The following is a 108,922-nucleotide window of genomic DNA, read 5'->3' as shown; positions in this document are numbered from 1 at the left end:
GCCGTCGTGCCATGGGCGAGCGCGCCAGCTGTGGAGGGCGCGCGCTCGCCCACCCCAACCGTGGCGTCAGTAAACGCCATCCACTAACATTGAACCCGGATCACCCCTCGGGGGCAGGCCATCAGCAGCAGGAAGGCCGGCAGCAGCAGGGCGTATTCGATGGCGACGGCGCCGCGGGCGTCCAGGCGTTTCCCGGACCGCCGGCTCATGGCAGCCTCGCCGTGGAATGGGCGGTGAGGTCGTCCGGCAGGCCGAAGTCGTTGGGCAGGATCGACTTGCGCGGCAGGGTGGCGCTCACCTCCACATAGGTCCGGGCCGTGGTTCCGTCGCCGCAGGACGCCCCCGAGGCGGTCTCGGTGATCCCCGAGGCGGTGGGGCAGCCGTAGAACCGGCGCGGCGCCGGCGTGGCGGCCAGGCCGGTTTCGCCCGTGGCCCCGGTGACGGCGGCGGAGATCTGGGCCGAGTTCCAGCCGTTCTGCATCGCGTAGAGCGCGCCGGCGGAAGCGGCCTCCTGGGCCTGGAGTTGGGCGCGGATGGCGAAGCCGAACTCGATGGCGGCCACCACCAGCAAGATCAGCACCGGGGCCATGATGGCGAACTCGATGGCGGCGGTTCCGCGCCGGTCGCGCAGGATGAAGGGGAGGGGCCGGAACATGGCCTATTCCACCAGCTTGACCGCGCCGCCGGCGCCGCCGATGGGGCTGGCGCCCACGCCCGTGCAGTCGTTGTTGAAGCTGGCGTTGTTGGCCATGTCGATCCGCCGGGCCACGAGCTGGGTGCACCGCGTCGACGAGATCACCGCGTTGTTCGAGAACGCCACGGTCTGGCTGGGGAAGTAGAGCGCGCCCAGGATGTTCAGGACTGCGTTATTGTCGAAGGTCTGGGTGCGCAGGCTGTTGGTGGAGCGGCTGACGATGGCCAGGCCGGCGGTTCCGCCGGACGTGGGCGCCACGATGTTGACCCGCGCGCCGTTGCCCGAGTTGATCGTGTAGTTGCCGTTGATGACCAGGGTGACGCCGCCGGTTCCGTTGAAGGTGACGTTGTTCCCGAAGTTCAGCCGGGTGTCGATCAGGTAGACCCCGGGCTGAAGGTTCACGGTCGTGCCGTTGCCGCAGTTGAAGCCCTGGGCGTAGCGCCCGGGCTGCAGGGTGACCGTGCCGCCGCTGGAGCAGGAGGCCGTGCGGGCCGTGCCGGTGGTCGGGATGGTCCGGTCCAGATAGGGGTCGGGGAACGTGGATCCCCGCACGACGTCGCCGGTGATCGCCGCGCCGTTGGACAGGTATTCGTGGCCGTGGACGGACACGTCGGCGCGGATGACCGCGTTGTTGTAGAGGTAGAGCCCCTGGTTGCTCGACGAATTGACCACCACGGCGCAGCTCGGGGCGGTGATCTGGGCGTTGTTGCGCAGGCTCATGGCGCCGCTGGCGCTGGGGTCCAGCGCGAAGATGCACCCGCCGCCGCCGCCAGTGGCGCCGGCCACCGCGCGGGCGCCGACCTCGTAGGGATCGGCGTGGAACAGCCGGGCCAGGCTCAGCGTCTGCGGCTGGCTGACCACCACCTCCACATAGTCGTCGTCGCCCAGGTGGGGACCCTTGAGGGGCGGGTGGTTCACTATCACCGTCGTCTGATCGACGCCGTCGATGTAGCCCTGGTCGGCGCTGACCCCCTTGGCCTCGTTGGAGATCGCCGCCTCGGAGATGGAGATGGCCGACGCTCCCGCCACCGCCGCGGCGTCGGCCGCGGTCTGCATCTGGCGGTGCTTCATCAGCAGGAAGGTGATCTCCACCCCCAGCGACACCATGCCCAGCAGCACCAGCAGGATGAGGGCGGTCTGGAGGGCGACGCTGCCGCGCCGGTTCCCGGCCAGTCGGCGGACGATTTCGCGGACGGTCCGGTTGTCCGCGGATGTGGATCGGAATCGATTGGGCATTCGCCGGCGTCACATGGAGATCGAGGGACGGTCCTCTCCAATAGTGACGGGCTCCGCGGGCCGCCTTGACGCCCGTCAACGGCTTGCTCGCCCTCTGGTTGCTGGTCGGCGGGTGTGGAGCTCGTAAGTTTACTTAAGGAGCGCTCCCGAATTCCGGGCGGCCGGCGGCCGTCGCAGAACAGAAGCGAAGAAGAGCGCCCCACGGAGGAAGCATGGGCCGCGAACGTCTGTTCGGCCGCGCCGTCGCCTTCGGTCGCCCCAGGGTCGCGTGGGCAGTCGCCCACGGCCTCGCCCTGGCGCTCGTCGGGACTCCAGCGGACGCCTCGCCCGGGCCCTCCTATCGCACGGTCGCCCAGGCCTGGAACGGGATCGCCCCCTGCCTGGCGCGCCCGCCCGAGAGCGAGTCCGCCCGGCGCGAACACCTCCTGCCCTATGTGACGGGCGCCCGGCGGATCGACGCCGAGGTGGCGGGGTACCGGCTCAAGGACCAGCCCGAGCCGCTGGTCCGCGCGCTGCAACGCCTCGTACGGGAAGCGGGCGACGCGCCCCCCGAGTCCCGCCCGCCCTGCGCCGACGTGCGCTGCGCGGCCGTCGCCATGTTCGGTCCGGAGCTGGGGCCCCGTCTGATGCATCTGGCCGTCCATCACCGCTACCTGGCCTCGGGTGTCGGCAGCCTCGCCGGCGAACGGTGGAGCGTTCGCGAGCTGGATGAGATCAGCGCGGCGCTGGACGACCTGCCCCAGGTCCTGTCGCCCCTCGACCGCGGCGAATACCGCGCCCTGAGCCACCGGCACGACCTGGGCGGGGTGGTGGAGCTGGAGCCCGGGGTGACCGGCCAGGCGGTGGCGTTCGCGGGACAGGGGCGCCCCGGCATCGTCGTCACCGGGGTCTGGCACGGGCTGCCTCGGAATGAACGCCGGGTGGCGATCCTGCACGAGTTCGCGCACGAGTTCCTGCGCACCCGGGGCCGCGCCGTGGAATGGCGCGGCGCCTGGCGCCTGGCGCCGGGCGGTCGAGTCCGACCGGGCCATGGCGGCCCGGACGGGCGGCGACGGCGTGGTGTCCGCCTACGCCGACGGCAGCATCGACGAGGACTTCGCCGAAAGCTTCACCGCCTATCGCTACATGGCGCCCGCGCTGAAGCGCAGCGCGCCGGCCCGCTACGCCTTCCTCAAGGACTGGGTGTTCGACGGGCTGGAGTACGGCCAGGCCGCGCGCTGCGAGCCGTCGCGGGCGCGGTCGGAGATCGTCCGGCTGGAGACGCTGCGCACGATCGCGGCCAGCCCGCCGCATCCGCGCCTGGGCGCCTATGTCGTCGAGCGGTGCCGCCAGGAAGTCGACGGCCGGCCGGGGGTCGAGCCCGGAGAGGCGGCGGCCGAGCGGCGGGAGTGCTTCGTGAGGGCCGCGTTCGAGGCGCGGTATCGCGCCGTCTGGGCCCGGACGCCGGCGGGCGATCCCGTGGCGGCCGGCGCGGCGCTGGAAGACGTGCTCTCGCGCAGTCTGTTCATGCAGGCAGCCGTCGCCGGCATCACCTTCGACATGCGGGACCGTCTGTGGAGCGAGGCCGTCGCGGCGGTGAACGGCGAGGCCGCGTCCGCCGACCGGCGGCGCACGGGACGCGAGCCTGGAGCCCGCGTCCCGGCCGGAGGCTATTAGAACTTGTAGCCGAAGCCGCCCGACACAACCCACGGGTTGAGCGTCACCTTGGATTTGACGCCGTTGAAGCGGTCCGTGGCGTCAGTCTCGAAGAAGATCTTCTTCACGTCGGCGTTGACGCTCCAGCGGTCGCGGACAGCCACGTCCACGCCGGCCTGCAGCGAGTAGCCGAACCCGTCGTCCACCTTCAGGCCGAAGCCGTTGTAGTCCTTCTCGCTGTAGAACAGCATGTAGTTCACGCCGGCGCCCACGTAGGGGCTGACCTTCTGGTCGGGCATGAAGTGGTACTGTAGCGACACCACCGGCGGCAGGACCCAGGTCTTCTGGACCTTGATGTCGGCGCCGGGGCCCTGGGCGCGGATGGTGTGCTGGGTGGTGCCGGCGATCACCTCGACGGCCACGTTGTCGGTGAAGAAGTAGGTCAGTCCGATGGTCGGCATCACGTCGTTGCTGACGTCGGCCTTCAGGCCGGTCGAGGCGCCTGCGAGCGTGGTGATCGGGTCATCGCCCGTCGGCAGCACGCCGGTGGCGCGGACATTGAGCATGACCGTGCCGGCGGTCTTGGGCTGGAAGTCCTGGGCCTGGGCGGCCCCGGCGAAGAGGAGACCCGCGCCCACGGCGAGCGCGATCATCTTGGTGTACATGTCTATCCCCTAGTTATTGGCGGCCCGGGGGGAGGGGCCGCGACGGGCCGGAAGCTGGCAGACGCCTCGCCGCGCGGCCTTGATCTGTCGCAAGGAGTTCCGGTCTCGGATGAGCGATTCAGTGAAAGCTAATGGCCCGCAGATGGCCTCGCCGACCTACCGGCTCGCCGCCCTCGACCACGATTTCCTCCTGGGCGAATCCATGCGCGGGGTGCGGTTCCTGCTGGAGTTCGCCAAGGCCGACGAGGCGATGAAGACCTGGGGCGTGTGCTCCACCATCGTGGTCTTCGGCAGCGCCCGGATCCGCGAGGACGGGCCAGACCCGCACCCGCGCTGGTACGCCGAGGCGCGGAAGTTCGGGGCCATCGCCTCGCAGCGGGGCGGCGCCTACCTCTCGGCCAGGCGCGAGCGGCACAACGTCATCTGCACCGGCGGCGGTCCGGGGATCATGGAGGCGGCCAACCGCGGCGCCGCCGACGTGGGCGCGCCCTCCATCGGCCTCAACATCACCCTGCCGCATGAGCAGGAGCCGAACGCCTTCTCGACGCCCGAGCTCACCTTCCGCTTCCACTACTTCGCCATGCGCAAGATGCACCTGGCCATGCGGGCCAACGCGCTGGTCGTTTTCCCCGGCGGCTTCGGCACCTTCGACGAACTGTTCGAGATCCTCACCCTGCGTCAGACCGGCAAGGCGCCTCCCATCCCCATCGTCCTGTTCGATGAAGCCTACTGGCGGTCCGTCGTGAAGTTCGAGGGCCTGGCGGAGGCTGGCATGATCTCAGGCGAGGATCTGGCGCTGTTCGACTTCGCCGAGACCGCCGAGCAGGTCTGGGACTGCCTGGTGCGCAAGGGGCTCCGGGCCCATGAGGAGCAGGCGACCTGGGAGGCCGCTCGCGACATGCAACTCGAATAGGCCTCAGCGGGCGGTGTAGCCGCCGTCGATGACCAGCTCGCTGCCGGTGACGAACTTGGCCTCGTCCGACGCCAGATACACGCAGCCCCAGGCGATGTCGTCGGGCTCGCCCATGTGGCCCAGGGGGTGGAGGGCGGCGGTGGCCTGCCGCGCCGCCTCGGGGTCCTCGGCGGTGTGCACGAAGCCGTCGACCATGGGCGTCCAGATGAAGCCGGGATGGACCGAGTTCACCCGGATGCGGTCGGGCGCGTAGATCAGGGCGTCGGTCTTGGTCATCAGCCGCACGGCGCCCTTCGAGGCGTGGTACGGCGGCACGTCCGGCGCGCCCACCAGTCCGTAGATCGACGACAGGTTGATGATGCTCCCGCCGCCCGCCCGCCGCAGATGCGGGATGGCGTGCTTGGTGCAGAAGAAGACGCCCTTGACGTTGACCGCCTGCACCCAGTCCCACTCGGCTTCGGTGAGCTCGTGCGTGGGCTTGTTGGCGCCGGCGACGCCGGCGTTGTTCACCAGGACGTCGATGCGCCCGAAATGGGCGGCGACCTCGTCCATGACCCGCGCCACGTCGGCCTCGCGACTCACGTCCAGGCGCCAGAAGCGGGCCTTAAGGCCGCGGTCCGTCAGCTCGTCGGCGAACGCCAGGCCCTGGGCGTCCAGCACGTCGGTGACGGCCACCGCGCAGCCTTCCTCGGCCATGCGCAGCGCCGTGGCGCGGCCGAGGCCCAGGGACGCGCCGGTGATGACGGCGACCTTGTTCTTCAGGCGATCCATGCGCGACCCTTCCTTGCGATGGTCCGAGAACAAGCAGCGGACGCGCGCGGGTTGCATTGCGCTGGCTCAAAGAAACCGCCGGTCTGTGGAGACCGTCGCCGCGGCGCCATAACGGCAGGGCCGAGCCGCGAACTTCATGATTCGAAACCGCCGCCTGTCGCTTGTCCTGGCGGCCGCCGCCCTCGTGGCGTCGGTGTCGGGCGGGCCGGCCCGGGCCGACAACCATCGCGTGCTTAGGCCGGCTGTGCTGCGTGGGCGTGAGTTCGTCCGCAACCATTGCGCCGGCTGCCATAACGCCCGGGGCCGCGGCCGGTCGGTCTACGCCGCCGCCCCGCCCTTCCGTCAGCTCGGCGGGCGCTACACGCCCTGGGGCCTGAAAGCGGTGATGGAGGAGGTCCGCGCGGGCGACCACTACGCCATGCCGCGCATCTCGGTCAGCGAGCGCGACGCCCTGGACGTGGCGGCCTACATCGAGGCCCTGTCGAGATCGGACGGCGCCGTGCGCCGCAAGCTCGAGGTCCCGTCCTGCGTCGGAACGCGGTGCTGAGCGTCTAGGCCCGCTGCGCCGCCGGGACCCGCCGGGCCGCGGTGATCAGGGTCGACACGCCCGTCATGAAGAAGCCGACGCTTGCGTAGCACCAGCCGCAGTGCGGGACCTCGTCGCTGCCGCAGATCACGCCCAGCGCCGCCATGTGCTCGCGCGCCAGCTCGAAGGACACCGCCGCGCTGGCCAGCAGGATCAGGCCGAGCAGCGCCGAGCCGGCCCGCAGGATCGCATCTTCGTCCAGGGTGAATCGCTCGCGCATCGGTCGTCTCCAAGGCAATCGGAGCCGCTTCTGGCGCCCCCGCCGGGCCGCCTCCTTGACCGATATCAAGGCCACTTATTTTGCGCTGCGGCATGAGGGCGAAGTCCCTCAAAGCTGCCGTTTGGAGCCATGACGCAGGCTGTCGCAAAACGCGAGGACGCACCGCTCGACGCGGTCCTCCTCTACACCGTCACCGGGCTGCTCGCCCTGGGCTCGATCCTGGCGACCGCCTTCACGCCGGACCCGTCGTTCCGCTTCCATGGCTATGTGATGATCGCGGGCTTCGCGACCGCCTTCTTCGCCATGTCGGTGGGCATGGGCTCCGGCGGCTTCCGGTCCGATCCCACCCGTTACAGCGATGGGGTCGTGCGGGCCGGGGTGATCGCCACCATGTTCTGGGCCGTCGCGGGCCTCGCCGCGGGCGTGCTCGCCGCCGCCCAGCTCTCTTGGCCCAACACCTTCTACTTCCCCGACGCGGAGTGGCTGAACTTCGGCCGCCTTCGCCCGCTGCACACCAGCGCGGTGATCTTCGCCTTCGGGGGCAACGCCCTGATCGCCACGTCCTTCTACGTGGTGCAGCGGACCTGCAAGGCGCGCCTGGCGGGCGGCGCCTGGCCGTGGTTCGTCTTCTGGGGCTACCAGCTCTTCATCGTGCTCGCCGCCACCGGCTACCTGGCCGGCATCACCCAGAGCCGCGAGTACGCCGAGCCCGAATGGTACGTCGACCTGTGGCTGACGATCGTCTGGGTGGCCTACCTGCTGGTCTTCCTGGGCACGATCTGGAAGCGCAAGGAACCCCACATCTACGTGGCCAACTGGTTCTACCTGGCCTTCATCATCACCATCGCGATGCTGCACATCGTGAACAACCTGGCGGTGCCGGTGGGCCTGCTGGAGGCCAAGAGCTATTCGGCCTTCGCGGGCGTCCAGGACGCCCTGACCCAGTGGTGGTACGGCCACAACGCGGTGGGCTTCTTCCTGACCGCCGGCTTCCTGGCCATGATGTACTACTTCGTGCCGAAGCGGGTCGAGCGGCCGGTCTACTCCTACCGCCTGTCGATCGTTCACTTCTGGTCGCTGATCTTCATCTACATCTGGGCCGGTCCCCACCACCTGCACTACACGGCGCTGCCGCAGTGGGCGCAGACGCTGGGCATGACCTTCTCGATCATGCTGTGGATGCCGTCCTGGGGCGGGATGATCAACGGCCTGATGACCCTGTCGGGCGCCTGGGACAAGCTGCGCACCGACCCGGTGGTCCGCATGATGGTGGTCGCCGTCGCCTTCTACGGCATGTCGACCTTCGAAGGCCCGCTGATGTCGATCCGGGCGGTCAACGCCCTGTCGCACTACACCGACTGGACCATCGGCCACGTGCACTCCGGCGCGCTCGGCTGGGTCGGCTTCATCAGCTTCGGCGCCATCTACTGCCTGGTGCCCTGGCTGTGGAAGAAGGAGCGCCTCTACTCGACCCGCCTGGTCGAGTGGCACTTCTGGATCGCGACCACCGGCATCCTGCTCTACATCGCCGCGATGTGGGTGTCGGGCATCATGGAAGGCCTGATGTGGCGCGCCTACACGCCCGAGGGCTTCCTGGCCAACGCCTTCGTCGAGACGGTCGCGGCCAAGCACGTCGAGAACGTCATCCGCACGGTCGGGGGTCTCATGTACCTCGCGGGCGCGGTGATCATGTCCTACAACCTGTGGCGTACCATCCGCATGCCCAGCGCCGTGTCGTCGGAGCTGGCCACCCCGGTCGCGTCGCCCACCCCCGCCGCCGTCATCGCGGCTGAGTAAGGGCCCCGCACATGTGGAAAAAGCACCAGACCCTCGAGAAGAACTCGATCTGGCTCGTGATCGCCATCCTGCTGGTGGTGTCGGTCGGCGGCCTCGTGGAGATCTCGCCGCTCTTCTACCTGGAGAGCACCATCGAGAAGGTGAAGGGCGTGCGTCCCTACACCCCGCTCGAGCAGGCGGGCCGCGACATCTACGTCCGCGAGGGCTGCTACGTCTGCCACTCGCAGATGATCCGCCCCCTGCGTGACGAGGTCGAGCGCTACGGCCACTACAGCCTGGCGGCCGAGAGCATGTATGACCACCCCTTCCAGTGGGGCTCCAAGCGCACGGGTCCGGACCTGGCCCGCGTCGGCGGCAAGTACTCCGACGGCTGGCATCGGGACCACCTGATGAACCCGCGCTCGGTCGTGCCGGAGTCCAACATGCCGCCCTACCGCTTCCTGGCGGAGCGCGAGCTGGACTACCGCAACATCGAGCAGCGCCTCGCGACCCTGCACACGGTGGGCGTCCCCTACAGCGCCGACCAGATCAAGAACGCCAGGCTGGACCTCGAGACCCAGGTCGATCCGTTCGCCGGCGAGGGCTCGGGCGTGAAGAAGCGGTACGGGGCCAAGGTCCTGCAGCGCGACTTCGACGGCGATCCCGAGAAGCTGACCGAACTCGACGCCCTCATCGCCTACCTGCAGGTGCTGGGCACGATGGTCGACTTCAAGACCTACAAGGCCGAAGACCCGGAGAACCTCCGTTGACCTCGCTCTCCTACGAAGCGGTCGCCCGCTTCGCCCAGCAAGGCGGCCTGATCTACTTCGCCGCCATCTTCATCGCGGGCCTGATCTACGCGCTCTGGCCCAGCCACAAGGAGGCGTTCGACCGCCTCGCCCACCTGCCGCTCGATAAGGACGAGAGCGATCATGTCTGACCGCGAACGCGACGAACATTCCGGCGTCGAGACGACCGGTCACGAGTGGGACGGCATCAAGGAACTCGACAACCCCCTGCCGCGCTGGTGGCTGTGGGTGTTCTACGGCTCGATCGTCTTCGCCTGCGTCTACTGGGTGTTCATGCCCGCGTGGCCCGGGATCACCGGCTACACCAAGGGCGTCCGCCACCACTCCGACCGGGCCAATGTGGTGCGGGAGCTGGACAAGCTCCAGGCGCTGCGCGGGGCCGAGGGCGCCAAGCTGAAGACCGTCAGCCTCGAACAGATCGAGGCCGATCCGCAGCTCCAGGCCTACGCCCTGCAGGTCGGCCAGTCGGTGTTCGGCGACAACTGCGCCACCTGTCACGGCGCCGGCGGCGCGGGCGGCAAGGGCTATCCGAACCTGCGCGACGACGTGTGGCTGCACGGGACGGGCACGCTCGCCGACATCGAGCACACCCTGAAGGTGGGCATCCGCTCGGGCCATCCGCAGGCCCGCGGCGAGACGGTGATGCCGGCCTATGGCCGCGACCAGCTCCTGTCGGCCGACCAGATCCGCGACCTCACCGAGTACGTGGTGGCGCTGTCGGGCCGCAAGGCCGACGCCGCCGCCGTGGCCCGGGCCCGCCAGACCTTCGCCGACCAGTGCGCGGCCTGTCACGGCCCGGCCGGGACGGGGGATCAGGTCAAGGGCGCGCCGAACCTCACGGACGCCGAGTGGCTCTACGGCTCGGACCGCGACACGATCCACGACCAGATCTGGAACGGCCGCAATGGCGTCATGCCCACCTGGGAGGCGCGCTTCAGCCCCGAGACCATCAAGGCGCTGGCCGTCTACATCCACGCCAACGCCGGCGGCGGCGAAGAGCGGCCGCAGGTCGCCGCGATCGGAGGCGCTCCGGCGAGATGACCGTCGTCATCGACCGCGTGAACAGGCCGGCGCCCGAAGAGGGCGCCGGCCAGGCCGCTTCCGGCGAGGGCCACGCGCCCGTTTCGGCCGCCGAGCGGATTCGCAAGAAGGCGGCCGGCGGCGGGCTCTACAAGGCCCGCGTCCCGATCTATCCCAAGCTGGTCCACGGCCGCTGGCGGATGATCAAGTGGGCGCTGCTGATCGTCATGCTGGCGGTCTACTACATCACGCCCTGGATCCGCTGGGAGCGGCCGGGGAACCTGCCCGATCAGGCCGTGCTCGTCGATTTCGACGGCGCCCGCTTCTACTTCTTCGGCATCCAGCTCTGGCCGCAGGAGGTCTACTTCATCACCGGCCTCCTGGTGATGGCGGCGCTCGGCCTGTTCCTGGTCACCGCCCTGTTCGGGCGCCTGTGGTGCGGCTACGCCTGCCCGCAGACCGTCTGGACCGACCTCTACATCTACGTCGAGCGGATGTTCGAGGGCGACCGCAACGCCCGCATGCGCCTCGACGCCTCGCCGATGTCGTTCGACAAGCTCTGGCGCAAGAGCGGCAAGCACCTGGTGTGGCTGGGCATCGCCTTCGGCACCGGCGGCGCCTGGATCTTCTATTTCCACGACGCCCCGACCCTGATCCGCAACTTCTGGATCGGCCAGGCGCCGATGACGGCCTACGTCTCGTGCGCGGTGCTGACCGTCACCACCTACGTCTTCGCCGGCCACATGCGCGAGCAGGTCTGCACCTACATGTGCCCCTGGCCCCGCATCCAGGGCGCCATGCTCGACCACCACTCGCTGCAGGTCACCTACCGCTACGACCGCGGCGAGCCGCGCGGCCCGCACAAGAAGAACCAGTCGTGGGAAGGCCGCGGCGACTGCATCGACTGCAACGCCTGCGTGGTGGCCTGCCCCATGGGCATCGACATCCGCAACGGGCCCCAGCTCGAATGCATCAACTGCGGCCTGTGCATCGACGCCTGCGACGAGATCATGGTGAAGGTCGGCCGGCCCAAGGGCCTGATCTTCTACGACACCGACAGCGCCGTGGCCGAACGCCAGAAGGGCTGCACGCCGCGCTACAAGTACGTCCGGCCGCGCACGGTCTACTACGCCGTGGCGCTCGCCCTGGTGTCGGGCCTGATGCTGTACGGCCTGGCCACCCGCCCGCCGATGGAGCTGCACGCGCTCCGCGACCGCAACCCCACCTTCGTGCGCCTGCACGACGGGGCCATCCGCAACGGCTATACGCTGAAGATCTCGAACCGCGGCTTCGAGCCGACGCCGGTCGAGGTCCGCTTCGCCGGGGTGCCCGGCGCGCGCGTCCGCAGCCCCGGCAAGCCCGCGGGCGAGACGCTGCAGGTCGTGCTGCCGCCGAACGAGGTGACCGCCGTGCGCGTGTTCGTCACCGCCCCGCCCGAGGCGCTTTCGGCCTCCAGCGTGCCCGCCACGTTCGAGGTCCGCTCGCCCAAGGCGGTCGTGAAGACCAAGACCACCTTCCTGTCCGGAGCCGCGAACCAGCTATGAGCGTGACCCACTCTCCCCGGAAGGACGGGAGTTTCCGCATCAACGGCTGGCACGTGCTGGCCGGCATGGTGGCGTTCTTCGCCGTCGTGATCGCCGTCGACGCCACCTTCACCGTGCTGGCCGTCCGGACCTTCCCCGGCCAGGTGTCGGTGACGCCCTACGAGGACGGCCTGCTCTACAACCGCAGGATCGCCCAGATCGAGGCCCAGGAGCGCCTGGGCTGGCGGGCCGCCGCCGACGCTCAGCCGGGGACGGTGATCCTCGACGTGCGCGACGCCTCGGGCCGGCCGCTGGAGGGCCTCGTCGTCAAGGCCAGGATGGAGCGTCCCGCCACCGAGGCCGGCCGCTTCGCGCCGCGCTTCAGGGAGGTCGCGCCCGGCCGCTACGAAGCCCCGACGGGCGCCATCTCGGGCGCCTGGGACCTGACCGCCGAGGCCGCCGACGCGCGCGGAAACATCTTCGTGGCCGAGCGGAGGCTCACGTGGCCCTGACCTACGAGGCCGCCGGCCGGCCGGACTTCTCGGCCTTCCTGCGGAAGCGCGAGGACGGCCAGGCCACCCTCGACCTCCTGGTCCGCGGCGCGCGCTGCGCCGGCTGCCTCGCCAAGATCGAGCGCGAGGTGGCCGCCCTGCCGGACGTGGCCAGCGCGCGGATGAACCTCACCAGCGGCAAGCTGGTGGTGGCCTTCAGGGGCGCCTCGGGCGACCCGGCCCGGGTGATCGACACCCTGGAGAAGGCCGGCTATCCGGCCGCGCCCTACGACCCGACCCAGGCCCAGGCCGCGCACGACCGCGAGGGCCGACGCCTGATCCTCGCCATGGCCGTCGCCGCCTTCGGGGCGATGAACACCATGATGTTCTCGGTGCCGATCTGGGCCGGCCTGTTCGGCCAGGAGCTGGGCCCGGCCACGCGCACGGTGATGATGTGGTTCTCGGGCGCCGTCGGGGCCCCCTGCGCGATCTACGCCGGCATGCCCTTCTTCCAGTCGGCCTGGCGCTCGCTGAAGGCCAGGCGCGCCAACATGGACGTGCCGATCTCGATCGGCGTCATCCTGACCCTGGTCATCAGCTTCTCCGAGACGGTGCTGGGCGGCCGCGACGCCTATTTCGACGCGGCTGTCTCCCTGCTCTTCCTGCTGCTCATCGGCCGCTGGCTGGATCACCAGCTTCGGGCCAGGGCGCGCAGCGCCGCGGGCGACCTGCTGGCCCTCCAGGCGCCGGCCGCCATCCGCTTGGACGGCCAGGGCGCCGAGCACCGCGTGCCGCTCTCCGAGGTGCAGCCCGGCGACCTGCTGCTGGTCCGCCCGGGCGAGCGGCTGCCCGTGGACGCCCGCATCGTCTCGGGCGCCTCGGAACTCGACAACGCCCTGCTGACCGGCGAGACCGCTCCCGTCACGGTGGGCGTGGGCCAGCTCTGCCGGGCCGGGGCCCTCAACCTCTCGGGCGTCCTGAAGCTGGAGGCCGTGGCCCGCTCGGAGGACTCCGCGCTCTCGGCGATCGCCCGCCTCGTCGAGGCCGGCGCTCAGGCCAAGTCGAAGTACGTCCGGCTCGCCGACAAGGCCGCCGCGGTCTACGTGCCGGTGGTGCACACCGCCGCCGCGCTCACCTTCGCCGGCGGCTGGGCCCTGGGGCTTGGGCCCCGCGAAGCCCTGATCCGCGCCGTCGCCGTGCTGATCGTCACCTGCCCCTGCGCCCTGGGCCTGGCTGTCCCGGCCGTCCAGATCACCGCCTCGGCCCGTCTGTTCCGCAAGGGCGTGCTGGTGAAGTCCGGCGCGGCTCTGGAGCGCCTGGCCGAGGTCGATCACGTGGTCTTCGACAAGACCGGCGTGCTGACCGAGGGCCGGCCCACGCTGATCGACCCCATCCCCGCCGCCATCGCCATGGCCGCGCCGCTGGCGCGCGCCTCGCGCCACCCGCTGGCCCGCGCGCTCGCCGCCGAGGCGGGCGACGGGACCATGGCTTCCGGCGTGCGCGAGCACGCGGGCCTGGGCGTCGAGGGCGTCATCGACGGCCGCCGCGCGCGCCTGGGCCGGGCCGCCTTCGTGGGCGCCCCCGACCACGGCGCGGGCGAGACCGAGCTGTGGTTCGGCTTCGAAGGGGACACCAAGATCCGTTTCCGCTTCTCCGACGCCCTGCGCGCCGACGCCGCCCGCACCGTCGCGGCGCTGAAGGCCAGGGGGCTGACCGTCGAGGTGCTGTCCGGCGACGTGCCCGCCGCCGTGGGCCGCGCCGCCGCCGAGGCCGGGATCGCCGACTGGCGCGCCGGGCTCTCCCCGCAGGAGAAGGCTGGGGCCATCGAGGCGCTCGCCGCCCGGGGCCGCAAGGTGCTGATGGTGGGCGACGGCCTGAACGACGCCGCGGCCCTCGCCAAGGCCCACGCCGCCATGGCCCCCGGCTCGGCCCTGGAGGCCAGCCAGAACGCCGCCGACCTGGTGTTCTCGGGCGAGGGGCTATCGGCCGTGGCCGTATCCTACGACCTGGCGCGCAGCGCACGGCGCCGGGCCATGGAGAACTTCGGCTTCGCGGCCCTCTACAACGCGCTGGCGGCGCCCGCCGCCATGCTGGGCCTGGTCAATCCGTTCGTGGCGGCGCTCGCCATGTCGGGCTCGTCCCTGGTCGTCACCCTGAACGCGCTTCGCACCGGAGGCCGCGCATGAACATCCTGCTCTTCCTCGCCCCCTTCTCCGTGGGCCTGGGGCTGATCGCCGTGGCCGCCTTCTGGTGGACGCTGAAGGCCGGCCAGTACGAGGATCCGGTGGGCGACGCCAACCGCATCCTGATGGACGACCCCGAGGACCGCCCCGCGGCCTGACCCCGTCCTTGATATCCGTCAGGGCGCCGCGGGACCCGCGGCGCGATCAGTCCGCCATGAGCCTCGCCAGTTCCACCGCCCCCGCCCCTTTCGCCGACCTTGTAGCCAAGTACGACGGCCCGGCTCCGCGCTACACGAGCTATCCCACCGCCGTGCAGTTCACGCCCGACGTGGACGCGGAAGCCTATCGCGGCTGGCTGGCCGCCCTGCCGGCCGGCGACCCGGTCTCGCTCTACCTGCACATCCCGTTCTGCGCCCGGCTCTGCTGGTACTGCGGCTGTAACACCCGGGTGGTGAACCGCCACGAGCCGGTGGGCGAATACGTCCAGCTCCTGCTGGGCGAACTGGCCCTGCTGCAGCAGGCGCTGCCGGCCCGGCTCAAGGCCCGCGCCATCCACCTGGGCGGCGGCACGCCCAACATGCTTTCGGTGGACGAGCTGGCGGCCCTCTTCGGGGCCCTGGCCAATGTTTTCGACCTCGCCGCCGACCGCGAGGTCGCCGCCGAGCTCGATCCGGCGGTGCTCACCCGCGACTGGGTGCGCGCCGCCGCCTTCCACGGCCTGAACCGCGCGAGCCTGGGCGTGCAGAACCTGGACCCCAAGGTCCAGGCGGCGGTGAACCGCCAGGAGACCTTCGAGCAGATCGAGGCCTGCGTCGGCTGGCTGCGCGAAGCGGGCGTCCGCTCGCTCAACCTCGACCTGATGTACGGCCTGCCGCACCAGACCACCGAGGCGACGCTCGCCACGGTGGACGCCATCGCGCGTCTGCGTCCCGAGCGCATCGCCCTGTTCGGCTACGCCCACGTGCCCTGGATGAAGACCCATCAGCAGCTCATCGAGCAGGCCGCCCTGCCGGGCCCGGCCGAGCGGCTGGAGCAGAGCGAGGCCGCCGCCGAGCGGCTGGCGTCCGAGGGCTATGTCCGCATCGGCCTGGACCACTTCGCGCTCGCCTCCGACGACATGGCGGTCGCCCTGGCCGAGGGCCGGCTGCGCCGCAATTTCCAGGGCTACACGACCGACACCGCCGGGACCCTCCTGGGCCTGGGCGCCTCGGCCATCGGCGCCCTGCCGCAGGGCTACGTCCAGAACGTCGCCCAGGAACTGGGCTGGCGCGCCGCCGTGCGCGAGGGCCGGTTGCCGGTCGCCCGGGGCGTGGCGCTCACCGCCGACGACCGCTTCCGGGCCGAGATCATCGAGCGCCTGATGTGCGACCTGGCCGTCGACCTCGACGCCGTCTGCGCCCGCCACGGACGAACGGTTTCCGACCTCGCCGCCGAAGTCGCCGCGCTCGCGCCGTTCGCCGCCGACGGCCTGGTCAGGATCGAGGGCTCGCGGATCGTGGTCCTGGGCGCCGGGCGGCTCGTCATCCGCTCGATCTGCGCGGTCTTCGACACCTATTTCCGGCCCGAGGCCGGCCGCCATTCGCGGGCGCTGTAGAGCTTGATCCAGATCAAGGCGTGGCCCCAGCCCGGCGCCGATGGTCCGGCCCTCAATCGATTGGGGGTTATCAAATGACGCTTACGCCGTACCTGCTGATGGTGATCGCCGGCTTCGCGGTCTTCGTGCTGGTGCTCGGGGCCTACTGGCTCCGGTCCCACGTCGCGAAGGACTGAACGGGCTCCGCTCCCTCAGTGCGCGAGGGCGGCGCGGATCGGCTCCAGCAGCGCGTCGCCTAGCAGCGGCTTCTCCACGATCGGCGCGCCGGCCTCCGCCGCCGCATCCCGCGTGGCGGGGCTGGGATTGCTGGTGATCAGCATGGCGGGAAGATCGACGCCCCGCCGACGAAGCTGGCGAAGCGCATTGAGCCCGGTGATCCCCGGGAGGCGCTCGTCGATGATCAGGCAGGCGTCGGACCCCGGCAGGTCGCGCAGCAGCAGCGCCTCCCCGCTCTCATGGGTCTCCACCCGGAAACCTTCGGTCTCCAGCGAGAACTTCAGCGCCGAGCATAGGGCGGGATCGTCATCCACGATGATGACGAGCGGGCGCAGGGCGTAGGGCAGGCGGTCGATAGGCATTTGGCCAGAACCTTGCCGAAGGTCGGGGCCCGGCGCATTGATCTAAAGCAAGCGGCTCAGAAGCCCGCCAGCAGCGCCATCCGCACCAGCTCCGACAGGCTGGCCGCCCCGGTCTTGCTCATCACGTTGGCCCGATAGACCTCCACCGTGCGGGGGCTGATGCCCAGCTCGTAGGCGATGATCTTGTTCGGCTTGCCTGCCACCACGCCGCGCAGCACGTCCTGCTCGCGAGGCGACAGGCCCGCCAGCATGCTCTCGAAGCGCTGCTTCTCGGTGTCGTTGCGGTCGTCGTTGACGTTGCTGTCCAGGGCGGCGCGCACCGCCGACAGGAGCTGTTCGTCGTCGAACGGCTTTTCGAGGAAGTCGGCGACGCCCGACTTCATCGCCTCCACCGCCAGCGGCACGTCGCCGTGGCCGGTGATGACGATGACCGGCAGGGTCACGCCCCGGCTGCGCAGCCGGCGGACCAACTCCAGGCCGTTCATCTCGGGCATGCGGACATCCGTGACGATGCAGCCCGGCTCCAGGGCGTCGAGCTGTTCCAGGAACTGGATGGCCGATTCGTGGGTCCGCGCGGCGTAACCCGCGGTGTCGAGCAGGAACTGCAGCGACTGGCGCATGGCCTCGTCGTCGTCGATCACGTGGACTAGGCGCTCACTCAATGCCGGACAACTCCTCTTCAGGCACCGCCCGCAGGGTGAACCGGAAGACTGCACCGCCTTCGGGGTTGGACTCAACCCAGATGCGGCCCCCGTGGGCTTCCACAATCGTACGGCTAATAGACAGGCCCACCCCCATGCCTTCGCGTTTGGTGGTGATGAACGGCTGGAAGAGGTGGTCGGCCACCTCGGGACTCACGCCGGGCCCGGTGTCGGTCACCGTGATCTCGACCATCTCGTCCTCGACCGGGCGGGCCGCCACCACCAGTTCCCGGCGCGGCGAGCCCTCCATGGCGTCGATGGCGTTGCGCATCAGGTTGAGGACCACCTGCTGGATCTGGACCTTGTCGGCGAGGACCAGCCCCACCTGCGGGCTGATCTGGAAGCTCAGGCGCACGCCGCGCTCCTTGGCGCCGACCATGGCGAGCGCGCCGGCCTCCTCCAGCAGCTGCGGCAGGCTCTCGAGGCTGCGGTCCGCCTCGCCCTTGGCCACGAAGTCGCGCAGCCGGCGGATGATCTGGCCGGCGCGCAGGGTCTGTTCGCCGGCCTGGTTGAGGGCGTCCTTGATCTTGGCCTTGTCGGGCGGGTCCTGGTCCAGCAGGCGCACCGAGCCCTTCACGTAGTTGGCCGCCGCCGAGAGCGGCTGGTTCAGCTCGTGGGCCAGCGCCGAGGCCATTTCGCCCAGCGCCGTCAGGCGGGCCACGTGCACCAGTTCTGACTGCAGGTCCTGCAGCCGTCGCTCGGTCGCCTGGCGTTCGGTCAGGTCACGGACGAAGCCGGTGAAGAAGCGATGTTCGCCGATCCGCATCTCGCCCACCGAGAGCTCCATGGGGAAGGTCGAACCGTCCTTGCGCTCGCCCACCACGACGCGGCCGATCCCGATGATCCGCCGCTCGCCGGTCCGCATGTAGCGGTTGAGGTATCCGTCGTGGGCGTCCCGGTACGGGTTGGGCATCAGCATGCTGACGTTCTTGCCGATGGCCTCGGCCGCCGTCCAGCCGAACAGCCGCTCGGCCGCGGCGCTGAACGACTGCATCAGCCCGTGCTCGTCGATGACGATCATGGCGTCCGGCACGGTGGCCAGGATCGAGCTCAGGTGCGCCTCGCGGGCCTCCAGGTCGCCCAGCGCGTGCTCGGTGTCGAGCACGATGCGGCGCAGGTGCGAGCCGGCCAGCCCGCTCGCCAGGCCCAGGAGCGTGAAGATGAAGACGCTGATCAGGTTGCCGGGGTCGGTGAAGATCGTGGGTCCCAGCAGGGCGGTGTGCATCGCCAGGATCAGGATCGTGGCGACCGCCGAGGGGCCGAAGCCGCCCACCGCCGCGGCCGCCATCAGCGCGGGGACGAAGAGCAGGAAGTTGGCCCGCTCGTGGAACACCGGCTGCAGCGAGACGCGCAGGATCATCGACGCCACGGCCGCGAAGATGGCCACCGCATAGGCGAAGACGCGGCTTCGCCACCAGGGGCCCGAAACGCTCTTGTCGCTAGCCGACATGGCCTCAGGCGTAGGCAGGAAGCCAGCCTCTGGCAACCTCTGCTTCGGGGGAACGGCGTTCGGCATCAGCGGGCGCGCGCGGTCATGGCGCGTCGTCCACCACCGGCCGGTCGCCCAGTACGTCCTCGACGTAGATCATCCGTACGAAGACGTAGGCGACCACGGCGAGCGGCGTGGCGAACAGCACGCCCAGCGGCCCCAGCAGGACGCCCATGGCCAGCACGGCGAACAGCGTGACGGCCATCGGCAGCTCGACCATCTGGCGCAGCACCAGCGGCGTGATGACGTTGGCCTCGAACTGCATGGCGGCCACATAGACCACCGTCGCCCAGGCCAGGGTCTCCCAGCCGACGCCGGCCGCAACCACCAGCCCCGGGATCATCGAGACCATCGGGCCCACGACCGGCACGAACTGGCCCAGGCCCGCGAAGACGCCCAGCGCCAGCGGCGAGGGCACGCCCGCGACCCACAGGCCCACGCCGGTGGTCACGCCCACCAGCAGCATCGAGACGAGCTGGCCCACCAGCCAGCGGTTCAGCGCCGTGCCGCAGGCCGACAGCACCTCGCGCGCGCGGCTGCGGCCGCGGATCGGGACCAGCTTCAGGAGGCCGCCCAGGTAGGTGCCGGGATGGAACGCGAGGTAGAGGCCGGCGAACAGCACGATCACCGTGGCGGCCCCGGCGCTCGCCGAGCTCTGGATCAGGCGGGGCCCGAGCTGCACGACGAGGCCGCCCGCGTGCTGCAGCCGCTTCAGGTCGTCGAGGACGTAGGCGCCCAGCGGCGAGTTCTGGAGACCAGCCTGCAGGGCCCGCCAGGCAGCGGGGATCAGCTCGCTGAGCGCGGCGAGCTGCACCGCCGTCTCGCGGCCGAACAGCCAGATGGTGGCCGCGCTCAGGCCGCTCAGCCCCAGGACCGCCGTCAGCAGGGCCCAGGGCCTGGGCATCCGGGCGTGGCGCACCAGCGGGTCGGCGAGCGCGTGCAGCAGGACGGCGCTCAGCACCGCCCCGAAGGCCATCAGCAGAACGTCGGCCAGCCGCCAGACCAGGACGGCCAGGGCGGCGAACGCGGCCACCCTCAGGATGTTGGCCGTGAACCCCCGGTCTCCCCGCTCGTCCTGCGAAGCGTCCTTGGCCATCGGCGTCAGTGGGACAGGAGGACGGGGCAGGGGGGCGCCTCCAGGACGCTGGCGGTCGCGCCGCCCAGGACGAACTCCTGGGCGCGGGGCCGGCCGAAGCCGCCCATCACCAGCAGCTCGATCCAGCGTTCGCCCACATAGGTCTCGATCACCCGGCCGATAGGCTCGCCGCCGGCGGCGACCTCGTCCACCTGGGCGTCGATCCCGTGGGTCTTCAGGTGGCGGACCAGGTCCAGCGCCCCGCCGCCGGCCACGGTGGGCTTCTCGCCGGTGACGATCAGGATGCGAACCTCCTCGCAGCGCTTGAGGGCGGGCAGGGCGTCGGCCACGGCCCGGGCGGCGCGCGGGCTGCCGTCCCAGGCGATGGCCGCCTTGCCGAACGCCTCACCATCGCCCACGCAGCCGCTCTCTGGGAAGACCAGGATCGGCCGTCCCGAGCCGAACAGCGCCGCCTCGGCGAGCGCCCGGTCCTCCAGCACGGCGGGACCGAGGGGGAAGAGGGTCAGGTCGCGGGTGCGGGCGTAGGCGCAGATCCGCTCGGCCTCGGCGTGCATCGGCGCGCGCTCGACGATGGCCGTGGCCAGAAGGCCGGTCTCGGCCGCCGCGGCGGTGAAGCAGCGGGCCGCCTGCTCGGCCAGGGCCGCGCTGCGCGCTTCTTCCTGCTCGGCCAGCTTGTCGAGCCCGGCCAGGGCGTTGGCGAGGCGGTTGTGCAGCGAGGGAATGTCCACGGCGAGCGCGAGCGCCGTCACCTCGCCGCCCAGCCGCCGGGCGAGCGCGGCGCCGGCGCGGATCGCCGCGGCCGGCGTCGCGTCCGGGTAGGTCAGCACCGCGAACAGCAGGTCCCTGTAGGCCATCCAGAACTCCAAACCCCGCCAGGGTCCCGCGCGCGCCCAGTGGACGCCATTCCGGTTGCGCCCCTAAGTAGCCATACGGAGGCGCACCCGCCTAAGCTTCGGGCCATCCTGCCCGACCGCGGCGCGTCCGCCGCCCCGGAACGGCAGCGTACCGAGGAGGAGACCGATGCGCACCCCCATCATCCTGGCCCATGTCGTCTTGGCCAGCGCCCTGCTCGCCGCGGGCTGCGCCGTCCAGGGCGCCGGTCGGAGGCCGATCGCCGGGCCCGCGCCCCTTAGCCCTGCCGCCGAACGGGGGCAGCGCCTGGCCGAGGCGCGTTGCGGCGGCTGTCACGCGGTCGGGCTCGACGAGAAGCCCGCCGCCAGCGGCCCGCGCTTCCGCGACCTGCGCACCCGCTACAACGCGCTCTCGCTGCAGAAGCGCTTCGTCGAGATTTCCCAGCACGGGACCGGCGAGATGCCGCCGATCCAGATCAGCAACGCCGACGCCGAGGACCTGATCGCCTATTTCGACTCCCTCGGGGGCCGCTGAGGCGCGGTCACAGAAAGGCCGGCGGGGCTTCCGCCAGCCCCTTCAGTGGCTCATCAGGATGAAGCGCCGCGGGTCGTGCAGCAGCTCGCGGGTGACGCCGCCGAACGCCCACTCGGCGGCGCGGCTGTGGCCGTAGGCGCCGGCCACGATCAGGTCGGCCTCGTTGAGCGCGGCGATCCGCTGGATCTCGCCGGCCGCCTCGTCGCCGTGGCCCTTGGTCACGTTGGGGCGGGCAGGGACGCCGTGGCGCTTGAGGGCGGCGACCACGTCGTTGGTCTGGAAGGCGGCGGTCTCCATCTGGTCGCCGGCGCAGACCGCCTGGACGATCACCTGCTCGGCGCGCTTCAGGAAGGGCATGGCGTCGGCCACGGCGCGCCGGGCCTCCCGGGTGTCCTTCCAGGCGATGACGATGGTCCTGGCCTTCAGGTGCGAGGCCCCGGGCGGGGTCACCAGCACCGGCCGGCCGGAGGTCATGATCACGTCGGCGGGATCGGCCTTGCGGTAGCTCGACCCGGCGTCGGCGCCCTTGGCGTCCACCACCACCAGGTCGGCGGCGCGGGCGGCGCGGGCCAGGGCGTGGCTCGGGAAATCCTGCACCTGGCGCCATTCGATCTCGGCGCCGGCGGCGTCGCGGCGGAAGGCAGCCTCGGCGTTCTGGATGTCGGCGCCGACCTGCTGGTTGGCCAGCGCGATCCACTCGGCGGTCACATAACCCATGAAGGGGTCGGCGGCGGGGATGGCGTCGATGGTCTCGGCGCCCAGGCCGATCAGCCTCGCGCCGTATTCCCGCGCTAGGCGCGCGGCCACCTCGACGCGGTGCGAGGCGGTGACGCCGGGCTCCACGTGGACCAGGATGCTGGTGAGGGTATGCGGCTGGACCGACGTTTCGGTCGCCGGGCGTTCCTGGGTTTCGGCCTTGGTCTCGGGCACGGTGACCCTCCTTGCGCTGCTCGCGACCGGATCGTCAGGCCCCCGGCCGCGCGGGGCCGTGGGCTTAGTCTACGAGTTCCTCCAGCGCATGCCACTTCTTCACCTGGAAGCGGCGGAAGGACGGGAATTCCACGATCTCCTCGCCCTGCAGCTGGGTCAGCATGCGCGAGACGGTCTCGATGGTCAGGCCCAGGTAGTCGGCCATGTCCTGGCGGCCCATGGGCAGTTCGATCTGCTCCTCGTCCTGGCGCTGGGCCAGGCTCATCAGGAAGGCGGCGACCTTCTCGCGGGCGCTCTTGCGGCCCAGCAGGAGCACATGCTCCTGGACGCGTTGCAGCTCGCGGCGGGTGGCGTCGAGGATCGCCCGGTCCAGCTCGGCGTCGCCGGCGAAGGCGCGGACCGAACCGCGGCGCACGATCTGGACCTCGCAGTCCGTCAGGGCCTCGGCGGAGAACTGGTGGTCGGGGCCGACCTCCAGGCCGAACAGGTCGCCCGGATAGTAGAAGTCGCCCACCTGGCGGCGGCCGTCCGCGGTCACGCGGCTGGTGCGGATCACGCCCCGGGTCAGGCGGTACATGAACTCCACGTCGTCGCCCTGGGCGTAGACCTCCTCGTCGCGGCCGAAGGTCATCTTCGTGCCGAGGCGATCCATCACGTCGTTCAGCGCCGCGGCGGGGCGGGCGGTGCGGGGATCGTCAAGGGGATAGGCGAGGGTCATGGCGAGTTCCTTCGTCGATGGCGAATGGGTACTCGCGGCCCCCCGTCCAAGATATTCGTGGCGTATCCCTAAGGGGCCGCCCCTAAGTAGTTCTACGGAGGCGCTTCGAACCCCCGTTGATGCCTCCGTTTGATCGGCGTCACATACCCCCCGGCCGCCCCCGGGCTAAGCCGCCCCTCGCAACAGGAGATGAGCATCATGGAACTTGGGGGAACCACCTGGATCGTGGCCGCTGACGGCGCCGAGGCCCGCGTCTTCGAGGAGCGGGTCCGCGCGGGCGAAGTCCGCGAGGTGAGCGACTTCCACATGAAGGCCGACGGCCACGACTGGCCGACCGCCCACCGCCATCCGGCCACCGCCCACGAGAGCGCCGGCTTCGGCCGCCACGGCGCCGGCGGGCGCGATCCCGCCGACGAGGCCGAGCGCCGCTTCCTGCGCCGGGTCGCCGCCGAACTGGACGCCGCGGCCGCCCGCAAGGCCTTCGACTCGCTGGTGATCATGGCCCCGCCGCGCGCGCTCGGCGTGCTGAAGGCGGAACTCACGCCGGCCCTGGCCCGCAAGCTCGAGGCCAGCGAGGCCCACGAGCGCGTCGGCGAAGGCGCCGAGGCCATCCGCCACCACCTGCGCGACCTGCGCGCCCGCGCCTGACGCAGACATGGGGGTCGAACTCAGCTTTCACGGCGCCGCGGGCTGCGTCACGGGCTTCTGTGCGCGTCTGTCCACCGGCCGGGCGACGGTGCTCGTCGACTGCGGCATGTTCCAGGGCTCGAAGTCGCTCAAGGCGCTGAACTACGAGCCGTTCCCGTTCGAGGCCGGCGAGGTGGACGCGGTCCTCCTGACCCACGCCCACATCGACCACTCGGGCCTGCTGCCCAAGCTGATGCGGGCGGGTTTCGAGGGGCCGATCTGGGCCACGGGCGCCACGCGCGACCTCTGCGCCGTCATGCTGCCCGACGCCGGCGACATCCAGGAGAGCGAGGTCCGCCAGCTCAACCGGCGCAACGAGCGGCGCGGCCGCCCCCCGGTCGAGCCGATCTACACCCTGCGCGACGCCTACCGGACGCTGGAGCTGTTCCGCACCACCAAGCTGCACCGGGAGGTCGAGGTCGCGCCCGGGATCACCGCGGTCTGGTGGGACGCCGGCCACATGCTGGGTTCGGCCTCCATCGAGGTGCGGGTCGAGACGGAGGAGGGCACGGTCACGCTGCTGTTCTCGGGCGATCTGGGCCCCGGCGGGCGCGACTTCATCGCCGATCCGGAAGGCCCCTCGGGCGTCGACCACCTGATCGTGGAATCCACCTACGGCGGCCGGGTGCGCCCGACGCCGGACCCGGCCACGCGCCGGCGGATGCTGGCCCAGGAACTGCGCGACGCCCGCGCCGCCGGCGGGCCGCTGCTGATCCCGGCCTTCGCGGTCGAGCGCAGCCAGGAACTGCTGGCCGACATCCAGATCCTGGTCGAGGGCGGCGACATTCCCGAGGCCGACATCTTCCTCGACTCGCCGCTGGCCATCGAGGCCACCGAGGTGTTCCGCCGCCGGGGCTTCAGCCCGAGCATGGAACGCAATCCCTTCGAGGACCTGCGCTCCAGCGGCCGGCTCAAGTTCCTCAAGGACCCCGCCGACAGCGACGCGCTGGAGCGGCTGTCGGGCTGGCACATCATCCTGGCGGCCAGCGGCATGTGCGAGGCGGGCCGGGTGCGCAAGCACCTGAAGCGCCTCCTGTGGCGGCGCGACGCCACCGTGCTGATCCCCGGCTACCAGGCCGCCGGCACGCTCGGCCGCTTCCTGGTGGAAGGCGCCCGGCGCGTGCGCATCCAGGGCGACGACGTCGCCGTGCGCGCCCGCATCCGCTCGCTGGACATCTATTCCGGCCACGCCGACGCCGAGGGCCTGGCAGCCTGGGTGAGGGCGCGGGGTCCCGTCTCCGGCACGGTGTTCCTGGCCCACGGCGAGCCCGAGGGTTTGGAGGGGCTGCGCGACCGGCTGACGGGCGAGGGGATCGCCGCCGACCGCATCGCCATCCCGGCGCTGGACGGCCGCTACGCCATCGGCAAGGCCGCCGTCAGCGTGACGGACGGGCCGCCGCGCCTGGCGCCCGGGACCGCGGCCCGTCCCGACTGGCACAACGCCCGCGCCGCCCTGCTGCTCGATCTCAACGAGCGGCTGGAGGCGGCTCCCGACGACCCCGCCCGCGAGGCCCTGCTCGCCAGGCTGGCGGCGGCGCTCGCTTCGGTTGACCAGGGTCAAGGCGCGTCGGGGGCGGCGCCCGCAAGCTGATGGCTGATCCCTCCAGCCCCCCGAGGTTCCGCATGACCAAGCCCCTGACCCGCCAGCTCAAGCGCGACGTGCGCCAGGTGAAGCACGACCTGGAAGACACCTACGAGGACGTGGCCAAGGCCCTGCGCAGCGCCGCCGACAACCTGAGCCAGGACGCCGAGAAGGCGGTGGTGGAGGCGGCCGAGGCCGTGCGCCGCGCCGCCGAGAACCTCGCCGCCCAGGCCCCGGTCGTCGCCAAGAAGGCGGCCGACAAGATCCCGGCGCCGGCCAAGGACGTCGCCAGGAAGGCCGTCCAGGAGGTGAAGGAGCATCCGATCGCCTCGGCCGCCGCCGCGCTCACCGCCGCCGCCGCCCTGATCACCCTGCTCGCCAGCGGCCGCAAGAAGGGCGCCTGACGCGCTCCGCCTGCCGCCGTCTGATCGAGATCAAGGCCTCCGCCCCGCCAGGGGCGGAGGATGGCCGCCGTTTTCGAGTACCCCCGCGGACCCGTATCGTCATGGACTATGCCCAAGCCTTCCGCACTGCCTTGGAGAACATCCGTTCCGAGGGGCGTTACCGGGTCTTTGCGGACCTGAAGCGGCATCGGGGCCAGTTCCCGATCGCGACCTGGACGAGGCCTGACGGGTCCACGTCGGACGTGGTGGTCTGGTGCTCCAACGACTACCTGGGCCAGGGTCAGAACCCGGTGGTGCTGGACGCCATGCACCGGGCCATCGAGGCGGCCGGGGCCGGGAGCGGCGGCACGCGCAACATCTCGGGCACGACCCGCTACCATGTGGAGCTGGAGGCCGAGCTGGCCGACCTGCACGGCAAGGAAGCGGCGCTGCTGTTTACCTCGGGCTACGTCTCCAACGAGGCGACGCTGTCGACGCTCTACAAGATCCTGCCGGGCCTCTTGGTCTTCTCGGACGCGCTCAACCACAACTCGATGATCTCGGGCATCCGGGCGGGCAGGCGCGAGCAGCGCCACGTCTTCCGCCACAACGACCTTGAGCACCTGGAGGAGCTGCTGGCCGCGGCCGACCCGGCCGCGCCGAAGCTGGTGGCCTTCGAGAGCGTCTATTCCATGGACGGCGACATCGCCGACATCGCCGGCACCATCGCGCTCGCGAAGAAGTACGGCGCCATGACCTACATCGACGAGGTCCATGCGGTGGGCATGTACGGCCCGCGCGGCGCGGGCGTGGCCGAGCGCGACGGGCTGATGGGCGAGATCGACATCATCGAGGGCACGCTGGGCAAGGCCTTCGGGGTCATGGGCGGCTACATCGCCGCCGACGCGGTGATCGTCGACGCCATCCGCAGCTACGCCGACGGCTTCATCTTCACGACCTCGCTTCCCCCCGCGCTCGCCGCCGGGGCCGCGGCCTCCATCCGCTGGCTGAAGGCCCACGACGAGGTCCGCCAGGCCCACCAGGAACGGGCCGCTGCGCTGAAGGCCAAGATGCGCGCCGCCGGCCTGCCGGTGATGGATAGCGTCTCCCACATCGTGCCGGTGCTGGTGGGCGATCCGGTCCACTGCAAGATGATCAGCGACATCCTGCTGGAAGACCACGGCATCTACGTCCAGCCGATCAACTACCCGACCGTCCCGCGCGGAACCGAGCGCCTGCGCTTCACGCCCAGCCCCGCCCACACCGACGCCATGATGGACGACCTCGTCCGCGCCCTCGAAGCCCTCTGGACCCGCTGCAACATCAAGCGCGTCGGCGGAATGGCCGCCTGACTCCCGAAAAGGCTGCGCAGTTGATCCAGCGCAAAGCGCAGCTCGTTGAGACCCTGTTTAGTGAAGCTCGACCGGTCCAGCCAACTTCCCCCCCGAGACGGACGGTCGAGAGCGCCCCGGCAAAACTCCCCCACACCTCCGGGGCGCTCCCCCCTTCTTCCCTGCCCTTGACGCCGGCCCGCCACGGGCCAGTGTGAACTCATGCTGGGCATGATCCTGAAACGCCCGCGCACGCCGCTCGTCTGCGAGAGCCGGCCCGACCCCGAGCCCGGCCCGGGCGAGCTTCGCCTGCGCGTGCGCGCCTGCGGCGTCTGCCGCACCGACCTGCACGTCGTGGACGGCGACCTGGCCCAAGTCCGCCCCGAGGTCATACCGGGCCATGAGATCGTGGGCGTGGTGGACGCCATCGGCCCCGGCTTGACGGGCGTGGCGCCGGGCGAACGCCGGGGCGTCCCCTGGCTGGGCTCCACCTGCGGCGTCTGCCCCTACTGCCGCGCCGGCCGGGAGAACCTCTGCGACGATCCGGGCTTCACCGGGTGGACCCGCGACGGCGGCTACGCCGACACGGTGATCGCGCGCGCCGACTACTGTTTCCCCCTGCCCGAGGGCCTCTCCGACGCCGAGGCCGCCCCGCTGCTGTGCGCCGGCCTGATCGGCTACCGGTCCTGGAAGAAGGCGGGCGAGGGCGGCTCGGTGAAGCGCCTGGGACTCTACGGCTTCGGCGCGGCCGCCCACCTGCTGGCCCAGCTCGCCGTCTTCGAGGGTCAGGCCGTCCATGCCTTCACGCGCGAGGGCGACGCCGCGGCCCAGGCGCTCGCGCGCGAGCTGGGATGCGTCTGGGCCGGCCCGTCCGCCGAGCCTCCGCCCGAGCCGCTGGACGCGGCCATCATCTTCGCGCCGGTGGGCGAGCTCGTGCCCGTGGCGCTCAGGGCCGTGCGCAAGGGCGGGAGCGTGGTCTGCGGCGGCATCCACATGAGCGACATCCCCGCCTTCCCCTATTCGATCCTGTGGGGCGAGCGCCGGATCGTGTCGGTGGCCAACCTCACGCGTCAGGATGCGCTGGAGTACCTGCCGCTCGCCGCCCGCGCGGGCGTGCGGCCGCACGTGAAGGCCTATGCGCTCGCGGACGCCAACGCCGCCCTCGACGACCTGCGGGCCGGCGCCTTCGCCGGGGCGGCCGTGCTCGTTCCCTAGCCTTCGCCGAAGTTCCGGCGGACGGCCTCGCCGACCTCCTCGGCGCTGCGCTTCACCCATTCCTCGGTGAGGTTGGGGATGATTTCGCCGAAATGGACGTGGTCGACGACGCTCAGGCCCAGGACGCCGGCCAGGTGCCGGTCGAACAGGGTGGTCAGGGCGGTGAAGGCGCCGGTGTCGCGCACCCAGTGCTCGGGCGCGCCCGAGGCGGTGAAGCTGATCAGCTTCTTCCCGTCCAGCCGGGACTCCGTGCCCATCGGGCCGGGGTCGTAGCCGAAGCCCATCGAGAGCACCCGGTCGGCGTAGCCCTTCAGGATGGCCGGCGGGGCGTTGAACCACAGGGGGTAGAAGAACGCGAAGACGTCAACGTCCTTCAGCGCCTCGCGCTCGGCGAGCACGTCAGGCGCCATCCTGTAGCCATCCGGGCCGGGCAGCTCCTCGGCCTTCAGCCGAGGGTCGAAGTCCATGGCGTAGAGGTCGCGCACGACGACCGCGTGCCCCAAGGCCTGCGCCGCCTCGACGTAGGCCTTGGCCATGGTCTGGGTGAAGCTCCTGGCCCGCGGGTGGGCGACGATCACGGCGTGCTTCATGCGGGGCCTCCCAGGCGACCATCAGGCGGTCTTCAAGCCAGAATGCCCGGGCCCCCGCCTTGATCAAGATCACCAGATGCGGACGCGGTCCTCGGGCGCGACATAGAGCTTGTCGCCGGCCTTCACGTCCCAGGCCTCGTACCAGCCGGGGATGTTCCGGATCGTGCCGTTCACCCGGTAGTAGGCCGGCGAGTGCGGGTCGGTGACCACCTGCTGGCGCAGCGCCTCGTCGCGGATCTTCTCGCGCCACACCTGGGCCCAGCCCAGGAAGACGCGCTGGTCGCCGGTCAGGCCGTCGATCACGGGCGCGGGCTGGCCCTTCAGCGAGGCGTGGTAGGCGTCGAGGCCGAGGCTGAGCCCGCCCAGGTCGCCGATGTTCTCGCCCATGGTCAGGCCGCCCTGCACCTTGGCGCCCGGCAGGGGTTCGAAGGCCGAATACTGGGCCCCCAGCTTCTCGGCCTGGGCCTTGAACTTGGCCGCGTCCTCGGCCGTCCACCATTCGCGCAGCACCCCGTCGCCGTCCGACTTGCGGCCCTGGTCGTCGAAGCCGTGGCTGATCTCGTGGCCGATCACCCCGCCGATGCCGCCGTAGTTGATGGCCGGGTCGGCGTCGGCGTCGAAGAACGGCGGCTGCAGGATGGCGGCCGGGAAGACGATCTCGTTGTTGGCGAAGTTGTAATAGGCGTTCACCGTCTGCGGGGTCATGCCCCACTCGCGCTTGTCCACGGGCTGGTCCAGGCGCGCGACCTGCCGCCGCCACTCGAAGGCGCCGGCCCGGATGGCGTTGCCGTAGAGGTCGTCCTTCTTCAGCTCCAGCCTGGAGTAGTCGCGCCACGTGACCGGATAGCCGATCTTGACGGTGAACTTCTGGAGCTTCTCCAGGGCCTTGGCCTTGGTCTCGGGCCCCATCCACTCCAGCTTCTCGATCCGCGCGCCCATGGCCGTGCGGATGTTGAGCACCAGGTCGTCCATCTTGGCCTTGGCCTCGGGCGTGAAGTAGCGGTCCACATAGACCCGGCCCACCGACTCCCCGATCGCCCGGTCCATGAAGGCGGCGGCGCGCTTCCAGCGGGCCTGCAGCTCGGGCTGGCCGGCCAGCTCCTTCGAGCGGAACTGGAAGTGGGCCTGCACGAACCGGTCCGAGAGGTAGGGCGCCGCGCCGTCCGCCAGGTGGAAGGCCTGCCAGGCCTTCAGGGTCGAAAGCGGCGTCTCGGCGTAGATCTTGCCGAACTTGGGGAAGGCGGTGTTGGTCGTCACCACCACCCGCTCCACCTTGGGCAGCTCCGAGGCGGCCAGGTAGCGGTTCCAGTCGAAGCCCGTCGCGGCCGAGAGCTCGGCCGGGGTCATGGGGTTGTAGGTCTTGTCGCGGTCGCGCCGCTCGACGCGGCTCCAGCTCGCCTCGGCGAGCTTCGTCTCGAACTCGACGATGGCCTTGGCGTTCTCCGCCGGCTTCTCCCAGCCGACCATGGTCAGCATCTGCTGGACGTAGGCCTGGTACTTGGCCTTCTTCTCCGCGAAGTTCGGCTGCAGGTAGTAGTCGCGGTCGGGCAGGCCCAGGCCGCCGGTGGCGGTCAGAACGGCGTACCTGGTGGGCGCCTTGGCGTCGATCGAGACGAACACCGGCAGGATGGTCGTGAAGCCCGAGACGTTGGCCTTGCCCATCAGGGCGGTGAACTCGTCCCGGGTCTTCACCGCGCGCACCTGGGCGAGCTCGGGCGCGAGCGGCCTGGCGTCCAGCTTCTCGGCCAGCTTCTCGTCCATGTAGGCGGCGTAGCCGGCGGCGATCTTGGCGGCGTCGGGATCTGCCAGCTTGCCGGCCGCGGCCTCCTCCAGGATGGCGTGCATCCGGGCGTCCGACAGCTCGCGCAGCTTGTTGAAGTTGCCCCAGCGCACCTTGTCCGAGGGGATCTCGGTCGTGCGGTCCCAGGTCCCGTTGGCGAACTTGAAGAAGTCGTCGCCCGGTTTCACCGAGCGGTCCATGCCCGTGAGGTCGAAGCCCCAGGTCCCGTACCTCGGGCTCTCCAGCGAGGTCGCGGCCGCCGCACCCGCGGGGGCGTCGGCGGCGTCGAACAGCGCCACGCTCTCGCACGTCTCGCCCATGCAGGCGTGCTCCTCATGAGCCCCGGGGGCGGCCTGGGCGCCGGCCGCCAGGGCGAGCGTCCCGACCGCGGCGGCGGACAGCAGGATCTTGCGCGTGAAGCGGGTCATGGGCCTTCTCTCGAACACGGATGCTTGGCTCCCGGGCCGGGAGCTCCCCCAGGCCGCGCAGCAAAGAGGGAAAATCGCCCCCGTGCAATGGAAACCGGGGAACCGCCGTTCGCCGCCTATCTCGGCAGCAGCCGCTGGTAGGTTCGGCGGATGACGCCGTAGCACTCGCAGGTCAGGGCTTCGAGGCCGGCGCGGTCCAGGATGTCCACCACGCCGCGGCGATAGCGGATCAGGCCCTTCTCCTGCAGCGAGCGGGCGACCGCCGTCACCGTCGTCCGCTGCACGCCCAGCATGTCGGCCAGGAACTCCTGGGTGAGCGCCACGGTGTCCGACGAGATGCGGTCGTGGCAGGTGAGCAGCCATCGGCAGAACCGGGCCTCGACCGAGTGCAGGGCGTTGCAGGCCACCGACTGGATCGCATGCCCGAACAGCGCCTCGGTGTGCTTGTCCACCAGGTCGCGCAGGCGGGCGCTCTTCTCCCAGGCCTCGTGCAGCCGCTCGGCGCCGATGCGGCCGGCCCGGAGCGGGGTCTGGACGATGGCCCGCGACAGCGACTGGCGCGGCGCCACGGCGGCCATCAGGCCCAGGGCGCCCTCGGGGCCGATGGTGGCGCTCTCGATGGCCGCGCCGTTGTCCATCAGGGTCATCAGCGAGATCACCCCGTCGTGCGGGAAGTAGACCGTGTCGATCCGGTCGCCGGGGTCGTAGAGCAGGCGGCCCCGCTCAAGCTCCACATGGGTCAGGTGCGGAGAGAGAAGCGCGTAGTCCTCAAACGGCAGCGCTTCGAGCAGGCGGTTCTGCAACGCGGGGACGGGCCTTTGCATCGGGGACTTGAAACGCCGCCGTGCGGCTTGGGTTTCAAGTTATCGAGGCCCGGGGCACAGGACTGTCGTGAACTCGACACTCATCGGCCGTTGGCGGCGAAATATAGAGAAATCCCAGGGGCGAACGTGAAGACGCCGATGAGTCCAGTCCAAGTCCGCGCGTCGGATAGTCGACTTAACTACAGCCGGACGGCCATTCGGCGGGCGAATCGCTTTGATCAACATTTGGGCGGGGGAGCGGGCGCCGAAGGTCTATTCAGCGCCCAGCCGTCATGTTCGCGGCCGCTGGTTCCTATCGGGGCGACAGGAAGACCGAGGAGACCCAGCCGCGGTTACCGGTCTCGTCGTCGACCTCCCACCAGACGCCGTCGCGCCGGCCGGTGGGATAGACGAGGTCGCCGGCCGCGAAGCCGCGCACCTGCCTGGCGCTGGTCGAGGGGCTGGCGCGCATCACCAGCGCCTGCTTCACCGTGTAGGCCTGGATGCCCGCGGCCTGGGACGCCTGCTCGCCGGTCGGCGCGCCGCCCTGCAGATAGCCCACGAGATCGATGAAGGCGTTGAAGTAGGCGGCCGTCACCACCTTGCCGATGTCGGTGTCGGCGTAGCCGCCGCCGGCCGCCGCGGCGAACCCGCCCCAGCCGCCGCCCCCGACGCCGCCGCCGAAGGTGATGTCGGTCTTCTTGGCCACGCCCTCGGCCACGTAGAGCTGCTCGGTGGTGCGCGCGTCCACCAGGGTCAGGATGGCCTGGGCCTCGGCCCGCTTGGTCCTGAGGCCGCCGGCGATGCCGCCAAGCCGGCTGCCGCCCAGGGCGCCGGCGATGGCGCCCAGCGCCTCGCCGCCGGTGTTGGAGTCCGCGTTGGCGATGTTGGGGATGAGGAAGAAGTCGGCCGCCGCCACCTGGCCGCGCCCGACGTTGGAGCCCCGTTGCAGGTCGCCGGACCGCCCCAGGTCCGCCTCCTGGTTGCGCATGGCCAGGCCCGCGTTGCGGTCCACGATCCGGAGGCAGTTCGACCGGGCCGCGAACAGCTTGATCAGCGTCTCGGGGTTGGAGAGGCCGAGCTCCGTCCACCACCGGGTCTCCGGCTCCTGGATGGCCGCCCGCCCCAGCGGCTGGACGCAGTGCGGAAGCTGCGGCGTCGCGGCGGTCTTCGGCGGCTTCTTGTCCATGCCGTACTGGGCGGCGGCGGGCTGGACGGCCATCAGGGCGGCGATCACGCCCAGGGCCACGGGCAGGGGGGCGGCGGGGAAGAGCTTGCGCATGCGGGGTCCTAGCTCCTGCGATCGGAGGAGGCTCGCCCCGGCCGGCGCCCGCCGCCTTGACCGGGGTCAACCCTCGTTACGGCTTCTCGTAAACCACCTGGCCGTCCACCACCGTCAGCACGGCGCGGGCCTTGGGGATGTCCTCCGCCGGGATGGTCATCAGGTCGGCGGAGAAGCCGCTGAGGTCGGCCCGCTTGCCGACCTCGATGGTCCCGAGCTCGTCCTCGGCGAACCGGGCGAAGGCCGCGCTGGACGTGAACAGCTTCAGCGCTTCGGCGCGGGACAGCGCCTCGGCCGGCCGCCACGCCGGCGTCGAGAAGCCCGAGAGGTCCTTGCGCGCCACGGCGGCGTAGAACTCGATCAGCGGATCGCCCCGCTCGACCGGGGCGTCCGAGCCGCCGACCACCACCGCGCCGGACTTCAAGAGGCTCTCCCAGGCGTAGGCGCCGTCGAGGCGCGCATCGCCCAGGCGGGCGGGGGCGAAGTGCAGGTCGCCGATGGCGTGGCTGGGCTGCATCGAGGCGATCACCGCGTCCTTCGAGAAGCGCGGGATGTCGGCCGGGCGGATGATCTGGGCGTGCTCGATCCGCCAGCGCGGGGCCATGCGCCGCACGTTCGGCGGCGTCTCGGCGAACACCTGCTCGTAGAGGTCCAGCACGACCGCATTGCCCCGGTCGCCGATGGCGTGGGTCGCGACCTGGATTCCCGAGGCGTAGGCCTTGCGCATGGCAGCCTTCATCTCCTCGGGCGGCGTGCGGATCAGGCCGGTCGTCGAATGCGCGTCCTGATAGGGTTCAAATAGCGCCGCCCCGCGCGAACCCAGCGCTCCGTCGGCGTAGAGCTTGACGGCCCGGGTGGTGATCCGCCCGTCTGGCGACGATCGCGGCCCGCCCTCGAACAGCGGCCCGGCCTCGGCCGCGTCCACGGCGTTGTAGACCCGCAGCGGCGCCTGCCCCTTGGCGGCCAGGTCCTCCAGCAGGGCGACGTCCGCCCAGTCCACGCTCATGTTGTGCACGCCGGTCCAGCCGTAGGCGGCCTCGACCTTGAAGGCCGCGGCATAGGCCTCGCGCTTGTCGGCCTCGCTGGGCGGCCGCTGTAGCCCGGCCACCAGGCTCATGGCGTTGTCCACCAGCATGCCGGTGAGCCGCCCGTCCTTGTCCTTCAGGATCTCGCCGCCCTCGGGCGCCTTGGTCGTCCCGTCTATGCCCGCCGCCTTCAGGGCGGCCGTGTTCGCCACCAGGGCGTGGCCGTCGGCGCGGACCAGCAGCACCGGCTGGTCGGGCGCGATGGGGTCGATGTCGCCGCGCTCCAGGAACCGGCCCTCGGGCCAGCCGGTCTCGATCCAGCCGCGGCCCCAGACGGGTCCCGTCGGCTTGCGGGCCGCCAGATAGGCCTTCACCCGCTGCATGGCCTCGGCCGCCGATTTCGCGCCTTCCAGGTTCAGCGACAGCTCGCGCTCGCCGACGCCGCGCAGGTGGGTGTGGGCGTCGGTGAAGCCCGGGAACAGCGCTGCGCCCTTCAGGTCGATCACCCGGGTGGCCGGTCCGACCTGGGTCTGGGCGCCCTTGCGGTCGCCCACATAGGCGATCCTGCCGCCGCGCACCGCCACCGCCTGGGCCTCGGGCCTGGCCTCCACGCCGGTGTGAATCGGCCCGCCCCAGATCACCAGGTCGGCGGGCTCCAGGGGGCTCTTGGCGGCGGCGCTTCCGGCCAGAACGAGGGTCGAGAGGAGGGCGCCCAGCGCCGGGGTCAGGCTACGCATGGCGTCTTCCTAGCGGCTTCCGGACCTCCCGCGCCAGCCCGCCGCTCGGCCCGTGATTCATCTGCCTGGAAAGCGGGCGCCACCCCTTCTCCTCCCCCGATGGGGGAGGAGGGTGCTAGCGTGGCCGCATGTACGCACCCAAGGCCACGGTGAGCCGGGCGAGGTCGCTGCGACGGCGGATGACCCCGCCCGAGGCCCGGCTGTGGGTCGCGCTCCGCCGCAAGGCCGTGGAAGGCCTGCGCTTCCGCCGCCAGCATCCGGTCGGCCCCTACGTCCTCGACTTCTATTGCGAGGCGGCCAGGCTCTGCGTCGAGGTGGATGGGCAGACTCACTGGCTGGGCGCGGCCCCGGCCCGGGACGCCGACCGCGACGCCTGGCTCGCGGCCCGGGGCGTGAAGACCCTGCGCCTCCCCGCGAGCGTGGTGCTGGGCGATCTCGACGCTGCGGTGCGCACCATCTTGGCCCACGCGGAAGAACGTCGCCGCTGATCTCTCCTCCCCCATCGGGGGAGGGGGACCATGCGCAGCATGGTGGAGGGGGCTGGCCGGAAGCGCCGAGCCTCATGTCAGGCCCCCTCCAGCCGCCTTCGGCCGGTCCTCCTGCCCCGATGGGGGAGGAGCGTGGAGGCCCGCCGACGCCGGCCGCTAGTGCACCCCGTCCTCGCCGCCCAGGCAGTGCTCGTAGATCACCCGCGCGGCGCCCGCGACCGTGTTGCCGGCGCTCTGCAGGGCCGCGTTGCCGACGTAGCTCTCCGCCTCGTTCGCCAGGCGAAGCAGCTCCTCGGCCATCTCGTTCAGCTTCAGATAGACGTCGCGGTCGTTCATGGCCCCTTGATGGGCTGCGTCGGGTCTCTGCGCCAGAGGTCGGAGGCGGGGTTGACGCCGTGGCTGGGACGCGCGCGCATGCGTCCATGGCAAGCCGCCTCTCCCGCGTGCCCCGGACGGTCTGGGCCCTGGGCTTCGTGTCCCTGTTCATGGACGCCTCGTCCGAGCTGGTCCACAGCCTGCTGCCGCTGTTCCTGGTGGTGGGGCTGGGCGCCTCGCCGGCTGTGCTGGGCGTGATCGAGGGGATCGCCGAGGCCACGGCGGCGGTGGCCAAGGTCTTTTCCGGCTGGCTCAGCGACCGCCTGGGCCATCGCAAGCTGCTGGTCGGCCTGGGCTACGGCCTGGCGGCGGTCAGCAAGCCGCTCTTCCCGCTGGCGTCCTCGGCCGGGATGGTGCTGGCGGCCCGCTTCATCGACCGCGTCGGCAAGGGCCTGCGCGGGGCCCCGCGCGACGCGCTGGTGGCCGACGTCACGCCGCCGGACGTCCGCGGCGCCGCCTACGGCCTGCGCCAGTCGCTCGATACCGTGGGCGCCTTCCTGGGTCCGCTCGCGGCCATCGGGCTCATGGGTCTGCTGGACGGGAACATGCGGGCCGTCTTCGTCGTGGCGGCGGTCCCGGCGCTGATCGCCGTGCTGCTGGTCGTCGTGGGCGTCGAGGAACCGCGTGGTTCCGGCCCTCGGAAGGCGGCGGCGCCCGCACGCCGGTCCCCCGTACGCCGGACCCCCGTGCGCCCGCCTCCCGTACGCTGGTCCGAGATTCGCGGCATGGACCCGGTCTTCTGGGCCGCCGTGGGCGTCGGGGTGGTCTTTACCCTGGCCCGGTTCAGCGAGGCTTTCCTGCTGCTCAGGGCCTCGGAGCTCGGCCTCTCCGCCACCCTCGCGCCGCTGGTCCTGGTGGTCATGAACGCCGTCTACGCCCTGGCCGCCGCCCCGCTCGGCGGGCTGTCGGACCGTGTCGGCCGCCGGCCGCTGCTGGTGGCGGGCCTCGCCGTGCTGATCGTCGCCGACCTCGTGCTGGCGCGCGCTGAGGCCCCCTGGATGGCGCTGGCGGGCGCCGCGATCTGGGGCCTGCACATGGGCTTCACCCAGGGCCTGCTCTCGGCGGTGGTGGCCGACACCGCGCCCGAGCGCCTGCGCGGCACGGCCTTCGGCGTGTTCAACCTGGCCACGGGGGCGGCCCTGCTGGCCGCCAGCGCCATCGCGGGCCTGCTGTGGTCGGCGATCGGTCCCGCCGCGACCTTTCTCACCGGCGCGGGTTTCGCCGCGCTCGCCATGATCGGCCTCCTGGCCCTGCGCCGCCGACCCGCCTGAGCGGACGCCCTGCCAGAGGGGCTGCGGCCTTCCCGTAGGGTGCGCGTCCTTTCCGCCACACTCGCCAAATTCCCGCCTCAGTCCCCCTGGGCGGACGCTTTCTACCTGCGGTAATGCTCCGATCACGAAGCGTGACCGCGAGAGTCGCGCCTGGAGGAGGATTGAATACCCATGAGAAGCGGTAAGTCCGCGCTCGCCTTGCATGCGAGCATCCTGGCCCTGACCATAGCCCTTCCGGGCGTGGCCGCCGCCCAGAGCGAGGTCGAGGAACTGGTGGTCACGGCGCGCAAGCGCGACGAGGCCCTGATCGACGTGCCGTTCTCCGTCGCCGCCCAGAGCGAGGCCGTCATGCGGGCCCGCGGCGTCACCAACGTCGAGGAGCTGTCGCGCACCGTCGCCAGCTTCAGCGTCCAGAACCTCGGCCCCGGCCAGAGCCAGGTGGCCATCCGCGGCATCTCGGCCGGCCAGATCGTCCGCGACCAGCCGGGCGTGAAGGAACAGGTCGGCGTCTATCTCGACGAGAGCGTGATCTCGCTGTCGCTGTTCACCCCGGACATCGACCTCTTCGACCTGAACCGCGTGGAAGTCCTGCGCGGGCCCCAGGGCACCCTCTACGGCTCGGGCTCGCTGTCGGGCACCGTGCGCTACATCACCAACCAGCCCGTGCTCGGCCGCTTCGAGGCCACCACCGAGGCCACGCTCTCCGGCGTCCAGGGCGGCGGGGTCGGCGGCGACCTGAAGGGCACGGTGAACCTGCCGCTCAGCGACAAGGCCGCCCTGCGCGTCACCGCCTACGGCAGCCAGTTCCCCGGCTTCATCGACGCGGTCCAGCCGGACCTGACGGTCGACAGGAACGTCAACGATGGGACCCGCTGGGGCGTCCGCGCGGCCCTGCGCTTCGAGCCGTCCGAGAACCTCACCATCACGCCCCGGGTGCTCTACCAGAGCATCGACGTCGACGGCTTCAACCGGGTCGACATCTACAACGTGCTGGCCAACGAGTTCACCACCACCCGGCCGCCCGTGCGCCTGGGCGGCCTGAAGCAGTTCACCCAGTTCACCGAGAAGTTCGAGGACGACTTCTTCCTGGGCGACCTGACCCTCGCCTACGACATGGGCGACTTCGACCTGACCTCGATCTCGACCTACACCGACCGCGACGTGCTAGTGTACCGCGACGCGACCGCCCTGACCGGCTCGATCACCGGCGGCTCCATCGGCCTGCCGCCGGCCGTCTACACGCTGGACGCGCCGCTGATCGACACCACCGACGTGAAGTCGTTCACCCAGGAGGTGCGCCTGGGCTACCAGGCCGAGGGGCCGCTCACCTGGGTGCTCGGCGCCTTCTACAGCCATATCGACCGCGACTACGCCCAGGACCTGCAGGTCACCGGCTTCGAGGCCCTGACCGGCATCCCGACGGCCGGCCCCGCCGCGCCGCGCGACAGCCTCTACTATTCGACCGTTCCCTATAAGCAGAAGCAGTTCGCCCTGTTCGGCGAGGCGACCTACGCCGTCACCGACCGCCTGGATGTGACCGCCGGCCTGCGCTGGAGCGACTACAAGGAAACCCGCTCCCTGACCTTCGACGGCATCTTCGCCGAGCGGACCATCGGGGTGCCCGGCAAGACCAAGGCCGACGCCTGGGCGCCGCGCGTGATCGTCTCCTACGAGGCGAGCGACACCGTCACCCTGAACGCCCAGGTCTCCAAGGGCTTCCGCCTGGGCGGCATCAACGACCCGCTGAACCGCCCGCTCTGCACGCCCGCCGACTTCGCCACCTTCGGCGCCCTGTCGAACCCCAGCTTCGACAACGAAACCGTGTGGAACTACGAGGCCGGCCTGAAGGCCCGCCTGGGCGGCCGCGGCTCGCTGACGCTGGCCGGCTTCTACGCCGATATCAACAACCTGCAGGCCACGATCGACGCCGGAAGCTGCTCGTCGCGGGTCATCGTCAACGTGCCCTCGGCCAAGTCGGCGGGCTTCGACGCCGAGTTCGCCTATCGCCTGACCGACAACTTCGACATCGCCCTCACCGCCTCGTACAACGACGCCAAGCTCACCTCGAGCGTGACGGACGCCGGGGGCCAGCCCATCCAGGGCCTGCGCGACGGCAACCGCCTGCCCACGGTGCCCAAGTTCCAGGCCTCGTTCAGCGTCGGCTACGAGCGCGAGGTCCGGCCGGGCCTCGACGCCTTCGCCAACCTGACGGCCCAGCACGTCGGCAAGCGCTTCACCCAGGTCTCGGACCAGGAGAACAACCCGCGGACCGTGGCGCTCTTCCCGAATATCGGGGCGTCCACGGCGTCGAGCCTGATCTTCCCGCTCGAGCTGCCCAGCTACGAGATCGTCAATCTCCGGCTCGGCGTGCGCGGCGAGGACTGGGAGGCGGCGGCCTTCGTCAACAACCTGGGCGACGAGCGCGCCTGGCTGTCGCTGGACCGCGAGCGGGGCCTGCGCGCCCGCTACGGCTTCCTGACCAATCCGCCCCGGACCTACGGCATCACGCTCCGGAAGTCCTACTAGCTTGAGGCTGGGGTCCTCCGGCGGCCCGGGGCGCGGTCGCCGGACTTGACGGGCCCCGGGGAGAGGCCGCCCCCTCCGTGTCGAGCCGGAGGGGGCGTGCGTCTCGCCTTCGCCGGGGTTGAGCCCCTGCGTCCCCCGGTTGGTTTCGGAAACCTTAAGGAACCTCGCGCAACTTCCGGCCCCATGTCGACGCGGAAGACGAAGCGGGGGACGCGCGATCTCCTGGCGCTGCAAAGCAGCGGGGCGACCAGCCGTGTCCTCAACCTTGGCCTGGTGGCCGCCCGCCACGCCCGCGATCCCGAGTACGTCGAGCAGCCGTTCTTCCGGAACCCGACCCTCAACGGCGCCATCCTCGTCAAGCACCGCATCCGCGCCGACGAGCGCTACGTGTTCGACAGCGCGCCCACCACGGCCACCAAGCTCATTCTCCCGTTCACCAGCACCGACCTGACGCTCGGCGCGCGTTCGATGTTCGTGGGCCAGCGCGGCTGGCGCGACATGCTGCGCGACCTCTGCGACGACCAGGCCGGCATCATCCGCGACGCCAAGCTGCTGGCGGTGATCGAACGCCTGCCGTCCCTCGACCCCTTCCTGCTGCGCGAGCAGCTCAAGCGCCACGGCTTCAAGGTCGGCCGCTGCTACTTCGCCATCTCGCCGGGCGACCACGACCGGATGCAGGCCTTCGTCAGCGAGGAGATCTCCAAGCTCATCGAGCTCGCCTTCGGCGGCCGGGGCGCGGCGACCGACACCACCCGGGTGGTGCAGATCCTGCTCTCCACCCAGGTGGACGAGCGGCTGGAGCCCCTGCGCGCCACCCTGGGCCTGGAGGGCGAGGCCTATCGGGAGGGCGTCTTCAGTTGGAAGGGTTTCCTCTACTACAAGTGGGTGCTGCGCGACCTCTGGCCCCAGCTCGTCCTCGTGCTGAACGAGCTGCGCGCCGCCCAGGTGAAGGGCGCCAACGCCGAGCCCGACCTGGTGCGCTACATCGACGGGGCGCGGCGGCGGCTCGAGACGGCCATCCAGCTCCACCGCCGCGAGGTGGTCGAGACCCTCAAGGTCTACGACGACGCGTTCCGCGATCTCACGGTCAACGGCAAGCCGGCCGCCTTCCGGGAATTCCTGGTCAAGGCGCCCAGCATGTTCATGATGCTGGGAGAGCGGATCGGCGCCATCTCCCACATCGCCAGCTTCTGGCGCTATCGGTTCCCGAAGGGCTGCCAGGAGCCGGTCCCGGTCGCCGACCTCGCCGACATCCTGCAGGACTTCGAGGCCAGCCTCGGCGTGGGGCTCGATGCGCCTGCGCCCGAACTCATCGCTAGGCGGTCAGGGTGAAGAGCAGCTGGCCGAATTCCATCACGTCCACCGCGTGGGCGCCGGTCTCGGCCAGGATCCTGCGGACGGCCGACATCAGTTCCTGCTCGGTGCGGCAGGTCAGCGCCTCGAAACGAGGCGTCCCGTCCTCGCCGTGCAGGTAGAGTTCGTATGTCTTGTGCATTCCGTACGATCCGGCCCCGCCGCCCCTTGCGGACTCCGGACATCTCCGAGCCAAAGGTCTTCCCCAGACGGCGGTTCGCATATCACCGGCGCCCAGTCGGGATCGCCCTAGGGATTCTACGTAGGCGCGTGGCCGGGCCGCTCCCGACGATGCGGTCGCTACCCGCGCCCTGCCCGAGGCCGCCATGCCCCCCGGCTAGGGGCCGGTTCATCCCGGTCCCGCGAAAACCCCGCGCGCGCCGCCCCGCGATGTGCTGACCTGCGGCCCTACAAGGCTAGGGAGGCGTTGGCGTGGAAGAGATCCTGGACCCCGGGCTGCCGATCATCGATCCGCACCACCACCTGTGGGACCGCAGCATGGTCCCCGCCGGGGAGGGGCCGGAGCATCCGTTCATGGCCGCCATCGCCCCGGCCGGCCGCTACCTGCTGGACGAGCTGCTCGCCGACCTGGGGTCGGGCCACAACGTCATCGCCACGGTCTTCGTGGAGTGCGGCGCCTTCTACCGCGCCGACGGCCCGGCCGAGCTGCGCTCCCTGGGCGAGACCGAGTTCGTGAACGGCGTGGCGGCCATGAGCGCCAGCGGCGCCTACGGCCCCATCCGCGCCTGCGCCGGCATCGTCGGCAACGTCGACCTGACCCTGGGCGACGCCGCGGCCCCCATCCTGGAGCGCCACGTCGCGGCCGGCGGCGGCCGCTTCCGGGGCGTGCGCAACGCCGCCTCCCATGACGCCGACCCCGACGTGCTGGGCCCGCTCGCGCGCGTGGCCGAAGGCCTCTACCGGCGCGACGACTTCCGGGCCGGCTTCGCGCGCCTGGCCCCCCTCGGCCTGTCGTTCGACGCCTGGATGCTCGAACCGCAACTCCCGGACCTGATCGACCTCGCCCGGGCCTTCCCCGAGACCCGCATCGTCCTCGACCACGTGGGCACGCCGCTGGGCCTCGGCCGCTACGCCGGCCGCCGCGACGAGCGCTTCGGCGTCTGGCGCGACCACATCCGCGACCTCGCCGCCCTGCCCAACGTCGCCGTGAAGCTGGGCGGTCTGGCCATGGCCTTCTGCAACTTCCCGTCCTTCCTGGCCGAGCCCCGCGCCCCGTCGCAACAGCTCGCCGACGAGTGGCGGCCCTACGTCGAGACCTGCATCGAGGCCTTCGGCGCCCACCGCTGCATGTTCGAGTCCAACTTCCCGGTCGACATGGGCGCCTGCGACTACGCCACCCTCTGGAACGCCTTCAAGCGCCTGGCCGCCGGCGCCTCGGAAGGCGAGAAGGCCGCCCTCTTCGCCGGGACCGCGCGGGAGGTCTACCGGCTGGAGGTGTAGCCCAGTTCCTCCCCCTCCTGGGGGAGGTGGCGCGCAGCGCCGGAGGGGGCTCCGCCTTCACCACCGCGCCTTCCGTCCCCACACCTTCGGCTGCCAGCGCCCGATCTCGCCTTCCAGCCGCGCGACGAAGGCCTTGGCGGCCGCCAGCGTTCCGGGCGTCGCGTCCCCGGTCGCGATCTGGGCCTGGAACGCCAGCCAGCCCAGCCGCCAGGCGCGGGCCTCGGCGACCATCTCGCGGAACTCGGGTTCGGTTTTCAGCCAGCGATAGACCACCCTGGCCGAGGGCATGTCCGGCCGGGCGTTGATCCGGCTCATCGTCCAGCCCTCGCGCAACAGGACGCAGATCGCCCGGCCCTTCGCCGTCGTGTAGCTGCTGCGCCGCGGCGGCCGGCGCCAGCGCCTGCCCAGCACCTTGGCCTTGTGCGGCCCCCAGAACGCCTTGGCCTTGGCCCGGTTGTCCCACTTCTCCACCCGCTCGGCCGCCAGCTCGGCCCGCAGCTCGCGGTAGTCGTCCCCGAACTCGGGGATGGTCCTCACCCAGTGGAACAGCGTCGCGTAAGACGGCATGTCGGGATCGGCCGTGATCCGCCGGATCGTCCACCCCCGCGCCACCCGCCTTAGGATCTCGCGCCCGATGGCCGGATGGTATTCGCTCTCCTTCCACCCGGCCGAATGATCGACCGCCGGCCACCACTCCCCCTCGCCATGGAACCAGTGCTGCGACGGCATGGGCGCACGCTACCACGGCCCAGAACAAAAAGCGAACATTTCCTCCCCCTCCGGGGGGAGGCGGCGCGCAGCGCCGGCGGGGGGCTCCGCCGCCGCTGCCTCTTCTCTCCTCCCCCATCGGGGGAGGGGGACCATGCGCCAGCATGGTGGAGGGGGCTTGCCGGAAGCGCTGAGCCCGTCGTCTGGCCCCCTCCACCAGCCTTCGGCCGGTCCCCCTCCCCCGATGGGGGAGGAGAGGTCGCACGCCGCTCGCGCCCCCTCACGCAACCCCGCTATAGTCCCCCCATGCACCCCCCCATGCCCACTCCCGCCGCCGACTTCGACCTCGTCCTCGCCTATCCCCAGTGGCAGGGCTCGGGCCGCGCCCGGCGCCTGCCCCGCGGCGCGGCCGCCGCCGCCCGGGTCTGCGCCCGCTACGGCCCGACGGCCGCCGTCCCCCTCTCCGGCGAAGGCGCCCCCCACGGCGGCGTCAACCGCTGGACCGCCATCCTCGACCAGTTCCGCGCCGCCCAGGCGATCCTCAGCGCCCACGACCCCCGCCGCGTGCTCGCCGCCGGCGGCGACTGCGCCTGCGACGTGGCGGTCATCGACCACCTGCGGCGGCGCCACCCCGACCTCACGGTGGTCTGGATCGACGCCCACCTCGACGCCAACACGCCCCAGACCTCGCCCAGCGGGAACTTCCACGGCATGCCGGTGGCGACCCTGATGGGCCAGGCGCCGCCCGACCTCGTCGGCCTCACCCTCACCGAATTCGCCCCCGCCGACGAAGCCGCCGCCCGCGACGGCGCGGCCGTCCTGGCCCGCATTTGCGACGCCGCGCTCGGGCGGTGAGGGCGCGCGCCGCTCCCTTCCCGCTCGCGGGAAGGGGGGACCGCTCGCCCGCCGGGTCCGGCCGAAGGCCGGCCCGAGGATGAACTCCGAGCGAGCGGTGGGAAGGGAAGGTCGCACGCGCCGCGTCAGCCCCAAGCCTCCTCTCCCCCGCTTAGGCGAGAGGGAGAGGGTCAGGGACGGGGTAGGGAGAGGGCTTGCGGCGGTCATCTGGCCAGTGGGCCGGTCTCGGGTAATCTGTCCGCACGAGTCGGGACCCCATGGACGCAGCGGACTTCATCGCCAAGTGGCGCGACAGCGAGTTGCGCGAACGCCAGGGCTCGCAGGAGCATTTCCTCGACCTCTGCCGGCTGCTGGGCGTGCCCACGCCCGCCGAGGACGATCCCCGGGGCGAGCGCTACTGCTTCGAGCGCGGCGCCGAGAAGGTCGGCGGCGGCGACGGCTGGGCCGACGTCTGGCGGCGCGGCTGCTTCGCCTGGGAATACAAGGGCCGGCACAAGGACCTGAACGCCGCCCTGCGCCAGGTCACCTCCTATGCGCGCGACCTGGAGAACCCGCCCTATCTCGTCGTCTCCGACATGGAGCGGATCGTCGTTCACACCAACTGGACGAACACGGTCGCCCGCACCTACGAGATCGCCCTCGACGACCTGGTCGACCCGGCCAAGCGCCATCTGCTGCGCGCCGTATGGGACGGCTCCGACGAGCTGAAGCCCAGGATCAGCCCCCAGGAGCTGACCGCCAAGGCCGCCGAGCGGTTCGGCGAGCTGTCCGAGCGCCTTCAGAAGCGCGGGCACGAGCCGCGCGCCGTCGCCCACTTCCTGAACCAGATCGTCTTCTGCATGTTCGCCGAGGACGCGGACCTGCTGAAGGACCAGCTCTTCACCCGCCTCGTCGAGGCGACCGCCTCGCGGCCCGAGGCGGCCACGCGCCAGCTCGCCGAGCTGTTCGGCAAGATGGCCGAGAAGGGCGACACCTTCTTCGGCGCGGAGTTCGTCCGTTGGTTCAACGGCGGCCTGTTCGACGGCGCTCCGGTGCTGCCGCTGGAACGCATCGACCTTGAGCTGATCGGCCGGACGGCCAGGGAGCACGACTGGTCCCAGATCGACCCCTCGGTGTTCGGGACCCTCTTCGAACAGGCCCTCAGCGCCCGGCGCGAGCGCAAGGCCCTGGGCGCCCACTACACCGACCGCGAGAAGATCCTGAAGATCGTGGGCCCGGTGATCGTCCGCCCGCTTCAGGCCGAGTGGGCGGCCGTGCTGGAAACCGCCAGGGCCGCCGTCGCCAGGGCCGAGGCCGCCGAGGCCGAGCGCAAGGCCCTGCTGGACGCCGCCGGCGAGCAGATGCGGGCCGACCCCCGCGCCGCCCAGGCCGCCGAGGCGGCCCGCCGCAAGCAGCTCGCCGCCATCGACAGGCGCCGCTCGGCCGCGCGGCGCGAGGCGCGCGAAGCCGTCGAGGCGTGGCTGGAGCGGCTGGCCAACTTCCGCGTCCTCGACCCCGCCTGCGGCTCGGGCAACTTCCTCTATGTCGCCCTGCACGAGCTGATGGACATCGAGCAGCGCGCCATCGTGGACGCCGAGCGCCTGGGCCTCACCGGCTTCCTGCCGCGCGTGGGCCTGGAAGCGGTGCGTGGCATCGAGATCGACCGCTACGCCGCCGAGCTGGCCCGTCTCACACTCTGGATCGGCTACCTGCAATGGGTGCTGAAGAAGGCCGCCAAGCCGCCGCCGGACCCGGTGCTCTCCAGCCTCGACCAGATCGAGAACCGCGACGCCTTGTTGAATCCCGACGGGACCGAGGCCGAATGGCCGGCGGCGGACGTCATCATCGGCAACCCGCCGTTCCTGGGCGGCAAGCGGATGCGGGAGAGCCTGGGGGACGCCGCCGTTGAGCGCCTGTTCGCGGCGTACAAGGGCCGCGTCCCCGCCGAGGCGGACCTCGTGGCCTATTGGGTGGAGAAGGCGTGGCGCCAGGTGCGGGCCGATGAGGCCATTCGCGTGGGCCTCGTCACCACGAACTCGATCCGGGGCGGCGCCAGCCGGCGCGTGCTGGACCCGATCTGCGACGCCGGGGCGATGTGGGAGGCCTGGGCCGATGAGCCGTGGGTCGTGGAGGGCGCGGCGGTCCGCGTCTCCATGCTGGGCTATGGCGAAGGCTTCGCCGACCGTCGCCTCGACGGGCGGGCGGTCGAGAAGATCAACCCGGACCTGACCTCGGCGAGCGCCGACCTCACCAAGGCCGCGCGGCTCAAAGAGAACGCGGGCGTCGCCTTCATGGGCGACACCAAGGGCGGCGCGTTCGACGTGTCCGGCGATCAGGCCCGGGAGTGGTTGAAGCTGCCGCTCAACCCCAATGGCCGGCCGAACAGCGACGTGCTGAAACCCTGGCGGAACGGCATGGACGTCACCCGCCGCCCCGCCGACAAGTGGATCATCGACTTCGGCTGGGAGATGAGCGAGGCCGAGGCGGCGCTCTACGAAGCGCCGTTCCGGCGCCTGCTGATCCAGGTTCAGCCGGAGCGGCTGAGGAACAATCGCGAAGCCTATCGGACCTTTTGGTGGCGACATGTCGAGGCCCGCCCCGCCATGTGGACCGCCCTTGAAAATCGGTCGCGGTATTTGGTGACGCCCACAGTCGCGAAGCATCGGGTTTTTGCCTGGATGGACGCGAGCGTGTGCCCTGACCATCAGCTCATCGTCGTCGCCCGGGACGACGATGCGGCCTTTGGCGTGCTCCACAGCCGGGCCCACGAGCTGTGGGCTCTGCGCCTCGGCACCTCGCTCGAAGATCGTCCCCGCTACACCCCGTCCACCACCTTCGAGACCTTCCCCTTCCCCGAGGGGCTGACGCCGAACGTGCCGGCCGCCGACTACGCCGACGACCCGCGCGCCCGGGCCATCGCCGAGGCGGCGCGGACGCTGAACGATCTGCGCGAGGCGTGGCTCAACCCGCCGGACCTGACGGTGCGGGTTCCCGAGGTGGTCCCCGGCTATCCCGACCGCGTCCTGCCCAGGGACGAGGCGGCGGCGAAGGAGTTGAAGGGCCGCACGCTCACCAACCTCTACAACGAGCGCCCCCGCTGGCTGGTCCTGGCGCATGAAGAGCTGGATGCGGCCGTGGCCGCCGCCTACGGCTGGCCCGCCGACCTCCCCGACGACGACATCCTCGAACGCCTCTTCGCCCTCAACCAGGAGCGCGCCGCCGCCGGCCGCTGAACCCGCTCCTCCTCTTCCCCTTCCCCGATGGGGGAGGAGCAGGAGACCTCCCTGGCCCACCTGGAAGAACGGCGCCGCTGGCCCCTCCTCCCCCGTCGGGGGAGGGGGACCATGCGCAGCATGGGGGAGGGGGCCTGCCGGAAGCGCCGAGCCAGGCCGTCGGCCCCCTCCACCCGCCTTCGGCCGGTCCCCCTCCCCCATGAAGGGGGAGGAGAGGAGGGGCGCCTCCTAAACGAAAAACCCCGCCGGTCCTGCGACCGGCGGGGCTCCCGTTTCGTGTCTTTCGTGGTTCCGGCCGAAAGGCGGCCCTCAGAACCCCTGGATCTTGGCGTAGCGGTCCCGGTGGTAGGCCTGGTTGCCGAAGGCCGCCTCGCAGGCCCGGGCGCGCTTCAGGTAGAAGCCGGCGTCGTGGGCGTCGGTCATGCCGATGCCGCCGTGCATCTGGACCATCTCGTTCGACACCAGGTGGAAGGTGTCCCCCATCTTGGCCTTGGCCAGCGACACGAGCTCGGGCACGTCGGGGCTGTCGTTGTCGATGGCGGTCAGCGCCGCCTCGACGGCCGAGCGCGACAGCTCCAGCTCGGTGAACATCTTGGCCGCCCGGTGCTGGAGGGCCTGGAAGCTGCCGATCACCTGGCCGAACTGCACGCGGGTCTTCAGGTAGTCGAGGGTGGTCTCGAAGGCCTGGGTGGCGGCGCCCAGCATCTCGGCGGCGATCCCGGCCCGGGCGCGGTCCAGGGTCTTCTCCACCGTGGCGAAGCCGCCGGCCAGCGGCTCGGCGGCCGCGCCCTTGAACTCGACGTTGGCCGCGCCGCGGCTGTCGGCCAGCGCCAGGCGGGTGCGCGAGACGCCGGGGTCGGAGGCCTTCACGAGGTATAGGCCGATCCCGTCGGCGCCCTTCGCCGAGACCACGAACAGGTCGGCGGCCATGCCCTCCAGCACGAACACCTTCCGGCCCGTCAGCCTGCCGTCCTTGACCTCGGCGGCGACGGCCTCGGGCTTGTGGTGCGGGCCCTCGTCGATGGCCAGGGTCGCGACGATCTCGCCGGCGGCGATCTTGGGCAGCCACTCGCCCTTCTGGGCGTCCGAGCCGCCCAGCATCAGGGCCGAGGCCGCGCCCAGCGCCGAGGCCAGGAGCGGCGAGGCGGTCAGGGTGCGGCCGGTCTCCTCCAGGATCAGGCCCATGGAGAGGTAGCCGAAGGCCGAGCCGCCGTACTCCTCGGGGATGATCACCCCGGCCCAGCCCATCTCGGCCATCTCGTTCCAGGCGGCGGCGTCGTAGCCCAGCTCGACCCCGCTATCGCGCATCTTGCGGAAGGCGGTGACGGGGCTCTTCTCCTGCACCCAGCTCTTCGCCGCGTCGCGCAGCATGCTCTGTTCTTCGGTCAGAACGGCCATGTCGGTTGTCCTCGTGAAATCTCGTGTGTCGGTCCGCCCCCCGGTCGTCCTCCCCGGGCTTGTCCCGGGGATCCAGAAGCGCCGATCCCGGATCGGTCCGCTCGGCGTCTCTGGATGGCCGGGACGGGCCCGGCCATGACGGGGGAGGAGGCTTAGGGGTTCAGGTCAGGCGGATTTCGTCGCATCGGGCAGGCCCAGGATGCGCTTGGAGATGATGTTGTTCTGGATCTCGGCCGAGCCGCCGTAGATCGTGGTGGCCTTGCCGCCCAGCCAGTTGCGGACGAAGGTCAGCTCCTCGTCCGAGAAGCCGTCGCCCTCCCAGCCGAGGCCCTGGCTGCCCAGGATCTCGATGCAGAGTTCGGCCCGCTCCTGGAGCGCGCCGGTGGCGGCGTTCTTCATGATCGAGGTGGCGGCCGAGGGGCCCTGGTTGCCCTTGGACTCCACCATCGCCCGCATGGCGGTGAGCTGGAAGGCCTTCAGGTCCATGGCGTTCTTCGCGATCCGGGTCCGCAGGTCGCCGTCGGCGATGCGGCCCTGGGCGTCCAGGCCCACGTAGTCCTTGGCGAGCTGTTCGGGCGCCCGGCCCGAGCCGTAGCGGCCGGCGCTGCCGCCCCCGCCCGCCAGGCCGTTGCGCTCGTGCTGGAGCAGGCGCTTGGCGATGGTCCAGCCGCCGTTCAGCGGGCCCACCAGGTTCTCCTTCGGGACCTTCACGTCCGTCAGGAAGGTTTCGCAGAAGGGGCTGGCGCCCGAGATGAGCCGGATCGGCCGCACCTCGACGCCCGGCGTCTTCATGTCGAAGAGGACGAAGCTGATGCCCTCGTGCTTCTTGGTCGTGTCGGTGCGCACCAGGCAGAAGCACCAGTCGGCCCACTGGGCGCCCGAGGTCCAGATTTTCTGGCCGTTAACCAGGTAATGGTCGCCCTTGTCCTCGGCCCGGGTCTGTAGAGCTGCAAGATCAGAGCCGGCGCCGGGTTCGCTGAAACCTTGGCACCACTGAACCTCGCCGTTGCAGATCAGCGGGATGTGCCGCTTCTTCTGCTCCTCCGTGCCGTATTCCAGCAGGGTGGGGCCGAACATCATGGTCCCCATGCCGACGATGGGGTTGTAGGCCCCGGCGCGGCCGAACTCCTGGTTCACGATGCGCGCCTGGGCCGGGGTGAGCCCGCCGCCGCCGTAGGCCCTGGGCCAGGTGGGGGCGCCCCAGCCGGTCTCGCCGACCGCCAGGCGCCAGGCCTTCTGGTCGGCCGTCTCGCTCGCGCGCTCGGGGCCGATGGCCGGCCCCTTGCCCTTGCACGAGGGCGGGAAATGCTTCGCGACCCAGTCTCGGACCTCCGTGCGGAAGGCGTCGAGGTCGTCTCCTCCGAAATCAGCCATCTGGAAATCTCCGGCTAAACTTATATCATTGAAAATACTCGAAAAACTACTTCGGGTCGGGCAGTCCGAGGACCCGCTTGGCGATGACGTTGAGGTTGATCTCGGACGTGCCGCCCTCGATCGAATTGGCCTTGGTGCGCAGCCAGCCGCGGACGGCCAGGATCTCGCTGGTCTCGTAGCCCTCGCCCTGCCAGCCCAGGCCCTGGTGGCCCATGGCCTCGACCATCAGCTCGGACCGCTCCTTGGCGAACTCGGCGGCCGCGTACTTGATGATCGAGGTGGCGGCCGAGGGGCCGTTGCCGGCTCTGGATTCCGCCGCCGAGCGGGCGATGGTCTGGCGCAGGGCGGCGAAGTCCATCTTGTTGCGGACGATCCGGGACCTGAGGTCCGCGTCGATCGCGCCGTAGCGCTTGGCGATCTCGGCCAGGTCGCCCGAGGCGCCGCCCGCCCCGCCGCCCTCGCCGAAGCCGGCCGAGATGTTCTGGCGCTCGTACTGCAGCAGCCGCTTGGCGATCTCCCAGCCGCCGTTGACCCGTCCGACCAGGTTGGCTTTGGGGACCTTCACGTCGGTGAAGAACGTCTCGCAGAACGGGCTCTCGCCGCTGATCAGCGGGATCGGCCGCGTCTCGACGCCCTCGGAGCGCATGTCGATCAGGATGAACGAAATGCCCTCGTGCTTTTTCGAAGAATCGGTACGCACCAGGCAGAAGCACCAGTCCGCCTTGTCGGCGTAGCTGGTCCACACCTTGCTGCCGTTGATCAGCCAGTGGTCGCCCTTGTCCTCGCACCTGGTCTGGAGACCCGCGAGGTCGGAGCCGGCGCCCGGCTCGGAGTAGCCCTGGCACCAGCGGATCTCGCCCTTGATGATCCTGGGCAGGTGCTCGCGCTTCTGCTCCTCGCTGGCGTACTCGAGCAGCACCGGGCCCAGCATCCAGACGCCGAACGAGGCCAGCGGCTGGCGATAGCGGCCGGCAGCCAGCTCCTGGTCCAGCACGCGGGCCTGTTGCGGCGAAAGGCCGCCGCCGCCGTATTCCGCGGGCCAGGTCGGCGCGGTCCAGCCCTTCTCGCCCATGCGGCGCATCCAGACGATCTGCGGGTCGTCCGACCCCGCGAACGCCCGCCCGCCCCAGACCGCCTCGGGGTGGGTCTTGGCCTTGGGGTCGCGCAGCTCAGCCGGATAGTTGGCCTCGAGCCAGGCGCGGACCTCCGCGCGGAAGGCGTCGAGCTCGGCGCCGCCGAAGTCGGCCATGGGCGTGCTCCCTTTTCGAAAACTGAAGGCGCCCAACTCTAGCGTTCGGCGGCGGCGGGGCAAGGGGAATGAAACAGTTGTTTGAGCGAGTCGGCGCGGGCTCGCCTATAGACGCTTCCGTGAGCTTCTGGAGAGACCTCAAGCCGGCGGTCAACGCCGCCGCCCCGACCCTCGCCGCCCTGGTCGCCCTGGGGTGCGGCGTGATGCTGCTCGCCTCGGGCGCCCGGCCTTCGGAGCCGGAGCGGTTCGTGCGGTTGCTGGCCACCATGCCGGTCCTCCTGATCGAGCTCAGCCACTTCCTCTCCAGCGTGCTGGGCCTGATGCTGGTGATGCTGGCCTTCGGCCTGCGGGCGCGGCTGGGCGCGGCCTGGGCGGCGACGATGATCGTCCTTCTGGTCGCCGCGCCGCTCAGCCTGGAGAAGGGCATCGTCTGGGAGGAGACGGCGATCCTCCTGTCCGCGGCGGCGGTGATCGCGCCGTTCCGGAAGGCCTTCCCACGCACGGCCCGGCTGTCGCGCATGGAGGTGACCCCGGGCTGGCTCGTGTCGGCCGCCTGCCTGGTGGCCGGCGCGGGGCTGATCGGCCTCTGGTCCTACGAGCATGCGGACTACGGCGAGTACCCCTTCTGGCGGGTGATGGTCGACGCCGACGCCGCCCGGTCCATGCGGGCCTGGGCCGGCGCCGCCGTGGCGCTGCTCGCCTTCGGCCTCTGGCGCATGCTGGCCTCGGCCGCCCCGCCGCCGATCGTGGGCGAGGACGACCCGGAGTTCGCCCGCGTCCGGCACATCCTGGCGACCGCGCGGGTCGCGCGCCCAAATTCGAACCTGGCCCTGCTGGGCGACAAGCGCTTCCTGTTCTCACCCTCGGGCGAGAGCTTCCTGATGTTCGGCGTCCGGGGCCGGAGCTGGATCGCGCTCGCGCCGCCCGTTGGCCGGCCGGAGGAGCGCCTTGAGCTGTTGTGGCGCTTCCGGGAGCTCGCCGACGCCCACGCCGCCCGGCCCGCCATCTACGCCCTCGACGCCGAGGACCTGCCCGACGTGGTGGAGATGGGCTTCTCGATCCAGAAGATCGGCGAAGTCGCCGTGCTGCCGCTCGAGGACTTCAGCATCGAGGGCACCCGGCGCGGCAACCTGCGGCGTGCGTGGCGCCAGGCCAGCGAGGCTGGCGCCGAGTTCGAGGTCGTGCCGCCCGAGGGCGTCGCGGCGATCATGCCCGAACTTCAACGGGTCTCCGACGCCTGGCTGGCGGGCCACGCGGGCGGCGAGAAGAGCTTCACCATGGGCGGCTTCCGACCGGCCTATGTGCAGGAGTTCCCGGTGGCGGTGGTGCGCTTCGAGGGCCGCCTGATCGCCTTCGCCACCCTGTGGCCGGTCGCCGACCGCTCGGCCTTCTCCATCGACCTGATGCGCTATGTGGAGGACGGCCCCCGGCGGATCATGGACTTCCTGTTCGTCGAGCTCCTGAAGTGGGGGATGGCCGAGGGGTACGCGGCCTTCGACTTCGGCATGGCGCCGCTGGCGGGGCTGGAGGACCGGCCACTGGCCCCGATGATGTCGCGGGTCGGCAGCCTGCTCTTCGACAACGGCGAGGAACTCTACAATTTCCAGGGCGTGCGCGCCTACAAGGACAAGTACGATCCCATCTGGCGGCCCCGCTACATCGCCGCTCCGCGCAAGTGGACGATCCCCATCGTCCTGGCCGACGCGGGCCTGCTCACCTCGGGCGGGGTGGCGGGCCTGGCCAAGCGGCCCCGCCGCCCGGGCTAGACGGGGCTCAGCGCCGGCCGGTCGTGAAGCCCAGAAGGTTCACCGCATGCACGGCCATCAGCACCACGCCGGCCGTGGCCAGCACCATGATGAAGCGCCAGGGGATCAGCCGCGGTCCCCTGTGCGGATTGGGTGGCCGCGCGCCGCGCCAGCCGGCGAAGACGCCGAGCGCGAGCAGGCCGGCCCCGACGGCGAGGGTCATCTGAAGGTCCACGCGCCCCTCGTCATCCACAGAAACAAAGCCCGGACACTACTAATAGCGTTAAGGTTGCGTTTACACCCCCAGAGATCGGTGTTTAGCGTCGAGTTGGGTTGGGAGACGCGATTCGATGACGGCGGGCGCGCCCTGGAGCGTCAAGGGCATCGACCCTAAGGCCCGGGAGGTCGCGAAGGACCTCGCCCGCCGCTCCGGCATGACCCTCGGCGAATGGCTGAACCGGGTGATCCTCGAGGACGACCCGCCCGAGGACGTCGCCGCGGAGCATCAGGTCCCCGAACGTCCGCAACGCCTGTCGCAGGACCCGCCGCGGCTTCAGGCCGTGCCGACGCCGCAGGATACGGATCGCCTGGCCCACGCCATCGATCGGCTCAGCGACCGCATCGAGGCGTCCGAAACCCGCACGGGCCTCGCCATCTCCGGTGTGGAGCATTCCGTCCGCCAGGCGCTGGCGCGGATCGAGATGGCCGAGCGGGAGCAGCTCGCCATGGCCGAGCGGCTGGCCCGCATGGAAGCCGATCCGGCCGGCCCGCGCTCACCCGAAGCGCTCAGGATCCTGGAAGCGCGGATCGCCCGCGCCGAGGCCGCCGGGGGCGACCCCGCCGCCTTCGAGGGTGTTCTCCAGCGTCTCACCGACCAGTTGGCCGCGGCCGACCGCCGGTTCGAGATCCTCGCCGCCGACCTGACCGAGCGCGTGGAGCGTGCGCGCGCGGAGATGGCCGAACAGCTCAGGGCCTCCGCCGCCGGCGACGTCGGCGTCCGCCTGGCCCGCGTGGACGAGCGATTGCAGGAGACCGAGCGCCGCTCGGCCCAGGCCGTCGAGCAGATGGGCAAGCAGGTCCTGGCCATGGCCGAGGCCGTGAACCGCCGCCTGATGACCGCCGAGCAGCAGAGCGCCGGCGCCATCGAGCAGGTGGGGGGCGAGATCGCCCGCATCGCCGGCGCCGTGGAGGCGCGGCTCGCCCGCGCCGAACAGACCCAGGCCGAGGCGCTGGAGCGCCTGGGCGCCGAGATCGGCCGCATCACCGACCGCCTGTCCGAACGGCTCGCGGGTTCCGAGCAGCGCGCCGCCCAGGCCATCGACGACGTGGGTCAGCATGTGATCCGCGCCACCGAGCGCATCGAGCAGCGTCAGGAGCGCGCCGCCGGCGACCTCGCCGAACGAATCCGCGCGAGCGAGGAACGCACGGCGCGGCTGCTGGACGAGGCCCGCGCGCGCCTGGGCGTGGCTTCCTCGCCATCGACGGCCGCGGAACCCGGCGCCGATTCCGAGGCCCTGCCCAAGGGGCCGTTCGGCCCCGAGCTGTTCTCCCGCGCCGAGCCGCTGTCCGACGTCGCGACCGTCGATCCCGTGCGGCCCTCCTTCGCGGCCGAGGATTTCGAGGCGGCCGAGGCGTTCGCGCCGCTCGCTGAACCTGAGGACGACGTCTTCGAACTGGACGAGCCTGAGCGGCCGTCCGCCGACGGCTCGCCGCCGCTGTCCACCCGCGAGGTCATCGACCAGGCCCGCGCCGCCGCCCGCGCCCAGAAGGGCGAGGGGGAACGGCCTCGGCCCGTGGAGGTCCGCGCCAAGCTCGACCGCCGACAGGCGTCGGGCCGCATGTTCAATGGGTTCGGCGTCACCAAGCCCCGGCGTCCGAACACCGCGCTGCAGACGGCCCTGATGGTGGCGGGCGGCGCGGCCTTCCTGAGCGTCGGCGCGGCCGGCGTCGTGCTGATGAACGGGCCCCAGGCCGAGGAGAACGCGTCGGTCCAGGACGCTCGCCCCGCCGGGGCCATGCCCGCCAATCCCAGGGCGGCCGCGGCCGTCTCGCCCGAACCCGCCATCGCCGAGGCGGCCCAGCCGGCGGCGCCGCTTGATCTCGCCTTCGCCGAGGCCACCCGGGCCATCGAGGCGGGCAAGCCCGGAGGGCTCGCCGCCCTCAAGGCCGTCGCGGACCAGGATCATCCCCAGGCCCAGTTCTACCTGGCCCAGCTCTACGAGGGCGGCCGGCAGGGCGTGGTGCAGAACGAGGTCGAGGCCCGTCGCTGGACGGCGCGCGCCGCCGAAGGCGGAGAGCCTCGGGCTATGCACAACCTGGGCCTCTACTATTTCCGGGGCGAGGGCGGCCCGCAGGACCTGGCCTCGGCGGCCCAGTGGTTCCGCAAGGCGGCCGAACTCGGCGTCGTCGACAGCCAGTACAACCTGGGCGTCATGTACCAGTCCGGCTCGGGCGTTCAGAAGGACCCGGCCGAGGCGCTGAAGTGGCTGACGCTCGCCGCCGGCCAGGGCGATGGCCAGGCCCGGGCCGCGGCGGACGCGCTGAAGGCCAAGCTGCCGGCCGCCACCGTCAAGGCCGCGGAAGCGGCGGTCGCCGCCGCCCGCAGGGCGCAGGCCGCCGGGTGACCCCGGGCGCGGGGACGCGCTAAGAGGGGCGATGGACATCTACCTGCCCATCGCCGAGGTGTCGGTCAACGCGCCCCTGCTCGTCGCGCTAGGTCTGGCGGTGGGCTTCGTCTCGGGCATGTTCGGCATCGGCGGCGGCTTCCTCATGACGCCGATGCTGGTGTTCCTCGGCGTGCCGCCCGCCGTGGCGGTGGCCAGCATGTCCAACCATGTGGCCGCCTCGTCCATGTCCAGCGTGATCGCCTACGGCCGGCGGCGCGCGGTGGACGTGCGGATGGGCGCGGTGCTGGCGGTCGGTGGGATCGTCGGAGCCTACCTGGGCGTCGAGCTGTTCCGGTTCCTAAGACTGCTCGGCCAGGCCGACCTGGTCGTCGCCATCTCGTACCTGCTGTTCCTCAGCGTGATCGGCGGGCTGATGCTGATCGAGTCGTTGGGCGCCATCCTGCGACGCCGGCGGGGCGAGCCGCAGCCGGCCCGGCGCGACCGGCGTCCGCCCTGGCTCTACGGCCTGCCGCTGAAGATGCGTTTCCCGCGCTCGCGGCTCTACATCAGCGTCATCCCGCCCCTGCTGCTGGGAGCCTTCGTGGGCGTGCTCTCGGCGATCATGGGCGTGGGCGGCGGCTTCGTTCTGGTGCCGGCCATGGTCTACGTGCTGCGCATGCCGGCGGGCGTCGTCGTGGGGACCAGCCTGTTGCAGATCATCATCACCACGGCCCTGATCGGAGTTCTCCAGGCCGGTCGCAATCAGACGGTCGACGTCGTGCTGGCGACCCTGCTGCTGGTGGGCGGCATCGTCGGGGCGCAGTACGGCGCGCGCGCCTCAGCCCGCTTCCGCGCCGAGGAGCTCCGGGCGGTCCTGGCGCTGATCGTGCTCCTGGTGGGCCTCAGGATGGGGCTGGGCCTCTTCATCGCGCCCGACGAGCCGTTCATCCTGATGCAGGGGGCGGCGGGCTGATGGCGGTGGACGTCCCCCCCGCCGCCATCTCGGCGGCCCTGACCGAGACCACGGTGCAGGTCAGCTCGGACTTCCGCGGCGCCCGGATCGTGCTCTACGGCGCCGTCTTCGAGCCGCCGGGGGCCGCCTCCGACGTGGTGGTCATCGTGCGCGGCCCAGAACAGCCGGTCCGCATCGCCCGCAAGGTGCGTGTGGCCGGCCTCTGGCTCAACAGCCGGCCGGTGGTGTTCCGCGGCGCCCCCGGCTTCTACATGGCCGCCTCCAACCGGCCACTGGACGAGATCGCCAACTTCGGGGTTCTGCGCCGGCTGGGCGCCGGGATCGACCACCTGCCGATCAGCGCGCCGGCGGAGCAACGGGTTGAGACCCGCTACGGGGTGCGCAACGTCGTCGTCTCCAGCCTCGGCGCCGACTACTACGACTGGCGCCGCGCGGTGGTCCGCCTGAAGGAAAAGGCCGGACTCTACGACGAGGACGAGCGCGGCGTGCGCTTCGTGGATCGCGGCCTCTTCCGCGCCGAAATCGCGCTGCCGGCCGGAGCGCCTACGGGCGTCTACCGGGCCGACATCCTGCTCTTCCAGGACGGCCGGCCGGCGTCGCGACGGGTCCGTACGCTGACGGTCGAGAAGGTGGGATTGGAGCGGACTCTTTACCTCTGGGCGCATAACAGGCCATGGTCGTACGGCTTGGCCTCCATGGCGTTCGCCCTGGCGGCCGGGTGGGCCGCCTCGGCCGCATTCCGGAGAGACTGATTGCTCATGGATGACGTGCGGTCCGGAACCCGGATCGAATCCGCGCCGAGGCCGCTCTGGGTGATCGCGCTGATCGCCCTCCTGCCGTTTCCCGCCGCGGCCCTTGTCTACTGCTACGGCCCCGCGGCCTACGCCCGACCGGCGCTGACGACGCTCCTGACCTGGGCCGCGGTGATCGTGGCCTTCCTGGGCGGCGTGCGGTGGGGCCTGGAGACCCGCGAGCGCCGCCCCCGCTGGCGCCGGCTGGCCTTTTCGGCGCTGTCGGCAGCCGCCGCCTGGGCGGTGTTCCTGGGGCGAGGGCGCCTTTCGGACGCCTGGATTCTCGGCGGCTTCATCGCGGTCTTCCTGGTCCAGTGGCTGTTCGACCATCAGACGCCCGACACGCCCTCGCGCTACCCCACCCTGTCGACGGCGCTGACCGCAGGGGCCTGCATCTCGCTCGCCCTGGCGCTCGAGAAGACCATCAACGCCTGATGAACCTGCGTCCGGCCCGCACCGAAGAGATCGCGGCGCTGGAAGCGCTGCAGCTGCGCGCCTCGCTCGCCTGGGGCGACCATGTCCGGGAGCTGACGGACAATCCCGACGCGATCGAACTCCCGGGCGAGCACGTCCCTCACGCCTTCGTGGCGGAGGACGCCAGCGGTCGCGTCCTGGGTTTCGCCGTGGTCCTGCCGCGCGAGGACGGCGACGCCGAACTCGACGGTCTGTTCGTGGAGCCCGACGCCTGGCGGCGCGGGATCGGCGCCCGCCTAGTGGATGAGGCCGCCCGCCGGGCTCGGGACGCCGGAGCCCGGTCGCTGCATGTCGTCGCCAACGAACGCGCGCTGGCCTTCTATGCGGCGTGCGGCTTCGAGGTGACGGGTCAGGTCATGACCCGCTTCGCACCGGCGCCGACCATGCGGAAGACGCTTTAGCCCGCTCGGCGTCCTTCCGGCGGCGCAGCACGCGGCCGCGCCGCTTCCTGGCCCAGATCACCACGCCGGTGGCGCTGAAGCCGGCCACCGCCAGCCCCAGCAGCGAGACCAGGACCCGTCCCGGCAAGTCCAGGATTCGGCCCGAGTGCAGCGGGAACTGCGCCTGCAGGAAGATGTCGCCGACGCTGCCGCGGCCGGGCGTCAGGTCGCCGGCTGGCGCGCCCGTCCGGCCGTCGAAATAGAGCCATGGATTGCCGAGCGTTCCGTCGCCGTGATCGTCTCCCGGCCGGTAGAAGCCGACGCCGTAGAGGTCGTAGTAGGGCGAGTAGAAGACCCCGCCCGCCGGCGCCTTCCAGCCGCGCCGCGCGGCCTCGGCCCGGGCGATCCGAAGCACCTCCTCGCGGGTGACGGCCGGCGCCGCCAGCGCGTCGGGCGCCCTGGGCGCGCGCTCGGCGAACGGATCAGACTTCAGGGGCGAGACCGCGCCGACGATCGGGCGGACGACCTCGTGTCCCAGGTTCATCGAGACCGATGTCACCGCCAGCACCAGCAGGAGGCCCCACAGCCACACCCCGCCGGACCGGTGCAGGTCGAACAGCAGGCGGTAGCCGCCCTCCTTCCACCGGAAGGCGAAGGACTTCCGCCAGGACGCCCGGCTGGGAAAGGAGATGGCGAGCGCCACGAGGCAGTCGATCGTCCAGGCGATCCCGACGAACCCCATCAGCCAGACGCCAATGTCCATGCCCGCGACGAAAGGCAGGGTGAGGCTGTAATGCAGCTTGTAGAGGAAGGGCAGGAGGTTCTCGCGGCTGAGCGACGGCCGCCCCCAGAACCGCTGGCCTAGCCGCTCGCCCGTCGCAGGATCCACCGCCACCTGATTGAAAGCCAGCGCCTGGGTCCTGCCCGCGGCGTCAGGCCGGGGCTCCACGCCGAACAGCACGGCGCCGCCGGGCTCGACCGACAGCGGCGTCCAGGTCACCTGCAGCGACGGGTCCGACCGCTCCAGGTCGCGGGCCAGCGCCAGAGTATCGCGGGGCGCGCCCTCAGCCTTCGCCTCGAACAGCGTCGGGTTCAACCAGGCGTCCAGCTCGTGGTCCCAGGAGATCACCGCGCCCGTCAGGCCGGCGATGAACAGGAACACGGCCGTTCCCAGGCCGAGCCACCGGTGCAGCACCGTCAACGCCGCGCGCATGCCGGCTCCCTTCGTCCGCCAAAACCAACTTCGACTTGATTTCTCGCAAATGCGAGCTATTCGCAAGTCATAACGATATTGCGAGTCATTCGCATAAACTTGGGAAATGGGTCTCCGATGCGCCTTCGCCGACATCTCCTCCTCGCCACCGTGTTCATGGGCGCTTCCGCCGCGGCGCTGCCGGCCTTCGCCGACGACGCGGCCTCGCTCGAGGAGCTGGTGGTGACCGCGCGGCGGGAGAACCGGACCTCGAAGGGCGCGACGGGCCTCGACCTTAGCCTGACCGAGACACCTCAGGCCGTGACCGTGATCGACCGTGACTTCATGGACGTTTTCGGCCTGGACGACGCCAACAGCGTTCTTTCGCTGACGCCCGGCGTGAACGTCGAGGAGGTGGAGACCGACCGGACCTACTACAACGCCCGGGGCTTCGACATCCGCAGCATGCAGATCGACGGCGTGGGCCTGCCGTTCACCTGGAACGTGGCGGGCGACCTGGACGTGGCCGGCTACGAGAAGATCGAGGCGGTGCACGGGGCCAACGGCCTGCTTACCGGCACGGGCAATCCGTCGGGCACGATCAACTACGTGCGCAAGCGCCCGACCAACGCTTTCCAGGGCGCGGCCGAGCTGACCGCCGGTTCGTGGGACCGGTTCCGCGGGGAGGTGGACGTCTCGGGTCCGTTCTCGGCCTCGGGCCGCTGGGCCGGTCGCCTCGTGGCCGCCGCCGAGGACCGCGACTCCTGGCTCGACCAGAACCACAGCGAGCGGACGTTCTTCTACGGCGTCGTGGAGGGCCAGATCGGCGACAACGCCATCCTGACCGCCGGCTACACCCAGCAGGACTCGGCCTCGAAGGGCGTGCTCTGGGGCGCGCTCCCGTTGCTCTACACCGACGGGACCCAGGCGGAGTGGGACGTCTCGACCACCACCACCATGGAATGGACGAAGTGGGACATCCGCACCCGCACCAGCTTCGTCGAGCTGGTCTATGAACTTCCCATGGGCTGGGAGGCCAAGGGGACCCTGACCTACAACGACTTCAAGGAACCCTCGCGCCTCTTCTACACCTACGGGACGCCGGACCGGGCCACGGGTCTCGGCCTCTACGGCTATCCGGGCGCCTACGACCAGGCGAACAACTCCACCCTGTTCGACGGCGTGCTCTCAGGCCCCATCGAGCTGGGCGGCAAGCGCCACGACCTCGTCCTGGGCGTGACGGTGGCCAAGAGCCAGTCCGGCTACCTGCAGTACGCCGCGCCAGCCGACGATCCGGCCTGGGGCGCCCTGCCGCCCGTCGGAACCTGGGATGGCGACGAGATCGCCGAGCCGGCCTGGGGGCCGCCCACGCAGGCAGCCAACTTCACCAACCGCTTCAACCGCGTCTACGGCGCCGCCCACCTGGACTTCGGCCGGGGCGTGAAGGCCGTGGCCGGCTTCAACGCCATCGACGTGAAGACCCGCGGCGACAGCTTCGGCGCCTCGATGCGCCGCGACGAGCAGGCGGTCAGCCCCTATCTCGGGGCGACCTGGACGTTCACCCGCAACCTCACCCTCTACGGAAGCTACTCCGACATCTTCGAGCCGCAGGCCGAGCTGGACGAGAACCTCGAGCCGCTTGGCGCCGCCAAGGGCGAGAGCTGGGAAGGCGGCCTGAAGGGCGAATGGTTCGACGGTCGGCTCTACACCTCCATCGCCCTCTTCAAGGCCGAGCAGGACAACTATCCCGAGGCCGCGGGCATGACGCCGGCGGGCATCACCTTCTACCGGGGGATCATGACCCGTTCGAAGGGCGTCGAGCTGGAAGCCGCGGGCCGACTGCCGGGGGGCGTGAAGGTCCAGGGCGGCTTTACGCAGCTCGAAATCGAGGGCGAGGACGGCGCGGACGTACGCACCTATGTGCCGCGCAGGACCTTCGTGCTGGGCGCCGTCTGGGAAGTCCCGGTCATCGACGGCCTGGAGGTCGGCGGGACGGTGAAGTGGCAGGACGACATCCATCTGGACGCCGCGCTCGGGACCATCCGCCAGGACGCCTATGCGATCGTGAACCTGGTGGCGAGCTACGACCTGACGGACGCGGTCAAGGCCACCGTGCGGGTCAACAACGTCACGGACGAGAAGCGCCTGACCAGCCTCTACTGGGAACAGGCGTTCTACGGCGCGCCGCGCAACGTGTCGGTCAGCCTGAGCTACGCATTCTAGGCGAGGGGCGATTCCGGGCTAGGCTCTTCGCCCAAGGGAGGGCCGGTCCATGAGTCGCCTGCGCATCCATCGCGAACGCCACCTGATCGCCCGCATCGGCTGGCTGCGCGCCGCCGTGCTGGGGGCCAACGACGGCATCGTCTCCACCGCCAGCCTGATCGTGGGCGTCGCGGCGGCGGCGGCGGGCCGTTCGGAGATCCTGGTGGCGGGGTCGGCGGCCCTCGTGGCCGGGGCGATGTCGATGGCGGCGGGCGAATACGTCTCGGTCAGCTCCCAGTCCGACACCGAATCCGCCGACCTCGCCCGCGAGAGGCTGGAGCTGAAGACCGATCTGGCCGCCGAGCGCGAGGAGCTGGCCGGCATCTATGTGGCCCGCGGCGTCGAGCCCGAGACGGCGGCGAAGGTGGCCGACCAGCTCATGGCCAAGGACGCGCTCGCCGCCCACGCCCGCGACGAGCTCGGCATCTCGGACATGACCACGGCGCGGCCCATCCAGGCGGCCCTGGCCTCGGCCGCCACCTTCTCGGCGGGCGCGGTCGCGCCGCTGCTGGTGGCCGCCGTGGCGCCCTTGAACCTGTTGCCGATGGCGGTCTCCATCGCCTCGCTGGTGTTCCTCGCGGTGCTCGGCGTGATCGGCGCCCAGGCCGGCGGCGCCCGGCCGTGGCGGGCGGCGATGCGGGTGACCTTCTGGGGCGCGCTCGCCATGGCGCTCACCGCCGGGATCGGGCGGTTGGTGGGAACGGCGGTCTGACGCCGCCGCGCCCCTCTGGGGATCGCCTGCGCGTCCGGCGCGTTATGTCCCCGGGAACAAAGGTCAAGGTTGCTGCATGACGATCGAACGGACGGTGTTCACCGTGCTTCGCCACGACGGCCAGTGGGCCGTCGAACGGGACGGGCGCTACTTCGGCCATTCGCAGGACAAGGAGGTGGCCAAGGCCGCCGCCAACCGCGAGGCCCGCGCCGAACAGGACGCCGGCCGGCCCTGCCAGGTGCGCATCGTGGGCGAGCACGGTTTCCTGGGCGCCTAGCAGGGGCGCGCCTGGCGGGCGCTTGTACCGCGAAATACGGACGGCCATATTTTCGGTATGGCCAGACCGTCTCATCGCGACACCATCCTCTGCGAAGGCCTTAAGGTGATCCATGAGAAGGGGTTCGCCGGCGCCAGCGTGCGCGACATCGTCCGCGCGGCGGGCGTGCCCCAGGGCTCGTTCACCAATCACTTCCCCTCCAAGGAGGCGTTCGGGCTGGAGGTCCTGAACCTCTACTTCGAGAAGGGGCGGCGCGTCATGGACGAGACGGTGCGCAACCGCGCGCTGCCGCCGCTGAAGCGCATGGAGGCCTACCTCGACCAGGTCATCGCGGCGCATCGCGCCGAGGGCGTCCACAGCGGCTGCCTGATCGGCAATTTCACCGCCGAGGTGGTCGAGGGCAGCGAGCTCCTGCGCCGCCGCCTGGTCGAGATCCACGACGAGAACCGGGCGGCCTTCGCCGAATGCCTGGCCGAGGCGGTCGAGGCCGGCGAACTGCCGGCGGATTTCGACGTCTCCGGGACGGCGGAGTTCATCGTGGCCGGCGTCCAGGGCGCCATCCTGCTGGCCAAGGCCCGCCGCGAGGTGGGCCCGTTGGAAGCCTTCCGCAAGCTCCTGTTCGCGTCCGTCCTGCGCTGATCCCGGCGACTTACGGACGCCTCCAAGCGCCTCCAGAATTTCTCAATACGTACGAACGTCCGTGTTCATTGCGGACCAATACGACCGTCCGTATTTGATCCGAGCCGACGGGCGATGCGCCCGCCGAACAAGCTCGAAGGACATCCCATGACCGCTCCCGTCGTTCTCATCACCGGCGCGCTCGCCGGCATCGGCCGCGCCACCGCCGAGGCGTTCGCACGCGAAGGCTACCGCGTCGTCGTCTCCGGTCGCCGCGACGCCGACGGTCAGGCCCTGGCCGACGAACTGCGCGCCGTCGGCGCCGAGGCCGAGTTCATCCGCGCCGACGTCCGCCACGAGGACGAGGTGAAGGCCCTGGTCGACGGCGCCGTCGCCCGCTTCGGCCGCCTGGACGTGGCCGTGAACAACGCCGGAACCGAGGGCCAGGCCGGGCCGCTCGTCGAGCACACGCCCGAGAAGTACGCCGCGACCTTCGACACCAACGTCCTTGGCGTGCTGAACGGCCTGAAGCACGAGTTGCGCGTCATGCAGGCCCAGGGCGCGGGCGCGATCGTCAACGTCTCCTCGATCGTGGGCCGCCTCGGCTTCGTTGGCGCGGGGACCTACGTGGCCAGCAAGTACGCCGTCGAGGGCCTGACCAAGGTGGCCGCGCTGGAGGCCGCGCCGTTCAAGGTCCGCGTGAACGCGGTCGCCCCCGGCCCGATCGCGACGCCCATGCTGGAGCGTTTCGGGGGCGAGGACTTCAAGGAGGCCGTGGCTTCGACCCTGCCCATGAAGCGGCTGGGCGATCCCGAGGAGGTCGCCAAGGCCATCGTCTTCCTGGCCTCGCCGGCGGCGAGCTTCATCACGGGCGAGTCCCTCGCCGTCGACGGCGGCCGCCTGGCCGGCTAATCGCTGGCGAGCTGGCGCCAGCCCACGGCGCGCACCCTGGCGGGCCCCAGCGCGCCCGCCAGGGGCGGCCGGACGAAGAGGCCCGCGAAGGCCGCGTCCCGCACGTTCAGTCCTCCCGCATAGGCCCCGAACGCCGGCAGCACCACCCGCTCGGCGTCGGTGACGAAGCAGCGCCGCCGGACGGTCCCGCGCGGCGCGCGCACCCTGGCCGCCGGGTGCAGGTGGCCGGCGATCTCGCCGGGCTGCGGACCGGCCTGGGGCTCGTGGCGCAGGACGAGGCCGGCCAGAGCCAGTTCATCCGCCACCTCGCCCGGCAGGGCTCGGGGCCCGTCCGCGTCGTGGTTGCCGATCACCCAGATCAGCGTCCGGCCCCGGGCCAGCCCCCGCAGCCGTTCGGCGTCGTCGGCCGCCAGCCGGTCCTCCGACGTTCGGTCGTGGAAGGTGTCGCCCAGCAGGATCACCGCGGAGGCGCGCGTCGCCTCGACCTCGGCCTCCAGCCGGCCCAGCGTCTCGCGCGTGTCGTAGGGCGGCAGCATCTGGCCGCGCCTGGCGTAGGACGATCCCTTCTCCAGGTGCAGGTCGGCCACGACCAGCGTCCGCTCGCCCTCGATCCACAGCGCCCCGGAGGCGCGCATCACCACCTCGGTCCCGCGCACCTGCGTGGAGAGGCCCCCGCAGGCGCTCGCGGCGAAGGCGTAGGCGAAGGGAATGACGGCGTTCACGACATGGCCTCGGCGATCAGATCCTCTTCGGCTTCCGCCAGCATCATCTCGGCCGCCGAGCCGCCCGGCGCCCGCTCCTTGCCGATCTCCAGCAGGATGGGCACCGAGAAGGGCGACAGGTGCTCCAGCGGCGCGTGGCGGATCCGCCCCTGGACGCGGGCCAGCATCTGGCCCAGGCGCGCCACGTCGATGAGGCCGGTCGCCGCATCGTCCCGGGCGCAGCGCAGCAGCAGATGGTCCGGCTGGTGTCGGCGCAGCACGTCGTAGATCAGGTCGGTGGAGAAGGTGATCTGTCGCCCCGTCTTCTGCTGCTCGCCGGGGAAGCGGCGCTCGATCAGGCCCGCGATGATCGCGCAGCCCTTGAAGGCGCGCTTCATCATGAAGCTCTCGGCCAGCCACGCCTCCAGGTCGTCGCCCAGCATGTCCTCGGCGAACAGTTCGCCGAAGTCGAGGCCGTCCATGGGCTTCAACGACCAGACGGCCATGGCGTAGTCGTTGCAGACAAACCCAAGAGGCCCGACGCCCGCCCGCTCCAGCCGGCGCGTCAGCAGCATGGCGAGGGTTGTGTGCGCCAGCCGGCCTTCGAAGGGATAGCAGACGAGGAAGTGGCGCCTCCCGTGCGGGAAGGTCTCCAGCAGCATCTCGTCCTCGCCGACGATCATCGAACGGTCGCGTTGGGCCTCCAGCCACTCGCGCGTGTCGGCCGGCAGCACGCCCCAGTGGCTCTGGTCGAACATGAGCTGGCGCACCCGCCTGGCGAGATAGGTGGAGAGCGCGAACTTCGAGCCGCCCCACGACGGCATCTTGGGGTCCTTGTCGTTCGCCGGGCGGACCAGCACGTCGAGGTTGGTCACCCCCTCCAGGGACCAGACCTGACCCGCGAAGACGAAGGTGTCGCCGGGGTCGAGCATCTCGAGCATGCCTTCCTCGACCTCGCCGATCTTCCTGCCTCCGCGACCGCCGCGTCCGGCGATGCGCACCGACAGCATGGCCGGGGAGACGATGGCGCCGACGTTCAGGCGGTGGCGCTGGGCGGTCTGGAGGTTGCGCACCCGCCATCGGCCGTCTTGACCTTGCACGATCCGGCGGAAGCGGTCGTAGGTCTTGAGCGCGTAGCCGCCGGTGGAGACGAAATCGACGACCTGCTCGAAGTCCTCCCACGCAAGGTCCCGGTAGGGGCCGGCGGTCCTGACCTCGTCGTAGAGCTGGAGCATGTCGAAGGGCTCGGAACAGGCGCAACCCATGACGTGCTGGGCCAGGACGTCCAGCGCGCCCACGCGCGGCGGGTCGCCGTCCAGGCGGTTCTCGGCGATGGCCTCGCGGGCGGCCTGGCACTCCAGCATCTCGAACCGGTTGGCCGGCACGAAGAGGGCGCGGGAGGGCTCGTCCAGCCGGTGGTTGGCCCGTCCGATCCGCTGCACCATCCGCGACGCGCCCTTGGGGCTGGCGAGCTGGATGACGAGGTCGACGTCGCCCCAGTCGATGCCGAGGTCGAGGGTCGAGGTGCAGACCACGGCCCGAAGCTCTCCGCGAGCCATCGCCGCCTCCACCTTGCGCCGCTGTTCGGCGGCGAGGCTGCCGTGGTGGAGCGCGATCGGCAGGGCGTCCTCGTTCAGCCGCCACAGCTCCTGGAACGCGAACTCGGCCTGAAACCGCGTGTTGACGAACACCAGCGCCGTGCGCGCCTTTCGGATCGCCTCATAGACCTCGGCCATGGCGTGCTGGGCAGTGTGCCCGGCCCACGGCACACGGCCTTCCGAGAGCAGGATGTCCACCACCGGCTCCGCGCCCGGCGGGCCGAGGACGAGGTCCACGTCGCGCCCGGCGCCCATCCACCGCGTGATCACCGCCGGGTCGTCCACCGTCGCCGAGAGGCCCACGCGGCGCATCCGCGGCGCGAGCTGTTGCAGGCGGGCGAGGTCCAAGGCCAGCAGGTCGCCGCGCTTGGACGAATGCAGGGTGTGGATCTCGTCCAGGATTACGCAGGAGAGGTCCTCGAAGAACGTCCGCGCGCCTTCCCAGGCGCAGAGGAGCGCGAGCTGTTCGGGCGTGGTCAGCAGGATGTCCGGCGGCTTCAGCCGCTGGCGCTGGCGTCGCCCCACGCCGGTGTCGCCGGTGCGGCTCTCGGCCGTGATCGGCAGGCCCATCTGCAGGATGGGGGCGGTGAGGTTGCGCTCCACGTCCACCGCCAGGGCCTTCAGCGGCGATATGTAGAGGGTGTGCAAACCGCGCGGCGCATTGGCCGGCGGCCGTTCGGAAAGCTCGATCAGGCTGGGCAGGAATCCGGCCAGGGTCTTGCCGCCCCCGGTGGGGGCGATCAGCAGGGCGTCGCGGCCTTCGCGCCCCTTCTCCACCATGGCGAGCTGGTGGGCGCGCGGGCGCCAGCCGCGGCTCTCGAACCAGGCTTCGAACTTGGGCGGCAGCAGACCGGAAGGGATGGAGGCGGCGCCGGCGTCGGCCATTGCGCGACCATAGCGTTCCCGATCCGTTTCGTCAGGCCCGCGGACGATGGGCGGTCAAATCTCTGGCGCATTCTTCCCGTTTCAGGCGAGAAACGGAATCCGACATGAGAACGACCTCGGCCATATTCGCGGCGCTCGCCCTCGCCGCCTGCAGTCCCGGCGCCGCCCGCGACGCCGATCCGGCGGCGCAGGCGCGCGCACCCGGCGGTTTCCCCAAGCCCGACCGGCCCGTGGCTCAGATCGTCGCCGACACCTTCTCGTCAGGCCCCGACCGCGACGCCGCCGACGAGTCGGGTCAGCTCATCCGGGGGCTCGGCATCCGCCCCGGCATGGCTGTGGCCGACATTGGGGCCGGCGCCGGCTACCACACTCTGCGCCTCTCGCCCGCCGTGGGCGCGAACGGCGTGGTCTATGCCGAGGACATCGTCGAGCACTACGTCTCGGGGCTCCGACGCGAGGCCGAGCGGCGGGGGCTGAAGAACGTCCGCATCATCGTGGGCGCGCCCGACGATCCGAAGCTGCCGGCCGGGGGCGTGGACCGGGCCGTGCTGGTCCACATGTACCACGAGGTCGAGAACCCCTACGCCCTGCTCTGGAACCTGGCGCCCGCCCTGCGCACCGGGGGCCGCGTGGGCGTCATCGACGTGGACCGGCCGACGCAGAACCACGGCACGCCGCCAGCCCTGCTGGAGTGCGAGTTCGAGGCGGTGGGCTACCGCATGGTGGACTTCCAGCGGCTGGAGGGCGGCCTGGGCTATCTCGCCGTGTTCGAACCCCCGGCCGCGAACGCCCGGCCGAAGCCGCACGACATCCAGGCCTGCAGGGCGCCGGCGGCCTGAAGCCTCAGTAGCCGAAGACGGGACCGCAGCCGGGGCCGTCCCACGGACCGACCGCCCCGGGACCGTAGCAGCCGGGATAGAGGCCCCGGCCCTCGGTCTGGCCGGCTGAGAGGCTGATCCAGCCCGATTTGCCGATGGGCGCCTCGGTGCGCACGTGGACGCTGCGGTAGCCATGCGTGCCCACGCCCACCGAGACCTCGCCGTGCACGCGCCGATCGGGCGTGATCGCCGCGTCGGCCAGCGCTCCGGCCTCGACCTTGGCGGCGGGCGAGTTCTTGATGAAGGCGTCGATCTGTTCTGCTGTAGTCATGGGCGCGGCGCGGGCGGGCTCCGGCGCCTCGGTCCGGGCCGGCGCGGCCTCGCCGGTCACGACCGGCGGCGCGCCGCTGGCTCCGGCGGTGGCCATCGGACCCTCGGTCTCGGAGGCGAGCGCCGTTCCCCCGGCAAGGGCGAACGTCACGGCGAGGACGGGCAGGCGTCTCATGGCCTCACCAGACTCCCCTATTGCGGCGGGTGCAAGGCGAAACGGTTTCACGCGGGCCCCGCTTCACTATCTTCTTCGCCATGCCGACCGCGCGCCTTCGCCACGCCATCGTCCTGCAGGTCCGCCGCCTGATGGGCGGCACGGGCGACGACACCCTGGAGCGCACCCGGCCCGATACCGGCTTCTTCGGCCCCGACAGCGCCTGCTGGAAGGTCCACGGCGACTTCGCCTGCATGATGGTGGGCGGGGTCACGGCCCTCCTGATGCAGATGCTGCATCCGGGCGCCCTGGCGGGGGTCTGGGACCACTCCAACTTCCGCGAGGACATGGACGGGCGCCTCAAGCGCACCGCCCGCTTCATCGCCGGCACCACCTACGGCGCGCGGGCCGAGGCTCAAGGCCACATCGACCACGTCCGCATGATCCATTCCAAGGTCAGCGGGACCCTGCCGGACGGGACGCCCTATTCGGCCGACGACCCCGACCTGCTCACCTGGGTCCACGTGGCCGAGGTCTCCTCGTTCCTGGCCGCCTACCTCCGCTACAAGGACCCGGGCTTCCCGCCGGCCGAACAGGACCGCTACTTCCGCGAAACCGCCGAGATCGCCCGGAAGCTCGGCGCCACGGAGGTCCCCGAGAGCCGCGCCGAGGTGGCCGCCTACTTCGAGGCCGTCCGGCCCATGCTGCGCTACGACCACCGCACGCGCGAGGTGGCCCGCGCGCTCCTGACCCAGCCCGCGCCGACGCCCGCCGCCGGCCCGGCCCTGGCCCTGATGTTCGACGCGGCCAGGGACCTGCTGCCCGACTGGGCCGCCCGGATGCACGGCTTCCGCCTGTCGCCGCCCCGCCGGGCCGCCGCGCGCCTGGGCCTGACGGCGCTCGGCCGCACCCTGCGCTGGGCCCTCGTCAACAGCGCCGAGGTCCGCGCCCGGCGGAGGGCCGCCGAGCTGTCGGTGGCAGCCTAGACGGGTCGGCGTCTCTCCTCCCCCGATGGGGGAGGAGAGAGGGCGCGCGTCCACCAGCCCGGCGCGTGACACAAATATTATATCCGCCCCCGCCCCCTTGCCGTTGCGGAAGCCAACCCCAGATCAGGGGCGCTCACACGAGAAGAAGGAGGGCGCTCATGACCGAAGTCTCCGTCGTGCCCGCCGCCGAGGGCTGGGCCGTGCGATCCGACGCGATCGACAACGAGATGATCTTCAAGAGCGGGGCCCGCGCCGAGGCCGCCGCCCGCCGCGTGGCCCAGGCGCTGGCCGCCGCGGGCCAGGCCGTGAAGCTGCGCGTCCACCTGCGCGACGGTACGCTCGCCGGCCGCTTCGTCGTGGCGCCGCCGCCCGAACCGGCCGGCGCCTGAGTCCCGCGCTCCTCCCCCGCTCGCGGGGGAGGGGAGCACGAAGGGGTGGAGGGGGCGCGGCGGCCACGCTAGCCTCCCTCCATGATTTTCCGCCTCGCCCTCGCTGCGATCCTGGCCCTCGCCCCTATCCAGGCCCTCGCCCAGACCGTCGTCATCGTCCGCCACGCCGAGAAGGCGGACGACTCCAAGGACCCGGACCTCTCCGAGGCCGGCCGGGCCCGGGCCGCCGCGCTGGCCGAGGCGCTGAAGGGCGCGCGCCTGACCCTGGTGCTCGCCACGCCCTTGAAGCGTACGGTGCAGACCGGCTTCCCCGCCGCCCAGGCCGCGGGCCTGGTCCCCACGCCCGTCCCGCTGGACGGCGGCGTCGCGGCTCACGCCGCCCGTGTGGCTGAGGCCGCCCGCGCCGCCGGCCCGGAGGCCACGGTGCTGGTGGTGGGCCACTCCAACACCGTCCCCGACATCGCCCGCGCGCTCGGCGACCCGGCGCCGGAAGCCCTCACCGACTGCGACTACGACCGGATGACCGTGATCCAGCTCGGCGGCGCGGCGCCCAGGGCCATCCACGCCCGCTACGGCGCCCGGACGGAGAGCTGCTGACGCCGCGCCGCGTCGGCGAAGAGGGAAGGGGCTTCCGCCTGGACAATCGACAGGCCAAGCTCGCGGCCATGACTTTCCTCCGCCTCCTCGCTGTCGCGGCCGTCCTCGCCGCTCCCATCGCCGCCCCGGTTTCCGCCGCCGCCCAGGCCCGCGCCGTGCCGGACTACGGCTCGGTTGCGCCCCTGTCCGACGCCCACGAGCAGCCCGATCCCGCCCGCACGTACAAGGTGGTCTTCGACGTGGCCAAGGGGCCGTCCGCGCCCGGTAAGCCCTCGGCCGGCCTCGACCGCGTGGCCCGCTTCGTCAACATCCTGTCCCTCGGCGGCGTGCCCGCCGGGCAACGGAAGATCGTCGCCGTGGTGCACGGCGGGGCCACGCAAGGCGTGCTCAGCGACGAGGCCTACGCCCGCCGCCACGAGGGCGCGCGCAACCCGGACGCGCCGCTGGTCGCCCAGCTCGTCGCGGCCGGCGTCGACCTGCGCATCTGCGGCCAGTCGATGGCCGCCGCCAAGATCGTCCCCGCCGACCTCGCTCCCGGCGTCCAAGTCGACCTCGCCGCCTTGATGACGGTGATCCACAAGCAGGGCGAAGGCTATGTACTGGTGGTGAACTGAGAGTGTCGCGCGGCCCCGCGGTGACGATCAGACTCGTAGCTTGGTCTTTCCAGTTCCCCTTCCGTTCACCGCCGCCTCCGGCTAGTCTCCCGGGGTGACTCTCCCCCCTGCCGCGCTTGATCTGGCCCCGGCCCTGGTGGTCCTTCCCGGCCCTCGGGCGGCGGTGGCGGACGCCGATGGGGCCCAGGCGCTGCGGGCGCCGGACGCGCGGGACCTGTTCGAGTCCGGGCCGGTCCTGCTGGCGCACGCGGCCATGACGGCCAGGCGGCTGGGGCTGAACGCGCCGCCCCGCAGTCCCCGGATCTTCGACGCGCTGGAGCTGTTCGCCTTCGTGCGGCCGGCCAGGTTCGCCGCCCCCTCGGCGGCGGGGCTGGCGCTGTCGCTGGGCCTGCCCGAGCCCAAGGGCGCCGAGGCCCAGGCCCGGGCGCTGCGCGAGGTCTGCGCGGTGCTGCTGGCCGAACTCGCCGCCCACCCTGAGCCGTCGCGCGAGGAAGCCCTGGCCCTGGCCGAGACCCTGGCCCGGGCCGGCTGGCCGTGGGGGACGGCGGTGATCGGGGCGCTGCGTTCCGCGCCGGCGGGCAACCAGTTCCGCTCGTCCGGCCTCGACGTCTGGGCGAGGCTTTCCGAATGGGAGGCCGAGGCGCCGCCGGGCGAGGCGGGTTCGAAACCCGTCGAGGGCGAGGCCGCCGCCGAGCGGCTGAAGACCCTGCTCCAGCGGTCGGGCCTGGACGAGGCCCGGCCCGCCCAGGCCGAGCTGGCGGCCGAGGCGGCCTACGTCTTCCAGCCCCGCGAGCGGGAGGGCGAGCCGCGCATGATGCTGGCCGAGGCCGGCACCGGCGTCGGCAAGACGCTCGCCTACCTCGCGCCGGCCTCGCTGTGGGCCGAGGCCAACGGCCCGGCCGTGTGGGTCTCGACCTACACCCGCGCCCTCCAGCGCCAGATCGAGCGCGAGAGCCGCTCGATCTTCGAGGACGAGAAGGTCCGCGCCAAGAAGGCCGTCGTCCGCAAGGGGCGCGAGAACTACCTCTGCCTGCTGAACTTCCAGGACCAGGCCAACACGGCCCAGCTCGGCGGGGCCGATCTTACGGGCATGGCGCTGGCCGCGCGCTGGGCCAGGGCCACCCGCGACGGGGACATGACCGGCGGCGATTTCCCGGCCTGGCTGCCGACCCTGTTCGCCGTGTCGCCCGCCGCCCAGGCCAGCCCGGCGAACCTGGTGGACCGGCGGGGCGAGTGCATCCACGCCGGTTGCCAGCACTACCGCGCCTGCTTCGTGGAGAAGGCCATCCGGGGCTCGCGCCGGGCCGACATCGTCATCGCCAACCACGCCCTCGTCCTGACTCAGGCGGCGTTCGACGGGGCCCGGGCCGCGCGGGGCTCCAAGGCCGACGGCGAGACCAGCCACCTAAAGCGCATCGTCTTCGATGAGGGCCACCACCTGTTCGACGCGGCCGACAGCGCGTTCTCGGCCGCGCTCTCGGGCGCCGAGGCCGCCGAGATGCGCCGCTGGATTCGGGGGCCGGAAGGTCGGGGCCGACGGGGCAGGGGCCTTGAAGCCCGGCTGTCCGACATCCTGGGCGACCGGGACGGGGCGCGCGCGACGCTGCAGGACGCCATCCACGCCGCCGCCGCCCTGCCGGGCGAGGGTTGGAGCGGCCGCATCGCCCCGCCCAACGGCGAGGTGAACCCCATCGGGCCGATCGAGGCCTTCCTGGTGGCGGTGCTGGAGCAGCTCCGCGCGCGGGCGGCGGGCTCGGACATCGGCATGGAGTGCGCGGCCCGGCCGGCGCTCGATCTGGTGCGCGAGACGGCCCGCGAGGCGGCCGCTGCGCTCGCCAAGGTCGAGGCGCCCTTGCTGGCGCTCGCCCGCTCGCTGGAGGACCTGCTGGACGAGGAGGCCGCCACCCTGGGCGCCTCGGAGCGGGCCCGGATCGAAGGGGCGCTGCGGGGCCTGGACCGCCGGGCGCGGATGACCCTGCCGGCCTGGCGCTCGATGCTCAGGGCCATCGACGAGGACGCCGAGGACGACCCGGACTTCGTGGACTGGTTCGACGCGACCTTCCTCTACGGGCGGGTGGTGGACGCCGCCTGCCGCCGCCACTGGGTGGACCCGACCGAGCCCCTGACCAACGCCGTCATCGCGCCAGCTCACGGGGTGCTGGTGACCAGCGCGACCCTGGCCGATCCCACCTTGGAGGACCCCTTCGCGCTGGCCGAGATGCGGACGGGGGCCGCGCGCCTGCCGGACCGGCCCAGGACGCTGAAGCTCGCCTCGCCCTTCGACTATGCCGCCAATGCGCGGGCCCTGGTGGTGACCGACGTGGGCCGCGACGACGCCCGGCAGGTGGCCGCGGCCATGCGCGAGCTGTTCCTGGCGGCCGGCGGCGGGGGCCTGGGCCTCTTCACCGCCATCCGCCGGCTGAAGGCGGTGCACGAGAAGATCGCGGGGCCGCTCGCCGACAAGGGCTTGGCCCTCTACGCCCAGCACGTCGATCCGCTGGAGGTGGGCGCCCTGGTGGACATCTTCCGCGCCGAGCAGGACGCCTGCCTGCTGGGCACCGATGCGGTGCGCGACGGCGTGGACGTGCCGGGCCGGTCCCTGCGCCTGCTGGTCTTCGACCGCGTGCCGTGGCCCAGGCCCGATATCTTGCACAAGGCCCGCCGCGCCCGGTTCGGGAACAAGGGCTACGACGATGCGGTCGCCCGGGGTCGCATCGCCCAGGCCTTCGGCCGCCTGATCCGCCGGGCCGACGACAAGGGCGTCTTCGTCATGCTGGACGCCGCCGCGCCGACGCGCCTGTTCTCAGGCCTGCCCGAGGGCGTGGAGCTCCAGCGCGTGACCCTGGTCGAGGCCATCGAGCAGGTGGCGGCGTTCCTGGGTCAGCCCATGCAGTGACCTTCTCCCCTTGCGGGAGAAGGTGGCCTGCGAAGCAGGTCGGATGAGGGGTTTCTCGGCGAGGCGGCTCGACCCCTCATCCGTCACCCTCCAGGCGACACCTTCTCCCGCAAGGGGAGAAGGCCGTCAGAGCCCCCGTTCCAGCCCCGCCAGGATCTTCGTCCAGCCTTCGCGGTCCTGCTCAACCCATTCCGGCGGGACGTCCTCGTGCGTCAGGGTCAGCAGGCAGCCGTCGCCGTCGGCCGAGATCTGGACCGTCACCCTGGTCATGGTCGGATCGAACTGCGGCACGCCGAAGGTGAAGACCAGCCGCCGCGGCCGGTCGATCTCAAGGTATTCGCCGACGTGCTCGATGTCGCCGCCCTCGGCCATGTGCTCGTCGCCGGGCGGGCGGCGGTCGACGATGGTGAAGCGGCCGCCGACGCGGGCGTCGATGTCGCAGCGGACGACCTCGCCCTCGGGGGTCGTGAACAGGAACCGCCGGGCCATCTTCGGATCGAGCCAGGCGTCGAACACCCGCTCGGCGGGGAACGGGTAGCGGTGGGTCACCGAGAGCTCAGCCATCCTTCCGATCCTCCATCAGGGCCTTCTCCAGTTCCGCCAGGCGCCAGGCCCAGAGCTTGCGGTGGTCCTCGATCCAGCGGGCGGCCTCGTCCAGCGGACGCGGGTCGAGCGCCAGGATGTGTTCGCGGCCCTGCACCCGGCGCTTCACCAGCCCCGCGCGCTCGAGCATGCGGATGTGCTTGGAGACGGAGTTCAGGCTGATCGGGAAGGGCTCGGCCAGCTCGCTCACCCGCGCCTCTCCCGTGGCCAGCCGGGCCAGGATCGCCCGCCGCGTGGGGTCGGCCAGGGCCGTCATCGTGTCGTCCAGCACCATTATTCACCCATTTGGATGAATAATGCGCCAAAAGACAGGCGGCGCAAGGGCCGCCTGCAGGCTGGAGGGACGACTACCCGCCGCGCCGCTGGCGCATGGCGGCGAAGGCGGCTTCCAGTTCGGCGGCGGTGATCTTGCCGTCCTTGTCCCGGTCCACGATGTCGAAGCGCTCGGCGCGGCGGCCGGCGGCGACCCACTCGGCCTTGCTGACGGCGCCGTCGCCATCGGTGTCCCACCGCTTCACGACATCGGCGGGGGCGGGCATCTGGGCGGCGGCCGCGCCGGCGGTTCCCGCCAGCAGGGCGGCCAGGGCCAGGGGGCGGATCAGGGTGCGCATCGGGGTCTCCGGAAGGCTTGAAGAGGCCCCCAGTGAACGGCGCCATTGTAATCGGCGTGTTTCGCCCTGGTGTCGCGCGGCGTCCGGATTGTGGCCATGCCCGGCGCAGGTCGTTTGCGGAGCCGGGCGGTCCCGGCTATCGAGCGCCGCATGAAAAGCTTGGGACTCATCGGCTTCGGGCAGTTCGGCCAACTCGCGGCTGGGGTCCTGAAGGATCATTTCGACGTGCTGGTCGCCGATCGCGCGCCGGGCGCCGCCGAGAAGGCCCGGGCGCTGGGCGTGGGCTTCGGTTCGGTCGAGGAGGCCGCCAGCCGCGAGATCGTCGTCGTGGCCGTGCCGGTGGTCGCCATGCGCGAGGTCTTCGCCGCCATGGCCCCGCACCTGAAGTCCGGCGCCCTGGTGGTGGACGTGGGCTCGGTGAAGGTCCTCCCGGCCCAGTGGATGACCGAGCTGCTGCCGGCCCACGTTGAGATCGTGGCCACCCACCCGCTGTTCGGTCCGCAGAGCGTGGCGCGCGACGGCCTGCCGGGCCTGCGGTTCGTGGTTTGTCCGGTGCGCGGCGACCGCTTCGAGAAGGTGGCCGCCTTCGGCCGCTCGCTCGGCCTGGCCGTCACCGTCACCACGCCGGAGGAGCACGACCGGGAGATGGCCTACGTTCAGGCGTTGACCCACCTGATCGGCCGCAGCCTCGTGAACCTCGGCATTCCCGACGAGCGGCTCGCCACCCAGTCCTACCAGCACCTGCTGGAGCTGTGCGGCCTGATCGGCGCCGACACCTTCGAGCTCTTCAAGGCCATCCAGACCCAGAACCCCTACGCGCCCGAGGTCGTGGACGCCTTCGTGAGGGAGGCCCGCAGCCTCCTCGACCAAGTGAAGACCTAGCGCTTCATGAAGTCGGCCAGCGCTTCGGCCACGGCGCGGTTGTGCTCCTCAAGGCCGATGGTGATGCGCACATGGTTCGGCAGGCCGTAGTTGGTCACGCCGCGCACCAGCAGGCCCCGGCTCGCCAGATAGGCCTCGGCCTCGACCGCCGTCCTGCCGGGGGTCGTGGGGAAGCCCACCAGCAGGAAGTTGGCCGCCGACGGCAGCACGACCTCCAGGCCCACGCCGCCGAGTTGCTGGGCGAGCCACGGCCGCCACTGTTCCACATGGGCGATGGAGCGTTCCTGGAACTCGGTGTCGGCCAGGGCCGCGATGGCGGCGGCCTGGCCGGGGATCGAGATGTTGAACGGCAGACGGATGCGATCCACGGCCGCGGCGATCTCGGCCGGCGCGTATCCCCAGCCCACCCGCAGAGCCGCGAGCCCGTGCAGCTTCGAGAATGTGTGGGTGACCACCACGTTCGCCTGGCTCCGGGCGAAGTCCAGCCCGTCGTCGAAGGCCGGGTCCCGGCAGAATTCGCCGTAGGCGGCGTCCAACACCAGTACGACGCTTGGCGGCAGAGCCGCATGTAGCCGCTCGATCTCCGAGAACGGGATCCAGGTGCCGGTGGGGTTGGCCGGGTTGGCGATGAAGACGAGCCGGGTGCGCCCGTCCACGCACTTCAGCACCTCGTCCACGTCGATGCGGTAGCCCGGCTCCTTGGCGCGGCGGACTTCGGCCTGGCAGGCGTGGGCGCCGATGGCGTAGGCCGCGAAGCCGTACTCGCCCTGGACGATGTTGTCGCCGGGTTCGAGGAAGGTCTGGTTGAGGAGCTGGAATACCTCGTCCGAGCCCTGGCCCAGGATCAGCCGCTCGGGCTCCAGCCGGAAGGTCTCGGCCAACGCGGTCCTGAGCAGGGTCGTGCGGCTGTCCGGGTACATGTGGAGTTGGTGGGCCGCGCCGGCGTAGGCCTCGCGGGCCTTCTCGCTGCAACCCAGGATGTTCTCGTTGGCGGATAGCTTGATCGGGTCGGCCACGCCCTCGGCCTTGGCCTTGCCGGGCACGTAGGCGTGGATGTCCATGATGCCCGGCTTGGGCATGGGGCGGGCGGCGCGGGCCCGGTCGTTCTGGGGTTCGTTGGAGTCGGCCATGGAGGCCGCTCTTACACGTCCAGCGGCCCCGGCGCAGCCCCGATGACGCCCGAGAGCCGCCCCGGCGCGCGGGCGAGGCGCGCGTCGTCGGCCATGTAGTAGCCGGCCAGGCTGAACAGCTTCAGGCCGCCGCTCTCGACCAGCAGGCTGGCGGCCACGCCGTCGCGGGACAGGGCGTCCTCGACGGCCGCGGCGGAGCCGGGCGCGTCGGTGACCCAGAAGGTCACGTCGTCGCCGGTGGGCTCGACCTCCACCTCGGCCACGGCCAGGGCGGCCATCGGGCCCCAGGCCGCGAGGCAGGGCAGGGTGGAGAACACCTTAAGCTTGGGTTCGGCCAGCAGCCGGCCCCACCAGGCGCTCTCGCGGGCGAGCGACAGCACGGCCACCCCGCCGAGGGTCCTGGCCTCGGCCAGCGCCTCTTCCGGCTTGGCGACCTGGCGCATCGTGGGGGCCGCGCCGAAGCGCAGGCGGGCCAGTTCGGCGGTGCGGCCCGGATCCTTGCCGCCCCAGACGGCGAGGTGGAAGGGGCCCTGAAGGCGTAGGCTCTCCGCCATCAGCTCGCGCCAGACGCGGACCACCAGGCCTGGCGTCGCGGCCTTGCGCGGGGAGGCCAGCAGCCTGCGCATCACCTGGGTCTCGCGGCCGGGGCGCAGGCCGAACCTGCCGACGTCGCCGGCGGCGGCCTTGGCGGCGGCCACCGCGTGGGCGAGCTCTGCGCGTTCGTCGAGCAGCCGCAGCAGTTCGGCGTCGATCGCGTCGATCCGTTCGCGCACCGCTTCCAGCGATGGCGTCGCCGCCGTCTTCCCGCCCTTGGCCGCGGACATAATCTCCCCCGAAAGTGGAGCCCGCGACCTAGGTCATTGCGGCGGTCCGCGCAATAGGACGTCCCGCCGCAAAAATGTTGCAGGTGAAACGGCCGGTCTGGCCCTCACCAGGCCAGCGCCGCGATGCCGATGGCCCCGTCGTTCGTGAAGGTGATGGTGTAGCCGGGGAGCTCGGCCAGGCGTTCCTCGGACTCCGGCGAGAAGAAGATGCCGAGCGAGATCTTCCTGCAGCCGCTGAGGTCCGGGCGCATCTGGCCGTTGAGCTTGTAGGCGTCGATCTCGAGGCCGGTGACAAAGTTCCGCCAGTTGCGGAAGGATTCGCACTTGAGCTCGACGACGATCTCGTCGGACGGATCGTTCAGCTCGGGATTGTTGACCAGGAAGTCCGCCGTCAGGCCGGGGTCGGCGTAGACGTGCGCCTCGCGCTCGACGAAGGCGGCGGGCTGGGTCGCGTTGATGTAGCCGGCGATCTCGGCCTGGGCCCAGGCCTCCCAGCCCCCAGACAGCGGCCAGACGACCGCGATGCGCTCCACGTTGGCGTTCGCCCAGGCGAACACGGCGCCCAGGAAGTCGTTCGCGGTGAGGTTCATGTCTGCGCCTCCTTGGGTCGCTCTGGGGAAGGGCCGCCGGGTGCGGACGGAAGGGGTGTGCGGCTTCGAGCTTTCGCGGGTCTTGGGGACGCCGGGTCCCGGGGCCGCGAGCAAAGCCGTGGCGAGAAGGCTACGTCGCAAGGATCAACCCTCCGCACAGATCGGATGTTGGTGATGTGGTGAAGGACGGCGGTGTCCGGTCATTGTGAACGGCTCGCCTCAGAGTAGAGCGAATATTTATTTCTCTTCACAGTCGCAGGGCGCCGCGCGTCTCTGATGCGGGGTCGCCCTCTCTCCCGAGGCCACGCGATCCTCTCGCTCAACCGAAGGAGGGACCTGAAATGGCCATCCCTACGCCTGTGAACGGTCAAATCACCGACGCGGTGACCCAAGCCAATGTGAAGGTCCTGGGAGACGCCCCGGCCATGGCCATGGGCGCCATCTACCAGTCGCTCGCCCACTCCACAGGCATTCTCTACGAGAACGCCACGTCCTCGCAGCAGCAGCTGGCGATCGCCGCCCAGGCCGCGACCAACCAGGGCGTGATCCAGATCTACAGCGTCGACACCATGGCGGGCGCCGTCGCGACGTCGAAGGTCGCCCAGTCGGATGTGCCCGACAACATGCTGGCCCTGCTGACCGCGCTGCGCGCGGTGCAGCCGCAGCCCGTCGGCTAGGACGCCTGCCCGGTCTTTCCACCCAACGGCCGCTCCGCCGGCCTCAACCCTGAGGATTCGATATGGCTATCCCCACCCCGGTCAACGGCATGATCACCGACGCCGTCACCCAGGCCAACGTCAAGGTCCTGGGCGACGCTCCGGCCATGGCCATGGGCGCGATCTACCAGTCGCTCGCCCACTCCACGGGCATCCTCTACGAGAACGCCGCCTCCTCGCAGCAGCAACTGGCGATCGCCGGCCAGGCGGCGACCAACCAGGGTGTCATCCAGATCTACAGCGTCGACACCATGGCCGGCGCGGTGGCGTCCACGAAGATCGCGGAGTCCGACACCCCCGATACGCTGCTCGCCCTGCTCACGGCCCTCCGGGCCAGCGTCCCCGCCTGACGGGTCCCGGCGTCCGGCGCCGCCCCGGCGTCGGGCGCCCGGCCTCCATCCAGGTTGCGGCGCGCGCCGCGCGCCGGCGGTTGACGGAGAAGCACCATGTCCGAGACGGACAGAAAGCCGGATGAACCGGACCGGAAACCCCATGGCCCTTCGCCGGGCGTGGCGTCCGTCGAGGAGGTCCTGCGCCTGATCGGAGAATTGTGCCGCGACGGCGAGCACGGGCCGGTGACCGACGCGGTCTCGGCCGCCCTGGTCACGGTGCTGGGCTCCGGCCCCAGCGTGGCCACCCTGCAGAGCCTCATCGCCGCCAACCAGGCGAGCGGCGTCATGTACCAGAACGCCGTGGCCAACCAGCAGCTCACCAACGTGCTGGGCATGGTCGCCACGATGAACTGCGTGCAGGTGCTGCTGGACAAGGAGCCGAGCATTCCGTGGCCGGACATTTCGCGACGTGCGGGAGGGTGGAATGAGCAAGGCTGACGATCCGGCCCAACTCGCCACGACGCTGGGCGAGGCCCTGCTCGTGACGGCGGTCGGCGGCGTGATGACCTCCGGGTTGATCCCGATGCTGGCCTCGGCCGACGCCTTCGCGGCCCGGGTGCTGACGTCGGCCAACCAGGCCAGCGAGCTCTACGCGCTGCGCAACCTGGCGATGATCGCCGCGCAGGACAAGCCGCGGCCGAAACCCGCCACGCGCGACGTCGACACCGACCGGACGATCGTGAACGCCAGCTTCGCCGCCGGCGCGCCGGTGGTCACCTAACCGGCAGGGAGGGAGCCATGTCCGAGCCCGCCACCGTCAACCCCGCGGTCACCGACGCCGTCACCCAGACAAACGTCAAGGTGCTGGGGGAAGGACCCGCCGAAGGTGTGGACATCGCCATCCAGGCGGCGGCCCACGCCACGGGCCTGGCCATGGAGAACGCCACCCAGACCCAGGGTGGGATGCAGCAGATCAACAACGCCGCCGTCGCCGCCCTGCTCACCATGATCACCGAAGCCGCCCCCGCGGCCAAACCGCCCAAGCATTGATCCCGCCATGGCCTACGTCACACCCGTCAACAGCCGCATCACCGACGCCGTCACCCAGTCCGGCGTGGGTGTGCTGGCCCAGGCGCCGGCCATGGCCATGGGCTCGGTGTACCAGAGCGCCGCCCACTCGCTCTCGATCGCCTACGAGAACGCGGTCCAGGCGCAGCGCCACGCGTCGATCAGCGCCCAGGCGGCGACCAACCAGGGCGTGATCCAGGTCTATTCGATGGGCGCGGCCGCCTCGGCGACCGCGACCGCCAAGATCGCCCAGAGCGATCCGCTCAAGTCCGCGCTCGTCCTGCTCGTCGCGCTGAAGGCGCTCGAGCGGATCTGATGAATTCGAAGGGATGGTGACGTCATGGCCCTAGACACGCCCGTCAACCAGCAGGTCACCGACGCGGTCACCCAGACCAACGTCAAGGTCGTGGCCGAAGCGCCGGCCCAATCCATGGCCCTCGTCTACCAGACCATGGCCCATTCCATCTCGCTGGCCATGCAGAACGCCCAGCAGGCGCAGGGCGGTCTCCAGCAGATCGGCAACGCGGTCACGTCCAGCGCGGTGACCATGATCATGAACACCGTCCAGAAGTAGCGCCGCCACGGTCCCGGAGAACTCGCCGTGTCAGAACCCGCCACCCAGGTGAACCAACAGATCCTCGACGCGGTGAAGCAGTCGACGAGCTACGCCCTGGGCTTCGGCCCGCTCGCGACGGGCGCTCCAGACGGGCAGCAGGTCTCGGCCGGCGCCGCCATCGCCTATGACAAGGCCATCCAGGCCGCCGCCCTGTCGGTGCAGGACGCCGCCGACTACCAGCGCAACGTGATGTCGCTGAGCGCCGCCGTGCAGGGAAAGGCCATGGCCATGATGCTGGCCGACCCGACGGACGAGGCGCTGCTGGTGCCCTTCGCCATGGCCATCGTCAGCTCCATGGTCGCCCCGATCTCGGCCGGCCTGGCGGCATCGACCGTCACCCTCGCGGTCAAGGAGATCTTCCCCAAGTCCTGACCCCCCAAACAGGAGGACCCGTTCCATGCGCATTCCCTATCCCTATCGCTACATCAGCGAGGCCGACGCGGTGTCCGGCGAGGCCCGCGCCCTCGAACGGGAGACCGTCGCCGAGACTGAATGGCTGGTGCGCTACCTCGCCGGAGAACTCGACGACGAGGAGGAGGCCGACGGCGAGGACCTTGGCCCCTGGGGCCCCGGTTATGGCGAGTATCTGCGCCTGCGCGACGCCGCGACCGCGGTGGTCGAGATCGCCTGGGACATGCGCGACCCCGCGCGGCAGAGCCCGTACGCGGCCCTGGGTGACATCATCATCGACGGCGCGCGGGACGTCCTGACGGCGGTGCGCGACTACCAGCCCTGGGCGCCCCTGAAAGAGTCCAAGGCCTGATCCGGGGAGACCGCAATGTCCTCGAAAGCGCCCGGCGAAATCGCGGCCGAGGAAGCTCGCGGGACCCCGCCGGCCCGCAGCCCCATCGTGGAGGCCGCCAGCCGCGCGGTGATCGCCGTGTTCGACCAGCTCGCGACCGAGGCGCCGGAACTGATCCGGCCCCAGCCGCCGCCGCATGCCGCGGCTCCGATGTTCACGCGCGAGATGATCGAGCAGTTGCAGGCGCAACTGCGGCGCTCCCTCGGCGTCGGGCCGGAGGGGCCGAAATGACCGCCGACGATCCCGACCCGGGTCCGTCGCCCACGCCGACGCATCTCTACGACGCGGTGTCCGCGCAGCGGGACGAGATCCTGGGCGGGTTCGGCGAACAGCGCGAGGCCCTCATCCGGGCGGTCGAGGAGCAGCGCCTGGCGGCCATGCCCCGGCACATGCGCCTCGCCGCGCTCAGCCCGGCCCAGGCGAGCGCGGAGATCGTCCAGACGCTGCGGCAGCTCGTGGCCAAGGAGGTCACGCGCCAGCTTCACCTGGCGATCGCCTCGATGATGGCGGAGCGGGCGCAAAGCCAAGGGGAGGCCCCCGGGAAGCAGCGCGTCGCGGAATAAATCCGCTTACAGACTTTAAGGCGTGTCTTGATGATGGAAAGCAGTTTCCGTCACCGGAAAACGTGCGGCCGAAAATATAAAGTTCTCCAGTATCAGAAATAGCGTCTCTGTAGTCGGTAACAACGCGAGTTGTGACTTGGTTTCGTGGATCGAGTTTCTCGATCTCTCCCTCGGGTGCGCTGTCCGCGTGCGCCGTGAATGCGACAAAGGGGGACTTGCTGGTGAACATGATAAACCGGTTGTCGCTTCCCGAAGCGGCGAACGAGGATGCGCCGCCCCCGGCCCCCGCCCCGTCGGCGCAGGTTCGTCCCTCCCGACCCGGGCCGGGCGTCCGCGCGCCGCGTCTTCCCGAAGCCGACGAACCGGCCCGCCCGCTCTCGCCCGCCGAGATACTGGCCCGCGCCGCCCGTCCGGGGACCGGCCGGCGGCCGCGCCGCCTGACGCCGGCGGCGGTGATCGCCCAGGCGCTCGACCGTCCCAGTCCGCTGGACTCCTTCTGGGGCGTCTGGATCGCGCACCAAGAGGTGCTGCGGAACCGGAGCCTCAGGCTGTCGGGCGGCAACCGCGCCGACGCCGAGGACGCGCTCAGCAACGCCATGCTGCGCGCCGCCCAGGCCTACGCCCGCCAGCCCGTGCAGAACCCCCGCGCCTGGCTGCTTCGGATCCTCCACAACGCCTGCATGGATCAGCATCGCCGGAACGCCACGCTGGCGGCCATGGAGGATCCGCCGTCGGAGGCGCCCCAGACTCCCCTGGCCGGCTGGGAGGGGGTGGCCCCTTCGCCCGAGGAGGAGCTCTCCCAGGCGCAGATGGAGCGGGCCTGGCGGGAGGCGCTGAGCGCCCTTCCCGAGCCGCTCAGCGATCCGCTGCGGCTCTATCTGGAAGGCTGGCCCGACGAACTGATCGCGCTGCAGCTCAACATCAGCCGCGAGCTCGTCCGCAAGCGGCGGCAGTTGGCCAAGGACCGGCTGAGGGCCGTCCTGAGATTCTAGTGAAAGAGGTAAAGTTGAAAAAAACAACCTAAGGGAGACTTCTTCATCGAAGTGGCGTAGTCTCTCCCTGGTGCGTGACCCCGGCGTCCGCCGCCTGGCGGACCGCAAAGAAAGGACTGCCAAATGATCAAGATCAGCATCCTGGCGGGAACTCTCGCCGGCCTCATGGCGGGAACTCCCGCGGCGGCGCAGATCATCTCCTTCAACTCGGTGCCGACGTCCAACACCTGCCCCTATCCGTGGGCGATCACCCTGCAGCCGCAGCCGCCCATCCAGACCCTGGCGCCGGGCGCTGCGACCGTGCTGAACAGGAACGTCAACGGGTTGCAGACGCCCTTCGGTCCCTTCGCGGCTCCGCCGAGCCGCACCATCCACCCCGGCTACTTCTGCTTCTTCGAGAACTGCACCGCCGGGGTTTCGATCACGCTGACCTGCGCGACGGTCGCCGGCGCGAAGGCCCCCACGGCGGCCGAGATCCGGGCGAGCCAGGACAAGTTCAGCCTGACCTTCAAGGCGAAGGGTTCGGCTCAGCGCAAATAGGCTGGCGGCGCCCTGCCTAGCCTTCCTCGCCGGCGGCGGGGTCGACCGCGCCCGCGACGAGCTCGCGCCAGGTGGGATCGCTGTCGTCCACCAGGTCAACGTCGTCCAGCAGGGCTACGGCCGACCCGCCGTCAGGCAGGATGAGGCCCAGCACCTCCATCCTCTCGCCGTCCGGGCCGATGTGGACCTCGGCCTGGACGGCCACCGCCGCCTGCTCGCCGTCGTCGTCCCACCAGATCAGCGGCTGCGGCAGCTCCATGTCCAGAGGCCGAGGGTCGGTCGTGTCGGCCAGGGCGAACACCGCCCGGCGCGCCTGCACGTCGTCCAGCGAGGCCACGGCCCCGGTGAAGGGCCTCAGGCGGGACCAGTCGTCGACGTCGAAACCGCCGCCGTCGTCCGCGTCTCCGGCGTCGTCCTGGGTCATCTGGGCATCCTCGGCTGCAGGGGCCGTCCTTAGCTCCTCCCGCGCAAGATGTAACCGCCCGCGCCTGATCAGGCCGTCTCGGCCTCGCGCAGGGCCCGCTTCAGCGCCTCCAGAAGGTGCTCTGGCTTCATCGGCTTCTCCACGACGCCGTTCATGCCCGCCGCAAGGTAAGCCTCGGCCTCGTCGGGATCGGCGTTGGCCGTCAACGCGATGATCGGCGTGGTCGCGGCGCGGCCGGGGAGGGCGCGGATGGCCCGCGTCGCAGCCACGCCGTCCATGCGCGGCATGCGGATGTCCATGAGGATCAGGTCGAAGCGTCCGCTGCGGGCCGCCTCCACCGCCTCCGCGCCGTCCTCGGCCGCCTCGCAGGTGCAGTCGAACATCTCGACCAGCGACTGGGCGACCATGCGGTTTGTGGCGTTGTCATCCACGACCAGGACGTGCGCTGGCCTGGGGGCGATGTCGTGCGAGACGCCTTCGCGCGGCGCGACGGCCGGCAGTTCGACCCGAAAGACCAGCGTCTCGGAAGCGCCCGGCGTCGTCTCCCGGCGCACCTCGCCGCCCATGGCCTCGACGATGCGGCGGCCCAGCATGGCCCCCACGGCGACCTTGAGGCCGAGGCGCGCCTCGATGGCCCTGAGGCGCGCGTCGCCGTCCTCGGCGCCCCAGCCGCCGTCCGGCGCGCCCCGCACGCGCCCTTCCAGCGACACGCCAGAAGCCGTCGCGGCCACCTTGAGGCCCGCCTCGACGGCCCCGCGGCCGCCCGAGCCCAGAGCCTCGGCGATGAGGCCGTCGAAGGTTTGCAGGAGGCGGGCGCGGTCGCCCATGGCGGCGGCCTCGGGATCGCCGTCGTAGGAGACCAGTAGCGTGAAGGCGGCCGCGGCCGCCTTGGCCTGCCACCGCGCCTGGACCTCATCGGCGAGATCGCGAAGGCGCAGGGGCTCCGGCCGCAGGGTCAGGCCGTCCACGGCCACGGTCTTCAGGTCGGCGGCGCTGTCCAGCAGGCGGCGCACCCCCTTCGCCGCCTCGGCGATGCCGTCGACGCACGCCTGGGCTTCGGGGCCCAGCCGTCGGTTGGTGAGCCGGTCGACGAGCGCGAGGACGCCCTCCATCTCCTGCCGGATGTCGGCCGTCACGCGGTCGAAGAAGAACTCGGGCAGGGGCATGGACGCCATGCGGCTTGCGGAAACCGGAAGCGGCCATATTGGCCGGGAGCGCTTGCGCAGAGGTTAAACAGCGCAACTTCTAGTCGCAGAAAAAAGAAAGGGCGGCGGGATCGGGTGACCCGCCGCCCTCAAGTGGCGCTAGGGAGGAAACGCGCCAGTAACTAGAAGCGGTACTGCAGCTCCACGCCGTAGGTGCGCGGCTGGATCAGGCCCCGGGTGATCGCCGTGCGGGTCTGGGTGAGCGCGCCGGCCTGCGGGTTCGGCGGGCTGTCGTAGATCGCTGTCGGCGTCGTCGACCCATTGGACGTGAAGCCCTTGTTGTCGAAGACGTTCTTCACGAAGCCGATCACCGTGTAGCGGTCCTCGCCGTCGTTCCACAGCACCCGCAGGTCGGTCACGTCATAGGCCTTCACGCGGTTCGCTTCGCTCTTGAACGGCTGGTAGTAGGTCTTGTCCGTCCAGGTGTAGGTCGCCGACAGGATCAGCGAGCCCGCGTCGAAGTCGAAGGTGTAGTTCGCGTTGCCGGCGAACTTGTGCTTCGGCGACTGGTAGAGCTGCGAGCCCTTCAGCGTCTGGAACACCAGCGGCGCGCCGTTCGAGGTGGCGCTGCCGCCCTGCGGCGTGGCCCTGGGGTCCAGGGCGCCCGGATCGGCCGGATCATAGAAGCAGCAGCCCGACGTGATCTCGGTGTGCAGGTAGCCGTAGCTGGCCGACAGGTCGAGGTTGTCGATCGGCCGCCAGATGGCTTCCAGCTCCAGGCCGTAGGCTTCGGCGTTCACGTTGACGAAGTTGTTCGAGGCCGACGTGCCCGCCGCGTTGAGCTGCGACAGGTTGAGCTGCAGGTCCTTGTAGTCGTTGTAGAACGCCGCGGCGTTCACCTGCAGTCGGCCCGCGAAGGTCTTCTTCAGGCCCACCTCGAAGGCGTCGACCTGCTCCTGGTCGGCCTGGGGATCGGGCGCGAGCGTGCCCAGCAGGAAGCCGCCCGACTTGTAGCCGCGGCTGTACTTGGCATAGCCGAGCGTATCCGCGTCGGGCGTCCAGTCCAGGTTGAGCACGCCGGTGACGGCGTCCCAGCTGTCGGACATCGAGCGGTAGTTCTGGACGCCCGGGGTGGCGGGGTCCATGTCGCTCGACACGTCGAAGGCGTAGAGGCCGTTCGCCAGGAGCGCGATCGGCGACTGGATGACCAGGCGCTGGAACTCGTTCCCCGACTTCTTGTCCTTCGTGTAACGGAGGCCGGCGGTCAGGGCGAACTGCTCGTTGAACTCATAGGTCCCCTGGCCGAACACGGCCCAGGCCTTGGACTTCAACGCCGCCTGGCTGTCGGCGAAGTTGCGGTTCGGGTTCGGGGCGGCGAGGGCGCCGGTCAGCGTGAGCGGTTGGGCGAGCTGGGCCTGGTTCGGGTTCGCCAGCTGGATCCGTTGACGGTACTTCTCATGGTACTGGTAGGCGCCCAGGATCCAGCGGAACGGGCCATCGCCGCTCGAGGTCAGGTTGACCTCGTTCGAGTAGTACCACTTGTGCTCGTCGAAGTCGGTCGTCTGGGTCGGATAGTACGGGACCGCCAGGATTCCGGTGATCGGCGCGGTGCGGCTGGTGTTATCGTAGTCGCCGCCCGTTTGATAATTATATTTCTGGAAGCCGCCGATGTACTTCAGTTCGGCGAAGCCCAGGTCGTAGGTGATGGTCGTGGTGGCGACGTGGTTGCCGCGCAGTTGGCCGTAGCCGTCCGTGTTGGTGTTCATCACGTACGGGTCGGAAACGCCCGGATTGGCGGTCGTGTAGCCGAACTGCGGATTGACCTGGAGTTGGCCGATCGGGCCGAACACGCGCGTCGTGTCATAGGGCGTCGTCAGGTTGGCCAGGCGATCGCCCACGCCGGTGGTGTCGTCCCAGACCGAGCGGTTGTAGCGGACGTAGACGCTGAGCTTGTCGGTCGGCTCGAACTCCATCTGCGCTTCATAGTAGTCGCGCTTGATGGTGGCGCCGTCGTTGGCCGGGCCGATGTTCTTGATGAAGCCCTTCGACTGGTCCTCGTGGCTCGCGCCGATCTTGAAGCGCAGGTTGTCGGCCACCGGCAGCGACACGGCGCCTTCCAGGCGGTAGCGGTCGTAGTTGCCGTAGAGGGCCCGGATCTCGCCGCCGAACTCGTGCGACGGGCGCTTGGAGACCTGGTTGATGGCGCCGCCGATGGCGTTGCGCCCGTACAGCGTGCCCTGGGGCCCGCGCAGGATCTCGGTGCGCTCGATGAACAGCGGGGTCTTGAACAGCTCGGACGAGGAGGCCGAGTAGAAGCCATCCGAGTAGGACGCCACGCCCGGGTCGTTGCCGATGTAGAACGTGTTGCGGCCCGCGCCGCGCAGGCTGACCCGGTCGGTGCCCGAATAGTTCATGCCGGGCGTGAAGTTCACGAAGTCCTGGATGCCGGTGATGCCGGCGATGTCGCGCCGTTCCGAGGTGAAGGCCGAGACGGCCACCGGCACGTCCTGCAGCGACTGCTCGCGTTTCTCGGCGGTGATCACCAGCTCGTCCAGCAGGGCGCCTTGCGGGGCGGCTTCCTGAGCGAACGCCGGTGCGGCGGCGGCGAGGGTGAGGGCGGAGACGCCTGCGACGAGCAGGGTCCGCGCCGGAACGGCGTAACGCGACATGACATGTCCTCCCGCGGCCGTGCGGGAGCCCGCCGGCCACATGTGTTGCACATTGTTGGAACGGGCGCGGGGAGGCGCCCGAAGGGGCGGAACGTCGGGCGGAGGTCCCGGCGAGGTCAACTGTACGGCGATAACTCGGCCGGTTTCAGCGACGCTTTTCGGCAGTTGTGGCGAAAGTACCGCACTTTCAAATCCGCTGCACAAAACTGAACGATGGTCAGTGAACGCTTGGCGGATAAGGATTCCCCGAGGGAAGGCGCCTGCGTCACTCGTACCCGAATCTCAAATTTTGACGCGATCGCGCAAAAGAAGGGAGCGGCGGATCGCTCCGCCGCCCCAGATTGTCGTCCGATCGTCGAAGCGGCTTAGAAGCTCTTCGAGATCCACACGCCGTAGGTCCGCGGCTCGGTGTAGAAGCCGTTGCGGAACAGGCCCGAGGAGTCGTCGGTCAGGTAGAAGTCCGTGATCGCCGTCTCGTCCGTGGCGTTCTTCACGAAGGCGCCGACCTCGATGCCCTTGTCGGGATTGGCGACGGTCAGCGTCAGGTTGACGTTGTCCCAGCCTTTGATGCGGTCGGCCGGGGAGTTGTAGATCCGGCCGAACGTCTTGGTCTGGTGGTAGTAGTCCCCCCGCAGGGTGGCGTCCCAGTCGCCGAAGTTCATCGTGTACTGGGCGCCCAGCGACACCGTCCAGTGCGGCGCGTTCGGGAGTTCGTTGCCGTCCAGGTCCTGCACCACGCCTTCCGACACCAGGCCGCCGTAGACGTTGGTGCCCGCGGCGATGGCGCCCGAGTTCAGGATGTTGGTCCCGGCCCCGGCGTTGCTGACCGGCGTGCAGAGGCCCAGCAGGCTGAACGGTCCGTTGGTGTTGGCGGCGGAGTTCGAGAACGCCAGGGCCGCCTGCGCATTGGCCAGGGTGACCACGCAGTTCGACGCGGTGTCCGACTTCACCACGATCAGGTTCGGGTTGCCGGCGGTGCGGTTGAAGGTGTCGATCGAGCTGGCGTTCTTCAGCTTGCTGTCGAGCCAGCCGACCGAGGCGTTCAGGCGCAGGCCGTCGAGCGGTTGCCAGATCGACTCGAACTCCACGCCCTTGACCTCGGCGTCGATGTTCTCGTTGACCGAGGTCCGGTTGACGATCTTCGAGACCTGGTAGCCCTTGTAGTCATAGAAGAACGCCGAGGCGTTGACCTGCAGGGTGCCGTCGAGAAGCGTGTTCTTCGTGCCGATCTCGTAGGAGTTGATGAACTCCGGCTCGAAGGTCGGCGACACCGGCACCACGCCGACGCCGGGGCTGAACGCCGGGTTCACGCCGCCGGCCTTATAGCCGCGGGCGTAGAAGGCGTAGATCAGCGTGTCGTTGGTGAAGCCCAGGTCCGGCTTCCAGTCGAAGCCGAAGCGGCCGGTGGGCTCCTTGAACTTCACCTTCAGGGTGCGGTTCGGGATCGGGCCGGAACCGGGCACGCCCAGCGAGGTCGTGTGCGACTGCACTTCCTTGTCGTCGACGGTGTAGCGCAGGCCGAGGGTCCACTTCAGGCTCTCGGTCATCTGGTAGTAGAGCTCGCCGAAGGCGGCATAGGACACCAGCTTATAGGGGCCGTAGCTGTCGTAGTAGTTGTGGCCCGAACGGTCCGGGTCGGCTTTGGGGTCGATGGCCACGCAGGCGGCGCCGGAGGTGCAGTTCGGGTTGCCCGCGAACAGCAGGTTCCGGATCTGGTAGTAGCCGGTGCCGGTGTTGAACATCACGAAGTAGTCGCCGGTCGACTCGTACTTCGTGAGCATGCCGCCGACGTTGAAGTTCCACGGCCCGTCGAAGCTCGACTGCAGCCGAAGCTCGTGGCTCCACTGCTCGGCGTAGGACGACGAGATGTCCGTGGTCGTGAACCGGTTCTGCGGGCCGTTCTGCGGGTCGTTGATCACGCCGCCAGGGAACAGGCTCGGATAGATGACCGTGGCGTAGCCCGGGACGCCCGCGAAGGCGTTCACCGGGTTCGGCGTCGCGTTGAACGTCGATGACGGCAGGTAGCGGTTGTAGTCCTGGCGGGTGAAGACCTTGTATTCGGTCACGGCCGACAGCCAGTTCAGGGTCAGGTTGTCGGTGACGTCGAACTCGGCGTTGAACTCGGCGATGTCCGTCTTCGACTTGTAGATCGGGTCGAAGAGCGACTCGATGTCCCGCGGATCCGACGACTGCATCTTGCCGGCGTAGGCGTCGCCGGTCTGGAAGCCGCCCAGGGCGCCGAACAGGCCGCCCAGGGTGCCCTGCGAGTTCACCGTGCCCATGGCGCTGGCGTCATAGAGCGAGGTGGGCAGGCAGCCCTGGCTGAACAGGCCGCGCTGGATCTGGCCGACCGGGGGGATCGCCGAATAGGCGACGCCGCCGATGCTCGCCGGGCCCGGGTCCTTGGTGCAGAACTGCTTGCCGATGCGCGAGCGGTTGTCGTGCTCCTCGAAGTGGTCGAGCAGCAGCCAGGAGCGGAACCGCTCCGAGGGCGAGAACGAGATGGTCGCCCGGCCGGCCCACAGGTCACGGTCGTCGGCGTCGTTGCCGGTGACGATGTTCTCGCCGTAGCCGTCGCGCTTCAGGTAGTTGCCGGCCAGGCGCACGGCGAACATGTCGCCCAGCGGCACGTTCAGCATGCCGCGCAGCTTGACCGAGTTGTAGTTGCCGTATTCGGCGCGGGCGTTGGCCTGGAAGGTGTCGACCGGCTTGGCGGTCAGCAGGTTGACCACGCCGCCGGTGGCGTTGCGGCCGTAGAGGGTGCCCTGCGGACCCCGGAGCACTTCGACGCGCTCCATGTCGTAGAATTCGGTCTCGAACAGGTTGTTCGCGATCAGCGGGGCGTTGTTCAGGTGGATGCCCGTGCCGGCGTCACCGGAGGCGGCCACCAGCTTCGAGCCGATGCCCCGGATCTGGAAGTTATAGCTGCCGGTGAAGTTCGCCTTGGAGAAGTTCACGTTCGGCACGGCGAGGACCAGGTTCGGGCCGCCGTCGATCTTGGACTTCTCGAGGGCGTTCTGGTCGAAGGCCGAAACGGCGATCGGCACGTCCTGGAGGGCTTCCTCCTTCTTCTGGGCCGTGACGACCAGTTCCTCGATGACGTTGCCGCCGGTCTGCGCCGACGCGGGCGTCGCAAACGCCGCGATCACGCCGACGGAGACGCCAGCAGCCAACAGGCCGCGAAGATTCGCAGTCTTCAACATTCATGTTCCTCCCAGGGCGGGGGGCTCTTCCGGCCCTCCTCACCGAATTACGCCGCGAAAGGCGCGCCGCGGGGAGAGCGGCGCGTCCCCCAACAGCTAGCAAGAGGCTCGCTCTGCATGACGCCTGTGTCAACGAACGCGGGCGCGTGACGTGGAGGAAGGGCGAAGGTTGCCTCGCACTGTGGCGCCGGGGACAACGCGGCTTCCGTAACGTCGCTTCCCCTGGAAGGCCTTCCGGCCCATATGAGGGCCGATGAGCGACGGCGGCGCAGCACTGGTCTTGTTCTCGGGCGGGCAGGATTCGACCGTCTGCCTGGCGTGGGCGCTCGACCGTTACGCGCGGGTGGAGACCGTGGGCTTCGACTATGGTCAGCGGCACGCCGTGGAGCTGGAGGCCCGCCAGGCCGTGCGCGCCCGGCTGGCGGCGGAATTTCCCCGCTGGGCCGCCCGCCTGGGCGAGGACCACATGCTGGAGATGCGGGGCTTTGGCGCCATCGGCGGGACGGCGATGACCGAGGAGCGGGCCTTCGAGATCACCGGCAAGGGCCTGCCCTCCACCTATGTCCCCGGCCGCAACCTCGTCTTCCTGACCTACGCCGCCGCCCTGGCCGACCGCCGGGGAATCCCCGTCCTGGCGGGCGGCATGTGCGAGACGGACTTCTCCGGCTATCCCGACTGCCGGCGCGAGGCGATCGACGCCATGGAGCGGGCGCTGAACCTCGGCATGGCCCAGGATTTCCGCATCGAGACGCCCCTGATGCGCCTAACCAAGGCCGAGACCTGGGCGCTCGCCAAGCGGCTGGGCGGCGAGGCGCTGGTGGCGCTGACCGTCGAGGAGAGCCACACCTGCTATCGCGGCGAGCGCGGCGAACTGCACGCCTGGGGCCATGGCTGCGGGACCTGCCCGGCCTGCGAGCTGCGGGCGAAGGGCTGGAACGAGTGGGCGGCGGGAGGCCGTCCGGAACTGGCGGCATGAGCTACGCGGTCAAGGAGATCTTCCTCACCCTCCAGGGCGAGGGCGGCCAGGCGGGTCGGCCGGCGGTGTTCTGCCGCTTCGCCGGCTGCAACCTGTGGTCCGGCCGCGAGGAGGACCGGGCGGACGCGGTCTGCACGTTCTGCGACACCGACTTCGTGGGCATGGACGGTTCGGGCGGCGGGCGTTTCGCCGACGCCGAGGCGCTGGCGGGCGCCGTAGAAGCCCGGTGGAAGGGCGGGCCGGACGACCGCCTGGTGGTGCTCACCGGCGGCGAGCCGCTTCTCCAGGTGGACGTCGCGCTGATCGACGCCCTGCACCTCCGCGGCTTCTCGATCGCGCTGGAGACCAACGGAACACTGCCGGTCCCGGACGGGATCGACTGGATCTGCGTCAGCCCCAAGGCCGACGCGCCCGTGGTCCAGACGCACGGCCAGGAGCTGAAGCTGGTCTATCCCCAGGCCAAGGCGCCGCCGGAGCGGTTCGAGGGGCTCGATTTCGAGCGTTTCCTGCTGCAGCCGATGGACGGCCCCGACCGCGCGGCGAACACCGAGGCCGCAATCGCCTATTGCCTCGCCCACCCCCGCTGGCGTTTAAGCGTCCAGACCCACAAATACCTCGGCATCGCCTGAGGCTTCCGCCCGGCGGCCAGACCCATATTCCATGAGCCAACCCGTCTTCGAGATCACCAAGGCCGCGACCTTCGACGCGGCCCATTACCTCGCCGAGGGACCGGCGCACCGGCCCTACACGAACCTGCACGGCCACTCGTTCAAGGTGGAAGCCACCGTCCGCGGCCAGACCCAGGAGCCGGTGGGTTGGGTCGCCGACCTCGCCGACCTGGAGAGCGCGCTGAAGGGCGTGGCGGCCGAGCTGGACCACGGCCTGCTCAACGAGAAGCCGGGCCTGGAGCGCCCGACGCTCGAGCACCTTTGCCTCTATTTCGCCGAGCGGCTGAAGCCGAAGTTCCCGGGCCTGTCGCGCATCGTCGTGTCTCGGCCGACCATCGGCGAGAGCTGCGCGATGGCGGTGGCCTAGAACCTAGTCCTTCGGGTCGGTCGAGCGCCGCCAGGGGCCCTTGTAGTCGGGGTCGGCGCGGCGGCGGCGGTCGGGGCCGAAGTAGTCGGCCGTGCGCACGAAGGGCCGCGCGTTCTCCACGACCTGGTGGATGCGCTCCACGACACCCCGGGCGGTCAGCGGCTTGGCCAGGAATTCGTTGACGCCGGCGTCGCGGGCCTCGTTCACCCGGGCGAAGGTCGAATGGCCCGTGATCATGATCACCGGGCAAAGCTGGTTCGGGCTGTCGGGCGAGTTGCGCAGCAGGCGCACGAAGTCGATGCCGTCCAAGGGCTGCATCGACAGGTCGGTCATGACGATGTCGATGGCGTGGTTGCGCATCATCTGGAGGCCTTCGGCCCCGTCGTTCGCCTCGAAGATATCCTTCACGCCGAGCGCGCGCAGAATCTCCGCCAACAGCACCCGCATGTGGTGGTTGTCGTCGACGAGCAGGATCTTGAGCAGATCGTACCGCACCGCTTGACCGGTATTCCCCCTTCAGGCGAAGCCGCGTAACCCGCTGGCGGGGCGACGGCGCGCGCTGAATAGAAGTTGGATGTAACGTCGGTCAATGGCGTTGCAGTTGAGCCACACGCCTAAGTGGCTGAGTTCAGTGAAAAATCGTCACGTAGATACTGTTGTATCCGTCGTGTTCACGACCGACTTGAAACACCGGGCCGGAAGGCGCCGCCGCCTATCTGGGCCCGGTGGCGCAGCCAGGCGTCGGCCAGCACGCAGGCGACCATGGCCTCCACCACGGGCACGGCCCGGATGCCCACGCACGGATCGTGGCGGCCCTTGGTGCGCAGCTCGATCTCCTCGCCAGCCTCGTTCAGGCTGCTTCGCGGCGTGAGGATGGAAGAGGTGGGCTTGAACGCCACCCGCGCGGTCACCGGCTGGCCGGTGGAGATTCCGCCCAGCACGCCGCCGGCCTTGTTGGAGAGGAACATCGGCCCGTCGTTCCCCATCCGCATCTCGTCGGCGTTCTCCTCGCCCGAGAGCGCGGCCGAGGCGAAGCCCGCGCCGATCTCCACGCCCTTGGCGGCGTTGATGGACATCAGCGCGGCGGCCAGCTCGGCGTCCAGCTTGCCGTAGAGGGGCGCGCCCCAGCCGGCGGGCACGCCCAGCGCCTCGACGGCCACGACCGCCCCGGTGGAGGAGCCGGCCTTGCGCACCTGCTCCAGATGTTTTTCCCAGACCGGCACGATCCCGGGATCGGGCGCCCAGAAAGGATTGTCGCCGGTCACGGACCAGTCGAGGCGCTCGGGGTCCACCGCGTGCGGGCCGATCTGCACGACCGCGCCCCGGATGGTCACGCCGTCCAGCAGCTTGCGGGCGATGGCGCCGGCCGCCACCCGCGCGGCGGTCTCTCGCGCCGAGGCCCGGCCGCCGCCCCGGTAGTCCCGCACGCCGTACTTGGCGAAATAGGCGTAGTCGGCGTGGCCCGGCCGGAACGACGTGGCGATCTCGGAATAGTCCCGGCTGCGCTGGTCGGTGTTCTCGATCATCAGCGAGATGGGCGTACCGGTAGTGACCTGGCCGGCGGTCCTGTCGTCCTGGAAGACGCCCGATAGGATGCGCACCGCGTCCGGCTCCTGGCGCTGGGTCACGAACTTGCCCTGGCCGGGCCGGCGGCGGTCGAGCCAGGGCTGGATGTCGGCCTCGGTCAGGGGCACGCCGGGGGGGCAGCCGTCGACCACGCACCCCAGCGCCGGCCCGTGGCTTTCGCCCCAGGTGGTGACGCGGAACAGGTGGCCGAAGGTGTTGTGCGACATGGCGCGGCCTCTCTAGCCCCGATCCTGGCCGATCACCAAGCCGCCGGTCAGGCGGCCCACGCCGCCGCGAAGCGGCGGAGGAGGGAGAGGGCGGCGCTGTCGGCCGTCCCGGCCGTCTGGGCGAGGCGGATGAACAGATGTCCGCGCGGGTGGCGTCCGCGCGCTGGCAGGCCCTGGCCCTCCAGGCGCACCAGGCCCCGCTCGGCGGCCTTGCGGGTGATCCAGACGACGCGTTTGCCCAGGGGGGTGTCCAGGGTGACGCGGCCGCCCTTCCTCAGCGTTGCGGGCGGCAGGTGGACGGTCATCCAGAGGTCGTGGCCGCGCACCAGAACGCCGGCGTCGGTCTTCACATAGACCTCCAGCTTGCAGCCGCCGGCGCGGACCTTGTCCCCGCAGCGCAGGCCCGCGGGCAGGGTGATGCGCAGCGTGCGTCCGTCGGGGAGGCGGTGCTCGGCCACCCCGCCCAGCAGGGCGGTGATCGGCGGAATGGCCAGGCGCGGATCGGGCGTCGGCTGGGCGGTCCGCGCCGGCGGCGGCGCGAGGCCGTCCTCGATCGGGTTGCGCAAGCGGCGATAGGCCTCGACGACCTGGCGGAAGGCGCCGTCATCCCCGCCGCCGTCGGGATGGGCGTGCTTGGCGGCCTCGCGGAAGGCGCGGCGAACCTCGGCGGGCGTCGAGAGCGAGCTGACCCCCAGCACCTCGCGGGCGGTCTTAAGCGTCATCTCTGGGCGGGGCCGCGCCATGCCGTCCAACGTGGCCCGGACACGGTCAACGGGCGGTTAAGCCTCGCGGGACGCGCGCGCTGCGCGTATAGGGGCGGGCGTGAGCGACAAGACCCTGATCCCCCCGTCTCCATCCGAGGACGACTACGTCCGGCAGGTCTCCGCCGCCGAGCCGCCGCCGCTGCTCAGCGAGGCCGATCCGTTCGCGCTGTTCCGGGAATGGCTGTCAGAGGCGGTGGAGCGCGAGCCCAACGACGCCAACGCCGTGGCGGTCGCCACCGCCGACGAGGGCGGCATGCCGGACGTCCGCATGGTCCTGCTGAAGGACGTCGATGAACGCGGCTTCGTCTTCTACACCAACCTGGGCAGCGCCAAGGGCCGGCAGCTCGCGGCCAATCCCCAGGCGGCGCTGCTGTTCCATTGGAAGTCCCTGCGCCGGCAGGTGCGCGTGCGCGGGACCGTGAGCCGCGTCACCGACGAGGAGGCGGACGCCTATTTCGCCACCCGGGCCCGGGCCAGCCAGATCGGGGCCTGGGCCTCGGAGCAGTCCCAGCCGCTGCCCGACCGGCTGGCGCTGGAGAAGCGGATCGCCGACGTGGGCCTGCGCTTTGGCCTGGGCAAGGTGCCGCGTCCCCCGCATTGGTCGGGCTTCCGCGTGGCGCCGCAGGTCATCGAATTCTGGCGCGACCGGCCCTTCCGCCTGCACGAGCGGCTGGTCTTCGCGCGCGCCGGTGACGGCTGGACGACGCGCAGGCTCTATCCTTGAACGACGCCTCCGAGGCCGAGATCGTGGCCTGGCTCGCCCCGTCCAGCGAGCGCCAGATCGACACCGCCTGCGCCCACGTCTTCCTGCGGGGCCCGGTGGCTCTGAAGGTCAAGCGGCACGCCGACCTGGGCTACGCCGACTTCTCCACGCCCGAGCGGCGCCTGTGGGCGCTTGAGCGCGAACTGGAGTTCAACCGCCCGGCCGCCCCGGACATCTACCGGGCGGTGCGCCGGATCACCCGCGAGGCGGACGGATCGCTGGCGATCGACGGGGCGGGCGAGGCGGTCGACCACCTGCTGGAGATGCGCCGCTTCGACGAGACGGCGGTGCTATCGGCCCGCCCCGAGGTCGTAGACGGCGATCTGGCCGAGCGCCTGGGGCGCTCCATCGCCGACTTCCACGCCCAGGCCCCGCTGCGCCCGGCCGGCGGCCTGACGGCGCTGTCCTGGACCATCGGCTCCAACGCCCAGATCCTGCGCGCCATCCCTGAGCTCGATCAGGCGCGGATCGAGACCCTGATCGCGGCGACCGAGGCGGAGCTGGAGCGCCAGGCGCCGCTCCTGGCCCACCGCTCGGCGAGGGGCTTCGCGCGCCGCTGCCACGGCGACCTGCACCTGGGCAACATCCTCCTGGAGGAGGGGCGGCCGGTTCTCTTCGACTGCATCGAGTTCAGCGACCTGCTTTCCGACCTGGACGTGCAGTACGACCTGGCCTTCCTGCTCATGGACCTGGCGTTCCGCGGCCGCCGGGACGCGGCCGTGCGCGCCATGTCGGCCTATCTGGACGAGGCGGCGCGCGGTTTCCCGCCCGAGATCTGGGAGGGAACGGCGGCCCTGCCGCTGATGCTGGCCACCCGCGCGGCGGTCCGCGCCCACGTCGAGGCGCACAGCGGCAAGGCCGAGGTCGCCGGCGCCTATGTGGAGGCGGCCATCGCCCACCTGTCGCCGGCGCCGCCCGTGCTGGCGGCGGTGGGCGGCCTGTCAGGTTCGGGCAAGTCGACCTTCGCGCGGGCTGTCGCGCCGGAGCTCGGCGCTTCGCCGGGCGCGGTGATCCTGAGGACCGACGAGGTGCGCAAGCGCCTGCTGGGGATCGCGCCCACCGATCCCGCGCCGGAGGCGGCCTACGCCCCGGACGCCATGGCCCGGACCTACGACGAGATGCTGGCCAACGCCCGGGCCCTGCTGAAGGCGGGCCGGGCGGTGGTGCTGGACGCGAGCTTCATCGACGCGGGCCTGCGGACCCGGGCCGAGGCGCTGGCGGCCGAGTGCGGCGTTCCCTTCCGTCCGGCCTGGCTGCACGCCCCGGCCGAGGTGCTGGAGGCGCGGGTCGCCGCGCGCAGCGGCGACGCCTCGGACGCCGGCCTGGACGTCCTGCGCGGGCAGCTCGCCCGCGGCGACCTGGGCGTCTCCTGGCCGAAGGTGGACGTCGCCGGGCCGGTTCCGCCCGCCGCTGAGGCCTGGCTTGAACGGCGCGGCTGAAGCGCGCGTTGCCTAATCCGCGGCGGCTCTCTAAGCGTAAATCCAACTAACAAGCGTTAAGTTGGGAGACGCGCAGATGTTGGGCCTGATGCAGGGCTGGCCGCTCACGGTCGACAAGATCATTGACCACGCCCGGAACTGGCATGGCGACCGGGAAATCGTGAGCCGCTCGGTCGAGGGGCCCATCGTGCGTACGACCTACACCCGCCTGCATGAGCGGGCGAAGCGCCTCTCGAACGCCCTGAAGGCCATGGGCGTCCAGCAGGGCGACAGGGTCGCAACGCTGGCCTGGAACACCGGCCGCCACATGGAAGCCTGGTACGGGATCATGGGGATCGGGGCCGTCTGCCACACCCTGAACCCGCGCCTATTCGCCGAGCAGCTCTGCTACATCGTCAACCACGCCGAGGATAAGGTTGTCTTCACCGACCTGACCTTCCTGCCGGTGCTCCTTCAGAACCGGGCGAAGATGCCGACGGTGAAGCATGTCGTGGTCCTGACCGACCGCGAGGGCATGAAGGGCGTCGATTTCCCCGGCGCGCTCTGCTTCGAGGACCTCGTCGAGCAGAACTCGGCCGACTGCGAATGGGGCGGCTTCCCCGAGGATACGCCGGCGGGCCTCTGCTACACCTCGGGCACCACGGGCAATCCGAAGGGCGTGCTCTACAGCCACCGCTCGAACTTCCTGCACACCCTGGTCACCATGAGCGTCGACGTGCTGGGCCTGTCGGCCCGGGATGTGGTGCTGCCGGTGGTGCCGATGTTCCACGCCAACGCCTGGGGCCTGGCGTTCTCGTGCCCCGCGGTGGGCGCCAAGATGGTCATGCCGGGCGCCAAGCTCGACGGCGCCTCGGTGCACGAGCTGATCGAGACCGAGGGCGTGACGTTCTCGGCCGCCGTGCCGACGGTGTGGCAGATGCTGCTGGCCCACCTGCGCGAGACCAAGGGTCAGGTCACCACCCTGAAGCGGGTGATGATCGGCGGCTCGGCCGTGCCCGAGGCCATCGTGCGCGCCTTCCAGGACGAGTTCGGCGTGGACGTCATGCACGGCTGGGGCATGACCGAGATGTCGCCGCTGGGCACCGTGTCGTCGATGAACGCCGTGACCGCCGAACTGCCGCCCGAGGAGCAGATCAGGTACAAGCTCAAGCAGGGCCGCCCGCCCGTCTGCATGGAGATGAAGCTGGTCAACGACGCCGGCCAGCGCCTGCCCCACGACGGGACCACTTTCGGCCGGCTGATGGTCAGGGGCCCGTTCGTCGTCGGGCAGTACTTCCGGGGCGACGGCGGCGAGATCCTGGACGAGGAGGGCTTCTTCGACACCGGCGACGTCGCCACCATCGACGACCAGGGCTACATGCAGATCACCGACCGCGCGAAGGACGTGATCAAGTCCGGCGGCGAGTGGATCAGCTCCATCGAAATCGAGAACATCGCGGTCGGCCATCCGAAGACGGCGCTGGCCGCCGTGATCGGCGCGCTGCACCCCAAGTGGGACGAGCGGCCGGTGCTGCTGGTCAAGCTGAAGGACGGCGAGACCGCCACCAAGGACGAGTACCTGAAGTTCCTGGAAGGCAAGATCGCCAAGTGGTGGACGCCCGACGACGTGGTCTTTGTCGACGACATCCCGCTGGGGGCCACGGGCAAGATCGACAAGAAGCTGATCCGCGAGCGCATGAAGGACTACGTCCTGCCGACGGCCAGGGCGGCCGAGACGGCCTGAGGCGCGGGGGGGCGCTTCCGATGCCTCTGAAGCGGAGCGCCTTGGAGGTCCCGCTGGCCGACCTCCAGCCGCTGCTGAGCCTCGCCGAGGACACCGGGGCGGGAGACGTGCTGGCCCGGTTCGGCCTGTCGCCCGAACGGGCGGCGGCCGATCCCGGCGCCATGATCCCGCTCACCGACTACTTCCGCTTCTGGCGGGCCATGAAGCAGGCCTCCCGGGAAGAGACCCTCTATCTCTCGGCCCGGCCGCTGGTGACCGGCACCTCGGATTTCGTCATCTCCGACGCCGCGCGAACCGCCACCCTGGCCGACGGGATGGAGCGCATCGCCCAGGCCTACAACCTGCTGCACGGCGGCGACTACAACCGGGTCGAGCGTCACGGCCGGGCCCTGGTCTATTTCGTGGACGACGCGGCCTTTCCCTACGCCCAGTCGTCCGAAACCTACATCCAGCTCTGCCTGGAGGGCGTGCTGCTGTTCCTGCACGCCACCTTCTGCACGCTCGCGGGCGAGGACCTGACGCCGATGCTGCGGCGGGCGCACACGCGCCGGCCGGCGCCGCGCGAGGCGACGCCGCTTTCGCTGTGGGACGTTCCCGTGACCTATGGCGCGGCCGGCTTCGGGCTGACCTACGACGCGGCGATCGCGACACGGCCGCTCAGCGAAGGCTACGGCCTGCCGCCGGACCACGCGGTCCACAATCGCCTCGTGGCGCTGATCGAGGCGGGGCAGGCGGGGCCTGCGCCGGCCGCCTCGGATATCCTCCGCCGGGCCCGCGAGGCCCTGGCCGACGGTTTCCAGGACCAGCCCGTGGTCGCCCGCCGGCTCGGCGTCAGCGTGGCCACCCTGCGCCGGCGCCTGGCCGCGGACGGCGCCTCCTTCCGCAGCCTCCGGCACGAGGTGCTCAACGCGAGCGCCCGCGACCGACTGGCGGCAGGCGCCCGCGTGGGCGACGTGGCCGAGGCGCTGGGCTTCTCGGACTGCCGCAGCTTCACGCGCGCCTTCAAGAGCTGGAACGGCGTGACGCCCCGCGGCTGGCGTGAGCGAAATTGTTCCCCGCAAGATGAGCCGTCCGGTCGTCGGCAAGGCGATCCGCACGCGGTCTAATGCCTCCCAAGCATGTAGCGCCGCGCAGTCGGCGACAGGGGGAAACGGCATGGGATACGGCAAATGCGCGCTCGCCGGCGGCGCCTCGGCGCTGGCGCTGCTCATCGGGGCGACCGACGTCCGGGCGCAGGACGGCGCCACGCAGGTGGAGGAACTGACGGTCACCGCGCGGCGGCAGGCCGAGAACCTCCAGGACGTCCCCGCCGCCGTCAGCGCCTTCGGCGCCAAGAGCCTCTACGAGGACCAGGTCGAGACGGTGGGCGACCTCCAGTCGCACGTCCCGAACCTCTCGCTGCACGTGGGCGACGCCTCGAACGCCGTCGTCTACATCCGCGGCGTCGGTCAGATCGACTCGATCTCGTTCAATGATCCCGGCGTGGGCGTCTATCTCGACGACGTCTACATGGGCCGGGTGCAGGGCTCGTTCCTGGACGTCATCGACCCCCAGCAGATCGAGGTGCTGCGCGGGCCTCAGGGCACCCTCTACGGCCGCAACACCATCGGCGGCGCCCTGAAGTTCACCAGCGCCCGGCCGACGGACGCGGTCGAGGGCTATCTCGACGCCACCTTGGGCAACTACGACAGCCGCAGCTTCAAGGCCGTGCTCGGCGGCCCGATCGCCTCGGACGTGCTGCTGGGCAAGGTCGCCTTCGCCGCCTCCCGGCGCGACGGCTACACGAAGAACCTGCTGACCGGCGAGGACGACGGCGACAAGGACACCATCGCCGGGCGGGTCAGCCTGCTCTTCCAGCCCACCTCGGACTTCTCGGCCTACCTGACGCTCGACGCCTCGAAGAACAGCCCGGATGCGTCCCGCACGCCGCACCGCGAGACGCCGATCTATTCGGTGAACACCGGCGGCCTGCGCCCCGTGATCGCCGACCCCGATCGGGTGGAGGCGACCTACAACGACCTCGAGCGCCTCAAGACCCGCGGCGCGGCCCTGACGCTGCAGTACGACCGCGGCCCCTTCACCTTCAAGTCGATCACCGCCTACCGGGAGATGGAGTACCGCACCCATCTCGACCTCGACTCCTCGCCCGACGGGTCCTTCGGCATCTACGACTTCGAGGACCAGGACCAGACGAGCCAGGAGCTGCAGGTCCTCTACAAGGGCGAGCGGCTGTCGGCGGTGGCCGGCCTCTTCTACTTCAAGGAGAACGACGAGACGTTCTCGGGCCTCGTGGGGCCGGACTTCTTCGTCATCCTGCCGGGGCCGATCTACTTCCCGTTCCCGGCCAACACGGCGGGCCTGCGGAAGGCGGAGAACACCAGCGCGGCGGCCTACGCCCAGCTCGACTACAAGCTGACCGACCGGGCCAGCGTGACGGTCGGCGCCCGCTACACCTACGAGGAGAAGTGGACCGACAACCGCGGCGAATACTTCGATCCCGCCGTGGCGCCGAGCGCCGAGGACATGGAGCGCCTGTTCGGGACCGGCGCCGGGTACAATGTGACGGGCTTCGAGGCCAAGGAGGACTGGTCCTCCTTCACGCCCAAGGCGGCGTTCAACTACCAAGTCTCGGACGACGTGCTGACCTATGTCAGCGTGGCCAAGGGCTTCAAGAGCGGCGGCTTCAACGGCCGCAACTCGGTCTCGGCCCAGTCCTTCGATCCCGAGACCATGTGGAGCTACGAGGCCGGGCTGAAGACCGAGCTGGCCGACCGCCGGGTGCGCCTGAACCTCGCGGCCTTCTACCAGGACTACAAGAACCTGCAGCTCAGCCGGTTCGCCGCCGACCCGCAGACGGGCGACTTCGTGGCCGTGTTCGACAACGCCGGCCGGGCCAACATGTACGGCCTGGAGACCGAGTTGACGGCGGTGGTGACGCCCCGGTTCCGCATCGAGGCCAACGGCGCCTACCTGCACAGCGAGTATGACGAATACATCGACGGCGGCGTCGACATCAGCGACCAGCGCCATCTGGTGAACGCGCCCAAGTGGTCGGGCCGGCTGTCGGCCAGCTATGAGGTGGACCTGGGCGAGGCCGGCGAGCTGACCTTCAACGGCGGGGTGAGCCACCGCTCCAAGACCTATCTCACGGTCTCCAGCAGCGAGGTGCTGGCCCAGGAGGGCTACGCGCTGCTCGACGCCTCGGTGGTCTGGTCGCAGCCGGGCGGCCCCTGGAGCGTGATCCTCTCGGGCCGCAACCTCACCGACGAGCGCTACCGCGAGCACGGCTTCGACCTGACGGACTCGCCCGGCGTCCAGCTCGGCTACTACGGCGCCCCGCGCACCTATTCGGTCAATGTCCGCTACCGGTTCTGATCCGGCGCCGGACGCCGAGACTGCGGCGCTGCTGGCGGCCATGGTCACCGACTTCGCCGACGTCCCGGCCGAGCCGACCGTCGAGGACCGCCGGGCCATGCTGCGCCGGATGGCGCTCGCCTACGGCCCGGCCCCGTCGCCCGTCGCCCGCATCGGGGATCGCGAGGTTCCGGGCCCGGCCGGCCCGGTTCCCGTGCGCATCTACTGGCCCGCCGAGCCAGCGGGCTCGCCGCCGCCGCTTGTCCTGCACATCCACGGCGGCGGCTGGGCGATCGGCGATCCCGAGGGCTACGAGCGGGTGTGCCGGGCCTACTGCGCGGCGGGCGGCTGCGTGGTCGTGGATGTCCATTACCGTCGCGCTCCCGAGCACAGGTATCCCGCCGCCCTCGAGGACTGCGAAGCCGCCCTGGCCTGGGCGGCGAGGGAGGCCGGGGTGCTGGGCGCCGATCCGGCCCGGATCGCGGTCACGGGCGACAGCGCGGGGGGCAACCTCGCCGCCGCGCTCTGCCAGCGGGCGGGCGTTCCGCTGGCCCTGCAAGTGCTGGTCTATCCGGTGATCAGCGCGAGCGCTCATACGGACTTCCCGTCCCGGGCCGCGCTCGGCGACGGACGCTTCTTCCTGCGCGAGGCCGACATCCGCAACGCCGAGGCCGAGTACCTGCCCGGTCCCGCGGCCGGGGAGGAGCCAGGCGCCTCGCCGATCCTCGCGGCCGAGGACGTGCTGGCGCGCTTGCCGCCCACGCTGATCGTCACGGCGGGGCTCGATCCCCTGCGCGACGAGGGCGCAGCCTACGCCGCGCGACTGGCGGCGGCCGGCGTCCCTGTGGAGCACGTCTGCGTGGATGGTACGATCCACGCCTTCGTCCTGTTCGCCGGGCGCATCTCCAAGGGGGCTGCGGTCATCGCCGGGATCGGCCGGCGGATACGGGAGCTCGCGGGGCCTTGACGGCTTCGGAAGGCCCTGTCTTTGGCGGGGCATGGACCCGATCCGCCTGCACCCCGCCACCGAGGCCGACCACGCGGCCGTCATCGCCCTGACCAACCGCGCCTACCGCCAAGCCGAGGGACAGACCGACTGGAAGGTGGAATCCCTGGTGGGCGGCCAGCGGATCGACGCCTCGCTGCTGGCCGAGGACCTCGCCCAGCCGGGCGCCGTGCTGCTGATCGCCCGCGACGCGACGGGCGACCACGTGGGCCATGTCCGGCTGGACGCCGGCGACGAGGGAGCCTGGTATCTCTCCATGCTCACCGTGAGCCCCGACCGGCAGGACGCGGGCCTGGGCCGGGCCATCCTGGAGGCGGCGGAAACCTATGCGGCGGCGCGCGGGGCCCGGCGGATGCGGATGTCGGTGCTGCATCCGCGGGAAGCGCTGATCGCCTGGTACGGGCGGCGCGGTTACGCGAAGACGGGGGAGACCAAGCCGTTCCCCTATGGCGACCCGCGCTTCGGCGAGCCCACCCGCGAGGGCTTCTATTTCGAGGTCCTGGAGAAACCCCTTCAGGCCAGCCGGTAGACCCCCTCGGGGCCTTCGCCCACGACCTTCCCGTGGCGCTCCAGGTGGATCATCGCCGCGAGCATCGAGCGCGAGGCGGCGGGCCAGAGCCTCTGGTCCACGTCGGCGTAGAGCCGGGGGACGAGGTCGGCGATGCGGCCCGGCCCGGCCTTCAGCGCTGTCAGGATCTGGTCGATCCGCTCCTGGCGGTGGGCGCGGTAGGCGTCGATGAAAGGCCCGACCTCGCGGATCGGCGGCCCGTGGGTGGGCCACAGGGTCGAGAATCCCCGCGCCTGGATGACGTCGAGGCTCCTGAGGTAGGCGGTCATGTCTCCGTCCGGCGGCGTGATGACCGTCGTGGACCAGCCCATGATGTGGTCGCCGGAGAAGAGGCAGTTCTCCTCGGCGAGCGCGTAGCAGATGTGGTTGGAGGTGTGGCCGGGCGTGGGGATCGCCTCCACCGTCCAGCCGGGGCCCTCGACCCTGCCGCCGCCGCAGACGCTGACGTCGGGCCGGAAGTCGGCGTCGTGGCCGGCCTCCATCTTCGGGCCGTCGTCCTCCCCATCGTCCTCGACGTCGGGCGAGGCGACCGCGCAGCCGACGACCACCGCGCCGGTCCGCGCCTTCAGCGCGCCGGCCAGCGGCGAGTGGTCGGAGTGGTGGTGGGTGACCAGGATGTGGCTCACCCGCTCCCCGGGGATCGCCGCCAGGATCGCCTCCAGGTGGGCCGGGTCGTCGGGGCCGGGGTCGATCACCGCCACCTCGCCGCGGCCGACGATATAGGTGCCGGTGCCGGTGAAGGTGAACGGGCCCGGATTGTTGGCGATCACCCGCCGGATCAGCGGCGAGACCTGGTCGCAGCGGCCGTATTCGAAGGCGATGTCCCGGACGTAGGGGATCATCCGCCCAGCACGCCCGAAAGGTCGTAGCCGGCGTCGCGGCCCAGCTTCACCAGCTCGTCGCGGCCGCGCGCGCCCGAGGCGGCCTGACCCAGCGACCAGATAACGATCGAACGGGTGCCCGAGCGGCAGAAGGCCAGCACCGGCTTGGCGGCGTCATCCACGATCCGGGCGACGGTCTCCACCTGCTGGGGCGTCGGGCCGCCGACCACGGGCACGTGGAAATAGGCCAGGCCAGCAGCCTGGGCGGCGGCCTCGAACTCCCGGCTCGGCGGCTGGTCCGGCGCCTCGCCGTCGGGCCGGTTGTTGATGATCGTGCGGAAGCCCTGACGAGCCGCTTCCGCGACGTCCTCGACGGCGATCTGCGGGCTGACGGACAGGTCCTCGGTGACGCGGCGGAAATCGGTCATGACGCTCTTCGGTCTAAGGGTTGGCCCTTCGTTGACATCATCGGGGGCGGGTGGAAGTTTCGCAACGCTCGCCGGCGTCGGGCGCCGACTTTGACGAGCTTCAATTCCAAGGGCGACGGTTCGCGCCACGCCATCTCTTTGATTCACAGCCGATGGCGACTTCCTTGCAGACCTCCTCCGAGCAATTCCTGGCGGACGCCGCCGCGGCCCTGCGGCGGGGCGACACCGCAGCCGCGCTCGCCGCCATCGGCCAGGCCGAGCAGGCGAGCCCGCACGACCCGAACGTCAAGATGCAGCGGGCGCTGGCGCACCGGATGGCCGGCGCCTTCCCCGCCGCAATCGCCGCCCTGGACGAGGCCCTGGCGCTCGACCCCTACAACTTCCTGGCCCTGCTCTCGAAGGGCGCGCTGGTCGAGAAGACCGAGGGCGAGCGCATCGCCGCCCGGGTCTATCAGAACGCGCTCAGGCTCGCGCCCGACGACGCCCAGCTTCCGCCCCCGCTCCGGGCGCCGGTGGCCCGCGCCCGCGAGGTGGTCGCCCGCACCCAGGAGGCCCTTGAGGCCTATCTGCGCCAGGCCGTGGCGTCGGTCGGCCCGGCCGGCTCCGAGCTGGCGACGGCGCGGTTCGACGAGGCGGTGGGGATCTACGCGGGCCGCAAGCGGGTCTACAACCACGAGCCGCTGCTGCTGCACTATCCCAGGCTTCCCGCGGTTCCCTTCTATCCGCGCGAGCTGTTCCCCTGGCTGCCGGAGCTGGAAGCCGCGACGCCGGTCATCCAGGAAGAACTCCAGGGCGTGCTGGCGGGCCGGATGGGCGATTTCGCGCCTTACATCGCGTTTCCTCCCGACGTGCCGGCCAACCAGTTCGAGGAGCTGAACCACTCTCCGCGCTGGAGCTCGCTCTTCCTCTGGAAGGACGGTGAGCGCCAGGACGCGGTGTGTGAGAGCTGCCCGAGGACGGCGGCGCTGCTGGAGGGCCTGCCGATGGCGCACCAACCGGAGTTCGCGCCGACGGCCATGTTCTCGGCCCTGGACGCCCATACCCGCATCCCGCCGCACACCGGATCCACCAACACGCGGCTGCTGACCCACCTGCCGCTGATCCTGCCGGGGCCCGCCCGCTTCCGTGTCGGAAACGAGACGCGTCCGTGGCGGATGGGTGAAGCCTGGGTATTCGACGACACCATCGAGCACGAAGCCTGGAACGACGCCGACGAATTGCGGGTGATCCTGATCTTCGACGTCTGGAATCCGTTCCTCGAACCGGGCGAGCGCGAACTCGTCAAGGAACTTATGCTGGCCCGCAACCGGTTCTACGCCGGCTGAAATGCCTCGCCGGATCAGCCGATCCGGCGGACCCGGAACGCCCGGCGGCCTTCGACCGAGGCCAGGAAGCTGCCGAGCGTCGCCTTGCGGATGACGACCTTCTGGCCGGGCTTCGGGTTCAGCGACAGCTCCTGGACGTCGATCTGGGCCCACGAGGCGCCGTCCTCGAGCTGCAGGACCCATTTGCCGGAGCCGTCCATGTGGGCCCGGGCGATCACGCCCTCGATCCGGTCGATCTCCTCGGGCTTGTCGCCGCGTTCGAACACGGAGAGCGAAGGCAGGCTGAAGCCGAAGGCCTGGCGGCGGACGGTGCGGGCCTGCTCGCGGTCCACGACCACGATATCGCCCTTGGCCTCGGCCTGCTCCAGATCGGCGGCGGCGGCGTCGTAGCAGGCGAGCCTGGCCGAATCCTCGGCGACCTTGCGGCAGTCGGCCAGCTTCTGGACCAGCGCCGCGCGCCCCTCGGGCTTCGGTTGGGCCGTCCCGGCGGAGGGGAGGGCTGCGGTCAGAATCACGACGCCGGCGAGGGTCGGCCGGGCAAAACGCAGGGTCATGGTTACGGTCTCTCGGGTTTCCCGCCGCATTGAAGCGGCGGTCGCGGCCCGGCGCAATCGCCCAGGTTTAGGAGGCGCGTGCCGACCAGCGTTCGGCGAATGCGACCGATTTCGTCCGCCGCAAGGCCAAGCCAAGCACGATTTGTCCACGCATGCGCCTCCCAGGCAAAATCTGTGACCAGAATGCGACAGGTCGGCGCCAGCAGCATAACCGGGCGTGGTTGATCGTTGACCCGGCGTCCCTGGAAACCGTAACTCCGCCGTAACCGGAAGCAGACCCGCTTTCGGGACCGATCTCTTTTGTGGGGAGCGGACGCCCCTCGGGTGAGCCGCTGGAGGATCCAGACCGTGAAATTCCATTCCATGCGGGAGCGCCTTCTGGCGTCTTCCATGATCTGCGGCGCCGCCCTTCTGGGCCTGACCGCCACCCAGGCCTCGGCTCAGGAAGTTTCTGAAGTCGTGGTGACCGGCTCGCGCATCCCGCAGCCGAACCTGACCAGCGCCAGCCCGGTGACCGTGGTCGGCGCCCAGGACGTCCTGACGCGGGGCATCACCCGCTCGGAAGACCTGGTGAACCAGCTCCCGCAAGTGTTCGCCGCCCAGGGCTCCAGCTACGCCAACGGCGC

Annotated in this window: 113 protein-coding genes (1 of these 113 running past the window's edge); 68 read left to right on the top strand and 45 right to left on the bottom strand. The window is 70.9% G+C overall.

The genetic code is table 11. From position 1 onward, the window contains the following. Positions 1-83 precede the first annotated feature (83 nt). Genes ACK4TT_RS05755 through ACK4TT_RS05745 form a run of 3 tightly spaced genes read right to left on the bottom strand, consistent with a single transcriptional unit; the run spans position 84 to position 1,930 of the window. Positions 84-209, bottom strand: a complete 126-nt coding sequence (locus tag ACK4TT_RS05755) for a hypothetical protein (protein WP_410212620.1) — start codon at positions 207-209, stop codon at positions 84-86. Then, on the bottom strand, positions 206-655 hold the full coding sequence (locus ACK4TT_RS05750; RefSeq protein ID WP_410212619.1) for a TadE/TadG family type IV pilus assembly protein: 450 nt from the start codon (positions 653-655) through the stop codon (positions 206-208). The genes ACK4TT_RS05755 and ACK4TT_RS05750 overlap by 4 nt, the downstream gene beginning before the upstream one ends. 3 nt (positions 656-658) lie before the next feature. Beyond that, the gene (locus tag ACK4TT_RS05745) at positions 659-1,930 is read right to left on the bottom strand and encodes a TadE/TadG family type IV pilus assembly protein (RefSeq protein WP_409640738.1); all 1,272 of its coding nucleotides are present in this window, start codon (positions 1,928-1,930) and stop codon (positions 659-661) included. 1,029 nt (positions 1,931-2,959) lie between these two features. On the opposite strand from ACK4TT_RS05745, the gene ACK4TT_RS05740 reads away from it, so the two are divergent. Beyond that, positions 2,960-3,586: a hypothetical protein gene (locus tag ACK4TT_RS05740; RefSeq protein ID WP_410212618.1), complete on the top strand. Its 627-nt coding sequence runs from the start codon at positions 2,960-2,962 to the stop codon at positions 3,584-3,586. On the opposite strand, the gene ACK4TT_RS05735 is transcribed toward ACK4TT_RS05740, so the two are convergent. After that, positions 3,583-4,230: an OmpW/AlkL family protein gene (locus ACK4TT_RS05735; protein WP_409642257.1), complete on the bottom strand. Its 648-nt coding sequence runs from the start codon at positions 4,228-4,230 to the stop codon at positions 3,583-3,585. The genes ACK4TT_RS05740 and ACK4TT_RS05735 overlap by 4 nt on opposite strands. A gap of 109 nt (positions 4,231-4,339) precedes the next feature. Here ACK4TT_RS05735 and ACK4TT_RS05730 point away from each other — a divergent pair, with 109 nt between their 5' ends. After that, complete coding sequence (locus ACK4TT_RS05730) at positions 4,340-5,143, top strand: TIGR00730 family Rossman fold protein (RefSeq protein WP_410212617.1); 804 nt, start codon at positions 4,340-4,342, stop codon at positions 5,141-5,143. 3 nt (positions 5,144-5,146) lie between these two features. Here the strand turns inward: ACK4TT_RS05730 and ACK4TT_RS05725 are convergent, their stop codons facing one another. Continuing rightward, entirely contained in the window at positions 5,147-5,914 is a 768-nt protein-coding gene (locus ACK4TT_RS05725; RefSeq protein WP_410212616.1) for an SDR family NAD(P)-dependent oxidoreductase, read from the bottom strand. A 136-nt stretch (positions 5,915-6,050) separates the two neighbouring features. Between ACK4TT_RS05725 and ACK4TT_RS05720 the strand changes: the two genes are divergently transcribed. Beyond that, positions 6,051-6,461 carry a c-type cytochrome gene (locus ACK4TT_RS05720; protein WP_409642267.1) on the top strand — a complete coding sequence of 137 codons (411 nt, stop codon included), beginning with the start codon at positions 6,051-6,053 and terminating at the stop codon, positions 6,459-6,461. A 4-nt stretch (positions 6,462-6,465) separates the two neighbouring features. On the opposite strand, the gene ACK4TT_RS05715 is transcribed toward ACK4TT_RS05720, so the two are convergent. Further along, positions 6,466-6,720: a hypothetical protein gene (locus ACK4TT_RS05715; protein ID WP_409642270.1), complete on the bottom strand. Its 255-nt coding sequence runs from the start codon at positions 6,718-6,720 to the stop codon at positions 6,466-6,468. 270 nt (positions 6,721-6,990) lie between these two features. On the opposite strand from ACK4TT_RS05715, the gene ccoN reads away from it, so the two are divergent. Genes ccoN through hemN form a run of 9 tightly spaced genes read left to right on the top strand, consistent with a single transcriptional unit; the run spans position 6,991 to position 16,116 of the window. Then, entirely contained in the window at positions 6,991-8,517 is a 1,527-nt protein-coding gene (ccoN, locus tag ACK4TT_RS05710) for a cytochrome-c oxidase, cbb3-type subunit I (RefSeq protein WP_409642330.1), read from the top strand. An 11-nt stretch (positions 8,518-8,528) separates the two neighbouring features. Then, positions 8,529-9,266, top strand: coding sequence for a cytochrome-c oxidase, cbb3-type subunit II (ccoO, locus tag ACK4TT_RS05705; RefSeq protein ID WP_409642273.1), 738 nt, complete (start codon positions 8,529-8,531; stop codon positions 9,264-9,266). Continuing rightward, positions 9,263-9,436: a cbb3-type cytochrome c oxidase subunit 3 gene (locus ACK4TT_RS05700; protein ID WP_409642276.1), complete on the top strand. Its 174-nt coding sequence runs from the start codon at positions 9,263-9,265 to the stop codon at positions 9,434-9,436. Before ccoO ends, ACK4TT_RS05700 begins: the two co-directional genes overlap by 4 nt. After that, entirely contained in the window at positions 9,429-10,346 is a 918-nt protein-coding gene (ccoP, locus tag ACK4TT_RS05695; RefSeq protein WP_409642279.1) for a cytochrome-c oxidase, cbb3-type subunit III, read from the top strand. Before ACK4TT_RS05700 ends, ccoP begins: the two co-directional genes overlap by 8 nt. Continuing rightward, complete coding sequence (gene ccoG / locus ACK4TT_RS05690) at positions 10,343-11,869, top strand: cytochrome c oxidase accessory protein CcoG (RefSeq protein WP_409642282.1); 1,527 nt, start codon at positions 10,343-10,345, stop codon at positions 11,867-11,869. The genes ccoP and ccoG overlap by 4 nt, the downstream gene beginning before the upstream one ends. After that, positions 11,866-12,360: a FixH family protein gene (locus ACK4TT_RS05685; RefSeq protein WP_409642285.1), complete on the top strand. Its 495-nt coding sequence runs from the start codon at positions 11,866-11,868 to the stop codon at positions 12,358-12,360. Before ccoG ends, ACK4TT_RS05685 begins: the two co-directional genes overlap by 4 nt. Beyond that, complete coding sequence (locus tag ACK4TT_RS05680; RefSeq protein ID WP_409642333.1) at positions 12,357-14,525, top strand: heavy metal translocating P-type ATPase; 2,169 nt, start codon at positions 12,357-12,359, stop codon at positions 14,523-14,525. Before ACK4TT_RS05685 ends, ACK4TT_RS05680 begins: the two co-directional genes overlap by 4 nt. Further along, complete coding sequence (gene ccoS / locus ACK4TT_RS05675; protein ID WP_409642288.1) at positions 14,522-14,680, top strand: cbb3-type cytochrome oxidase assembly protein CcoS; 159 nt, start codon at positions 14,522-14,524, stop codon at positions 14,678-14,680. Before ACK4TT_RS05680 ends, ccoS begins: the two co-directional genes overlap by 4 nt. 56 nt (positions 14,681-14,736) lie before the next feature. Continuing rightward, positions 14,737-16,116 (top strand): oxygen-independent coproporphyrinogen III oxidase, encoded by a 1,380-nt coding sequence (gene hemN / locus ACK4TT_RS05670; protein ID WP_409642291.1) that lies wholly within the window; start codon positions 14,737-14,739, stop codon positions 16,114-16,116. A gap of 191 nt (positions 16,117-16,307) precedes the next feature. Here hemN and ACK4TT_RS05665 read toward each other — a convergent pair whose 3' ends face one another. From ACK4TT_RS05665 to ACK4TT_RS05645, 5 genes are all read right to left on the bottom strand, one after another. Beyond that, positions 16,308-16,694 (bottom strand): response regulator transcription factor, encoded by a 387-nt coding sequence (locus ACK4TT_RS05665; protein WP_409642294.1) that lies wholly within the window; start codon positions 16,692-16,694, stop codon positions 16,308-16,310. 56 nt (positions 16,695-16,750) lie between these two features. Further along, positions 16,751-17,356 carry a response regulator FixJ gene (gene fixJ, locus ACK4TT_RS05660; protein ID WP_409642297.1) on the bottom strand — a complete coding sequence of 202 codons (606 nt, stop codon included), beginning with the start codon at positions 17,354-17,356 and terminating at the stop codon, positions 16,751-16,753. Continuing rightward, the gene (locus ACK4TT_RS05655) at positions 17,349-18,845 is read right to left on the bottom strand and encodes a PAS domain S-box protein (protein ID WP_410212615.1); all 1,497 of its coding nucleotides are present in this window, start codon (positions 18,843-18,845) and stop codon (positions 17,349-17,351) included. Before ACK4TT_RS05655 ends, fixJ begins: the two co-directional genes overlap by 8 nt. Before the next feature lie 82 nt (positions 18,846-18,927). Further along, positions 18,928-19,980 carry an AI-2E family transporter gene (locus tag ACK4TT_RS05650; protein ID WP_409642303.1) on the bottom strand — a complete coding sequence of 351 codons (1,053 nt, stop codon included), beginning with the start codon at positions 19,978-19,980 and terminating at the stop codon, positions 18,928-18,930. 5 nt (positions 19,981-19,985) lie between these two features. Continuing rightward, on the bottom strand, positions 19,986-20,834 hold the full coding sequence (locus tag ACK4TT_RS05645; protein WP_410212614.1) for a universal stress protein: 849 nt from the start codon (positions 20,832-20,834) through the stop codon (positions 19,986-19,988). A gap of 166 nt (positions 20,835-21,000) precedes the next feature. On the opposite strand from ACK4TT_RS05645, the gene ACK4TT_RS05640 reads away from it, so the two are divergent. Further along, positions 21,001-21,366 carry a c-type cytochrome gene (locus ACK4TT_RS05640; protein WP_409642309.1) on the top strand — a complete coding sequence of 122 codons (366 nt, stop codon included), beginning with the start codon at positions 21,001-21,003 and terminating at the stop codon, positions 21,364-21,366. A gap of 42 nt (positions 21,367-21,408) precedes the next feature. On the opposite strand, the gene ACK4TT_RS05635 is transcribed toward ACK4TT_RS05640, so the two are convergent. After that, a complete protein-coding gene (locus ACK4TT_RS05635) occupies positions 21,409-22,296 on the bottom strand; it encodes a universal stress protein (protein ID WP_409642312.1) in 888 nt (295 codons plus the stop codon). A gap of 64 nt (positions 22,297-22,360) precedes the next feature. After that, complete coding sequence (locus ACK4TT_RS05630; protein WP_409642315.1) at positions 22,361-23,014, bottom strand: helix-turn-helix domain-containing protein; 654 nt, start codon at positions 23,012-23,014, stop codon at positions 22,361-22,363. 198 nt (positions 23,015-23,212) lie between these two features. On the opposite strand from ACK4TT_RS05630, the gene ACK4TT_RS05625 reads away from it, so the two are divergent. From ACK4TT_RS05625 to ACK4TT_RS05605, 5 genes are all read left to right on the top strand, one after another. After that, positions 23,213-23,662: a host attachment protein gene (locus ACK4TT_RS05625; RefSeq protein WP_409642318.1), complete on the top strand. Its 450-nt coding sequence runs from the start codon at positions 23,213-23,215 to the stop codon at positions 23,660-23,662. A 7-nt stretch (positions 23,663-23,669) separates the two neighbouring features. Next, positions 23,670-25,292: an MBL fold metallo-hydrolase RNA specificity domain-containing protein gene (locus ACK4TT_RS05620; RefSeq protein ID WP_409642321.1), complete on the top strand. Its 1,623-nt coding sequence runs from the start codon at positions 23,670-23,672 to the stop codon at positions 25,290-25,292. A 32-nt stretch (positions 25,293-25,324) separates the two neighbouring features. Then, on the top strand, positions 25,325-25,687 hold the full coding sequence (locus tag ACK4TT_RS05615; RefSeq protein WP_409642324.1) for a hypothetical protein: 363 nt from the start codon (positions 25,325-25,327) through the stop codon (positions 25,685-25,687). Positions 25,688-25,788: 101 nt separating this feature from the next. Next, positions 25,789-27,018, top strand: coding sequence for a 5-aminolevulinate synthase (gene hemA, locus ACK4TT_RS05610; RefSeq protein WP_410212613.1), 1,230 nt, complete (start codon positions 25,789-25,791; stop codon positions 27,016-27,018). Positions 27,019-27,219: 201 nt separating this feature from the next. Beyond that, positions 27,220-28,212: a zinc-dependent alcohol dehydrogenase family protein gene (locus ACK4TT_RS05605; RefSeq protein ID WP_410212612.1), complete on the top strand. Its 993-nt coding sequence runs from the start codon at positions 27,220-27,222 to the stop codon at positions 28,210-28,212. Here the strand turns inward: ACK4TT_RS05605 and ACK4TT_RS05600 are convergent. From ACK4TT_RS05600 to ACK4TT_RS05580, 5 genes are all read right to left on the bottom strand, one after another. After that, complete coding sequence (locus ACK4TT_RS05600) at positions 28,209-28,802, bottom strand: NAD(P)H-dependent oxidoreductase (protein WP_409636662.1); 594 nt, start codon at positions 28,800-28,802, stop codon at positions 28,209-28,211. The two genes, ACK4TT_RS05605 and ACK4TT_RS05600, sit on opposite strands and share 4 nt — an antisense overlap. Positions 28,803-28,871: 69 nt before the next feature. Next, positions 28,872-31,010, bottom strand: a complete 2,139-nt coding sequence (locus ACK4TT_RS05595) for a M13 family metallopeptidase (protein ID WP_409636659.1) — start codon at positions 31,008-31,010, stop codon at positions 28,872-28,874. A gap of 116 nt (positions 31,011-31,126) precedes the next feature. After that, the gene (locus tag ACK4TT_RS05590) at positions 31,127-31,834 is read right to left on the bottom strand and encodes a Crp/Fnr family transcriptional regulator (protein WP_410212611.1); all 708 of its coding nucleotides are present in this window, start codon (positions 31,832-31,834) and stop codon (positions 31,127-31,129) included. 292 nt (positions 31,835-32,126) lie between these two features. Continuing rightward, a complete protein-coding gene (locus ACK4TT_RS05585) occupies positions 32,127-33,095 on the bottom strand; it encodes a CsgG/HfaB family protein (RefSeq protein ID WP_410212610.1) in 969 nt (322 codons plus the stop codon). A 76-nt stretch (positions 33,096-33,171) separates the two neighbouring features. Next, positions 33,172-34,857 (bottom strand): amidohydrolase, encoded by a 1,686-nt coding sequence (locus ACK4TT_RS05580; protein ID WP_410212609.1) that lies wholly within the window; start codon positions 34,855-34,857, stop codon positions 33,172-33,174. Positions 34,858-34,985: 128 nt separating this feature from the next. Here ACK4TT_RS05580 and ACK4TT_RS05575 point away from each other — a divergent pair, with 128 nt between their 5' ends. Continuing rightward, positions 34,986-35,345 (top strand): endonuclease domain-containing protein, encoded by a 360-nt coding sequence (locus ACK4TT_RS05575; RefSeq protein WP_410212608.1) that lies wholly within the window; start codon positions 34,986-34,988, stop codon positions 35,343-35,345. Positions 35,346-35,501: 156 nt separating this feature from the next. Here ACK4TT_RS05575 and ACK4TT_RS05570 read toward each other — a convergent pair whose 3' ends face one another. After that, positions 35,502-35,681, bottom strand: coding sequence for a hypothetical protein (locus ACK4TT_RS05570; RefSeq protein WP_409636646.1), 180 nt, complete (start codon positions 35,679-35,681; stop codon positions 35,502-35,504). An 86-nt stretch (positions 35,682-35,767) separates the two neighbouring features. Between ACK4TT_RS05570 and ACK4TT_RS05565 the strand changes: the two genes are divergently transcribed. From ACK4TT_RS05565 to ACK4TT_RS05555, 3 genes are all read left to right on the top strand, one after another. After that, entirely contained in the window at positions 35,768-36,991 is a 1,224-nt protein-coding gene (locus ACK4TT_RS05565) for an MFS transporter (RefSeq protein ID WP_409636643.1), read from the top strand. Between the two features lie 171 nt (positions 36,992-37,162). Beyond that, positions 37,163-39,517 (top strand): TonB-dependent receptor, encoded by a 2,355-nt coding sequence (locus ACK4TT_RS05560; protein ID WP_409636640.1) that lies wholly within the window; start codon positions 37,163-37,165, stop codon positions 39,515-39,517. Between the two features lie 183 nt (positions 39,518-39,700). Continuing rightward, positions 39,701-40,849, top strand: a complete 1,149-nt coding sequence (locus ACK4TT_RS05555; protein ID WP_409636637.1) for a hypothetical protein — start codon at positions 39,701-39,703, stop codon at positions 40,847-40,849. Here the strand turns inward: ACK4TT_RS05555 and ACK4TT_RS05550 are convergent. Next, on the bottom strand, positions 40,833-41,012 hold the full coding sequence (locus tag ACK4TT_RS05550; protein WP_409636634.1) for a hypothetical protein: 180 nt from the start codon (positions 41,010-41,012) through the stop codon (positions 40,833-40,835). The genes ACK4TT_RS05555 and ACK4TT_RS05550 overlap by 17 nt on opposite strands. Before the next feature lie 290 nt (positions 41,013-41,302). On the opposite strand from ACK4TT_RS05550, the gene ACK4TT_RS05545 reads away from it, so the two are divergent. Continuing rightward, a complete protein-coding gene (locus tag ACK4TT_RS05545) occupies positions 41,303-42,331 on the top strand; it encodes an amidohydrolase family protein (protein ID WP_409636631.1) in 1,029 nt (342 codons plus the stop codon). A gap of 57 nt (positions 42,332-42,388) precedes the next feature. Here the strand turns inward: ACK4TT_RS05545 and ACK4TT_RS05540 are convergent, their stop codons facing one another. Continuing rightward, entirely contained in the window at positions 42,389-43,060 is a 672-nt protein-coding gene (locus ACK4TT_RS05540) for a hypothetical protein (protein WP_410212607.1), read from the bottom strand. A gap of 297 nt (positions 43,061-43,357) precedes the next feature. Between ACK4TT_RS05540 and ACK4TT_RS05535 the strand changes: the two genes are divergently transcribed. After that, on the top strand, positions 43,358-43,894 hold the full coding sequence (locus tag ACK4TT_RS05535; RefSeq protein WP_410212606.1) for an arginase family protein: 537 nt from the start codon (positions 43,358-43,360) through the stop codon (positions 43,892-43,894). A gap of 257 nt (positions 43,895-44,151) precedes the next feature. Next, positions 44,152-47,106, top strand: a complete 2,955-nt coding sequence (locus tag ACK4TT_RS05530; protein ID WP_410212605.1) for a class I SAM-dependent DNA methyltransferase — start codon at positions 44,152-44,154, stop codon at positions 47,104-47,106. 309 nt (positions 47,107-47,415) lie between these two features. Here the strand turns inward: ACK4TT_RS05530 and ACK4TT_RS05525 are convergent, their stop codons facing one another. The 3 genes from ACK4TT_RS05525 to ACK4TT_RS05515 all read right to left on the bottom strand — a co-directional run bounded on the left by ACK4TT_RS05525 (position 47,416) and on the right by ACK4TT_RS05515 (position 51,127). Then, positions 47,416-48,504 carry an acyl-CoA dehydrogenase family protein gene (locus tag ACK4TT_RS05525; protein WP_409636605.1) on the bottom strand — a complete coding sequence of 363 codons (1,089 nt, stop codon included), beginning with the start codon at positions 48,502-48,504 and terminating at the stop codon, positions 47,416-47,418. 165 nt (positions 48,505-48,669) lie between these two features. Beyond that, positions 48,670-49,878 (bottom strand): acyl-CoA dehydrogenase family protein, encoded by a 1,209-nt coding sequence (locus ACK4TT_RS05520; protein WP_410212604.1) that lies wholly within the window; start codon positions 49,876-49,878, stop codon positions 48,670-48,672. 46 nt (positions 49,879-49,924) lie between these two features. Further along, positions 49,925-51,127, bottom strand: coding sequence for an acyl-CoA dehydrogenase family protein (locus tag ACK4TT_RS05515; RefSeq protein WP_409636600.1), 1,203 nt, complete (start codon positions 51,125-51,127; stop codon positions 49,925-49,927). 119 nt (positions 51,128-51,246) lie between these two features. Here ACK4TT_RS05515 and ACK4TT_RS05510 point away from each other — a divergent pair, with 119 nt between their 5' ends. Next, the gene (locus tag ACK4TT_RS05510) at positions 51,247-52,893 is read left to right on the top strand and encodes a phosphatidylglycerol lysyltransferase domain-containing protein (RefSeq protein ID WP_410212603.1); all 1,647 of its coding nucleotides are present in this window, start codon (positions 51,247-51,249) and stop codon (positions 52,891-52,893) included. 7 nt (positions 52,894-52,900) lie between these two features. Here ACK4TT_RS05510 and ACK4TT_RS05505 read toward each other — a convergent pair whose 3' ends face one another. Beyond that, on the bottom strand, positions 52,901-53,095 hold the full coding sequence (locus ACK4TT_RS05505) for a hypothetical protein (RefSeq protein WP_410212602.1): 195 nt from the start codon (positions 53,093-53,095) through the stop codon (positions 52,901-52,903). A 127-nt stretch (positions 53,096-53,222) separates the two neighbouring features. On the opposite strand from ACK4TT_RS05505, the gene ACK4TT_RS05500 reads away from it, so the two are divergent. The 5 genes from ACK4TT_RS05500 to ACK4TT_RS05480 are packed head-to-tail and all read left to right on the top strand — an operon-like array spanning position 53,223 to position 58,117. Continuing rightward, complete coding sequence (locus ACK4TT_RS05500) at positions 53,223-55,496, top strand: Localization factor PodJS (protein ID WP_410212601.1); 2,274 nt, start codon at positions 53,223-53,225, stop codon at positions 55,494-55,496. 31 nt (positions 55,497-55,527) lie between these two features. Next, positions 55,528-56,451, top strand: a complete 924-nt coding sequence (locus tag ACK4TT_RS05495) for a sulfite exporter TauE/SafE family protein (protein ID WP_409636588.1) — start codon at positions 55,528-55,530, stop codon at positions 56,449-56,451. Then, positions 56,451-57,203, top strand: a complete 753-nt coding sequence (locus ACK4TT_RS05490; protein ID WP_409636585.1) for a TIGR02186 family protein — start codon at positions 56,451-56,453, stop codon at positions 57,201-57,203. The genes ACK4TT_RS05495 and ACK4TT_RS05490 overlap by 1 nt, the downstream gene beginning before the upstream one ends. Positions 57,204-57,209: 6 nt before the next feature. Further along, positions 57,210-57,677 (top strand): DUF3429 domain-containing protein, encoded by a 468-nt coding sequence (locus ACK4TT_RS05485; protein ID WP_409636582.1) that lies wholly within the window; start codon positions 57,210-57,212, stop codon positions 57,675-57,677. Beyond that, positions 57,677-58,117, top strand: a complete 441-nt coding sequence (locus ACK4TT_RS05480) for a GNAT family N-acetyltransferase (RefSeq protein WP_410212600.1) — start codon at positions 57,677-57,679, stop codon at positions 58,115-58,117. Before ACK4TT_RS05485 ends, ACK4TT_RS05480 begins: the two co-directional genes overlap by 1 nt. On the opposite strand, the gene ACK4TT_RS05475 is transcribed toward ACK4TT_RS05480, so the two are convergent. Then, entirely contained in the window at positions 58,071-59,309 is a 1,239-nt protein-coding gene (locus tag ACK4TT_RS05475; RefSeq protein WP_409636579.1) for a PepSY-associated TM helix domain-containing protein, read from the bottom strand. The genes ACK4TT_RS05480 and ACK4TT_RS05475 overlap by 47 nt on opposite strands. Before the next feature lie 117 nt (positions 59,310-59,426). Here ACK4TT_RS05475 and ACK4TT_RS05470 point away from each other — a divergent pair, with 117 nt between their 5' ends. From ACK4TT_RS05470 to ACK4TT_RS05450, 5 genes are all read left to right on the top strand, one after another. Then, positions 59,427-61,511, top strand: a complete 2,085-nt coding sequence (locus ACK4TT_RS05470; protein WP_410212599.1) for a TonB-dependent siderophore receptor — start codon at positions 59,427-59,429, stop codon at positions 61,509-61,511. A gap of 49 nt (positions 61,512-61,560) precedes the next feature. After that, complete coding sequence (locus ACK4TT_RS05465) at positions 61,561-62,262, top strand: VIT family protein (protein WP_409636573.1); 702 nt, start codon at positions 61,561-61,563, stop codon at positions 62,260-62,262. A gap of 76 nt (positions 62,263-62,338) precedes the next feature. Continuing rightward, positions 62,339-62,539 carry a hypothetical protein gene (locus tag ACK4TT_RS05460; RefSeq protein WP_409636570.1) on the top strand — a complete coding sequence of 67 codons (201 nt, stop codon included), beginning with the start codon at positions 62,339-62,341 and terminating at the stop codon, positions 62,537-62,539. A 57-nt stretch (positions 62,540-62,596) separates the two neighbouring features. Continuing rightward, positions 62,597-63,178 (top strand): TetR family transcriptional regulator C-terminal domain-containing protein, encoded by a 582-nt coding sequence (locus tag ACK4TT_RS05455; RefSeq protein WP_410212598.1) that lies wholly within the window; start codon positions 62,597-62,599, stop codon positions 63,176-63,178. A gap of 147 nt (positions 63,179-63,325) precedes the next feature. Continuing rightward, positions 63,326-64,069 (top strand): SDR family NAD(P)-dependent oxidoreductase, encoded by a 744-nt coding sequence (locus ACK4TT_RS05450; RefSeq protein ID WP_410212597.1) that lies wholly within the window; start codon positions 63,326-63,328, stop codon positions 64,067-64,069. On the opposite strand, the gene pdeM is transcribed toward ACK4TT_RS05450, so the two are convergent. Continuing rightward, the gene (gene pdeM, locus ACK4TT_RS05445; protein ID WP_410212596.1) at positions 64,066-64,791 is read right to left on the bottom strand and encodes a ligase-associated DNA damage response endonuclease PdeM; all 726 of its coding nucleotides are present in this window, start codon (positions 64,789-64,791) and stop codon (positions 64,066-64,068) included. The genes ACK4TT_RS05450 and pdeM overlap by 4 nt on opposite strands. Then, entirely contained in the window at positions 64,788-67,253 is a 2,466-nt protein-coding gene (locus ACK4TT_RS05440; protein WP_410212595.1) for a ligase-associated DNA damage response DEXH box helicase, read from the bottom strand. The genes pdeM and ACK4TT_RS05440 overlap by 4 nt, the downstream gene beginning before the upstream one ends. A gap of 104 nt (positions 67,254-67,357) precedes the next feature. On the opposite strand from ACK4TT_RS05440, the gene ACK4TT_RS05435 reads away from it, so the two are divergent. Further along, positions 67,358-68,092 (top strand): class I SAM-dependent methyltransferase, encoded by a 735-nt coding sequence (locus ACK4TT_RS05435; protein WP_410212594.1) that lies wholly within the window; start codon positions 67,358-67,360, stop codon positions 68,090-68,092. A gap of 4 nt (positions 68,093-68,096) precedes the next feature. Here the strand turns inward: ACK4TT_RS05435 and ACK4TT_RS05430 are convergent, their stop codons facing one another. Then, positions 68,097-68,576: a hypothetical protein gene (locus tag ACK4TT_RS05430; RefSeq protein WP_409636555.1), complete on the bottom strand. Its 480-nt coding sequence runs from the start codon at positions 68,574-68,576 to the stop codon at positions 68,097-68,099. 80 nt (positions 68,577-68,656) lie between these two features. Between ACK4TT_RS05430 and ACK4TT_RS05425 the strand changes: the two genes are divergently transcribed. The 5 genes from ACK4TT_RS05425 to ACK4TT_RS05405 all read left to right on the top strand — a co-directional run bounded on the left by ACK4TT_RS05425 (position 68,657) and on the right by ACK4TT_RS05405 (position 74,037). Then, positions 68,657-69,541 (top strand): oxygenase MpaB family protein, encoded by an 885-nt coding sequence (locus tag ACK4TT_RS05425; protein WP_410212593.1) that lies wholly within the window; start codon positions 68,657-68,659, stop codon positions 69,539-69,541. Between the two features lie 158 nt (positions 69,542-69,699). After that, positions 69,700-69,930, top strand: a complete 231-nt coding sequence (locus ACK4TT_RS05420; RefSeq protein WP_409636550.1) for a DUF2188 domain-containing protein — start codon at positions 69,700-69,702, stop codon at positions 69,928-69,930. 81 nt (positions 69,931-70,011) lie between these two features. Continuing rightward, positions 70,012-70,527 (top strand): histidine phosphatase family protein, encoded by a 516-nt coding sequence (locus tag ACK4TT_RS05415; RefSeq protein WP_409636547.1) that lies wholly within the window; start codon positions 70,012-70,014, stop codon positions 70,525-70,527. Between the two features lie 68 nt (positions 70,528-70,595). After that, on the top strand, positions 70,596-71,141 hold the full coding sequence (locus ACK4TT_RS05410) for a DsrE family protein (protein WP_409636544.1): 546 nt from the start codon (positions 70,596-70,598) through the stop codon (positions 71,139-71,141). Between the two features lie 94 nt (positions 71,142-71,235). Next, the gene (locus tag ACK4TT_RS05405) at positions 71,236-74,037 is read left to right on the top strand and encodes an ATP-dependent DNA helicase (protein WP_409636541.1); all 2,802 of its coding nucleotides are present in this window, start codon (positions 71,236-71,238) and stop codon (positions 74,035-74,037) included. 126 nt (positions 74,038-74,163) lie between these two features. On the opposite strand, the gene ACK4TT_RS05400 is transcribed toward ACK4TT_RS05405, so the two are convergent. The 3 genes from ACK4TT_RS05400 to ACK4TT_RS05390 all read right to left on the bottom strand — a co-directional run bounded on the left by ACK4TT_RS05400 (position 74,164) and on the right by ACK4TT_RS05390 (position 75,251). Beyond that, complete coding sequence (locus tag ACK4TT_RS05400; protein WP_410212592.1) at positions 74,164-74,601, bottom strand: SRPBCC domain-containing protein; 438 nt, start codon at positions 74,599-74,601, stop codon at positions 74,164-74,166. Next, positions 74,594-74,911, bottom strand: a complete 318-nt coding sequence (locus tag ACK4TT_RS05395; RefSeq protein ID WP_410212591.1) for an ArsR/SmtB family transcription factor — start codon at positions 74,909-74,911, stop codon at positions 74,594-74,596. The genes ACK4TT_RS05400 and ACK4TT_RS05395 overlap by 8 nt, the downstream gene beginning before the upstream one ends. 76 nt (positions 74,912-74,987) lie before the next feature. After that, the gene (locus ACK4TT_RS05390; RefSeq protein WP_410212590.1) at positions 74,988-75,251 is read right to left on the bottom strand and encodes an EF-hand domain-containing protein; all 264 of its coding nucleotides are present in this window, start codon (positions 75,249-75,251) and stop codon (positions 74,988-74,990) included. A 150-nt stretch (positions 75,252-75,401) separates the two neighbouring features. On the opposite strand from ACK4TT_RS05390, the gene ACK4TT_RS05385 reads away from it, so the two are divergent. Beyond that, on the top strand, positions 75,402-76,133 hold the full coding sequence (locus ACK4TT_RS05385; protein WP_410212589.1) for a prephenate dehydrogenase/arogenate dehydrogenase family protein: 732 nt from the start codon (positions 75,402-75,404) through the stop codon (positions 76,131-76,133). Here ACK4TT_RS05385 and hisC read toward each other — a convergent pair. The 3 genes from hisC to ACK4TT_RS05370 all read right to left on the bottom strand — a co-directional run bounded on the left by hisC (position 76,130) and on the right by ACK4TT_RS05370 (position 78,677). Further along, positions 76,130-77,263, bottom strand: coding sequence for a histidinol-phosphate transaminase (hisC, locus tag ACK4TT_RS05380; protein WP_410212588.1), 1,134 nt, complete (start codon positions 77,261-77,263; stop codon positions 76,130-76,132). The genes ACK4TT_RS05385 and hisC overlap by 4 nt on opposite strands. Before the next feature lie 11 nt (positions 77,264-77,274). Beyond that, positions 77,275-78,087: a chorismate mutase gene (locus tag ACK4TT_RS05375; protein WP_410212587.1), complete on the bottom strand. Its 813-nt coding sequence runs from the start codon at positions 78,085-78,087 to the stop codon at positions 77,275-77,277. Between the two features lie 104 nt (positions 78,088-78,191). Then, entirely contained in the window at positions 78,192-78,677 is a 486-nt protein-coding gene (locus ACK4TT_RS05370; RefSeq protein WP_410212586.1) for a hypothetical protein, read from the bottom strand. Positions 78,678-79,018: 341 nt separating this feature from the next. Between ACK4TT_RS05370 and ACK4TT_RS05365 the strand changes: the two genes are divergently transcribed. The 13 genes from ACK4TT_RS05365 to ACK4TT_RS05305 all read left to right on the top strand — a co-directional run bounded on the left by ACK4TT_RS05365 (position 79,019) and on the right by ACK4TT_RS05305 (position 84,306). After that, the gene (locus tag ACK4TT_RS05365; protein ID WP_409636518.1) at positions 79,019-79,354 is read left to right on the top strand and encodes a RebB family R body protein; all 336 of its coding nucleotides are present in this window, start codon (positions 79,019-79,021) and stop codon (positions 79,352-79,354) included. A gap of 62 nt (positions 79,355-79,416) precedes the next feature. Next, a complete protein-coding gene (locus tag ACK4TT_RS05360; protein WP_409636516.1) occupies positions 79,417-79,743 on the top strand; it encodes a RebB family R body protein in 327 nt (108 codons plus the stop codon). A gap of 96 nt (positions 79,744-79,839) precedes the next feature. Next, positions 79,840-80,223 (top strand): RebB family R body protein, encoded by a 384-nt coding sequence (locus ACK4TT_RS05355; protein ID WP_409636512.1) that lies wholly within the window; start codon positions 79,840-79,842, stop codon positions 80,221-80,223. After that, positions 80,210-80,506, top strand: a complete 297-nt coding sequence (locus ACK4TT_RS05350; protein WP_409636509.1) for a hypothetical protein — start codon at positions 80,210-80,212, stop codon at positions 80,504-80,506. The genes ACK4TT_RS05355 and ACK4TT_RS05350 overlap by 14 nt, the downstream gene beginning before the upstream one ends. A 17-nt stretch (positions 80,507-80,523) precedes the next feature. Then, positions 80,524-80,775, top strand: coding sequence for a RebB family R body protein (locus ACK4TT_RS05345; protein WP_409636506.1), 252 nt, complete (start codon positions 80,524-80,526; stop codon positions 80,773-80,775). A gap of 7 nt (positions 80,776-80,782) precedes the next feature. Further along, positions 80,783-81,109: a RebB family R body protein gene (locus ACK4TT_RS05340; protein WP_409636503.1), complete on the top strand. Its 327-nt coding sequence runs from the start codon at positions 80,783-80,785 to the stop codon at positions 81,107-81,109. 24 nt (positions 81,110-81,133) lie between these two features. Beyond that, entirely contained in the window at positions 81,134-81,367 is a 234-nt protein-coding gene (locus ACK4TT_RS05335) for a RebB family R body protein (protein ID WP_409636500.1), read from the top strand. A 27-nt stretch (positions 81,368-81,394) separates the two neighbouring features. After that, positions 81,395-81,781: a hypothetical protein gene (locus ACK4TT_RS05330; protein WP_409636497.1), complete on the top strand. Its 387-nt coding sequence runs from the start codon at positions 81,395-81,397 to the stop codon at positions 81,779-81,781. Positions 81,782-81,806: 25 nt separating this feature from the next. After that, the gene (locus ACK4TT_RS05325) at positions 81,807-82,172 is read left to right on the top strand and encodes a hypothetical protein (RefSeq protein ID WP_410212585.1); all 366 of its coding nucleotides are present in this window, start codon (positions 81,807-81,809) and stop codon (positions 82,170-82,172) included. 15 nt (positions 82,173-82,187) lie between these two features. Then, positions 82,188-82,442 (top strand): hypothetical protein, encoded by a 255-nt coding sequence (locus ACK4TT_RS05320; protein ID WP_409636491.1) that lies wholly within the window; start codon positions 82,188-82,190, stop codon positions 82,440-82,442. Further along, the gene (locus ACK4TT_RS05315; RefSeq protein WP_410212584.1) at positions 82,439-82,774 is read left to right on the top strand and encodes a hypothetical protein; all 336 of its coding nucleotides are present in this window, start codon (positions 82,439-82,441) and stop codon (positions 82,772-82,774) included. Before ACK4TT_RS05320 ends, ACK4TT_RS05315 begins: the two co-directional genes overlap by 4 nt. 239 nt (positions 82,775-83,013) lie before the next feature. Next, positions 83,014-83,766, top strand: coding sequence for an RNA polymerase sigma factor (locus ACK4TT_RS05310; RefSeq protein WP_410212583.1), 753 nt, complete (start codon positions 83,014-83,016; stop codon positions 83,764-83,766). A 123-nt stretch (positions 83,767-83,889) separates the two neighbouring features. Beyond that, positions 83,890-84,306, top strand: coding sequence for a hypothetical protein (locus tag ACK4TT_RS05305; RefSeq protein ID WP_409636483.1), 417 nt, complete (start codon positions 83,890-83,892; stop codon positions 84,304-84,306). Positions 84,307-84,322: 16 nt separating this feature from the next. Here the strand turns inward: ACK4TT_RS05305 and ACK4TT_RS05300 are convergent, their stop codons facing one another. From ACK4TT_RS05300 to ACK4TT_RS05285, 4 genes are all read right to left on the bottom strand, one after another. Then, complete coding sequence (locus tag ACK4TT_RS05300; RefSeq protein ID WP_410212582.1) at positions 84,323-84,730, bottom strand: hypothetical protein; 408 nt, start codon at positions 84,728-84,730, stop codon at positions 84,323-84,325. A 68-nt stretch (positions 84,731-84,798) separates the two neighbouring features. Next, a complete protein-coding gene (locus ACK4TT_RS05295) occupies positions 84,799-85,905 on the bottom strand; it encodes a response regulator (RefSeq protein WP_410212581.1) in 1,107 nt (368 codons plus the stop codon). Positions 85,906-86,057: 152 nt separating this feature from the next. Then, positions 86,058-88,544 (bottom strand): TonB-dependent receptor, encoded by a 2,487-nt coding sequence (locus tag ACK4TT_RS05290; RefSeq protein ID WP_409636474.1) that lies wholly within the window; start codon positions 88,542-88,544, stop codon positions 86,058-86,060. 365 nt (positions 88,545-88,909) lie between these two features. Continuing rightward, positions 88,910-91,747, bottom strand: coding sequence for a TonB-dependent receptor (locus ACK4TT_RS05285; protein ID WP_409636471.1), 2,838 nt, complete (start codon positions 91,745-91,747; stop codon positions 88,910-88,912). 253 nt (positions 91,748-92,000) lie between these two features. Between ACK4TT_RS05285 and queC the strand changes: the two genes are divergently transcribed. From queC to ACK4TT_RS05270, 3 genes are read left to right on the top strand one after another with little or no spacing between them, the layout of a single operon-like run. Further along, positions 92,001-92,723: a 7-cyano-7-deazaguanine synthase QueC gene (gene queC / locus ACK4TT_RS05280; protein ID WP_409636468.1), complete on the top strand. Its 723-nt coding sequence runs from the start codon at positions 92,001-92,003 to the stop codon at positions 92,721-92,723. Further along, positions 92,720-93,352: a 7-carboxy-7-deazaguanine synthase gene (queE, locus tag ACK4TT_RS05275; protein WP_410212580.1), complete on the top strand. Its 633-nt coding sequence runs from the start codon at positions 92,720-92,722 to the stop codon at positions 93,350-93,352. Before queC ends, queE begins: the two co-directional genes overlap by 4 nt. A 31-nt stretch (positions 93,353-93,383) precedes the next feature. After that, positions 93,384-93,758 carry a 6-pyruvoyl trahydropterin synthase family protein gene (locus ACK4TT_RS05270; RefSeq protein ID WP_409636462.1) on the top strand — a complete coding sequence of 125 codons (375 nt, stop codon included), beginning with the start codon at positions 93,384-93,386 and terminating at the stop codon, positions 93,756-93,758. 3 nt (positions 93,759-93,761) lie between these two features. Here the strand turns inward: ACK4TT_RS05270 and ACK4TT_RS05265 are convergent, their stop codons facing one another. From ACK4TT_RS05265 to ACK4TT_RS05255, 3 genes are all read right to left on the bottom strand, one after another. Further along, complete coding sequence (locus tag ACK4TT_RS05265; protein WP_409636459.1) at positions 93,762-94,253, bottom strand: response regulator; 492 nt, start codon at positions 94,251-94,253, stop codon at positions 93,762-93,764. Between the two features lie 176 nt (positions 94,254-94,429). Continuing rightward, a complete protein-coding gene (aroC, locus tag ACK4TT_RS05260) occupies positions 94,430-95,551 on the bottom strand; it encodes a chorismate synthase (protein WP_410212579.1) in 1,122 nt (373 codons plus the stop codon). Between the two features lie 47 nt (positions 95,552-95,598). After that, positions 95,599-96,273, bottom strand: coding sequence for a DnaJ C-terminal domain-containing protein (locus tag ACK4TT_RS05255; RefSeq protein ID WP_409636453.1), 675 nt, complete (start codon positions 96,271-96,273; stop codon positions 95,599-95,601). A 100-nt stretch (positions 96,274-96,373) separates the two neighbouring features. Between ACK4TT_RS05255 and pdxH the strand changes: the two genes are divergently transcribed. The 7 genes from pdxH (at position 96,374) to ACK4TT_RS05220 (ending at position 105,129) form a co-directional block, all read left to right on the top strand. Next, positions 96,374-97,039: a pyridoxamine 5'-phosphate oxidase gene (gene pdxH, locus ACK4TT_RS05250; RefSeq protein ID WP_409636450.1), complete on the top strand. Its 666-nt coding sequence runs from the start codon at positions 96,374-96,376 to the stop codon at positions 97,037-97,039. Then, positions 97,036-98,517: an AAA family ATPase gene (locus tag ACK4TT_RS05245; RefSeq protein WP_409636447.1), complete on the top strand. Its 1,482-nt coding sequence runs from the start codon at positions 97,036-97,038 to the stop codon at positions 98,515-98,517. Before pdxH ends, ACK4TT_RS05245 begins: the two co-directional genes overlap by 4 nt. 76 nt (positions 98,518-98,593) lie before the next feature. After that, a complete protein-coding gene (locus ACK4TT_RS05240) occupies positions 98,594-100,240 on the top strand; it encodes a long-chain-fatty-acid--CoA ligase (RefSeq protein WP_410212578.1) in 1,647 nt (548 codons plus the stop codon). Between the two features lie 20 nt (positions 100,241-100,260). Next, entirely contained in the window at positions 100,261-101,346 is a 1,086-nt protein-coding gene (locus ACK4TT_RS05235) for a helix-turn-helix domain-containing protein (RefSeq protein ID WP_409636442.1), read from the top strand. Between the two features lie 49 nt (positions 101,347-101,395). Continuing rightward, positions 101,396-103,615 (top strand): TonB-dependent receptor, encoded by a 2,220-nt coding sequence (locus ACK4TT_RS05230; RefSeq protein WP_410212577.1) that lies wholly within the window; start codon positions 101,396-101,398, stop codon positions 103,613-103,615. Further along, positions 103,596-104,561, top strand: coding sequence for an alpha/beta hydrolase (locus ACK4TT_RS05225; RefSeq protein ID WP_409636437.1), 966 nt, complete (start codon positions 103,596-103,598; stop codon positions 104,559-104,561). Before ACK4TT_RS05230 ends, ACK4TT_RS05225 begins: the two co-directional genes overlap by 20 nt. Before the next feature lie 31 nt (positions 104,562-104,592). Continuing rightward, complete coding sequence (locus tag ACK4TT_RS05220) at positions 104,593-105,129, top strand: GNAT family N-acetyltransferase (protein ID WP_409636434.1); 537 nt, start codon at positions 104,593-104,595, stop codon at positions 105,127-105,129. Here the strand turns inward: ACK4TT_RS05220 and ACK4TT_RS05215 are convergent. Then, positions 105,114-106,010 (bottom strand): MBL fold metallo-hydrolase, encoded by an 897-nt coding sequence (locus ACK4TT_RS05215; protein ID WP_409636431.1) that lies wholly within the window; start codon positions 106,008-106,010, stop codon positions 105,114-105,116. The two genes, ACK4TT_RS05220 and ACK4TT_RS05215, sit on opposite strands and share 16 nt — an antisense overlap. Then, complete coding sequence (locus ACK4TT_RS05210) at positions 106,007-106,417, bottom strand: TIGR01244 family sulfur transferase (protein ID WP_409636428.1); 411 nt, start codon at positions 106,415-106,417, stop codon at positions 106,007-106,009. The genes ACK4TT_RS05215 and ACK4TT_RS05210 overlap by 4 nt, the downstream gene beginning before the upstream one ends. 164 nt (positions 106,418-106,581) lie before the next feature. Here ACK4TT_RS05210 and ACK4TT_RS05205 point away from each other — a divergent pair, with 164 nt between their 5' ends. Then, positions 106,582-107,742 (top strand): aspartyl/asparaginyl beta-hydroxylase domain-containing protein, encoded by a 1,161-nt coding sequence (locus ACK4TT_RS05205; RefSeq protein ID WP_409636423.1) that lies wholly within the window; start codon positions 106,582-106,584, stop codon positions 107,740-107,742. A 14-nt stretch (positions 107,743-107,756) separates the two neighbouring features. Here ACK4TT_RS05205 and ACK4TT_RS05200 read toward each other — a convergent pair whose 3' ends face one another. Continuing rightward, positions 107,757-108,296 (bottom strand): hypothetical protein, encoded by a 540-nt coding sequence (locus tag ACK4TT_RS05200; RefSeq protein WP_409636420.1) that lies wholly within the window; start codon positions 108,294-108,296, stop codon positions 107,757-107,759. Positions 108,297-108,644: 348 nt separating this feature from the next. Between ACK4TT_RS05200 and ACK4TT_RS05195 the strand changes: the two genes are divergently transcribed. Continuing rightward, positions 108,645-108,922, top strand: partial view of a TonB-dependent receptor plug domain-containing protein gene (locus ACK4TT_RS05195; protein ID WP_409636417.1) — the start only. It continues 2,812 nt past the right edge of the window; the window shows 278 of its 3,090 coding nt (coding positions 1-278); it begins with the start codon at positions 108,645-108,647; the stop codon falls past the right edge of the window.

It is taken from the genome of Phenylobacterium sp. (assembly GCF_046463815.1).
Classification (GTDB): domain Bacteria; phylum Pseudomonadota; class Alphaproteobacteria; order Caulobacterales; family Caulobacteraceae; genus Phenylobacterium.
The sequence above is the reverse complement of the archived record's forward strand: the minus strand, read 5'-3'. Positions and strand labels throughout refer to the sequence as shown.

Coding starts and splice junctions, on each gene's coding strand:
- ACK4TT_RS05355 (WP_409636512.1), top strand. CDS start 79,840: ATGTCCGAGACGGACAGAAAGCCGGATGAACCGGACCGGAAACCCCAT.
- ACK4TT_RS05615 (WP_409642324.1), top strand. CDS start 25,325: ATGACCAAGCCCCTGACCCGCCAGCTCAAGCGCGACGTGCGCCAGGTG.
- aroC (WP_410212579.1), bottom strand. CDS start 95,551: ATGTCGCACAACACCTTCGGCCACCTGTTCCGCGTCACCACCTGGGGC.
- ACK4TT_RS05480 (WP_410212600.1), top strand. CDS start 57,677: ATGAACCTGCGTCCGGCCCGCACCGAAGAGATCGCGGCGCTGGAAGCG.
- ACK4TT_RS05725 (WP_410212616.1), bottom strand. CDS start 5,914: ATGGATCGCCTGAAGAACAAGGTCGCCGTCATCACCGGCGCGTCCCTG.
- ccoO (WP_409642273.1), top strand. CDS start 8,529: ATGTGGAAAAAGCACCAGACCCTCGAGAAGAACTCGATCTGGCTCGTG.
- ACK4TT_RS05715 (WP_409642270.1), bottom strand. CDS start 6,720: ATGCGCGAGCGATTCACCCTGGACGAAGATGCGATCCTGCGGGCCGGC.
- ACK4TT_RS05650 (WP_409642303.1), bottom strand. CDS start 19,980: ATGGCCAAGGACGCTTCGCAGGACGAGCGGGGAGACCGGGGGTTCACG.
- ACK4TT_RS05255 (WP_409636453.1), bottom strand. CDS start 96,273: ATGACGCTTAAGACCGCCCGCGAGGTGCTGGGGGTCAGCTCGCTCTCG.
- ACK4TT_RS05755 (WP_410212620.1), bottom strand. CDS start 209: ATGAGCCGGCGGTCCGGGAAACGCCTGGACGCCCGCGGCGCCGTCGCC.
- ACK4TT_RS05625 (WP_409642318.1), top strand. CDS start 23,213: ATGGAACTTGGGGGAACCACCTGGATCGTGGCCGCTGACGGCGCCGAG.
- hemN (WP_409642291.1), top strand. CDS start 14,737: ATGAGCCTCGCCAGTTCCACCGCCCCCGCCCCTTTCGCCGACCTTGTA.
- ACK4TT_RS05435 (WP_410212594.1), top strand. CDS start 67,358: ATGAGAACGACCTCGGCCATATTCGCGGCGCTCGCCCTCGCCGCCTGC.
- ACK4TT_RS05745 (WP_409640738.1), bottom strand. CDS start 1,930: ATGCCCAATCGATTCCGATCCACATCCGCGGACAACCGGACCGTCCGC.
- ACK4TT_RS05235 (WP_409636442.1), top strand. CDS start 100,261: ATGCCTCTGAAGCGGAGCGCCTTGGAGGTCCCGCTGGCCGACCTCCAG.
- ACK4TT_RS05620 (WP_409642321.1), top strand. CDS start 23,670: ATGGGGGTCGAACTCAGCTTTCACGGCGCCGCGGGCTGCGTCACGGGC.
- ACK4TT_RS05600 (WP_409636662.1), bottom strand. CDS start 28,802: ATGAAGCACGCCGTGATCGTCGCCCACCCGCGGGCCAGGAGCTTCACC.
- ACK4TT_RS05335 (WP_409636500.1), top strand. CDS start 81,134: ATGGCCCTAGACACGCCCGTCAACCAGCAGGTCACCGACGCGGTCACC.
- ACK4TT_RS05665 (WP_409642294.1), bottom strand. CDS start 16,694: ATGCCTATCGACCGCCTGCCCTACGCCCTGCGCCCGCTCGTCATCATC.
- ACK4TT_RS05685 (WP_409642285.1), top strand. CDS start 11,866: ATGAGCGTGACCCACTCTCCCCGGAAGGACGGGAGTTTCCGCATCAAC.
- ACK4TT_RS05530 (WP_410212605.1), top strand. CDS start 44,152: ATGGACGCAGCGGACTTCATCGCCAAGTGGCGCGACAGCGAGTTGCGC.
- ACK4TT_RS05750 (WP_410212619.1), bottom strand. CDS start 655: ATGTTCCGGCCCCTCCCCTTCATCCTGCGCGACCGGCGCGGAACCGCC.
- ACK4TT_RS05505 (WP_410212602.1), bottom strand. CDS start 53,095: ATGACCCTCGCCGTCGGGGCCGGCCTGCTCGCGCTCGGCGTCTTCGCC.
- ACK4TT_RS05495 (WP_409636588.1), top strand. CDS start 55,528: ATGGACATCTACCTGCCCATCGCCGAGGTGTCGGTCAACGCGCCCCTG.
- ACK4TT_RS05415 (WP_409636547.1), top strand. CDS start 70,012: ATGATTTTCCGCCTCGCCCTCGCTGCGATCCTGGCCCTCGCCCCTATC.
- hemA (WP_410212613.1), top strand. CDS start 25,789: ATGGACTATGCCCAAGCCTTCCGCACTGCCTTGGAGAACATCCGTTCC.
- ACK4TT_RS05525 (WP_409636605.1), bottom strand. CDS start 48,504: ATGGCCGTTCTGACCGAAGAACAGAGCATGCTGCGCGACGCGGCGAAG.
- ACK4TT_RS05640 (WP_409642309.1), top strand. CDS start 21,001: ATGCGCACCCCCATCATCCTGGCCCATGTCGTCTTGGCCAGCGCCCTG.
- ACK4TT_RS05215 (WP_409636431.1), bottom strand. CDS start 106,010: ATGATCCCCTACGTCCGGGACATCGCCTTCGAATACGGCCGCTGCGAC.
- ACK4TT_RS05655 (WP_410212615.1), bottom strand. CDS start 18,845: ATGTCGGCTAGCGACAAGAGCGTTTCGGGCCCCTGGTGGCGAAGCCGC.
- ACK4TT_RS05370 (WP_410212586.1), bottom strand. CDS start 78,677: ATGAACCTCACCGCGAACGACTTCCTGGGCGCCGTGTTCGCCTGGGCG.
- ACK4TT_RS05575 (WP_410212608.1), top strand. CDS start 34,986: ATGTACGCACCCAAGGCCACGGTGAGCCGGGCGAGGTCGCTGCGACGG.
- ACK4TT_RS05385 (WP_410212589.1), top strand. CDS start 75,402: ATGAAAAGCTTGGGACTCATCGGCTTCGGGCAGTTCGGCCAACTCGCG.
- ACK4TT_RS05430 (WP_409636555.1), bottom strand. CDS start 68,576: ATGAGACGCCTGCCCGTCCTCGCCGTGACGTTCGCCCTTGCCGGGGGA.
- ACK4TT_RS05500 (WP_410212601.1), top strand. CDS start 53,223: ATGACGGCGGGCGCGCCCTGGAGCGTCAAGGGCATCGACCCTAAGGCC.
- ACK4TT_RS05490 (WP_409636585.1), top strand. CDS start 56,451: ATGGCGGTGGACGTCCCCCCCGCCGCCATCTCGGCGGCCCTGACCGAG.
- ACK4TT_RS05470 (WP_410212599.1), top strand. CDS start 59,427: ATGCGCCTTCGCCGACATCTCCTCCTCGCCACCGTGTTCATGGGCGCT.
- ACK4TT_RS05535 (WP_410212606.1), top strand. CDS start 43,358: ATGCCCACTCCCGCCGCCGACTTCGACCTCGTCCTCGCCTATCCCCAG.
- ACK4TT_RS05515 (WP_409636600.1), bottom strand. CDS start 51,127: ATGGCCGACTTCGGCGGCGCCGAGCTCGACGCCTTCCGCGCGGAGGTC.
- ACK4TT_RS05295 (WP_410212581.1), bottom strand. CDS start 85,905: ATGGCGTCCATGCCCCTGCCCGAGTTCTTCTTCGACCGCGTGACGGCC.
- ACK4TT_RS05735 (WP_409642257.1), bottom strand. CDS start 4,230: ATGTACACCAAGATGATCGCGCTCGCCGTGGGCGCGGGTCTCCTCTTC.
- hisC (WP_410212588.1), bottom strand. CDS start 77,263: ATGGCCGACTCCAACGAACCCCAGAACGACCGGGCCCGCGCCGCCCGC.
- ACK4TT_RS05230 (WP_410212577.1), top strand. CDS start 101,396: ATGGGATACGGCAAATGCGCGCTCGCCGGCGGCGCCTCGGCGCTGGCG.
- ACK4TT_RS05730 (WP_410212617.1), top strand. CDS start 4,340: ATGAGCGATTCAGTGAAAGCTAATGGCCCGCAGATGGCCTCGCCGACC.
- queE (WP_410212580.1), top strand. CDS start 92,720: ATGAGCTACGCGGTCAAGGAGATCTTCCTCACCCTCCAGGGCGAGGGC.
- ACK4TT_RS05520 (WP_410212604.1), bottom strand. CDS start 49,878: ATGGCTGATTTCGGAGGAGACGACCTCGACGCCTTCCGCACGGAGGTC.
- ACK4TT_RS05300 (WP_410212582.1), bottom strand. CDS start 84,730: ATGACCCAGGACGACGCCGGAGACGCGGACGACGGCGGCGGTTTCGAC.
- ACK4TT_RS05400 (WP_410212592.1), bottom strand. CDS start 74,601: ATGGCTGAGCTCTCGGTGACCCACCGCTACCCGTTCCCCGCCGAGCGG.
- ccoG (WP_409642282.1), top strand. CDS start 10,343: ATGACCGTCGTCATCGACCGCGTGAACAGGCCGGCGCCCGAAGAGGGC.
- ACK4TT_RS05460 (WP_409636570.1), top strand. CDS start 62,339: ATGACGATCGAACGGACGGTGTTCACCGTGCTTCGCCACGACGGCCAG.
- ACK4TT_RS05585 (WP_410212610.1), bottom strand. CDS start 33,095: ATGCGCAAGCTCTTCCCCGCCGCCCCCCTGCCCGTGGCCCTGGGCGTG.
- ACK4TT_RS05550 (WP_409636634.1), bottom strand. CDS start 41,012: ATGCACAAGACATACGAACTCTACCTGCACGGCGAGGACGGGACGCCT.
- ACK4TT_RS05290 (WP_409636474.1), bottom strand. CDS start 88,544: ATGTCGCGTTACGCCGTTCCGGCGCGGACCCTGCTCGTCGCAGGCGTC.
- ACK4TT_RS05320 (WP_409636491.1), top strand. CDS start 82,188: ATGTCCTCGAAAGCGCCCGGCGAAATCGCGGCCGAGGAAGCTCGCGGG.
- ACK4TT_RS05740 (WP_410212618.1), top strand. CDS start 2,960: ATGGCGGCCCGGACGGGCGGCGACGGCGTGGTGTCCGCCTACGCCGAC.
- ACK4TT_RS05580 (WP_410212609.1), bottom strand. CDS start 34,857: ATGCGTAGCCTGACCCCGGCGCTGGGCGCCCTCCTCTCGACCCTCGTT.
- ACK4TT_RS05540 (WP_410212607.1), bottom strand. CDS start 43,060: ATGCCGTCGCAGCACTGGTTCCATGGCGAGGGGGAGTGGTGGCCGGCG.
- ACK4TT_RS05285 (WP_409636471.1), bottom strand. CDS start 91,747: ATGTTGAAGACTGCGAATCTTCGCGGCCTGTTGGCTGCTGGCGTCTCC.
- ACK4TT_RS05200 (WP_409636420.1), bottom strand. CDS start 108,296: ATGACCCTGCGTTTTGCCCGGCCGACCCTCGCCGGCGTCGTGATTCTG.
- ccoN (WP_409642330.1), top strand. CDS start 6,991: ATGATCGCGGGCTTCGCGACCGCCTTCTTCGCCATGTCGGTGGGCATG.
- ACK4TT_RS05220 (WP_409636434.1), top strand. CDS start 104,593: ATGGACCCGATCCGCCTGCACCCCGCCACCGAGGCCGACCACGCGGCC.
- ACK4TT_RS05450 (WP_410212597.1), top strand. CDS start 63,326: ATGACCGCTCCCGTCGTTCTCATCACCGGCGCGCTCGCCGGCATCGGC.
- ACK4TT_RS05560 (WP_409636640.1), top strand. CDS start 37,163: ATGAGAAGCGGTAAGTCCGCGCTCGCCTTGCATGCGAGCATCCTGGCC.
- ACK4TT_RS05455 (WP_410212598.1), top strand. CDS start 62,597: ATGGCCAGACCGTCTCATCGCGACACCATCCTCTGCGAAGGCCTTAAG.
- ACK4TT_RS05605 (WP_410212612.1), top strand. CDS start 27,220: ATGCTGGGCATGATCCTGAAACGCCCGCGCACGCCGCTCGTCTGCGAG.
- ACK4TT_RS05485 (WP_409636582.1), top strand. CDS start 57,210: ATGGATGACGTGCGGTCCGGAACCCGGATCGAATCCGCGCCGAGGCCG.
- ACK4TT_RS05630 (WP_409642315.1), bottom strand. CDS start 23,014: ATGACCCTCGCCTATCCCCTTGACGATCCCCGCACCGCCCGCCCCGCC.
- ACK4TT_RS05315 (WP_410212584.1), top strand. CDS start 82,439: ATGACCGCCGACGATCCCGACCCGGGTCCGTCGCCCACGCCGACGCAT.
- ACK4TT_RS05590 (WP_410212611.1), bottom strand. CDS start 31,834: ATGCAAAGGCCCGTCCCCGCGTTGCAGAACCGCCTGCTCGAAGCGCTG.
- ccoP (WP_409642279.1), top strand. CDS start 9,429: ATGTCTGACCGCGAACGCGACGAACATTCCGGCGTCGAGACGACCGGT.
- ACK4TT_RS05565 (WP_409636643.1), top strand. CDS start 35,768: ATGGCAAGCCGCCTCTCCCGCGTGCCCCGGACGGTCTGGGCCCTGGGC.
- ACK4TT_RS05570 (WP_409636646.1), bottom strand. CDS start 35,681: ATGAACGACCGCGACGTCTATCTGAAGCTGAACGAGATGGCCGAGGAG.
- ccoS (WP_409642288.1), top strand. CDS start 14,522: ATGAACATCCTGCTCTTCCTCGCCCCCTTCTCCGTGGGCCTGGGGCTG.
- queC (WP_409636468.1), top strand. CDS start 92,001: ATGAGCGACGGCGGCGCAGCACTGGTCTTGTTCTCGGGCGGGCAGGAT.
- ACK4TT_RS05350 (WP_409636509.1), top strand. CDS start 80,210: ATGAGCAAGGCTGACGATCCGGCCCAACTCGCCACGACGCTGGGCGAG.
- ACK4TT_RS05210 (WP_409636428.1), bottom strand. CDS start 106,417: ATGACCGATTTCCGCCGCGTCACCGAGGACCTGTCCGTCAGCCCGCAG.
- ACK4TT_RS05475 (WP_409636579.1), bottom strand. CDS start 59,309: ATGCGCGCGGCGTTGACGGTGCTGCACCGGTGGCTCGGCCTGGGAACG.
- ACK4TT_RS05270 (WP_409636462.1), top strand. CDS start 93,384: ATGAGCCAACCCGTCTTCGAGATCACCAAGGCCGCGACCTTCGACGCG.
- ACK4TT_RS05425 (WP_410212593.1), top strand. CDS start 68,657: ATGCCGACCGCGCGCCTTCGCCACGCCATCGTCCTGCAGGTCCGCCGC.
- ACK4TT_RS05720 (WP_409642267.1), top strand. CDS start 6,051: ATGATTCGAAACCGCCGCCTGTCGCTTGTCCTGGCGGCCGCCGCCCTC.
- ACK4TT_RS05305 (WP_409636483.1), top strand. CDS start 83,890: ATGATCAAGATCAGCATCCTGGCGGGAACTCTCGCCGGCCTCATGGCG.
- ACK4TT_RS05645 (WP_410212614.1), bottom strand. CDS start 20,834: ATGGCCTACAGGGACCTGCTGTTCGCGGTGCTGACCTACCCGGACGCG.
- ACK4TT_RS05420 (WP_409636550.1), top strand. CDS start 69,700: ATGACCGAAGTCTCCGTCGTGCCCGCCGCCGAGGGCTGGGCCGTGCGA.
- ACK4TT_RS05465 (WP_409636573.1), top strand. CDS start 61,561: ATGAGTCGCCTGCGCATCCATCGCGAACGCCACCTGATCGCCCGCATC.
- ACK4TT_RS05390 (WP_410212590.1), bottom strand. CDS start 75,251: ATGCGCACCCTGATCCGCCCCCTGGCCCTGGCCGCCCTGCTGGCGGGA.
- ACK4TT_RS05440 (WP_410212595.1), bottom strand. CDS start 67,253: ATGGCCGACGCCGGCGCCGCCTCCATCCCTTCCGGTCTGCTGCCGCCC.
- ACK4TT_RS05225 (WP_409636437.1), top strand. CDS start 103,596: ATGTCCGCTACCGGTTCTGATCCGGCGCCGGACGCCGAGACTGCGGCG.
- ACK4TT_RS05340 (WP_409636503.1), top strand. CDS start 80,783: ATGGCCTACGTCACACCCGTCAACAGCCGCATCACCGACGCCGTCACC.
- ACK4TT_RS05360 (WP_409636516.1), top strand. CDS start 79,417: ATGGCTATCCCCACCCCGGTCAACGGCATGATCACCGACGCCGTCACC.
- ACK4TT_RS05365 (WP_409636518.1), top strand. CDS start 79,019: ATGGCCATCCCTACGCCTGTGAACGGTCAAATCACCGACGCGGTGACC.
- ACK4TT_RS05345 (WP_409636506.1), top strand. CDS start 80,524: ATGTCCGAGCCCGCCACCGTCAACCCCGCGGTCACCGACGCCGTCACC.
- ACK4TT_RS05240 (WP_410212578.1), top strand. CDS start 98,594: ATGTTGGGCCTGATGCAGGGCTGGCCGCTCACGGTCGACAAGATCATT.
- ACK4TT_RS05410 (WP_409636544.1), top strand. CDS start 70,596: ATGACTTTCCTCCGCCTCCTCGCTGTCGCGGCCGTCCTCGCCGCTCCC.
- ACK4TT_RS05595 (WP_409636659.1), bottom strand. CDS start 31,010: ATGACCCGCTTCACGCGCAAGATCCTGCTGTCCGCCGCCGCGGTCGGG.
- ACK4TT_RS05375 (WP_410212587.1), bottom strand. CDS start 78,087: ATGTCCGCGGCCAAGGGCGGGAAGACGGCGGCGACGCCATCGCTGGAA.
- ACK4TT_RS05325 (WP_410212585.1), top strand. CDS start 81,807: ATGCGCATTCCCTATCCCTATCGCTACATCAGCGAGGCCGACGCGGTG.
- ACK4TT_RS05555 (WP_409636637.1), top strand. CDS start 39,701: ATGTCGACGCGGAAGACGAAGCGGGGGACGCGCGATCTCCTGGCGCTG.